The organism is Saccharothrix sp. NRRL B-16314 (genome assembly GCF_000716595.1).
Lineage (GTDB): Bacteria > Actinomycetota > Actinomycetes > Mycobacteriales > Pseudonocardiaceae > Actinosynnema.
Genome location: NZ_JNXC01000034.1, coordinates 1 through 96,741 on the forward strand (window position 1 = coordinate 1; position 96,741 = coordinate 96,741).

87 protein-coding genes, 1 tRNA gene, 1 pseudogene and 1 riboswitch are annotated in these 96,741 nt (G+C 71.6%); of the genes and pseudogenes, 39 read left to right on the forward strand and 50 right to left on the reverse strand.

Annotated elements, in window-relative coordinates; translation table 11 throughout:
- Positions 1-267, forward strand: a pseudogene (locus OQ02_RS32655) (NDP-hexose 4-ketoreductase); the annotation flags it as partial.
- Positions 268-387: 120 nt separating this feature from the next.
- Here OQ02_RS32655 and pcp read toward each other — a convergent pair.
- On the reverse strand, positions 388-1,020 hold the full coding sequence (gene pcp / locus OQ02_RS32660) for a pyroglutamyl-peptidase I (RefSeq protein WP_033442513.1): 633 nt from the start codon (positions 1,018-1,020) through the stop codon (positions 388-390).
- Between the two features lie 18 nt (positions 1,021-1,038).
- Between pcp and OQ02_RS32665 the strand changes: the two genes are divergently transcribed.
- Positions 1,039-2,010, forward strand: coding sequence for an endonuclease/exonuclease/phosphatase family protein (locus OQ02_RS32665; RefSeq protein WP_051773079.1), 972 nt, complete (start codon positions 1,039-1,041; stop codon positions 2,008-2,010).
- On the opposite strand, the gene OQ02_RS32670 is transcribed toward OQ02_RS32665, so the two are convergent.
- From OQ02_RS32670 to OQ02_RS32680, 3 genes are read right to left on the reverse strand one after another with little or no spacing between them, the layout of a single operon-like run.
- A complete protein-coding gene (locus OQ02_RS32670; RefSeq protein WP_051773080.1) occupies positions 1,982-2,797 on the reverse strand; it encodes an SIR2 family NAD-dependent protein deacylase in 816 nt (271 codons plus the stop codon). The two genes, OQ02_RS32665 and OQ02_RS32670, sit on opposite strands and share 29 nt — an antisense overlap.
- Entirely contained in the window at positions 2,790-3,101 is a 312-nt protein-coding gene (locus OQ02_RS32675; protein ID WP_033442514.1) for an antibiotic biosynthesis monooxygenase family protein, read from the reverse strand. The genes OQ02_RS32670 and OQ02_RS32675 overlap by 8 nt, the downstream gene beginning before the upstream one ends.
- A 30-nt stretch (positions 3,102-3,131) precedes the next feature.
- Entirely contained in the window at positions 3,132-4,601 is a 1,470-nt protein-coding gene (locus tag OQ02_RS32680; RefSeq protein ID WP_033442515.1) for a M1 family metallopeptidase, read from the reverse strand.
- A 17-nt stretch (positions 4,602-4,618) separates the two neighbouring features.
- Between OQ02_RS32680 and OQ02_RS32685 the strand changes: the two genes are divergently transcribed.
- Positions 4,619-5,365, forward strand: a complete 747-nt coding sequence (locus OQ02_RS32685) for an alpha/beta fold hydrolase (protein WP_033442516.1) — start codon at positions 4,619-4,621, stop codon at positions 5,363-5,365.
- Here OQ02_RS32685 and OQ02_RS32690 read toward each other — a convergent pair.
- The 3 genes from OQ02_RS32690 to OQ02_RS32700 are packed head-to-tail and all read right to left on the reverse strand — an operon-like array spanning position 5,314 to position 7,213.
- Positions 5,314-5,811, reverse strand: coding sequence for a 2'-5' RNA ligase family protein (locus OQ02_RS32690; protein ID WP_033442517.1), 498 nt, complete (start codon positions 5,809-5,811; stop codon positions 5,314-5,316). The two genes, OQ02_RS32685 and OQ02_RS32690, sit on opposite strands and share 52 nt — an antisense overlap.
- 1 nt (position 5,812) lies before the next feature.
- Positions 5,813-6,688, reverse strand: coding sequence for an A/G-specific adenine glycosylase (locus OQ02_RS32695; protein ID WP_033442518.1), 876 nt, complete (start codon positions 6,686-6,688; stop codon positions 5,813-5,815).
- A 33-nt stretch (positions 6,689-6,721) separates the two neighbouring features.
- Positions 6,722-7,213 (reverse strand): beta-class carbonic anhydrase, encoded by a 492-nt coding sequence (locus tag OQ02_RS32700; protein ID WP_033442519.1) that lies wholly within the window; start codon positions 7,211-7,213, stop codon positions 6,722-6,724.
- 138 nt (positions 7,214-7,351) lie between these two features.
- Between OQ02_RS32700 and OQ02_RS32705 the strand changes: the two genes are divergently transcribed.
- The 3 genes from OQ02_RS32705 (at position 7,352) to OQ02_RS32710 (ending at position 9,028) form a co-directional block, all read left to right on the forward strand.
- On the forward strand, positions 7,352-8,011 hold the full coding sequence (locus tag OQ02_RS32705; protein WP_033442520.1) for a hypothetical protein: 660 nt from the start codon (positions 7,352-7,354) through the stop codon (positions 8,009-8,011).
- 128 nt (positions 8,012-8,139) lie between these two features.
- Entirely contained in the window at positions 8,140-8,277 is a 138-nt protein-coding gene (locus OQ02_RS44340) for a hypothetical protein (RefSeq protein WP_156077463.1), read from the forward strand.
- 52 nt (positions 8,278-8,329) lie between these two features.
- The gene (locus OQ02_RS32710; protein WP_081916114.1) at positions 8,330-9,028 is read left to right on the forward strand and encodes an esterase/lipase family protein; all 699 of its coding nucleotides are present in this window, start codon (positions 8,330-8,332) and stop codon (positions 9,026-9,028) included.
- 171 nt (positions 9,029-9,199) lie between these two features.
- Here the strand turns inward: OQ02_RS32710 and OQ02_RS32715 are convergent, their stop codons facing one another.
- Positions 9,200-10,303 carry a LacI family DNA-binding transcriptional regulator gene (locus tag OQ02_RS32715; protein ID WP_081916104.1) on the reverse strand — a complete coding sequence of 368 codons (1,104 nt, stop codon included), beginning with the start codon at positions 10,301-10,303 and terminating at the stop codon, positions 9,200-9,202.
- A gap of 107 nt (positions 10,304-10,410) precedes the next feature.
- Positions 10,411-11,460: a LacI family DNA-binding transcriptional regulator gene (locus OQ02_RS32720; protein ID WP_033442522.1), complete on the reverse strand. Its 1,050-nt coding sequence runs from the start codon at positions 11,458-11,460 to the stop codon at positions 10,411-10,413.
- 249 nt (positions 11,461-11,709) lie between these two features.
- Here OQ02_RS32720 and OQ02_RS32725 point away from each other — a divergent pair, with 249 nt between their 5' ends.
- From OQ02_RS32725 to OQ02_RS32735, 3 genes are all read left to right on the forward strand, one after another.
- The gene (locus tag OQ02_RS32725) at positions 11,710-12,966 is read left to right on the forward strand and encodes an extracellular solute-binding protein (protein WP_033442523.1); all 1,257 of its coding nucleotides are present in this window, start codon (positions 11,710-11,712) and stop codon (positions 12,964-12,966) included.
- A gap of 64 nt (positions 12,967-13,030) precedes the next feature.
- The gene (locus OQ02_RS32730) at positions 13,031-13,951 is read left to right on the forward strand and encodes a carbohydrate ABC transporter permease (protein WP_033442524.1); all 921 of its coding nucleotides are present in this window, start codon (positions 13,031-13,033) and stop codon (positions 13,949-13,951) included.
- Positions 13,951-14,859: a sugar ABC transporter permease gene (locus OQ02_RS32735; RefSeq protein WP_033442525.1), complete on the forward strand. Its 909-nt coding sequence runs from the start codon at positions 13,951-13,953 to the stop codon at positions 14,857-14,859. Before OQ02_RS32730 ends, OQ02_RS32735 begins: the two co-directional genes overlap by 1 nt.
- Positions 14,860-14,898: 39 nt before the next feature.
- Here the strand turns inward: OQ02_RS32735 and OQ02_RS32740 are convergent, their stop codons facing one another.
- Positions 14,899-15,258: a type II toxin-antitoxin system VapC family toxin gene (locus tag OQ02_RS32740; protein WP_033442526.1), complete on the reverse strand. Its 360-nt coding sequence runs from the start codon at positions 15,256-15,258 to the stop codon at positions 14,899-14,901.
- Positions 15,251-15,523, reverse strand: coding sequence for a hypothetical protein (locus OQ02_RS32745; protein ID WP_033442527.1), 273 nt, complete (start codon positions 15,521-15,523; stop codon positions 15,251-15,253). Before OQ02_RS32745 ends, OQ02_RS32740 begins: the two co-directional genes overlap by 8 nt.
- Before the next feature lie 216 nt (positions 15,524-15,739).
- Here OQ02_RS32745 and OQ02_RS32750 point away from each other — a divergent pair, with 216 nt between their 5' ends.
- The 4 genes from OQ02_RS32750 to OQ02_RS32765 all read left to right on the forward strand — a co-directional run bounded on the left by OQ02_RS32750 (position 15,740) and on the right by OQ02_RS32765 (position 19,685).
- A complete protein-coding gene (locus tag OQ02_RS32750; RefSeq protein ID WP_033442528.1) occupies positions 15,740-16,840 on the forward strand; it encodes an ABC transporter ATP-binding protein in 1,101 nt (366 codons plus the stop codon).
- A 186-nt stretch (positions 16,841-17,026) separates the two neighbouring features.
- Positions 17,027-18,022: a metal ABC transporter solute-binding protein, Zn/Mn family gene (locus tag OQ02_RS32755; RefSeq protein ID WP_033442529.1), complete on the forward strand. Its 996-nt coding sequence runs from the start codon at positions 17,027-17,029 to the stop codon at positions 18,020-18,022.
- A complete protein-coding gene (locus tag OQ02_RS32760) occupies positions 18,019-18,855 on the forward strand; it encodes a metal ABC transporter ATP-binding protein (RefSeq protein ID WP_033442530.1) in 837 nt (278 codons plus the stop codon). Before OQ02_RS32755 ends, OQ02_RS32760 begins: the two co-directional genes overlap by 4 nt.
- Entirely contained in the window at positions 18,855-19,685 is an 831-nt protein-coding gene (locus tag OQ02_RS32765; protein ID WP_033442531.1) for a metal ABC transporter permease, read from the forward strand. Before OQ02_RS32760 ends, OQ02_RS32765 begins: the two co-directional genes overlap by 1 nt.
- Before the next feature lie 178 nt (positions 19,686-19,863).
- Here the strand turns inward: OQ02_RS32765 and OQ02_RS32770 are convergent, their stop codons facing one another.
- The 9 genes from OQ02_RS32770 to OQ02_RS32810 form a co-directional block, all read right to left on the reverse strand.
- A complete protein-coding gene (locus tag OQ02_RS32770; RefSeq protein WP_231500325.1) occupies positions 19,864-21,306 on the reverse strand; it encodes a GGDEF domain-containing protein in 1,443 nt (480 codons plus the stop codon).
- A gap of 256 nt (positions 21,307-21,562) precedes the next feature.
- A complete protein-coding gene (locus OQ02_RS32775; protein WP_033442532.1) occupies positions 21,563-22,786 on the reverse strand; it encodes an MFS transporter in 1,224 nt (407 codons plus the stop codon).
- Positions 22,787-23,147: 361 nt separating this feature from the next.
- Positions 23,148-24,569 carry an MBOAT family O-acyltransferase gene (locus tag OQ02_RS32780; RefSeq protein WP_033442533.1) on the reverse strand — a complete coding sequence of 474 codons (1,422 nt, stop codon included), beginning with the start codon at positions 24,567-24,569 and terminating at the stop codon, positions 23,148-23,150.
- Positions 24,570-24,963: 394 nt separating this feature from the next.
- Positions 24,964-25,932, reverse strand: a complete 969-nt coding sequence (gene rlmB / locus OQ02_RS32785; RefSeq protein WP_033442534.1) for a 23S rRNA (guanosine(2251)-2'-O)-methyltransferase RlmB — start codon at positions 25,930-25,932, stop codon at positions 24,964-24,966.
- 4 nt (positions 25,933-25,936) lie between these two features.
- Positions 25,937-27,328, reverse strand: coding sequence for a cysteine--tRNA ligase (gene cysS, locus OQ02_RS32790; RefSeq protein ID WP_033442535.1), 1,392 nt, complete (start codon positions 27,326-27,328; stop codon positions 25,937-25,939).
- A 45-nt stretch (positions 27,329-27,373) separates the two neighbouring features.
- A complete protein-coding gene (locus tag OQ02_RS32795) occupies positions 27,374-27,985 on the reverse strand; it encodes an HAD family hydrolase (RefSeq protein ID WP_033442586.1) in 612 nt (203 codons plus the stop codon).
- A 95-nt stretch (positions 27,986-28,080) separates the two neighbouring features.
- Positions 28,081-28,554, reverse strand: a complete 474-nt coding sequence (gene ispF, locus OQ02_RS32800) for a 2-C-methyl-D-erythritol 2,4-cyclodiphosphate synthase (protein ID WP_231500326.1) — start codon at positions 28,552-28,554, stop codon at positions 28,081-28,083.
- Positions 28,551-29,261 carry a 2-C-methyl-D-erythritol 4-phosphate cytidylyltransferase gene (gene ispD, locus OQ02_RS32805; RefSeq protein WP_033442536.1) on the reverse strand — a complete coding sequence of 237 codons (711 nt, stop codon included), beginning with the start codon at positions 29,259-29,261 and terminating at the stop codon, positions 28,551-28,553. The genes ispF and ispD overlap by 4 nt, the downstream gene beginning before the upstream one ends.
- A 30-nt stretch (positions 29,262-29,291) precedes the next feature.
- On the reverse strand, positions 29,292-29,780 hold the full coding sequence (locus OQ02_RS32810; RefSeq protein WP_012782996.1) for a CarD family transcriptional regulator: 489 nt from the start codon (positions 29,778-29,780) through the stop codon (positions 29,292-29,294).
- 812 nt (positions 29,781-30,592) lie between these two features.
- Here OQ02_RS32810 and OQ02_RS44345 point away from each other — a divergent pair.
- Together OQ02_RS44345 and radA are read left to right on the forward strand one after the other, a co-directional pair.
- The gene (locus tag OQ02_RS44345) at positions 30,593-31,285 is read left to right on the forward strand and encodes a hypothetical protein (RefSeq protein ID WP_033442537.1); all 693 of its coding nucleotides are present in this window, start codon (positions 30,593-30,595) and stop codon (positions 31,283-31,285) included.
- Positions 31,286-31,375: 90 nt separating this feature from the next.
- A complete protein-coding gene (radA, locus tag OQ02_RS32820; RefSeq protein WP_081916106.1) occupies positions 31,376-32,740 on the forward strand; it encodes a DNA repair protein RadA in 1,365 nt (454 codons plus the stop codon).
- Between the two features lie 94 nt (positions 32,741-32,834).
- Here the strand turns inward: radA and otsB are convergent, their stop codons facing one another.
- The 3 genes from otsB to OQ02_RS32835 form a co-directional block, all read right to left on the reverse strand.
- Entirely contained in the window at positions 32,835-35,390 is a 2,556-nt protein-coding gene (gene otsB / locus OQ02_RS32825; RefSeq protein WP_033442539.1) for a trehalose-phosphatase, read from the reverse strand.
- A 54-nt stretch (positions 35,391-35,444) separates the two neighbouring features.
- Positions 35,445-36,881: an alpha,alpha-trehalose-phosphate synthase (UDP-forming) gene (locus tag OQ02_RS32830; RefSeq protein ID WP_033442540.1), complete on the reverse strand. Its 1,437-nt coding sequence runs from the start codon at positions 36,879-36,881 to the stop codon at positions 35,445-35,447.
- A 155-nt stretch (positions 36,882-37,036) separates the two neighbouring features.
- Positions 37,037-38,374 carry a threonine/serine ThrE exporter family protein gene (locus tag OQ02_RS32835; RefSeq protein WP_051773082.1) on the reverse strand — a complete coding sequence of 446 codons (1,338 nt, stop codon included), beginning with the start codon at positions 38,372-38,374 and terminating at the stop codon, positions 37,037-37,039.
- Between the two features lie 282 nt (positions 38,375-38,656).
- Here OQ02_RS32835 and OQ02_RS32840 point away from each other — a divergent pair.
- A tRNA-Thr gene (locus OQ02_RS32840) sits at positions 38,657-38,729 on the forward strand.
- Between the two features lie 148 nt (positions 38,730-38,877).
- Here the strand turns inward: OQ02_RS32840 and OQ02_RS32845 are convergent.
- A complete protein-coding gene (locus OQ02_RS32845) occupies positions 38,878-40,446 on the reverse strand; it encodes a vWA domain-containing protein (RefSeq protein ID WP_231500327.1) in 1,569 nt (522 codons plus the stop codon).
- 219 nt (positions 40,447-40,665) lie between these two features.
- On the opposite strand from OQ02_RS32845, the gene mgrA reads away from it, so the two are divergent.
- A complete protein-coding gene (gene mgrA, locus OQ02_RS32850; protein WP_033442542.1) occupies positions 40,666-41,694 on the forward strand; it encodes an L-glyceraldehyde 3-phosphate reductase in 1,029 nt (342 codons plus the stop codon).
- Here mgrA and OQ02_RS32855 read toward each other — a convergent pair.
- Together OQ02_RS32855 and OQ02_RS32860 are read right to left on the reverse strand one after the other, a co-directional pair.
- Positions 41,691-43,118, reverse strand: coding sequence for a sensor histidine kinase (locus tag OQ02_RS32855; protein ID WP_033442543.1), 1,428 nt, complete (start codon positions 43,116-43,118; stop codon positions 41,691-41,693). The two genes, mgrA and OQ02_RS32855, sit on opposite strands and share 4 nt — an antisense overlap.
- Positions 43,115-43,813: a response regulator transcription factor gene (locus tag OQ02_RS32860; protein ID WP_033442544.1), complete on the reverse strand. Its 699-nt coding sequence runs from the start codon at positions 43,811-43,813 to the stop codon at positions 43,115-43,117. The genes OQ02_RS32855 and OQ02_RS32860 overlap by 4 nt, the downstream gene beginning before the upstream one ends.
- Before the next feature lie 207 nt (positions 43,814-44,020).
- Here OQ02_RS32860 and OQ02_RS32865 point away from each other — a divergent pair, with 207 nt between their 5' ends.
- From OQ02_RS32865 to OQ02_RS44350, 4 genes are all read left to right on the forward strand, one after another.
- The gene (locus tag OQ02_RS32865; RefSeq protein ID WP_033442545.1) at positions 44,021-44,683 is read left to right on the forward strand and encodes a Crp/Fnr family transcriptional regulator; all 663 of its coding nucleotides are present in this window, start codon (positions 44,021-44,023) and stop codon (positions 44,681-44,683) included.
- A gap of 87 nt (positions 44,684-44,770) precedes the next feature.
- On the forward strand, positions 44,771-45,562 hold the full coding sequence (locus tag OQ02_RS32870) for a hypothetical protein (RefSeq protein ID WP_033442546.1): 792 nt from the start codon (positions 44,771-44,773) through the stop codon (positions 45,560-45,562).
- Positions 45,559-47,415 (forward strand): hypothetical protein, encoded by a 1,857-nt coding sequence (locus OQ02_RS32875; RefSeq protein WP_033442547.1) that lies wholly within the window; start codon positions 45,559-45,561, stop codon positions 47,413-47,415. The genes OQ02_RS32870 and OQ02_RS32875 overlap by 4 nt, the downstream gene beginning before the upstream one ends.
- Entirely contained in the window at positions 47,412-48,782 is a 1,371-nt protein-coding gene (locus OQ02_RS44350) for a hypothetical protein (protein WP_156077464.1), read from the forward strand. The genes OQ02_RS32875 and OQ02_RS44350 overlap by 4 nt, the downstream gene beginning before the upstream one ends.
- Before the next feature lie 996 nt (positions 48,783-49,778).
- On the opposite strand, the gene OQ02_RS32890 is transcribed toward OQ02_RS44350, so the two are convergent.
- Entirely contained in the window at positions 49,779-50,819 is a 1,041-nt protein-coding gene (locus tag OQ02_RS32890) for an ADP-ribosylglycohydrolase family protein (RefSeq protein WP_033442549.1), read from the reverse strand.
- A 175-nt stretch (positions 50,820-50,994) separates the two neighbouring features.
- Between OQ02_RS32890 and OQ02_RS32895 the strand changes: the two genes are divergently transcribed.
- Entirely contained in the window at positions 50,995-53,790 is a 2,796-nt protein-coding gene (locus OQ02_RS32895; RefSeq protein WP_033442550.1) for an AfsR/SARP family transcriptional regulator, read from the forward strand.
- Between the two features lie 524 nt (positions 53,791-54,314).
- On the opposite strand, the gene OQ02_RS32900 is transcribed toward OQ02_RS32895, so the two are convergent.
- The 7 genes from OQ02_RS32900 to OQ02_RS32930 form a co-directional block, all read right to left on the reverse strand.
- Entirely contained in the window at positions 54,315-55,082 is a 768-nt protein-coding gene (locus OQ02_RS32900) for an SGNH/GDSL hydrolase family protein (protein ID WP_033442551.1), read from the reverse strand.
- Between the two features lie 304 nt (positions 55,083-55,386).
- Positions 55,387-56,412 carry an N-acetylglucosamine kinase gene (locus OQ02_RS32905; protein ID WP_156077465.1) on the reverse strand — a complete coding sequence of 342 codons (1,026 nt, stop codon included), beginning with the start codon at positions 56,410-56,412 and terminating at the stop codon, positions 55,387-55,389.
- The gene (locus OQ02_RS32910) at positions 56,409-57,695 is read right to left on the reverse strand and encodes a 6-phospho-beta-glucosidase (protein WP_033442553.1); all 1,287 of its coding nucleotides are present in this window, start codon (positions 57,693-57,695) and stop codon (positions 56,409-56,411) included. The genes OQ02_RS32905 and OQ02_RS32910 overlap by 4 nt, the downstream gene beginning before the upstream one ends.
- Positions 57,692-58,543 carry a carbohydrate ABC transporter permease gene (locus OQ02_RS32915; protein ID WP_033442554.1) on the reverse strand — a complete coding sequence of 284 codons (852 nt, stop codon included), beginning with the start codon at positions 58,541-58,543 and terminating at the stop codon, positions 57,692-57,694. The genes OQ02_RS32910 and OQ02_RS32915 overlap by 4 nt, the downstream gene beginning before the upstream one ends.
- Positions 58,540-59,523, reverse strand: coding sequence for a carbohydrate ABC transporter permease (locus tag OQ02_RS32920; protein ID WP_033442555.1), 984 nt, complete (start codon positions 59,521-59,523; stop codon positions 58,540-58,542). The genes OQ02_RS32915 and OQ02_RS32920 overlap by 4 nt, the downstream gene beginning before the upstream one ends.
- A 2-nt stretch (positions 59,524-59,525) precedes the next feature.
- A complete protein-coding gene (locus OQ02_RS32925; protein ID WP_033442556.1) occupies positions 59,526-60,851 on the reverse strand; it encodes an ABC transporter substrate-binding protein in 1,326 nt (441 codons plus the stop codon).
- Positions 60,852-60,866: 15 nt separating this feature from the next.
- Positions 60,867-62,084, reverse strand: a complete 1,218-nt coding sequence (locus OQ02_RS32930) for an ROK family transcriptional regulator (protein WP_051773084.1) — start codon at positions 62,082-62,084, stop codon at positions 60,867-60,869.
- Between the two features lie 128 nt (positions 62,085-62,212).
- Between OQ02_RS32930 and OQ02_RS32935 the strand changes: the two genes are divergently transcribed.
- Complete coding sequence (locus OQ02_RS32935; RefSeq protein ID WP_033442557.1) at positions 62,213-62,848, forward strand: DUF3159 domain-containing protein; 636 nt, start codon at positions 62,213-62,215, stop codon at positions 62,846-62,848.
- A 203-nt stretch (positions 62,849-63,051) separates the two neighbouring features.
- Here OQ02_RS32935 and OQ02_RS32940 read toward each other — a convergent pair whose 3' ends face one another.
- Together OQ02_RS32940 and OQ02_RS40390 are read right to left on the reverse strand one after the other, a co-directional pair.
- Positions 63,052-63,981, reverse strand: a complete 930-nt coding sequence (locus OQ02_RS32940) for an N-acetylglucosamine kinase (protein ID WP_033442558.1) — start codon at positions 63,979-63,981, stop codon at positions 63,052-63,054.
- Between the two features lie 131 nt (positions 63,982-64,112).
- The gene (locus tag OQ02_RS40390) at positions 64,113-67,007 is read right to left on the reverse strand and encodes a S8 family serine peptidase (RefSeq protein WP_051773085.1); all 2,895 of its coding nucleotides are present in this window, start codon (positions 67,005-67,007) and stop codon (positions 64,113-64,115) included.
- A gap of 3 nt (positions 67,008-67,010) precedes the next feature.
- Between OQ02_RS40390 and OQ02_RS46245 the strand changes: the two genes are divergently transcribed.
- The 5 genes from OQ02_RS46245 to OQ02_RS32965 all read left to right on the forward strand — a co-directional run bounded on the left by OQ02_RS46245 (position 67,011) and on the right by OQ02_RS32965 (position 71,794).
- Entirely contained in the window at positions 67,011-67,721 is a 711-nt protein-coding gene (locus tag OQ02_RS46245; RefSeq protein WP_051773086.1) for a hypothetical protein, read from the forward strand.
- 187 nt (positions 67,722-67,908) lie between these two features.
- A complete protein-coding gene (locus tag OQ02_RS32950; RefSeq protein ID WP_033442559.1) occupies positions 67,909-68,763 on the forward strand; it encodes a fumarylacetoacetate hydrolase family protein in 855 nt (284 codons plus the stop codon).
- Positions 68,763-70,103 carry an enolase C-terminal domain-like protein gene (locus OQ02_RS32955; protein ID WP_231500328.1) on the forward strand — a complete coding sequence of 447 codons (1,341 nt, stop codon included), beginning with the start codon at positions 68,763-68,765 and terminating at the stop codon, positions 70,101-70,103. Before OQ02_RS32950 ends, OQ02_RS32955 begins: the two co-directional genes overlap by 1 nt.
- Complete coding sequence (locus tag OQ02_RS32960) at positions 70,100-70,855, forward strand: SDR family NAD(P)-dependent oxidoreductase (RefSeq protein ID WP_033442561.1); 756 nt, start codon at positions 70,100-70,102, stop codon at positions 70,853-70,855. Before OQ02_RS32955 ends, OQ02_RS32960 begins: the two co-directional genes overlap by 4 nt.
- 12 nt (positions 70,856-70,867) lie before the next feature.
- On the forward strand, positions 70,868-71,794 hold the full coding sequence (locus OQ02_RS32965) for an aldo/keto reductase (protein ID WP_033442562.1): 927 nt from the start codon (positions 70,868-70,870) through the stop codon (positions 71,792-71,794).
- Positions 71,795-71,865: 71 nt separating this feature from the next.
- On the opposite strand, the gene OQ02_RS32970 is transcribed toward OQ02_RS32965, so the two are convergent.
- A complete protein-coding gene (locus OQ02_RS32970) occupies positions 71,866-72,540 on the reverse strand; it encodes a FadR/GntR family transcriptional regulator (protein WP_033442563.1) in 675 nt (224 codons plus the stop codon).
- A gap of 192 nt (positions 72,541-72,732) precedes the next feature.
- On the opposite strand from OQ02_RS32970, the gene nagA reads away from it, so the two are divergent.
- The gene (gene nagA, locus OQ02_RS32975) at positions 72,733-73,974 is read left to right on the forward strand and encodes an N-acetylglucosamine-6-phosphate deacetylase (protein WP_081916111.1); all 1,242 of its coding nucleotides are present in this window, start codon (positions 72,733-72,735) and stop codon (positions 73,972-73,974) included.
- Between the two features lie 149 nt (positions 73,975-74,123).
- On the opposite strand, the gene OQ02_RS32980 is transcribed toward nagA, so the two are convergent.
- From OQ02_RS32980 to OQ02_RS33000, 5 genes are read right to left on the reverse strand one after another with little or no spacing between them, the layout of a single operon-like run.
- Positions 74,124-75,167 carry an SIS domain-containing protein gene (locus tag OQ02_RS32980; RefSeq protein ID WP_033442564.1) on the reverse strand — a complete coding sequence of 348 codons (1,044 nt, stop codon included), beginning with the start codon at positions 75,165-75,167 and terminating at the stop codon, positions 74,124-74,126.
- Between the two features lie 13 nt (positions 75,168-75,180).
- Positions 75,181-76,596 carry a glycoside hydrolase family 3 protein gene (locus tag OQ02_RS32985; protein WP_033442565.1) on the reverse strand — a complete coding sequence of 472 codons (1,416 nt, stop codon included), beginning with the start codon at positions 76,594-76,596 and terminating at the stop codon, positions 75,181-75,183.
- Positions 76,597-76,602: 6 nt separating this feature from the next.
- The gene (locus tag OQ02_RS32990; RefSeq protein WP_051773087.1) at positions 76,603-77,424 is read right to left on the reverse strand and encodes a carbohydrate ABC transporter permease; all 822 of its coding nucleotides are present in this window, start codon (positions 77,422-77,424) and stop codon (positions 76,603-76,605) included.
- Positions 77,421-78,407, reverse strand: a complete 987-nt coding sequence (locus OQ02_RS32995) for a carbohydrate ABC transporter permease (protein ID WP_033442566.1) — start codon at positions 78,405-78,407, stop codon at positions 77,421-77,423. Before OQ02_RS32995 ends, OQ02_RS32990 begins: the two co-directional genes overlap by 4 nt.
- 7 nt (positions 78,408-78,414) lie before the next feature.
- Positions 78,415-79,698: a sugar ABC transporter substrate-binding protein gene (locus OQ02_RS33000; protein ID WP_033442567.1), complete on the reverse strand. Its 1,284-nt coding sequence runs from the start codon at positions 79,696-79,698 to the stop codon at positions 78,415-78,417.
- 238 nt (positions 79,699-79,936) lie between these two features.
- Between OQ02_RS33000 and OQ02_RS33005 the strand changes: the two genes are divergently transcribed.
- Positions 79,937-80,695 (forward strand): GntR family transcriptional regulator, encoded by a 759-nt coding sequence (locus OQ02_RS33005; RefSeq protein WP_033442568.1) that lies wholly within the window; start codon positions 79,937-79,939, stop codon positions 80,693-80,695.
- Between the two features lie 183 nt (positions 80,696-80,878).
- A complete protein-coding gene (locus tag OQ02_RS33010) occupies positions 80,879-82,330 on the forward strand; it encodes an MFS transporter (protein ID WP_033442569.1) in 1,452 nt (483 codons plus the stop codon).
- Positions 82,331-82,374: 44 nt separating this feature from the next.
- On the opposite strand, the gene OQ02_RS33015 is transcribed toward OQ02_RS33010, so the two are convergent.
- Complete coding sequence (locus OQ02_RS33015; RefSeq protein WP_081916112.1) at positions 82,375-83,334, reverse strand: threonine ammonia-lyase; 960 nt, start codon at positions 83,332-83,334, stop codon at positions 82,375-82,377.
- A gap of 519 nt (positions 83,335-83,853) precedes the next feature.
- On the opposite strand from OQ02_RS33015, the gene OQ02_RS33020 reads away from it, so the two are divergent.
- Positions 83,854-85,023, forward strand: a complete 1,170-nt coding sequence (locus tag OQ02_RS33020) for a S1 family peptidase (RefSeq protein WP_033442570.1) — start codon at positions 83,854-83,856, stop codon at positions 85,021-85,023.
- Between the two features lie 132 nt (positions 85,024-85,155).
- Here OQ02_RS33020 and OQ02_RS33025 read toward each other — a convergent pair whose 3' ends face one another.
- Both OQ02_RS33025 and thiE read right to left on the reverse strand, forming a co-directional pair.
- The gene (locus OQ02_RS33025) at positions 85,156-85,911 is read right to left on the reverse strand and encodes a dioxygenase family protein (RefSeq protein WP_033442571.1); all 756 of its coding nucleotides are present in this window, start codon (positions 85,909-85,911) and stop codon (positions 85,156-85,158) included.
- Positions 85,912-85,925: 14 nt separating this feature from the next.
- Positions 85,926-86,585 (reverse strand): thiamine phosphate synthase, encoded by a 660-nt coding sequence (gene thiE / locus OQ02_RS33030; RefSeq protein WP_033442593.1) that lies wholly within the window; start codon positions 86,583-86,585, stop codon positions 85,926-85,928.
- A gap of 44 nt (positions 86,586-86,629) precedes the next feature.
- Positions 86,630-86,740, forward strand: a riboswitch (TPP riboswitch).
- Here thiE and thiO point away from each other — a divergent pair.
- The 4 genes from thiO (at position 86,726) to OQ02_RS33050 (ending at position 89,181) form a co-directional block, all read left to right on the forward strand.
- Entirely contained in the window at positions 86,726-87,733 is a 1,008-nt protein-coding gene (gene thiO / locus OQ02_RS33035; protein WP_269321655.1) for a glycine oxidase ThiO, read from the forward strand. (Overlaps the previous riboswitch by 15 nt.)
- On the forward strand, positions 87,730-87,930 hold the full coding sequence (thiS, locus tag OQ02_RS33040) for a sulfur carrier protein ThiS (protein WP_033442573.1): 201 nt from the start codon (positions 87,730-87,732) through the stop codon (positions 87,928-87,930). Before thiO ends, thiS begins: the two co-directional genes overlap by 4 nt.
- A 1-nt stretch (position 87,931) precedes the next feature.
- On the forward strand, positions 87,932-88,687 hold the full coding sequence (locus tag OQ02_RS33045; RefSeq protein WP_033442574.1) for a thiazole synthase: 756 nt from the start codon (positions 87,932-87,934) through the stop codon (positions 88,685-88,687).
- Between the two features lie 62 nt (positions 88,688-88,749).
- The gene (locus OQ02_RS33050) at positions 88,750-89,181 is read left to right on the forward strand and encodes a MarR family winged helix-turn-helix transcriptional regulator (protein WP_033442575.1); all 432 of its coding nucleotides are present in this window, start codon (positions 88,750-88,752) and stop codon (positions 89,179-89,181) included.
- Here OQ02_RS33050 and OQ02_RS41555 read toward each other — a convergent pair.
- The 3 genes from OQ02_RS41555 to thiC are packed head-to-tail and all read right to left on the reverse strand — an operon-like array spanning position 89,135 to position 92,236.
- The gene (locus OQ02_RS41555; RefSeq protein ID WP_081916113.1) at positions 89,135-89,722 is read right to left on the reverse strand and encodes a VanZ family protein; all 588 of its coding nucleotides are present in this window, start codon (positions 89,720-89,722) and stop codon (positions 89,135-89,137) included. The genes OQ02_RS33050 and OQ02_RS41555 overlap by 47 nt on opposite strands.
- 35 nt (positions 89,723-89,757) lie before the next feature.
- Entirely contained in the window at positions 89,758-90,573 is an 816-nt protein-coding gene (gene thiD / locus OQ02_RS33060) for a bifunctional hydroxymethylpyrimidine kinase/phosphomethylpyrimidine kinase (RefSeq protein WP_033442576.1), read from the reverse strand.
- Positions 90,574-90,586: 13 nt separating this feature from the next.
- Positions 90,587-92,236 carry a phosphomethylpyrimidine synthase ThiC gene (gene thiC, locus OQ02_RS33065; RefSeq protein ID WP_033442577.1) on the reverse strand — a complete coding sequence of 550 codons (1,650 nt, stop codon included), beginning with the start codon at positions 92,234-92,236 and terminating at the stop codon, positions 90,587-90,589.
- A 217-nt stretch (positions 92,237-92,453) separates the two neighbouring features.
- Between thiC and OQ02_RS33070 the strand changes: the two genes are divergently transcribed.
- The gene (locus OQ02_RS33070) at positions 92,454-93,188 is read left to right on the forward strand and encodes a hypothetical protein (protein WP_197043606.1); all 735 of its coding nucleotides are present in this window, start codon (positions 92,454-92,456) and stop codon (positions 93,186-93,188) included.
- 33 nt (positions 93,189-93,221) lie between these two features.
- On the opposite strand, the gene OQ02_RS33075 is transcribed toward OQ02_RS33070, so the two are convergent.
- A complete protein-coding gene (locus OQ02_RS33075; RefSeq protein WP_033442578.1) occupies positions 93,222-93,806 on the reverse strand; it encodes a peptide deformylase in 585 nt (194 codons plus the stop codon).
- A gap of 111 nt (positions 93,807-93,917) precedes the next feature.
- Between OQ02_RS33075 and OQ02_RS33080 the strand changes: the two genes are divergently transcribed.
- Positions 93,918-94,214, forward strand: coding sequence for a DUF3263 domain-containing protein (locus tag OQ02_RS33080; RefSeq protein ID WP_033442579.1), 297 nt, complete (start codon positions 93,918-93,920; stop codon positions 94,212-94,214).
- Complete coding sequence (locus tag OQ02_RS33085; protein ID WP_033442580.1) at positions 94,211-94,873, forward strand: LytR C-terminal domain-containing protein; 663 nt, start codon at positions 94,211-94,213, stop codon at positions 94,871-94,873. Before OQ02_RS33080 ends, OQ02_RS33085 begins: the two co-directional genes overlap by 4 nt.
- Positions 94,874-94,973: 100 nt before the next feature.
- Here the strand turns inward: OQ02_RS33085 and OQ02_RS33090 are convergent.
- The coding region (locus OQ02_RS33090; protein WP_442973709.1) for an AAA family ATPase at positions 94,974-96,741 on the reverse strand (1,768 nt) is incomplete at its 5' end.

Sequence of the window (96,741 nt, forward strand, 5' to 3'; positions counted from 1 at the left end):
GTGCTGGGTGCCCGGCCGCTGCGTCGCACGATCCAGCGCGAGATCGAGGACCAGCTGTCGGAGAAGATCCTGTTCGGCGAGATCACCGCCGGCCAGATCATCATCACCGACGTCGAGGGCTGGGACGGCGAGTCCGAGGCCGACGACAAGGCGCACTTCGTGTTCCGCGGTGAGCCGAAGCCGATGCGCGTTCCGGACGCCCCGCCGGTCGACCTCGCGTCGTCCGGTGGCGACTCCGGCGGTGAGTCGGACGTCGACGCCGGCTGACGCCGGACGTCACGGTGTGTCGAAGCGCCCCCCGGGAAAATCCCGGGGGGCGCTTCGCGTCGTGGGAAGGCTGTCGGCGCAGGCTGTCGGCGCAGGCTGTCAGCACAGCCTGCCTGGCCGTCAGTGCAGGGTGCCGGCGGTGGCGCGCAGGTCCGCGGACGTGCTCAGCGACGTCCGGATGATCAGGTCCAGCGCCCTGGCCGTGGTGGCGACGGGCAGGCTCGGGAGGTCGCGGCCCTCGGCCTGCGCCGGCGAGAGCGGCACGTGCACGAACCCCGCGCGCAGCCCGGGGTGTTCGGTGGCGACCAGGTGCATCAGGCCGTAGAAGACGTGGTTGCAGACGAACGTGCCCGCCGTGTGCGACACCGACGCCGGGATGTCCTCGGCCTGGACCGCCGCCACGCACGCCTTCACCGGGAGCCCGGTGAAGTAGGCCGCCGGTCCGCCCGGCACCACCGGTTCGTCGATGGGCTGCGCGCCCGCGTTGTCCGGGATGCGCGCGTCGTCCAGGTTCACCGCGACGCGTTCCGGCGTGACACCGGCCCGCCCACCCGCCTGCCCCGTGCTCACCACGAGGTCGTAGTGGCGGGCGGCGAGCGCGTCGCGCAGCACGGTGATCGAATCGCCGAACGCGCAGGGCAGGCGCAGCGTCGTCAACCGGTAGCCGGTCGGCTCCACCGCCACGGCCGCGTCCCACGAGGAATTGGTGTCCTCGCCGTCGAACGGGTCGAAGCCCGTCAGCAAAACGTCCACTCAGGCAGACTAGATGTCGTGGTCGACATCGAGGAACGCCGGACCAGGCGTGGGGGGACGACGTTCCTGCTGGTCGTGGCCGCCATCGCGTTCGTTCTCGCCGCGCTCACCCGGCTGCTCGGGATCGACGGCACCCGGTACATGCTCGCCACGACCGCTCTCACGCCCTATTTCACGGCCGCAGGTGTGGTGTTGGGCGCGTTCGCGCTGCTTTTAAGACGGTGGGCGGTCGGCACGGTCACGTTGCTGATCGCGGTGGTGCTGGTGGCGGCGGTCGCGCCGAGGGCGTTCCCGGACTCGCGGCCGGTCGGCGTCGGCCAGGAGGTCACGGTGATGGCGGCGAACCTGCTGGTCGGCCGGGCTGAGGCCGAGGCCGTGGTGGCGGCGGTCAGGGAGCACGACGTGGACGTGCTTGCCCTTCAGGAGCTGACGCCGGCCATGGTGCTCGACTTCGAGCGGGCCGGCCTCGCCCGGGTGCTCCCGTACCGGCACTTCCTGGACGAGCCGGGCGGCCTCGGTTCGGGCATCGCGTCCCGCTACCCGCTGTCACCCCGCACGCTCACGCCGCCCAGCACGTTGCGCCAGGCCGGTGCGCTGGTCGACCTGCCCGGCCAGGACTTCGAGGTCCTGTCCGTGCACCCGCTGCCGCCGGTGGTCGACGCCGGGCCGGAGAACTGGCAGCGCGACATGGCGGGCCTGCCCGAACGGGAGTTCTCCGGGCCGGTGCGGGTGCTGGCGGGCGACTTCAACGCCACCCTGGACCACGCAGCCCTGCGCCGGCTGCTGAACAGCGGTTACGTGGACGCCGCCGACGAGGTCGGCGCGGGCCTGACCCCGACGTGGCCGTCCGGCGCGCTGTGGCCGCCGCCGGTGGCGATCGACCACGTGCTGGTGGACGGCCGGTGCCCGGTGGACGCGTTCGCCGTGGTGGACATCCCCGGCTCGGACCACCGGGCCGTCGTCACCCGATTCGTCGTGCCAGCTCCGTGATCGCTTCCAGCGCGCCCATCGGCAGCGACACCCCGCGCCCGTGCCTGACCTCCGGCTCACGCGGGTTGATCCTGATCAGCGCACCCGAGGCGGCGCTCGCCAGCTCGGCCTGACGGCGCACGGTCGGCACCGCGAGCCCCGCACCGACCTCGATCACGGCGAGCTCGCGATGCGCGCGCCGCCACTCGACCAGCGCGTCCAACGCCTTCTGCGACGGACCGCCGATCCACGACCAGTCGCCGAACATGAGGATGTTCGGCCGCGCCAGGCCACCGCAGTTGCGGCACGTCGGCAGCGGTCCGGTCGCCCGCATGGACTCCGGGTCGACGTCCACCACCACGTCGTCGGCCGGCCACACGTCGTCCGTGCACGGTTCCACGCACTGGAGGTGGTGGATCGAGCCGTGCACCTCGGCCACGTCGGTGAACCCGGCCCGCTGGAACTGGCCGTCCACGTTCGACGTGAACACCCGCGCGCCCCACTCCCGGAGCACGCGGAACCCGTCGTGCGGCACGGTGCGCCGGTACAGGTCGAGCCGGTGCCCGTAGAAGCCCCACGCGAGCGTCGGGTCGTCCGCGAAGTGCACCGGGTCGGCCAACTCCTCGAACCGCAGCCCCAGTCGGACGTACGCCGGGTACGCCTGCCAGAAGCCGGTCGCGCCGCGGAAGTCGGGCAGGCCGGAGTCGACGCCCACCCCGGCGCCCGCGCACACCAGCAGCGCGCCGGCGCCCTTGATCAGCTCCGCCGCGCGGTCGAGCGCCTCGGTCGCCGTCGGCGGCTCAGTCACCCTTGGGCACGGAGCTGAGCACGACCTCGAACTCCAGCAGGTCCGAACCGGTGCCCACCGGCTTGGCCCGCTCGCCCGAGTGCGCGTCCTTGGCCCGGCCGCCCATCCAGTTCTGGAAGGCCTCCTCGGTCTCCCACTGAGTCACCACGAAGTACCGGTCGTCGCCCTTGACCGGCCGCAGGAGCTGGAAGCCGAGGAAACCGGGTTCGGAGTCGACCGCGCCGAGCCGCGCGGCGAACCGCTTCTCCAACTCGGGGCCGGAGCCGTCGGGCACGTGGATCGCATTGATCTTCACAACCGCCATGACCACGACGTTACCGCAGCACGCCCGCGTTCAACGGCGCAGCGAACCGGGGTACAGGTGTTCGTCGTCCGGGATGTCGTCACCGCGGAACCACGCGTCGAAGAACGCGTCCAGGTCCTGCCCCGACGCCCGTTCCACGTGCGCCTCGAACTCCGGCCACGACGCGTTGCCGCCCCGGTTCGCGGTCGTCCACTCCTTGACCGCCCGGTCGAACACGTCGTCGCCGATCCGGTGGCGCAACGCGTGCAGCGCGAGCTGGCCCTTGTCGTAGACGCCCTTGAACTCGTTGCCGCGGCCCATGTCGTAGAGCTTGCGGCCCCAGAACGAGTCGCGCGCCCTCTCGACCTGGGCGCGGTACCGGTCGTCGAGGTCGACGCCTTCCTTCGCCTCGTCCCACAGCCACTGGGCGTAGCTGGCGAAGCACTCGTTCAGGCAGATGTCGGCCCAGTTCTCCAGCGACACCGAGTCGCCGAACCACTGGTGCGCGTTCTCGTGCACCACGGTGTCCAGGTCGGCCCACCCGGCGTAGATGGGCCGGGTCTGGGTCTCCAGCGAGAACCCGATGTCGTCGGCCAGGAAGATCCCGCCCGCCGACTCGAACGGGTAAGGCCCGAACTTCTCGGCCAGGAACGCGAGCACCTCGGGCAGCCGTTCCTGGTGCCGGCGGCCGTCCTGCGCGCCCGGCGCGTAGGCGTCCACCACGGGCGTGCCGTCGGGCAGGGTCGACCGCTCGACCGTCCACTTGTCGATCGCGATCGTGGTCAGGTAGGTGGCCATCGGCTGCTCCGCGACCCAGCGGAACGACGTCCAGCCGTCCTCGGTGGTCGAGCCGTCCTCGACGCCGTTGGAGATCACCGACCAGCCCTCCGGCACGCGCGCGGTCAGCGTGAACGACGCCTTGTCGCGCGGGGTGTCGTTGGCCGGGAACCAGGTGGTCGCCGAGTGCGGCTCACCGGCCGCGAACGCGCCGCCGCTCGAGGAGACCTGCCACCCGCTGCGGCCGAGCGCCCGGTCCTGGAACACGGTCGGCTCGCCGCCGTACCGGACGGTCGTGGTGAACTGCTCGCCGGTGACCAGGGGCGATGCGGGCGTGATGACCAGCTCGTGGTCGCCCTCCTGGCGGTGCTCCGCCTGCTGCCCGCGCACGTCGACGCCCTCCACCACGAGCGTGTACAGGTCGAGGTTGAACCGGGTCAGGTCGGCGGTCGCCGTCGCGGTGATCTTCGCGACGCCGTCAAGCTGCCTGGTCGCCGGGTCGTAGGTGACCGACACGTCGTAGCCGCTGACGTCGTAGCCGGTGTTGCCGTCCTGCGGGTAGTACGCGTCGCCCGCGCCGTCGCCGCCCACGGCGTCCACCACCGGTGGGGTCGTGGACGCGTCGGGCGTGGACCGCGTCGCGTTCGGCTCCTCGCCCGGCAGCTGGGCCACCACGATCCCGGCCGCCACCAGCACCAAGATGAGGACGAGCAGGTACGGGCGCGCCTTGGGGCTGATGGCCATGCCGACATGATGCACGCATGAGCGTCACTGAGTTCGGGGGATCAGGGCAGGGCATCCTGCTGCTCCACGGCCTGATGAGCCGGGCCAGCACGTGGTGGTCGGTGGCCCAGTGGCTCAAGCCGTACGGCCGGGTGGTGGCGCCCGACGCGCGCGGGCACGGCCGCAACCCGGTGCGCGGGCCGTTCCGGACCGAGGACTTCGTCGCCGACGCGGCGGCCGTGATCGAGCGGCACGACCTGGCGCCCGCCGTGGTGATCGGGCACTCGATGGGCGGGCTGCACGCGTGGGCGCTCGCCGCGACCCGGCCGGACCTGGTGCGCGCCGTCGTGGTCGAGGACGTGGTGCCGGACAACCGCGGCGGCGCGGTCGACGACTGGAAGTGGTACTTCGACGCGTGGCCGGTGCCGTTCCAGTCCCTCGCGCACGTCCGGTCGGTCGTGGACGTGCCGCGGGTGGAGGAGATGTTCGAGGAGCGGGAGGACGGCTGGCACCTGATCGCGCACCTGCCCGACCTGTACGAGATCGCGTCCGAGTGGGGCGAGCGGGCCTACTGGGACCACGTGGACGCGGTCCGGTGCCCGATGCTGGTGGTCGAGGCCGGGAAGGGCGGGATGCGGGCCGGCCAGATGGCCGAGGTCGCGCGGCGCACCGGTGCGTCCTACCTGCTGGTGCCGGAGTCCGGGCACGTCGTGCACGACGAGGCGCCGGACGTCTACCGGGGTGCGGTGGAGGCGTTCCTGAGCGGGTCGATCCCGCCGGTCTGAGTGTCGACGATCGCCATCTCGCGGGCCTTCGCGCGGACCGGGGTGATCGGGTGCAGCTCCGCGAAAGCCGCCTTCACGTCGGTGTCCTCGCCGTCGAGGAGCGTGCAGTGCGGCACCCAGTTGCCCGGCAGGTGCCGGCTGTCGGGGTGCTTCACCCGGCCCGCGAGGATGTCGTGCACGGCCGAGTGCACGGCCAGCAGCTCGCTGTCCACGACCGCGCCGAGCTGGAGCGCGGTCCCGGTGGCGCTGAGCGTGTGCAGCCAGACGTCGGGCAGCCACAGCCGGGACAGGTCCTCGCGCAGCTCGGCCCGGACCTTGGGCCCGATCGTGCCCGCCGCCGCGTACGTCAGGTGCGGCGGCAGCTCGGACTTCGCGCCGATCCGCCGCCGCAGGGTGCGCACGGCGTTGTCCGCCTCGGCGTCGAAGAACACCACGAGCGCGTGCACGTCAGTGCTCGCCGGGCAGCGCGAACAGGCCTTCGCGGGTCTGCTCGACCAGGCCGTCGGTGAGCAGCGAGTGCAGGCACCGGTCCCGCTGGCCCGCGTCCGACCAGACGACGTCCAGCCGGGCCTTCGCCACCGGTTCGGCGGTGCCGCGCAGCACGTCCAGGAGCAGGCCGCGCACCTGCCGGTCGGTGCCCGCGAACTTCTGCACGGCCTTCGCCGGGCCGTCGTACGCGGGACGGCCGTTGAGCTGCCACGAGCACGCCTCGAACACCGGGCAGTCGGCGCACTTCGGCGCGCGGGCCGTGCAGACGAGCGCGCCCAGCTCCATCAGCGCGGCGGAGTAGACGGCGGCTCGTCGGTCGTCCTCGGGCAGGAGGGCTTCGACGTCCTTCATGTCCTTGGTGGTGGACGGTGGGCCGGCGTCACCCGCGCCGTGCACGGCCCGTGCCACGACGCGCCGGACGTTCGTGTCGACCACGGGGCACTTCTGCCCGTACGCGAACGCCGCGACCGCCCGTGCCGTGTAGGCGCCGATGCCGGGCAGGGCCAGCAACGTGTCCACGTCGCGGGGGACGACGTCCCCGTGCTCCTTGGCGATGGCCTGGGCGGCGGCGTGCAGGCGCAGCGCGCGGCGCGGGTAGCCGAGCTTGCCCCAGGCGCGGACGACATCGCCCTGGCTCGCCTTCGCCATCGCGGACGGGGTGGGCCACCGGGCCAGCCACTCGTGCCAGATCGGCTCGACGCGGGCGACCGGCGTCTGCTGCAGCATGATCTCGCTGACCAGCACGCCCCAGGCCGTGCACTCCGGCCGTCGCCAGGGCAGGTCGCGGGCGGTGTCGGCGAACCAGTCGAGGAGGAGCTCGGCATCCAGGCTCATAGCGCCGCACAGTCTTCCACGACGGGTCGTGCGTCAGACGACCTCGGTCAGCTCACCCGTGTGCACGTCGTAGACGAAACCGCGCACGTTGTCCCGGTGCGGCACGAAGGGGCTGTGGCGCACCCGGTTCACCGAGCCGCGGACGCTGTCCTTGACCTCGCGGAACGCCTCGACCGACCAGGTCGGGCGCATGCCGGAGTCCTGCTCCAGCTCGTCCTTGAAGTCGTCTTCGGTGACCAGTTCGAGGCCGCAGTTCGTGTGGTGCACGAGCAGCACCTCGCGGGTGCCGAGCTTGCGCTGGCTGAGCGCCAGGGACCGGATCATGTCGTCGGTGACGACGCCGCCCGCGTTCCGGAGCACGTGCGCCTCACCCTGCTTGAGCCCGAAGATCTCGAACACCCGGATGCGGGAGTCCATGCAGGTCAGGATGGCGACCTGCATCGAGGGGCGGGGTGAGGAACGGTCACCGGGGACGATGTTGCCCAGTTCGGCGTTGCGGCGGAGCAGTTCGTCGATCGCGGTCATCGCGCACCTCCTGTGTTCCCCAGGATTGGAACCCGTGTCCCGTATGGCGGGCAAGAGATCCGGGTGAGGATCACGTTCACCGCATCGGGGGACCGATGCCTCCCCGACGATCCCGGGTGGTCCGGCTACCTTCGGCGTGTGATCGAGCGCACAGGCCCGAAGTCGCCGTCGGTGTACTGGCGGCGCCGTGCCCTGGCCGTGGGCGGTTCGGTGATCGCGCTGGTCCTGGTGGTCTGGCTAATGGGCGCCCTGATCGGCCCGGACGACCCGACCCCGATCGCACCCCGGGGCGCGACCTCCTCCAGCCCGCCCCCGCCGCGCGAGACGCCGGTGAAGTCGTCGTCCAGCTCCCCTTCGCCCCCACCACCCGCCGCCGCGCCTGCTCCGACGCTGCCACCCGGCCCGCCGCCGCCGTGCGAGGACGCGCAGGTGGCCGTGGTGGCGGAGGTCGAGAAGCCCGCGTACGCGGTGGGGGAGCAGGTGGGCATGAAGATCGTCGTGTCGAACGCCGGGCCGTTGCCGTGCACGAAGGAGATCGGCCGGCACGTGCGCGAACTGGTCGTGACCACGGCGGACGGCGTGACGAGGCTGTGGTCCAGCAACGACTGCTTCGCCACGGCCGGCTCGGAAGTCCGCGTGATGCGCCCCGGCGAGCTGTTCACCTACGGCCTGCGCTGGGTGGGCAGCACCTCGGAACCGGGCTGCCGCAAGCACACCCGACTGGGCCCCGGCGACTACCTGCTCACGGCCCGCGTAGCCGGCAAACCAAGCCCCCCGGTCGTCTTCCGACTCACCTGAGCCGGGTGTCCCGACGCGGCAGGCGGTTGTCGACACCTGCGTCGACGACGCTTCCGCGCGCGGCCTGAACCTCCACGGGCACTGAACCTCCACGGCACAGCCCTGCCAGGGGTGGACCGTGGTGCGTTGTGAGTCGCCGTGGCTGGTGCCCGGGTCGTCCGGTGTTCGCGGGCGTGCACAGCGTCGACACGGCTCAGGACGGCGACCGCGGTGACGGCGCCATCGACGGTGTGTTCCACATCACCCATCCGGAGATCGGGATGTGACCTATCTTACTCTCTAGTTACCTGCCGGTAACATCGTTGAACAGGAGCGATGATGACCGTCCCCCCTGAACGCGCCCGCACCCCCCGCGCCCGGCTGACTGCCCTCGCCACGAGCGTCCTCGTCGCAGTCGTCACCGTCCTCGTCGGCTCCGCTGCCCCCGCCCGGGCCGCCTCGCACAATCCGGTGATCTTCGTCCACGGTTTCAAGGGCGAGATCAAGACCGACTGGAGCGTCCTGACGGAGGAATTCCGCAAGGTGGGCGTCACGTCGCTGTGGGAGTTCACCTACTACTCGCCCCAGTCGAACAGGACCACCGCGCAGGAACTCGCGACCGCCATCGACTCGGTGCGAGCCAGGACCGGCGCGGCGCAGGTCGACATCGTCACCCACTCCATGGGTGGGCTCAACAGCCGCTGGTACCTCAAGTTCCTCGGAGGGGCCGCCAAGGTCGACGCCTGGGTCTCGCTCGGCGGTCCGAACCACGGCACCGGCTGGGCGTACGCCTGCTGGTACCAGGCTTGTCACGACATGCGGCCCGGCTCCGACTTCCTCACCACGCTGAACGCCGGGGACGAGACGCCGGGCTCCGTCCGGTACGGCACCTGGTGGTCGCCCTGCGACGGGATCATCAACCCCGACGGCAGCGTGATTTTGAGCGGCGCGACCAACACCCGCACCGGTTGCATCGGGCACAACAGCATCCCCACCAACGGCGCCGTCGCGAGCCAGGTGGTCGCCTTCGCCACGTGAGGTCGCGCCCGTGTTCTCGTCAGTCGGCCCCCGGAGGCGTCGAGTGACAGGAGCCGGTCGGTCGCGGGACGGCTGACCGGATCGGGCCTTTGAGCGACCCGGCGGGGACCCCCTGGAGTGGGGATCCCCGCCGGTTGTCCGAGAATCGTGCCGGTCAGGCCGGCGGGTGCGTCACGGGCCGAACCAGCGCTCCTCCGCGGTGCCCCGTGGTGAGGCGGCGGTGGAGCCGAGGACCAGTTCGGTGGACAGGGTCACGGCTCTGGGACGGGTGCGCTCGGCCGAGTCGAGCAGCAGCTTGCCCGCCGCGCGCCCCTTTTCCATCACCGGCTGCCGCACCGTCGTCAGGCCGGCCTGCTCCGCTTCACGGATGCCGTCGAACCCGGTGACGGTGATGTCCGCGGGCACTCGCATGCCACGCCGCCGCACTTCGCCCAAAGCGCCGAGAGCCAGTATGTCCGACGTGCAGATCAGCGCCGTGATCTGCGGGTCGCGCTCCAGCACCTGCGCCGCCGCCGCCGCGCCGGACGCGATGGTGTGGTCGAACCGCTCCGCCACCGGCACCGTCGCCCAGTCCACGCCGACCGACGCGAACGCCTGCGCCAGACCGGCCAGCCGGGCCCGCTGCACGTGGAAGTGCGCGGCCTGCTGCCGCTCCGGCGTCACGAAGTCGTCGTTCCGGTCCCGCGCCAGCCGCATGCACACCACGCCGACCCGCCGGTGCCCCAGCGAGATCAGGTGCTGCGCCAGCGCGTGCATGGCCGCCTGGTCGTCGATGCCGACGCGGTCGACGTTGCCGAGGTCGGGCTGGTCGCACAGCACGGTCGGCACCGGCCGCTCCAGCACGGCCGCCAGGTGCGGGTCGTCGTCGGGCACCGAATACACCACGAACCCGTCCACCCCCGCCCGGTGCACGGCCGCCACGTCCTCGCGCTCGGGGTTCGCCGGCACGAGCAGCAGCCCGGTCCCGGCGTCCTCGCACGCGAGCGCCAACCCCTCCAGGAACCCGATCGCCGCCGGGTCGCGGAACGCGTAGGACAGGTTCTCGGTGAGCAGCAGGCCCACCGCACCGGCCTTCCGGGTCCGCAGGGAACGGGCCACCGGGTCGGGCCCCGGGTACCCGAGTCGTCTTGCTGTCTCCAACACCCGGCGTCGCAGCTCTGGCGAGAGCTGGTCGGGACGGTTGTACGCGTTGGACACCGTTGTCCGGGAAACACCCAGCTCCGCCGCCAGTGAGGCGAGCGTCGCGGGGCGTCGCACATGCATCGACCGCGCCATGAAGTGACCGTAACGGTTCAGAACCACTTACAGAAGTGGGGGTGACGGGCGTCCCTCGAATTCACCATCAGCCCAGCTAGGGTGCCATTACCTCACGGTACAGTGGTCTAAACCAATGAGGGTGTCGCGGAAGACTCGCGCACCACCAGCCGCGGTCGGAAAACACGCGTGTAATTACCCGCCGGACGCCGGCGCCGATCCGGGTCGAGCCGGTGCACCAACTCGTCCACGGCCGCCGCCGCCATTTCCTCGATCGGCTGCGCCAGCGTGGTCAGCGAAGGCGAGCAGTACGACGCCAACGGGATGTCGTCGAACCCCACCACGGACAGGTCGCCGGGCACGGACAGCCCGCGCCGGTGCGCCTCCCGCAGCACGCCGATCGCCATGTGGTCGGACGAGCAGATCACCGCCGTCGGCCGCACGGTGTCCAACAACGTCGACACCGCCTCCGCGCCGCCCTCCGGCCCGAACGGGCCGTGCGCCACGTAGTCGGACGACGCCGGCAGCCCGTCCTCCTCCAACGCCGCCGCCCACCCGGCCCGCTTGAGCCGCGACGGCAACGCCCGGCCCGGCCCCGACACGAACCCGATCCGCCGGTGCCCCAGCTCCACCAGGTGCCTGGTCGCCGCGTACCCCGCGTGCTGCTCGTCCACGGTCACGTCCGGCACGTCCAGCGACGGCGTCGCCCCGTTGACGAACACCATGTGCACACCGTCCGCCAGCAGCTTCGCGTAGTACGACGGCCGCGGCGCCTGGCCGAGCGGCACCTCGACGTTCGTGATCTCCGGTGACACGAACACCATGCCCTCGACGCCCCGCGCGAGGAGCATCCGCACGTACTCCTCCTCGCCCATCGCCCCCGCGCCCGTGGCCCGCGTGTTGCACAGCAGCGACGAGTACCCCAGCCGGGCGGCGCGCACCTCCAGCGCCTCGGCGAACGCCGGGAACACCGGGTTGGACAGTTCCGGCACGAGCAGCCCGATCACGCCGGTCCGCTGGAGCGCGCCGAGCCCCCGCGGCGTGTAAGGCATTTCCGCAAGCACCGCGAGCACCCGCTGGCGCGTCTCGTCGTTGACGCCGGCCCGGCGGTTGAGCACTCGGCTGACCGTGGAGATGCTCACCCCGGCTGCCCTGGCGATCTCGGACAGACCGGACACCGTGCCTCCTCGCGTGTACGTCGGCGTACCGATCATCGGACCCCGGGTGACGTGCAGCCTGCCGCCAGCGGCAAATTTTTGCAACGCCTGCCTGCGTTTCCGTGGGGAGGCCGGGGCCGTTACGGCTTGGTTACGTGCGAACCCTTGACCCGGCCCTGGTCGGCGGGATGAAATCCGCGTCAACAATTTCGCAAGTTCTTGCAAGAGCCTTCATCACGGTGAGGGCCCGCAGGAGGGACGACAGCAACGATGCGACGTACCACCCTCGTGACCGCAGTGGCGGCAGCCGGCGCCCTCGTCCTCACCGCGTGCGGTGGTGGCGACGGCGGATCGGCGTCCGGCGACTCCGGCGAGATCACCTTCTGGGACACCAGCGGCCCGAACGAGAGCCCGGTGTTCACCAAGATCGCGCAGGACTGCGCGACCAAGGGCGGCTACAAGGTCAAGACCGAGACGGTCGCCTTCGACCAGGCCCTGAACAACTACCGCACCGCGGCGCAGGGCGGTCAGGGGCCGGACGTGTTCCGCGCCGAGGTCGCCTGGGTGCCCCAGCTGGCCAAGCTCGGCTACGTGGTCGACCTGACCGGCACGGAGCTGGCCACCGACACGGCCGACTTCCTGGAGACGCCGCTCGGCTCGACCAAGTTCGACGGCAAGTCCTACGGCGTCCCCCAGGTCACCGACTCGCTGGCGCTGTTCTACAACAAGAAGCTGCTGGCCGACGCCGGCGTCACGCCGCCGAAGACGTGGGAAGAGCTGAAGACCGCCGCGGCCAAGCTCGGCGGCGAGAAGGCGATCTTCATCAACAACGACGCGTACTACGCGCTGCCGTTCATCTACGGCGGTGGCGGCGACCTGGTCGACGCGGACGCGAAGAAGATCGTGGTCAACTCGGCGGAGAACGTGAAGGCGCTGGAGACCGCCAAGGGCCTGCTGGACGCCAAGGCCGCGTCCACCGCGCTCGACCCGGCGAACTCCTACAACAACATGCAGGCCGCGTTCACCTCCGGCGAGGTCGCCATGGTGATCAACGGCCCGTGGTCGGTGGCCGACTACCTCAAGGGCACCGCGTTCACCGACGCCGCCAACCTCGGCATCGCCCCCGTCCCCGGTGACACCGCGGGCAAGGGCTCCGCGCCCGTCGGCGGCCACGACTACGTGATCCGGCAGGGCACCAAGGCCAAGGACTCGTCGATCAAGTTCATCGCCTGCATGAGCAGCGTCGAGTCGCAGGTCCAGGTCGCCAAGGAGCTGGGCCTGCTGCCCACCCGCAAGTCCGCCTACGAGAACGCGGACGTGAAGGCCAACGCGGTCGTGTCGGCGTTCGAGCCGGTCGTCACCGCCGCCCACCCCCGCGCGTGGATCCCCGAGGGCGGGCAGCTGTTCGACCCGCTGAAGATCGCCTACGCGGACGTGCTGGCGGGCAAGAAGGACGCCAAGACGGCGCTGGACGAGGTCGCCAAGGCCTACAAGGACACCGTCGTCCCCGAGTACACGGTCGGCTGACCGACCCTCGCGGCGCCCGGCTCGCACTGAGCCGGGCGCCGCGGGCCAGCGAAGGGAGACTTCGGTGCGCAGGTTCCTGGACCGGCACTGGTACGCGTACGCGATGGTGCTGCCGGTCGTGGTGGTCATCGCGGTGCTGGTGCTGTTCCCGCTCGCCCAGGGCGTGTTCTTCACCTTCACCGACATCAACGAAGGCAACATCGCCAACCCGATCCTCGACCGGCCGGCGTCCTACGTCTCCGTTGGCCTCGACAACTACTTGAACATCCTGTCCGGCGACGCGAGCTACGGCGCGTTCTGGTCGACGCTCGTGCGCACGCTGATCTGGACGTTCGGCTGCGTGTTCTTCCACTACACGATCGGCCTCGGCCTGGCCCTGCTGCTCAACCGCGAGGTGCGCGGCCGGGCGGTCTACCGGGTGCTGCTGGTCCTGCCGTGGGCGGTGCCCGCGTTCATCAGCGCGTTCGCGTGGAAGTACATGTTCAACGCGCAGTACGGGATCATCAACCAGTTCCTGCGCTTCCTCGGGCTGGACGACCCGCCGGTGTGGCTGGGCCAGTCCGACTGGGCGCTGGTCGCGGTGATCATCGTGAACGTGTGGCTGGGCGTGCCGTTCATGATGGTGGCGCTGCTGGGCGGGCTCCAGTCGATCCCCGGCGACCTCTACGAGGCGGCCGAGGTGGACGGCGCGACGCCGTGGCAGCGGTTCCGGAACGTGACGCTGCCCGGGTTGAGGTCGGTGTCCAGCACGGTGGTGCTGCTCGGCATCATCTGGACGTTCAACATGTTCGCGATCATCTACCTGATCACCGGGCCGAACCCGAACACCCGGATCCTGGTGACGTACGCGTTCGAGCGGTTCTTCTCCGGGGCGTCCCGGGACTTCGCGGTGGCGTCGACCTACGGCGTGCTGATCCTGTCCGTGCTGCTCGTGTTCGCGGGCGTGTACCGGCGCGCGCTGCGCAAGCAAGGCGAGGTGTGGTGATGACGGTCGAAGCGGCTTCGGTGAAGGTCGTCCGGCCCGGGGTGGTCGCGCGGCGCCCCGACCGGAAGCGTTCGGAACGGTCCCGACTGGCGAGCGTCGGCCTGCACGGGGCGCTCGTCGTGGCGTCGCTGGTCGCGGTGTTCCCGGTGTTCTGGGTGCTCGTGACGTCGTTCAAGCCGGACGCGAAGGCCGTGGAGACCACGCCGAAGCTGGTGAACGACTCCAGCCTGGACAACTACGCGCGGATCCTCGCCGGCGAGAAGGGCGACTTCCTGGCGTGGTTCGGCAACTCGGTGCTGATCGCGTTGATGACGACGGTGCTGGCGGTGTTCCTGTCGGCGACGACGGGGTACGCGGCGTCGCGGTTCCGGTTCCCGGGCAAGCGGTCGCTGATGCTGTCGTTCCTGGTCGTGCAGATGTTCCCGTTCGCGGTGCTGATCGTGCCGCTGTACAACATCCTGCTGCTGCTGGGGCTGCAAGGCACGTCGATGGGCCTGGTGCTGGTCTACTGCACGACCGCCGTGCCGTTCTGCACGTACATGCTGAAGGGTTACTTCGACACGATCCCGAACGACATCGACGAGGCCGGGCGGGTCGACGGCTTGTCGCCGTTCGGCGTGTTCTGGCGGCTCGTGCTGCCCCTGGCCCGGCCGGGCCTCGCCGTGACCGCGTTCTACGCGTTCCTCACGGCGTGGGGCGAGGTGGCGTTCGCGTCGGCGTTCCTGTCGGCGGCGGACGAGTCGAAGACGCTGGCGGTCGGCCTGCAGGTGTTCGTGCAGCAGAACCGGACCGAGTGGGGTCACCTGGCGGCGGCGTCGATCCTGGTCGCGATCCCGGCGATCATCGTGTTCTACCTGGTGCAGCGGTTCCTGGTGACGGGCCTGTCGTCCGGTGCCGTGAAGGGCTGAGCGGTTCGGAGGCCTCCGCCCGGCGCGGGGGCCTCCGCCTCAGACTTCGATGACCTCGACCAGCGACTCCAAGCCCACGAAGTCCTTGGCGTTGCGGGTGTAGAGCGGCAGGTCGTGGCACGAGGCGGTGGCCGCGACCATCAGCCCGACCATGCTGCCGTACCGCGCGGCCACGCGTCGGTCGAAGGGCAGCGGTTCGAAGTCCACGATCGCGACACCCAGCCGCTTGGTGCGCACATCGCGGGTTGTCGCGTCCTTCGCCGGCGTAATTCCCTTGTACAACTCCGCCATGGTGACGGCCGTCAGCTCGGAGACCTCCGGCAGGAGCCACGGGTCCAGCAGGTCGAGGTCGATGTACGTGGAAGTGTCCAGGACGCCGAAGGTGTGGCGATCAGCCACGGCTGCGCTCCCACGGGTCGTCATCGATGCGATCGATCCCGAAGAACTCGTCCGCTTCCGCGCGCATCTGCGCGTAGTCGACCCTCGGCAAGGGCTTGAGCCGCTCGATGACCTCCTCCGTGTTCAGGCGCTGCCTGTGCATCGGTGGGCGCAGTTCGGCGACCTCGGCGCCGTCGCGCACGACGTGGTACGCCTCGCCGGCTTCGACGGCTTCGATGACTTCTGTGGGGTTCTTGGCGAACTCCCACTGACTGATGACCTTCACGCCGGCAACGCTAGCGACCGCGTGCGGCACGCGTCCAGGAGTGATACCGCTGGTCAAACGCCTGCCAGGGGAGACCCGGTCGGGTGACGGACGCCCCCTGCGGGGCGGTCCCGGGCCTCGGCTGAACCGATCCGGAATTAGACCAATCCACCGGTTCCCGTAAGCGCTTGCAATCCCTAACGTTGCCGCAAAGCTTGGTAGTGAAAGGTGCGTGGCATGGCAGAGGTCGCTTACCTCAAGGCTTCGCGGATCTTCTCCGGCAACCCGCCGGTCCGCGCGGTCGACGAGTTGTCGTTGGACGTCACCGACGGCGAGTTCCTGGTTCTGGTCGGTCCGTCCGGCTCCGGCAAGTCGACCGCGCTGCGCATGCTCGCGGGCCTGGAGGACGTGGACGAGGGCGCCATCCACATCGGTGGCAAGGACGTCACCAACGTCCCGCCCAAGGGCCGTGACATCGCGATGGTGTTCCAGTCCTACGCGCTGTACCCGCACATGACGGTCGCGGAGAACATGGGCTTCGCGCTCAAGCTGCGCGGCGTCAGCAAGGTCGAGATCAAGGAGAAGGTCGCCGAGGCGGCCAAGATGCTCGACCTGACCAAGTACCTGGACCGCAAGCCGAAGGCGCTGTCCGGCGGTCAGCGCCAGCGCGTCGCGATGGGCCGCGCGATCGTCCGCGAGCCCTCCGTGTTCCTCATGGACGAGCCGCTGTCCAACCTGGACGCGAAGCTCCGCGTGGAGACCCGCGCGAACATCGCGGCCCTGCAGGCCCGGCTCGGCACCACCACGATCTACGTCACGCACGACCAGGTCGAGGCCATGACCATGGGCCACCGGGTCGCCGTGCTCAAGGACGGCCTGCTCCAGCAGTGCGACACCCCGCGCGCGCTGTACGACAAGCCGGCCAACGCGTTCGTCGCCGGGTTCATGGGCTCGCCCGCGATGAACCTGAAGACCGTGCCGCTGACCTCCGAGGGTGCGAAGCTCGACGGCATCGTGGTGCCGCTGGAGCGCCGCATGATGGACAAGGCCGCCGGTGAGGGCCTGTCCGAGGTCACGTTCGGCATCCGCCCCGAGTCGCTGGCGCTGGTCGGCTCCTCGGAGCAGGGCATGGACATGACCGTCGAGCTGGTCGAGGAGCTGGGCGCGGACGCGCTCATGCACGGCTCGGTCCGCATCGGCAACGTGCCCGAGCGGTTCGTGGTCCGCGTGGACGGCCGCACGCCGCCCACCCTGGGCCAGACCGTCAAGGTCGCCGTCCGCGACGCCGGCGAGGTCCACCTGTTCCACCCGGAGTCGGGCCACCGGCTGACGGACTGACGTCCGAGACGCACACCACAGGGGCCACCTCCGTCCAGGCGTGGGGTGGCCCCTGTGGCGTGTCCGCGGCCCGCCCTGTGGTGTGCGGAACACCCGGTCGGTGGACATAGCGGTGGCGGAGCGTTCTAAACTGAACTCGACAACGGTTTCCATTGCCTATCTGTCCGCCTGTCGAGGAGTGCTCTGATGACTGTCCGCAACGCGTTGCTCGGCGCGGTGGCCGCCGCGACCGCCGTCGCCCTGACCGCCTGCGGCGTCCAGGACACCCCCGCCCAGGACAACGGCAAGATCAAGGTCGTCGCCTCCACCAACGTGTGGGGCAGCGTGGTCAAGGCCGTCGGCGGTGACGACGTCGAGGTCAGCGCGATCATCGACGACCCGTCCGGCGACCCGCACTCCTACGAGAGCAAGCCCGCCGACCTGGCCGCCGTGCGCGACGCCCGGCTCGTCATCTTCAACGGCGGCGGCTACGACGACTTCTTCGCCAAGCTCCTCGGCCCCGACACGGAGTCCGCCAAGAAGATCGAGGCGTTCCCGCTGTCCGGTAAGGCCGACGGGCACGACGAGCCCGAGCCCGAGACCTCGGCCGGGCCCGAGACGTCCGCCGAGCCCGGGACCGGCGAGGAAGGCCACGAAGAGGGCCACGAGGAAGGCCACGACCACGCCGTCAACGAGCACGTCTGGTACGACTTCGCGACCGTCCGCCTGGTCGCCGACCAGGCCGCCGCCGACCTCGGCGCGATCGACCCGGCCAAGAAGGCCGTGTTCGAGGCCAACGCCAAGGACTTCACCACGAAGCTGACCGAGCTGGAGCAGCGCGTCGAGGGCAAGGGCGCGGGCAAGAAGGTCATCGCGACCGAGGCCGTCGCCCACTACCTGCTCGACACCGCGGGCGTCGAGGACGTCACGCCCGAGTCGTTCAGCGAGGCCGTGGAGAACGAAGCGGACATCCCCGCCGCCGCCCTCGCCGACGTGACCCGGCTGATCGAGCAGAAGCAGGTCGTCGCGCTGGTCAACAACGCCCAGACCGAGAACGCCGCCACCCGTCAGGTCGTCGACAAGGCCAAGGGCGCGGGCGTGCCGGTCACCGAGGTGACCGAGACGCTGCCCGAGGGCGCCACGGGTTACCTTGACTGGATGACGAAGCAGGTCGACTCGCTGGTGGGGGCGCTCGGCGCATGAGAGTTCCGGGCACGACAGCTCAGGTGACGGACCGGTCGACGCGCGCCGCGATCGCCTTGCGCGGCGCGCGCCTGTCCTACGGCGACCGGGTGCTGTGGGACGGGCTGGACCTGGACGTCGCCCCGGGCGAGTTCGTGGCCGTCCTCGGACCGAACGGCTCGGGCAAGACCAGCCTCATGCGGGTGCTGCTCGGCCTCCAGCCGCTGTCCGCCGGCACCGTGGACGTCGCGGGCGGCAACCGGCGCATCGGCTACATCCCGCAGCAGCGGGCGATCGACGTCAGCCTCACCCTGCGCGGCCGTGACCTCGTCGGCTTCGGCCTGGACGGGCACCGCTGGGGCCTCGGCTGGCGCAACCGGCGGGAACGCCGGGACAGGGTGGACGCGGCGCTGGAGTCCGTCGGCGCGACGAAGTACGCCGACGAGCCGATCGGCCTGCTCTCCGGCGGCGAGCAGCAGCGGCTGCGGGTGGCGCAGGCCCTGGTCGGCGACCCCGAGGTGCTGCTCTGCGACGAGCCGCTGCTCTCGCTCGACCTCGCCAACCAGCGCGTGGTCAGCGACCTGATCGACGCCCGTCGCCGCACCGCCGGCACGGCCGTCCTGTTCGTCACGCACGAGATCAACCCGATCCTGCCGCTGGTCGACCGGGTGCTGTACCTGGTCGAGGGCCGGTTCCGGATCGGCACGCCCGCCGAGGTGATGACCTCGCGGACGCTGACCGAGCTCTACCGCACGAACGTCGAGGTGGTCCGGGTGCGCGACCAGATCCACGTGGTCGGCGCGCAGCACGTGTGCGAGGACGAGCCGCACCACATCACGAACGAGGCCGTCTGATGGAGCACTTCCTGGACCTGGACATCACCCTGGACGTGCTGAGCTACGTCCAGCCGATGCTCGTCGCGGGCGCCGTGCTCGGGCTGCTCGGCGGTCTGCTCGGCCCGCTCATCGTCACCCGCAAGATGGCGTTCGCCGTGCACGGCACGAGCGAGCTGGCGTTCACCGGCGCCGCGGCGGCCCTGCTGGTCGGCGTCGGCGTCGGGTACGGCGCGCTGGCCGGTTCGGTCATCGCCGCGCTGCTGCTGGGGCTGCTGAGCACCCGCAACTCGGACCGCGACTCGGTGATCGGCGCGATCCTGGCGTTCGGCCTCGGCCTCGGCGTGCTGTTCCTGGCCCTGTACGAGGGGCGCGCGGTGAACAAGTTCGGCCTGCTGGTGGGGCAGGTGGTGAGCGTCGGGTCGGCGGACCTGTGGCTGCTGGTCGGCTCGTCGGTGGCCGTGCTGGTGGTGCTGGCGTTCATCTACCGGCCGCTGCACTTCGCCAGCGTGGACGCGGCCGTGGCCGTGGCGCGCGGTGTGCCGGTGCGCACGCTGTCGGTCGTGTTCGCGGTGCTGGTGGGCGTGGCTGTGGCGTTGAGCGTGCAGCTCGTCGGAGCCCTGCTCGTGCTGTCGCTGATGATCACGCCCGCCGCCGCGGCGACCCGCGTCACCGCGAGCCCGCTGCGCGCCACCCTCCTGGCCGTCGTGTTCGCGGAGGTGTCCGTGCTCGGCGGGATGGTGCTGTCCCTCGCGCCGGGCCTGCCGGTGAGCGCGTTCGTCACCGCGGTGTCGTTCCTGATCTACCTGGTCTGCCGGCTGACGAGCGGCAAGCGGGAAAGAGTGCAATAACACGTTTGGCGTGGACCGGGAGCGGGTAAGCGGCCCTTAGGGGGCACCTGGCCCGCTGCCGAATGCGGGCTGTGCGGAGACTGGTGCCATGCGACGCACGATCACGCCCGTGGACCACCGCCGTCGCGGTGGCGGTCCCGGCCGCGCTCGCGGCCGTCGGGCGACCGGAGCGGGGCACTTAGGCCGAGCGGCCCGCCCCGGCTTCCTGCCCCACGGATTCGTCGACCGGCTCGTCCACCCGCGGCGCGGGCAGCAGCCTGATCTCGCCGGCGGCGACCCGCACCTGGTTCCGGCCGTTCTCCTTGGCCGCGTACAGGGCGGCGTCCGCGCAGTGCTGCGCGTCCAGCAGGCAGTCGCCGTTGTCCGGCAGCACGGCCACGCCGATGGACGCCGAGATGGCGCGCACCTCCGGCCCCTCCGGCGTCAGCGGCAGGTTCCGGCCGCGCAGGGTTACCGTGTTGCGGTGCTTGTCGGTGGTCATCACGGACATCTCGCCGATCGCCTCGCGGACCCGTTCCGCGATGGCCGTGCCCTGTGCCAGGCCCGTGTCGGCGAGCACCACGACGAACTCCTCGCCGCCGTCCCGCCCGGCCACGTCGCCCGGCCGCAGCTTCTCCCGCAGTATCCGGCCCACCTCGGCCAGCACCGCGTTGCCCGCCGGGTGGCCCCAGGTGTCGTTGATCCGCTTGAAGTGGTCGAGGTCGATGGCCAGCACGGTCACCGGCTGCCCGTCGTGCCGGCAGCGGTCGGTGAGCCTGTTCGCGTACTCGGCCAGGCCGTTCGTGTTGAGCAGCCCGGTCCGGTAGTCGGTGTGCGCGTCCTCGGCCAGCCGCGCCTGCGCCTGCTCCTGCTCGCACAGCAGCCGCTCGAGGTGCGCCCGGCGCTCCGCGGCGTGGTACAGCAGCGAGTTGACCAGGATCACCGGGAACACCAGCAGCAGCGGACCCACCCAGTGCGTGGTCATCAGCATGCCGAGCATGGCGCCCGCGCCGAGCGTGCTCAGCTCCAGCATGTTGTCCGCGCGGGAACCGAGGAACTCCTGGATGCGGGTGTGCGGGGTGACGATCTTCAACGCGATGGCGATGTTCATGCCCTGCGCGCCCCAGTTGACCACCGCGGCCACGATGAGGACCAGCACCAGGCCGAGGTCGTCCGGGATGCGACCGCTGGCCAGCAGCGACAGGCCGGACAGGTGCACCACCGCCCACGCCAGCATGGTGCCGCCGAGGATGCTCGCGGAGCTGAACACGAACCGGTACGGCTGACGCCGTGCGATCGGCTGGATCAGGATCCGCATCCAGATCGTGGCGAGCACGGCCAGCGCGCCGGGCAGTGCGATGGCGGCGGCGAACGTCCACACGGACGTGAGGTCGATGTGCGGCCCGGCCGACTCGTTGCGCCGCGACTCCTCGGCCCGACGCACGATCATCAGGTGGATCGTGATGGCGAACATGACCGCGCCGAACCTCAGCCAGTCCGCGTTGGACACCGTGCCGAGGGTGGTCAGCAGCCAAATGGCCGCAGCCGCTACCGCCGATTCGATCAGGAAGAAGTAGCCGAGGGCGGCCGGTCGCAACGTCCACAGATCCCAGTTGCGAATCGAGGGCCGGCCGACTGCCACAGGAGCCTCCTGGTCAGTCAAACTGTTCTTCACCACGACCCCCTACCCTCTGCACGGCGTCGCGTGGCGTACGCCGTTCGCAGCGGCACGTCCGTGCCCGAGAAGTGCGAGGAGGTGTTCGCCATGCGCAACCGCGACATGTGACACCACTCCCTCCATCCCCGGACCGAATGTTCACCGTACGTGCCCGCGGGCTAGCGGGCCGCAGCCGAGGGGGCCTTCATGTTTGACAATCGCGATATGTGATGACTCCGTTTCAGATCACCACCGCCTCCGAGTCGTTTCGGGAGCGGGCCCGTCGCCAGGCTACGGCCGCCTGGGTGGCGAGCAGCAGCCCGATACCGCCCGCACCCGCGATCGTCGCGGTCACCGAACCGATCGAATGCGCCACGACACCGGCCACCGCCATACCGCCGCCCTGCGACGAGCGCAGAGCGGCACGGCCGATGCCGTACGCCCGACCTCGGTAGGCGTCGGGCAGGATGCGCATCCACGCCGAGCGTGCGGGCGTGTGGTACGCACCGGCCATACCGGCGATGACCAGCAGGACGATGGTCCAGGTCAGGTTCGGGTGCAAGGCGAACATGACCAGAGGGGCCAAGGACAGTATGGCGAGCGGACCGATCAGCCGCTCGCGTTTGGCGGGATCACGCACCAGCCGGAAGAGCACGGCCACGCCGAGGACGTTGGCGGCGGGCTCGATGGCCAGGATCAGGCCGACGGCCCAGATCGCGTCCAGACTCGCCGCCAGGGGCACGGCGAGTCCCTCGGGGACCATGGCGAGGCCGGCCAGCAGGCGCATGCCCATCAGGCTGCGCAGCCGCGGCTCGGTGACCAGGAGCGTGAACGCGCCCTTGGGGCCTTCGGGGTCCCGATGCGCGCCGAGCGGGTCGGCCGCGGGCCGGTGTCGGACCGAGACCTGCACCAGGATCGCCACCCACACGAACGAAGCCGCGTCGATCGCGAGCGCCAGGTTGGGGCCGGCGTTGATGACGAGGAACCCGGCGGCGGCGAGGCCGACCATCTGGGCGACGTCCACGGACGTGCCGAACAGCGCCACGCCGTCGTCGTAGCCCTTCTCGGGCAGCACGTGCGGGAGGCTCGCCTCCTGGGCGGCCAGGAACGGCGACGAGATCATCAGGACCACGACCAGCAGCACGATCATGATCCACAACGGCGTGCCGGGCACGGCCATGAGCGCGACCAGTGCGGCCTGCAGCCACGCGCAGACGACCATCACCGTGCGACGCGGGAACCGGTCCGCGAGCCAGCCGAGGAGCGGGCCGGAGATCAACGGCGGAAACAGCGTCAGCGACCACGTGAGAGCCGTCCACGCCGGTGATTGAGTGCGTTCGAACACCAGGAGTGACAGCGCCACGGCGGCGAGCTGGTCGCCGAACGTGGACACGGTCGAGCCGATCCACATGCCGCGGAACTCGCGGTTGCCCACGAGCGCGCGGATGGTCCCCCCGGAAGTCACAACTCCCCCAGGTTGCTCGGCCCCGATGAGTGAGTCACGTTACCCCCACCCGAAGTAACAATTCCCTCGGTTAGCACGGTAGAAGCTGCCGGATGTGCAATCTCTGTCCTACCACACTGTGTACCCGAACGGAGCAGGTCGGTTACATAAAGTAGTTGCAACAGCGAAAAATCGCCCACTTATTCTTGACAGTTGACGGTACGTGACACGGCGTGAGCAATCCTCGCCTACCCTACGTCGAACGGGTCACCATTGAGGTTCGGGCCGGCTGGGCCGACCGGGCGAGCGCGTTACCTCGGGTCACCGGACGGCAGACGTCCGCTGGTGCGTCAATTGTGGAACAACGCCGGCTTGTCGATCTTCAGAACTGGTAGTAGAGGAACGGGCTGAACGTGCCGCTCGCGACGAGCACAGCCGCGTAACCCACACCCGCCGTCATCAGCGAGACCCTGGCCGCGGTGGCGACCCGGTCGCGGGAAGACTCCAGGTAGGGCCCGGTCACCGGGTGATGGGGCAATACCACGATCGCCAGCGCGAGCAGCAGCAGGACAATGCGCTGATTGGTCGCGGCGGCGGCGACGGCGTCGGTCAAGCCGGTGAAATCCGGCAACAGCATGTGGCCGAGGATTGTGAACGCCGTACCGAGATCCGCGGACCGGAAGAACACCCAGCCGATTACCACCAGCAACATGGTCGAGATCCGCCGGGCAATTCGGGCACGCGTAGTGATCGGCGTGGAATCCCAGCCGAATCGGCGCTCCAGCACGAGCAGCCCGCCGTGGAACAAACCCCACACCAGGAACGTCCAGTTCGCGCCGTGCCAGAAACCGGTGAGCACGAAAACGATCGTGAGGTTCCGGTACGTCTGGCGCACGCCGCCGCGGTTCCCGCCGAGCGGGATGTACACGTAGTCACGGAACCAGCGGGACAGCGACATGTGCCAGCGGCGCCAGAACTCCGTCACGGTGACCGACGAGTACGGGCGGGCGAAGTTCTCAGGCAGTCGGAAGCCGAGCATCCGGCCCAGTCCGATCGCCATGTCGGAGTAGCCGGAGAAGTCGAAGTAGAGCTGGAGCGTGTAGCCGATCGCGCCGAGCCAGGCGATGGCCGTGGTCATCTCGTCGGCGGGCGTGGCGAAGCAGGCGTCGACCATCGGCGCGATCGAGTCGGCGATGATCACCTTCTTGCACAGGCCGAGGGCGAACCGGGGGAAACCGGCGGCGACGTCGTCCCAGCGGTGCGCGCGCGGCTGCGGCAGCTGGTCGGCGATCTCCCGGAAGCGCACGATCGGGCCCGCGACGAGCTGCGGGAACATCGCGATGTAGGTGACGAACGCGACCGGGTCGCGCAGGGCCGGCCGCTCGCCCCGGTACACGTCGACCACGTACGAGATGTGGTGGAACGTGTAGAAGGAGATGCCGATGGGCAGGGCGAGTTCGAGCACCGGCAGGTCCGCGCCGACGACGGACGCGATGTCGTGCAGCTGAGAGGTGGCGAACCCGGCGTACTTCCAGACCAGCAGGACGCCCAGGTTGACCGCGATCGAACCGACCAGGACCAGCCGGCGGTCGCCCGGCGCGCCCGGTTCCAGCCGCCGCCCGGCCAGGTAGTTGACCACCATGCAGGCGAGCAGCAGCACCGTCGTCCCGCCCGCGCCGGACACGTAGAACAGCAGGCTCGCCACCGCGACCACGCCGTTGCGCCAGGTCCTGGGCAGGACGAGGACGGCCGCGAGCACGGCCGGCAGGAAGAACCACAGGAACAACGGGCTGGCGAAGGACATCGCCGCAGACCTTATCCGCCGCCGATGCGCCCCGGACCCGACTTCACCACAAACCGCCCCACCTCACACCCCAGCACAAACCACGCTCCCACCCCACAACCCCACCCCGTGAGTCCTACGTTCAGAACCCGTGAGTTGAACGCTCAGGCACCGCGAGTCCCACGCCCGCGCGGTGAGTTCTACGCTCGCGCGGCGTGAGTCCTACGTTCGCGTGCGGTGAGTCCTACGTTCGGGACACCTGAGTTCAACGCTCAGGTGCGGCGCTCCGGAGTTGTCCACAGGCCCGCTCCCGGGCACCCGGGATTGTCGGTCCCTCTGGCATGATCAAAGCAGGGGTCCCCTTGGCGGGGACCCCTGCGGAGCGAGCAGGCGCTCGGGTGTTCCAGGGTTCGGGTCAGGGGCGGATCTCGAGGCGGCGGCGGCGGGCGACCTCGGCCAGCACGACGCCGGCGGCGACGGAGGCGTTCAACGACTCCACGCCGGCGGACATCGGGATGGACACCGTCTGGTCGCACGTCTCCTTCACCAGGCGCGAGAGGCCACGGCCCTCGGAGCCGACGACGACCACCAGCGGACCGGTCGCCAGGTCGAGCCCATCCACGTCCACGTCGCCGTCCGCGTCCAGGCCGATGATCATCAACCCGGCGTCGGCCCACTCCTTGAGCTGACGGGTCAGGTTCGTCGCCACCGCGATCGGCATCCGCGCCGCCGTGCCGGCACTCGTCCGCCACGCCACCGCCGTGATGCCCGCCGACCGGCGCTGCGGCAGCACGACCCCGTGCGCCCCGAACGCCGCCGCCGACCGCACGACCGCACCCAGGTTCCGCGGGTCCGTCACACCGTCCAACGCCACCAGCAACGGCGGCATGCCGGACTCGTTCGCGATCTTCAGCAGTTCGCGCGGCTCGGCGTACTCGTACGGCGGCACCTGGAGCCCGAGCCCCTGGTGCATCGCGCCGCCGGTGATCCGGTCCAGCTCACCGCGCTGCACCTCCAGCACGGAGATGCCACGCGTGGCGGCCAGCTGCACCGCCTCGGCGACCCGGTCGTCCGCGTCGATGCCCAGCGCCACGTACAGCGCCGTCGCCGGGATGCCGGCACGCAGGCACTCGACCACCGGGTTGCGCCCGGCCACCGTCTCCGGCCCGTTCTCCGCGGCCTTGCGCCGCTGCGTCCGGGCCTGGTCGGCCTTGGCCGCCGCGGTGGCCCGCTTGTACGCGGGGTGGTTGGGTCGTTCGACCGCCTTGGGCGTCGGGCCCTTGCCGTGCAGGCCCTTCGGCTTCTGCCCGCCGGACCCGACGACCGCGCCCTTCTTGGAGCCGGGGTTGCGCATGGCGCCCCGGCGCTTGGAGTTACCAGCCACGAGCTCAGTCGTCCTTCAAAGTCCACAACGGACCGTCGGGGGTGTCCTCGACGGCGATACCGGCCAGGAGCAGGTGATCGCGCAGCACGTCCGCGCGCGCGAAGTCCCTGTCCTTTCGGGCCTGCGACCGCTCTTCCAGCAGCCGCTCCACCAGCACGCCCAACGCGCGTCTGCCCGCGCCACCCGCCTCGGCGTCGTGCCACTGCGGCGACAACGGGTCCAGCCCGAGCACCGCGGTCATCGCCCGCACCGACTCGGCCGCGGCACGCGCGTCCACGTCGTCACCGGACTCCAGCGCGGTGTTGCCCTCGCGCAGCCGCTTGTGGATGGCGGCCAACGCGCCCGGCGTGCTGATGTCGTCGTCCATCGCCGCCACGAACGCGGGCGACATCTCGCCCTCCGCCCCGACGGCCCCGGTGCGCTCGACCACGCGCCGCAGGAACGACTCGATCCGCCGGTACGCGGACACCGACTCGTCCAACGCCTCGGGGGAGTACTCGATGTTCGACCGGTAGTGCGGCCCCACCAGGTAGTACCGGAGTTCGGGCGCGCGCACCCGTTCCAGCATCGTCGGGATCGCCACCGTGTTGCCCAGTGACTTCGACATCTTCTCGCCGCTGAGCGTGACCCACGCGTTGTGCATCCAGTACCGGGCGAACCCGTCGCCGGCGGCCCGCGACTGCGCCTGCTCGTTCTCGTGGTGCGGGAAGATCAGGTCGATGCCGCCGCCGTGGATGTCGAACGTGCCACCGAGGTAGGCGGTCGCCATCGCCGAGCACTCCAGGTGCCAGCCCGGCCGACCGGGACCCCACGGCGTCGGCCACGACGGCTCGCCCGGCTTCGCCGCCTTCCACAGCGTGAAGTCGCGCGGGTCGCGCTTGCCGGTCGCGGCGGACTCGCCCTGGTGCACCTCGTCCGGCTTCTGCCCGGACAGCGCGCCGTACTCGGGGAACGACTTGACCGAGAAGTACACGTCACCGTCGGACGCGTACGCGTGGCCCTTCCCGATCAGCCGGTCCATCAGCTCGACCATCTGCGTGACGTGCCCGGTCGCGCGCGGCGAGTAGGACGCGGGCAGGCAGCCCAGCACCTCGTAGGCGTGGTCGAACGCCCGCTCGTGCTGGTACGCCCACTCCCACCACTCGACGTCGTTCGCGGCGGCCTTGGTGACGATCTTGTCGTCGACGTCCGTGACGTTGCGCACCAGGTGCACGGTCGAGCCGTCCCGCGCCAACCAGCGGCGCAGGACGTCGAAGTTGAGGCCGCTGCGCACGTGCCCGATGTGCGGAACGCCCTGCACCGTGGCCCCACAGACGTAGATCGACGCCGTTCCGCTGACCTGCGGGACGAACTCCCGCATGGACCGGGTCGCGGTGTCGAAGAGGTGGAGGCTCACGTGAAGATGGTACGGGCGGTGACCAGCCGGGGTTGAGTCGCCCGGTCAGATGTGCTTGCGGAGCACCTGCAGCAGAGCCTCGGGCCGGCTGCCCGTCGGGTGCGGCTCGACGATCTCCACCGCGCACCCGATCGCCGCCGCGCCGCCGTCGGCCTCGACGCTGTCGCCGATCATCAGCGCCTCGGTCGGGTGCACGCCCAGCCGGTCGCACGCGATGCGGAACAGCTTCGGGTCCGGCTTGATGAAGCCCTCCTGGTAGGAGAGCACGTACTCGTCCACCCGGTTCTCGACGCCGTGACGTGCGAAGACGGCGCGGATGTCCCAGGCGATGTTGCTGACGACCGCGGTGGGCAGCTCGGTGCCGAGGGCCTGCGCGGTGTCCGGGTACGGCTGCCAGAACGGCGGGCTGCACAGGTCGGCGTAGAACCGCGCCGGGTCCTTCGCGCCCGCCTTCGCGAGGACCGCGAGGTGCATCTCACGGTGCGCGTCGGGGTCGAGGTCGCGGCGTTCCCACTGCTCCGGGTCGATCTCCAGCTCCGGGTCGAGGCCCACGGGCGCGGTGAGCGCCCGCATCAGCCCGGCGTGGGCGGCCAGCGTGTCGTGCTCCAAGCGGAACAGGGTGCCGGAGAAGTCGAAGAGGACGGCGCGGATCGTCACCGAACGCACGCTACGGGGTCGGCGGAGCGGAAATCCCGTGATGCCGGTGAACCGAGACCAGGCTCACCGGGATGGCCGAACCACCGCGACGTAGATCAGGACCGCGGCACGAGGAGCGCGGTCGCGACGGCGGCGATGCCCTCACCGCGACCGGTCAGACCGAGCCCGTCGGACGTCGTGCCGCTGATCGACACCGGACCGCCGACCGCCTCGGACAGCACCTTCTGCGCCTCGTCGCGGCGCGTGCCGATCTTGGGGGAGTTGCCGATGACCTGGACGGCGGCGTTGCCGACCCGGTAGCCGGCCTCCTCGACCAGTCGACGTGCCTCGGCCAGGAATTCGACGCCGTGCCGCCCGGACCACCGCGGGTCGCTCGTGCCGAACACGGCGCCCAGGTCGCCCAGGCCGGCGGCGGACAGCAGCGCGTCGCACAGGGCGTGCGCGGCCACGTCGCCGTCCGAGTGCCCGGCGCACCCGTCCACGTCGTCCCAGCGGAGGCCGGCCAGCCAGCACTCGCGGCCCTGTTCCACTTGGTGCACGTCGGTGCCGATGCCCACCCTGGGGATCACGGTGCTCCTCCGGTCTTGGCCAGGACCGCCTCGGCGACCGCCAGGTCGAACTTCGTGGTGATCTTCATGGCGTCCTGGTGGCCGGCGACCGTGACGACCGGCACGCCGAGCCGTTCCACCAGGCCCGCGTCGTCCGTCGCGTGCAGACCCGACCGGTGCGCGCGCAGCAGGACGGCCGCGTCGAAGCCCTGGGGTGTCTGGACGATCCGCAGCGAAGCCCGGTCGGGTGTGGCGACCACCACGCCGTCGTCGTCGACCTGCTTCACCGTGTCCGCCAGCGGCAGGACCGGGATGACCGCCGGGTTGCCCGCGGCGACGGCGTCCACGACGGCCTTGACCACGGAGGGCGGGGTGAACGCGCGGGCCGCGTCGTGCACCAGGACGATCGTCGTGTCGGGCATCTCACTCAGCGCGTGGGCCAACGCCAGGCGCACCGAATCGGACCGCTCGGCACCACCGGCCACGACGTGCACCGCCCCGCCGGCTGGGGCCGACGGGGCGGTGACTGTGTTCACAATGTCTCGCACGACGTCCACGTCGGACGGGGGCGCGGCGATCACCACGTGCTGAACGCAGCCCGAGTCCAACAGGCCGCGCACCGCACGCACGAGCAGCGGAACGCCGTCGACCGGCACGAGCGCCTTGGGCATGCCATAGCCCAACCGCTCACCCCGGCCCGCCGCGGGCACGAGCGCGACCACACTCATGTTCGCGGATTCCGTGTGTCGGGTGGACGATCAGGACGCGGTAGCCAGGACCTCGTCGAGGAGGACCTCAGCCTTGTCCTCGTCGGTGCCCTCGGCCAGCGCCAGTTCGCTAACCAGTATCTGTCGAGCCTTCGCCAGCATCCGCTTCTCACCAGCGGACAGTCCGCGATCCTTCTCGCGCCGCCAGAGGTCGCGCACCACTTCGGCCACCTTGTTCACGTCACCGGACGCGAGCTTCTCGAGGTTGGCCTTGTACCGCCGGGACCAGTTGGTCGGCTCCTCCGTGTGGGGAGCACGCAAGACCTCGAAGACCTTGTCAAGACCCTCCTGGCCGACGACGTCACGAACGCCCACGATCTCGGCGTTGTCGGCGGGGACGCGAACCGTGAGGTCGCCCTGGGCAACCTTGAGAACGAGGTACTTCTTCTCCTCGCCCTTGATCACACGGGTCTCGATTGCTTCGATGAGAGCGGCACCGTGGTGCGGGTAGACGACGGTCTCTCCGACCTTGAAAACCATGTGTCCTCTGCCCCTTTCGCTAACCCCATCCTAACACGCCGAGCAATCCCCTCTCCGGCCTGTTGAGATCAGTTCGCCCTGGTCAGCGCCACGTGGGGGGTTGACAAATCACCCGGTCGCATGCAACAGCGGTGGTCGATCTTGCTCCACTGTGGACGCGCGTGGGACCTTCGCGTGACGCGCGCGCGACGGCGTCGGGGCGGTGCGGGTGCGGCGGGGGCGGTGCGGGGGACCGGATCGGGGGTCGGGCGCGGCTCGGGTCAGGCTCGGGTCCGAGGGTCGGGCGCGGCTCGGGTCAGGGTCGGGTCCGAGGGTCGGCACGGGTTGGGTTCGGGGTCGGACCCGGGGATCGCGCGGGTCGGGTTCGGCGCGGGATCGGAGTGGACGCGGGGCGGGTCCGGGGTTGACGCGGGTCGGGTTCGGCGCGGGTCCGTGGGGCGGGCGCGGGTCGCGTTCGGGGTTGGCGCGGAGGTTGGCGCGGAGGCTGGCGCGGGTCGGGTTCGGCGCGGTGTGGAGTGGGCGCGGGTCGGGTCCGGGGTGGGCGCGGGGGTTGGTGTGGAGCGGGTGTGGGGCACCGCATGCCGCAGGTCCGACGGCACCCCGTTAGGCTCCACCACTGGTGGTCGTACCCGCTACTACCGGGTACGACCCGCCTCGTCAGCACACCGGGAAGGATCCGAACAGCCGTGGGTCGCGCACTCCAGAAGTCCCCAGCGTCGCGCCGCCTGGCGGTCGTGGCCGCTCTGGCAACGGGCCTCGGCTTGGCCGCAGCGGGTTGCAGCGCAGGTCAGGTCACCCAGACGGACACCCAGGTGGCCGTTGTCAACGGGGCACAGGGCCAGGCGGGCGACATCACCGTCCGCGACGCGCAGCTGCTGTTCCCGGCGGCGCACGGCTACTACGAAGAGGGCGACGACGCCCCGGTCATGGTCGTGATCGCCAACAACGGCACCAGCCCGGACAAGCTGATGGCCGTGTCCAGCGACGCGGCGTCACAGGGTGAGATCACCGGTGACGCGGTGCTGGAGAGCTCGTCGGCGATCCTCGGCGAGGCGGACGAGCACGACGCGGGCAGCCACGCGACCACGACGACGGCCAAGCCGTCGGCGTCCGGTTCGGTGACCGCGACCACCACGCCGTCCGTGTCCGGTTCCGCCTCGGTCTCCGGCTCGGCGACCGCGTCCGCATCCGACTCCGGCTCCGCCTCGGCGACCGCGACGACCACGGGCTCGGCGGCGTCCGGCACCAGCTCGGCCGCGCCGTCCTCGGACGACCACGGCACGTCGATCTCGCAGCCGCCGACGTCGTCGACCAAGCTGCCGTCGTCGGCGGACCCGTCCGAGCCGGGCGTGGTGAAGATCGTGCTGAAGGGCCTGAAGAAGAAGCTCCGGCCGGGCGAGACGATCCGGGTCACGTTCCTCTTCCAGAACGCGGGCGAGGTCACGCTGGACCTGCCGATCGGCGCCACCTCGGAACCGCGCCAGGACGCGCCCGCCGAGCACTGAGGCGCGCGGCCCCGGTGAGACCCGGGGCCGGCGGCGTGCCGGCCTGATCTTCCCGCCGGGTTGTCGGTGGCGGCGGATAGCCTGCGCGGCGTGGCGAAGACAGCACGGGTGGCCAGGCCGACGTACCGGTGTGCCGAGTGCGGGCACGAGGTCGGGAAGTGGGTCGGGCGGTGCCCGGAGTGCCAGGCCTGGGGCACGGTGGAGGAGCGCGGCGTCTCGGCCGCGCCTCGGTTCCTGGCGGGCACGCCGAGCAGTGAGGCCCGGCCGATCGCCCAGGTCGACGTGGAAACCGCGCGGGCCGTGTCCACCGGCGTCGGCGAGTTGGACCGGGTGCTCGGCGGCGGGCTCGTGCCGGGCGCCGTCGTCCTGCTGGCGGGTGAGCCCGGCGTGGGCAAGTCGACCTTGCTGCTGGAGGTCGCGCACCAGTGGGCGTCGTCCGTCGGCCGCTGCCTCTACGTCACCGGTGAGGAGTCGGCGGGCCAGGTCCGGCTGCGCGCCGACCGGACCGGCAACCTGCACGACGAGATCTTCCTGGCCGCCGAGAGCGACATCTCCGCCGTCCTCGGCCAGGTCGACGCGGTCAAGCCGAGCATGCTGATCGTGGACTCCGTCCAGACCATGTCCTCACCCGTCGTCGACGGCGTGCCGGGTGGCGTCAGCCAGGTCCGCGCCGTCACGTCCGGCCTGATCGCGGTCGCCAAGGAACGCGGGTTGCCGGTCGTCCTGGTCGGCCACGTGACCAAGGACGGCTCGGTCGCCGGCCCACGCGTGCTGGAGCACCTGGTGGACGTCGTCCTCCAGTTCGAGGGCGACCGGCACTCCAGCCTCCGCCTGCTGCGCGGCGTGAAGAACCGGTTCGGGCCGGCCGACGAGGTCGGCTGCTTCGAGCTGCGCGACGACGGCATCGCGGGCGTCGCCGACCCGTCCGGGCTGTTCCTGCACCGCCGCGACCAGGCGGTGTCCGGCACGGCCGTCACCGTCGTCGTGGAGGGCAAGCGGCCGATGCTGGGCGAGGTGCAGGCGCTGGTCGCGCCCACGGCCCTGCCCGCACCGCGGCGCGCGGTGAGCGGGCTCGACTCGGCCCGGCTGGCGATGGTGCTCGCGGTGCTGGAGAAGCGCGGCAAGGTCCCGTTGGGCAACAAGGACATCTTCACCGCCACCGTCGGCGGGATGCGGCTCACCGAACCCGCCGTCGACCTGGCGGTGGCGTTGGCGGTCGCCTCGGCCGCCACGGACCTGCCGCTGCCGCACGACCTCGTCGTCGTCGGCGAAGTCGGGCTGTCCGGTGAGCTGCGCCGCGTCAGCGGCGTCGGCCGCCGCCTCAGCGAGGCCGCCCGGCTCGGCTACACCAAGGCCCTGGTCCCGCCCGACGCCGGGCCGCTGCCCCCGGAGACGCGGGCGCTCGTCGCGCAGGACCTGCTGGAGGCGCTGCAGCTGCTCAAGCTCATCAAGTGAGCGCCAACGAGTAAGCGCCAACGAGTAAGCACCGCGCCCGGTCCCCCAAAGCCGGGGAACCGGGCGCGGCAGCACAAGCGGCACGACAAGAGCACTACACGGTGGCCACCGCCGCGACCGAAGTCGACGCCAGCAGCTGGGCGCAGCGGATCAGGCCCAGGTGGCTGTACGCCTGCGGGTGGTTGCCCAGGGAGCGCTCCGCGATCGGGTCGTACTCCTCGGGCAGCAGACCGGTGGGCCCGGCCGCGTCCACCATCTGCGCGAACAGCTCCTCGGCCTCGGTGCGCCGCCCGGTGAGCAGGTAGGACTCGATCATCCACGCCGCGCACAGGTGGAAGCCGCCCTCGTCGCCCGGCAGGCCGTCGTCACGCCGGTACCGGTACACCGTCGACCCCGACCGCAGTTCCGCCTCGATCGCGGTCACCGTGGCCTGGAAGCGGTCGTCCGTCGGGTCGATCAGACCCGACAGCCCGACGTGCAGCGACGCCGCGTCCAGGTCGTCACCGTCGTACGCCGTGGTGAAGGACTGCGCTTCGTCGCTCCACCCGTGCTTGAGCACGTCGGTGGAGATCGTGTCGCGCAGCACCGGCCACGACGGGTCGACGTCCCGGCCGTACGTCTCGGCCAGCCGCACCGCCCGGTCGAGGGTCACCCAGCACATCACCTTCGAGTACACGTGGTGACGGGGAGCGTGGCGCTCCTCCCAGATGCCGTGGTCGGGCTCGTGCCACCGGCGGGCGACCGCCTCGGCCATCGCCTGCACCATCCGCCAGTCCTGGTCGGTCAGCGAACCGCGCGCGTCGGCCAGCAGCACGACCAGGTCCACCACGGGGCCGAACACGTCCAGCTGCACCTGCTGGTTCGCCAGGTTGCCGACGCGCACCGGCCGCGACCCGGCGTACCCGGGCAGCGTGTCGATGACGGCCTCGGCGCCCAGCATGGTGCCCTGCAACGTGTACAGCGGGTGCAGCCGCTCCGGGCCGGGCAGGGTCGCCAGGACCCCGTGCACCCACCCCAGGAACGCCTCCGCCTCGCCGAGCGACCCGACCGACACCAGGGCCTGTGCGGTCAGCGCCGCGTCGCGCAGCCAGCAGTACCGGTAGTCCCAGTTCCGGATGCCGCCCAGCTCCTCGGGCAGCGAGGTGGTGGCGGCGGCCATGATCGCGCCGGTGTCGTGGTGCACCAGGCCCTTCAACGTCAACGCCGACCGCAGCACCAGGTCCGACTCGACCCGGGGCAGCTTCAGCGTCGCCGCCCAGTCCGACCAGAACGCGCCGGCCCGCGCGCGCCGCTCGGGCTCGCCCAGGGTGGCCTCGGACAGGTCGTCCGTGCCGCAGCGCAGCTCCAGCAGGATCGGCGCGCCCTCGCGGGGGCACACCACGGCGGTCGCCGTCTCCTGGATGCCGTCGGACGTGATCTGCCAGTCGACGCCCGGCGAGCGCAGCACCATCGGGTCCGACGTGCCGACGACCCGCAGGCCGTCGCGCTCGCGCAGCAGCCGCACCGGCACCTGGCCGAACTCCGGCCGCGGCGCGAACGTGATCACCGCGTTGGTGGAGCCGGAGATGCGCCGCACCAGGTCGGTGCGGTGCGAGGCCAGCTCGTGGTCCAGGTAGTCCGTGACCAGCAGCCGCGACCAGCGGGTCTCCACGACCATCGTGCCCGGCACGTACCGCTGGCCCAGGGGCAGCGAGCCGTGCTCCGGCTTGATCGAGAAGTGGCCCGCGGCCGGTCCGCCGAGCAGGTCGGCGAACACCGCCGCCGAGTCCGGCTCCGGGTGGCACAGCCAGTTCAGCCGGGCGTCGGGGGTGAGCAGCGCCACCGAGCGCTCGTTGGCGAGCATGGTGAGCCGCTCGATCGGCACGGCCTGGTCGCCGTGCAGCCACGCCCGCCGTTCCTCCAGCAGGAACGCCAGCACGGTGGCAACGTCGACGCTCTCGTCGACGTGGTACTCGGCCAGGGTCTCGCCGTCGCCGACCTTGATGCCGACGTCCGGCCCGCTGAGTCGGGCAAACGCTTTCTCGTCGGTCACGTCGTCACCGACGAAGACCGCCGCGGTCGCCGCCGCGCGGTGCCGCAGGACGTCCAGGGCGTGGCCCTTGTCCGTCTGCACCACGGCCAGCTCGATCACGGCCTTGCCCTCGGTGACCTGCACGCCGTCCCAGGTCGACGGACCGTTGCGCACGGCCGCCAGGACTTGCTCGCCCACGGCCTGGTCCGCGCGTCGCACGTGCACCGCGATGCTCGCGGGTTTGACCTCCAGTCCGACGCCTTCGCGGCCGTCGACGATCTCTTCAAGCTCGGTTTCCAGGCGGCGGTGCAGTGATCTCGCGTCCGCGTCCAGCGCGTGCACGAAACCGACGTCGAACTCGGATCCGTGCGAACCCACCAGGTGCACCTCGGACGGCAGCCGCGACAGCGTCGCCAGGTCGCGCAGCGCGCGCCCGGAGATCACGGCGGTCGTCGTCTCGTGCAGACCGGCCAGCGAGCGCAGCGCGCCCACCGACTCGGGCAGCGGACGGGCGTCCTCTGGGTTGGCCACGATCGGAGCCAATGTCCCGTCGTAGTCGCAGGCGACCAGCAGGCGCGGTGTGCGTGCCAGCTGCACGATCGCACGGCGAAGTTCGGCGGGGAGGGCCTCGGCGGTCAACGCCCCTCCTCAATGCTCGGTGGGACAGGTCGGGAATAACTTCTCTGAACTGATTCAGATCGTGGACTGCGTGCCCAAGGCATCAAGAAACGATCGAGCCCAGCGGTCGACGTCGTGCGTGAGGACTTGGCGGCGCAGCGCGCGCATCCTACGGCGGCCTTCGGCGGGATCCAGCGTGAGGGCGGCATCAAGCGCGTTCTTGACTCCGTCGAGATCGTGCGGATTGACCAGGAACGCACTCGTGAGTTCGGCCGCGGCACCGGCGAACTCGGAGAGCACCAGCGCGCCGCCGAGGTCGTAGCGCGTGGCGACGTACTCCTTGCAGACGAGGTTCATCCCGTCACGCACCGGAGTGACCACCATCACGTCGGCGGCGCTCATGAACGCCGTCAGCTCGCGCCGGTTCACCGATTGGTGCAGGTAGTGGACCACGGGGTGGCCGACGGTGGAGAACTCGCCGTTGATCCGGCCGACCGCCTGCTCGATCTCGCCCCGCATCTTCTTGTAGTGCTCGACGCGCTCGCGGCTGGGCGTCGCGAGTTGGACCATGGTGACCTCGCCGGGGTCGATGCGACCGTCGGCGAGGAGTTCGTGGAGCGCACGGAGGCGCACGTCGATGCCTTTGGTGTAGTCGAGCCGATCAACCCCCAGCAAAATCTTCTTCGGGTTCCCGAGGTCTTCGCGAATTTGCCTCGCGTGCTTTTGCACTTCTTTGTCCCGGGCCAGCGCGTCGAGTCCGGCCGAGTCGATGGAGATCGGAAATGCCCCGACCCGGACGGTGCGGTCGCCGACCTGGACCACGCCGGGACGGGTGCGCACGCCGACCGCGCCGCGGCTCGGTTCCAGGCCGACCAGGCGGCGGGCCAGCCAGAGGAAGTTCTGCGCGCCGCCGGGCCGGTGGAAGCCGACCAGGTCCGCGCCCAGCAGCCCGCGGATGATCTCCGTGCGCCACGGCAGCTGCATGAACAGCTCCACCGGCGGGAACGGGATGTGCAGGAAGAAGCCGATCCGCAGGTCGGGCCGCAGCTCGCGGAGCATGGCCGGCACGAGTTGCAGCTGGTAGTCCTGCACCCACACGGTGGCGCCCTGCGCGGCGACCTTCGCGGTGACGTCGGCGAACCGCTGGTTCACCCGCACGTAGGCGTTCCACCAGGTCCGGTGGAAGGCCGGCGGGGCGACCACGTCGTGGTAGAGCGGCCACAGCGTGCCGTTGGAGAAGCCCTCGTAGTAGTCGGCGACCTCGGTGGCGCTCAACGCCACCGGGTGCAGCTGGAGGCCGTCCTCCTCGAACGCGTCCACGTCGGCGTCCGCGATGCCGGGCCAGCCCACCCACGCGCCCTTGTGCGTGCGCAGGAACGGTTCGAGGGCGGTCACCAGGCCACCGGGGCTGTGCTTCCAGCGCTGCGTCCCGTCCGGCAGGCGCTCCAGGTCAACCGGTAGGCGGTTGGCCACGACCAGGAACTCCGCGCCGTTCTCGCCAATGCTGCTCACCGGGTAGCGCCTCCTAAGGGATTCGTCTCGCCCACCGTCGAGGTTAGTGGGAACGCGCAGGCTGGATGCCCTGTCGTCAGACCCGTCACACAGTGTTGACTTGACGAAAGTGCGTCAGGTGGGCCATCTCACGTGGAAAGCACGTGATCAGGTGTTCATCGTCGGGAACGGGCCGCCAGGCGACCCAGGCCGGTGCGGACCGGACGCCCCAGATGTTCACCCAGTACGACGCCGGCCGCCAGCGCGAGCGCCGTGGCGGCGGCCAGCACGAGCGTGGACAGGCCGGCCGCGTCACCGTCGGCGGTCAGCTGGTAGAGGCCCCGGTAGATCGTCCAGCCGGGCAGCAGCGGCACCATGCCGGCCACGGCGAGCAGCAGCGGCGGCGTCCTCAGCCGGCGGCCGACGATCGTGCTGCCGAACCCCACGACGGTGGCCGCGGCGGCGGCGCACGTGACCGTGTTGATGCCCGTGAGCGCGAGGAGCCCGTAAGTGGTGGTGCCGACCGCGCCCGCGGCGGCGGCAGTGGGGAGCGCGCGCAGCGGGGCGTAGCCGGCGAGGGCGAAGAAGGCGGACGTCGCCGCGCCCGCGGCGAACTGCATCGGGACCTCGGAGATCAGCGGGGGCAGCGGGTCGGCCATGGTGGTCGCCACGCCGAACTGGACACCCGCCCGGAGGGTGAGCGTGATGCCCGCGATCAGGCCCGCGGTGAGCAGCGCGACTTCCATCGTCCGGCCGGCGGCGGTGACGTTGTAGCCGGTGATGGCGTCCTGCACGGTGCCGACCAGCGACAGGCCGGACAGCAGCACCACGATGCCGGTGGCGATGAGCAGGGACGGCCGCACGCTCGGCAGCAGGTCCGTCGAGTACATCGCCAACGCGACCGAGGTGGCCAGCGCGCCGCCGACGGCCTGCTGGAAGAAGAACGGCAGCGCGCGCCGGTTGAGCAGCCGCCCGACCCGGTCGATCAGCGCCGTGACGACGGCCGCCGTCACGGCGAGCACCGCGCTGCCGCCGACCAGGAACGCCACCGCGGCGGCCATGCCCGCCCACGCCAGCGTCGCCACCCAGCGCGGGTACGGGTGGTCGGCGAGGCTGATGCGGTCGATCTCGGCGTACGCGTCGAGGGCGGAGATGCCGGCTGCGGTGATCCGCCGGACCAGCCGCTCCACGGCGGCGAGGCGGGTGTAGTCGACGCTGCGGCTGCGGACGACGCGCATGGACGTGACGGGTGCGGCGTCCGTGCCGCGGTGGCAGGCGACCGTGATCGACGTGTAGATCACGTCGACCTCGGTGTGCGGCAGCCCGTACGCGTTCGTCACCGCCAGGATGGTGGTGGTCACGTCGTCCGCGCCCGCCCCGCCGGCCATCTGCGCCTCGCCCACCCGCAGCGCGAGGTCGAGTACGAGGTGGACGGTCGAGTCGTCCGGAAGGGACGGTCCTTCGACGGGTCGTGCCTGGACGGTGTCCTCGTGCCGCTTGCGCCACAGCCGCACCCGGCGCCACCTCCCTCTGCTCGCGCGGACGCCACGCCGACCGTGTCACATTCGGGGCTGTGTCATGCGCCACCCCCGGAAGGGGTGCCCGGGAAGGGTGATCGATCACTGTGCGTTCGGCTCTGTTGATATCGCTGGCCAGCGGCTTTAATGGTTCCCGGGACCACCCGGACGGTACCCGCGACCTCCGGACGGCCCAATGGGAGCCCACCACGAGCAGGCCGTTCGCCGCAGGTGGCACCCCCTGCGGGCGCTTACGATGTTCCAGGTCTTCGGGCCGATGCCGGTGTAGCTCAATTGGCAGAGCACTCGCCTTGTAAGCGAAAGGTTAGGGGTTCAAGTCCCCTCACCGGCTCAGAAGAACCCCTGACCAGCCGCTACGGCCGGTCAGGGGAGTGAAGTTGATCAAGACGTATCCTTGCACAGCGCTCCGCGCCACGTGATCGCGGCCCACGTCGGCCGTGGGCCGCGATCACCGTGGAGGACTTGCCGGTGGCGCGGGACTACTCGCGGTCGATCTGGACCTCGTAGGCGACGCCCCCTTGGTCCTCGCCCTCGAACGACTGCACGACGTGCGTCAGGAACTCGCCCGCCGCTCCGGACGTGAAGGTGAGCTCCGTCTGGAAGCGCTCACCCGGGTTGATCAGCAGACCCCGGAGCGCCGCGCGTTGCGTGTCGACCTGGACCTGCGTCTCGCCGACCTGCTTCACGCCCTCGCCTTGGCCGCCACCGGCGCGCCAGCGCTCGAACAGGCGCGGGCCGAGGTCGATCACCACGGTGCCCGGCAACGGCTTCACGCCGGTGATCAGCAGGTCGGACTTGACCTGCCTGCCGGTCGCGTTGCCCAGCGTGAACCAGGACTTCACCGGCTCCAGCACCTTGCCGCGCACGGTCTGGACGTTGCGCCACGCGATGTTGTTGTTGTTCTTCGCGTTGAGCGCCGTGTTCGGGCCCTCGGCGAACGTCATCGGGTCGGTCGCCGACACCCAGCGCGCCAGCAGGCAGAAGTGGCCGGGCCCGGGGATGTTGCTCCACGGGATCTTGACCACGGTCACGCCCGCGGGCACCGACACCGACTGCTGGCCGATGTAGACCCAGTCGCCGTTGGTGGCGTTGTCCCACGTCGTCGAGCCGCCCGCGGGGGTGCGGTAGAGCTTGAGCGTGCCCAGGCCCGTGCCGCTGCCGTACGGGCCGGGGTTGTGCAGCCGCACGTGGACGTAGTTCGTCGCGCCCACGACCGGCTGGATGCCGGCGCAGTCGGCCAGGGTCGGGCACACCTTGATGTCGGGGCTCTGCCACACCGAGCCGTTCGGGTTCGGCTCGACGCCCGTGTCCGTCGGCTGGTCGTGCATGAACACGTCGGTCTGCCGGCAGTCCGCGAGGAACTGCTGGATCGCCGTCGCCGTGCCCGCGCCGTTGGCCGACGCCTGCACGAACGCCCCACCGGTCGTGGTCGCGTAGTTCTGCATGATCGGGACGATCACGGAGCTGTTGGCGGACGACGTCGGCACGTACACCGACGAGATCTTGATCCCGGCCGCCAGCGCCTGGTTCGCCCTGGTCGCCGCGTTCGACACGTCCACCGGGGCGTGGACGTCGTCGAAGCCGCCGGGCCGCGCGTCGGTGACCAGCACGACGAACTTCGTCGCGTTGGACCGCCACACCCCGTTGAAGGCGATGTTCTGCGGCCGTCCGACGGCCGACAGGTTGTTCACCACCGTGTTCAACGCCTCGTCGGAGGCTTCCGGCTCCATGCCGCCGCCACCGGCGGCGAGCGTGTTGGTGATGTAGTTGGTCACCGGCGCCGCGTTGCCGACGGCGAGGTTGGTGTGGACGGTGATGTTGTCCTTGAACGTCACCAGGCCGAGCTGGTAGTCGCCGCCCGACGCGGCGACCACGTCGCTGACGATCGAGTTGATGCCGGCCTTCAAGTTGGTGATCGCGCCGCCCATGCTGCCGGTGTCGTCGAGGACGAACGCGACGTCGAGCGGACCGCAGCGGGTGGCCGCCGCGGGTGCGGGAGCGGGCGCCGCGATCGAGGCGGGGGTGAGTTGGACGGTGGAGAGAGCCATCACGGCGACGGCTAACAGCGCGCCGCGTCTGTGCGAAATTCGCATTCCGTTGATCTCTTCTCGCTCGTGCTGCCGGGCATCGGGGCCCGGATGCCCGAACAGCGTCGTTCGCGCATGTCAGACGGATGGCGCAACCACGTCCCGAGTACGGTCCGATAAGAGCAACTTGTCGGGAGTCCTTGTCCGGCAATCGGCAGTAGCGCGTGCGACGCTGGGGATGTGGCCTACCAACCGGACGCATCGCGCTACGACCGGATGACCTACCGCCGTTGCGGGCGCAGCGGGCTCCGGCTACCCGCCGTGTCGCTCGGCCTGTGGCACAACTTCGGCGACGACCGGCCGTACGCGTCGGGGCGGGCGATCGTGCGCCGGGCGTTCGACCTCGGCATCACCCACTTCGACCTGGCGAACAACTACGGCCCGCCCTACGGCTCGGCGGAGGTCAACTTCGGCCGGATGGTCGCCGACGACCTGCGCCCGCACCGGGACGAGCTGGTGATCTCCACGAAGGCGGGCTACGACATGTGGCCCGGCCCGTACGGCGAGTGGGGCTCCCGCAAGTACCTGCTGTCGTCGCTGGACCAGTCGCTGACCCGGCTCGGGCTGGACTACGTCGACATCTTCTACTCGCACCGCTACGACCCGGACACGCCGCTGGAGGAGACGGTCGGCGCCCTCGTCAGCGCGGTCCGGCAGGGCAAGGCGCTGTACGTCGGCATCTCGTCCTACTCGGCCGGCAAGACCCGTGAGGCGGCCGAGCTGCTGCGCGCGGCGGGCGTGCCGCTGCTGATCCACCAGCCGTCCTACTCGATGCTCAACCGGTGGATCGAGAACGACCTGCTGGACGCGCTCGGCGGGCTGGGCGTCGGCTGCATCGCGTTCTCGCCGCTCGCGCAGGGCATGTTGACCGACAAGTACCTGCACGGCGTGCCGGAGGGCTCCCGCGCCACGCAGGGCAAGTCGCTGTCGGAAGACTTGCTGAGCGAGGCCAACCTGGCGCACGTGCGCGCGTTGGACCGGATCGCGTCGTCACGCGGGCAGTCGTTGGCGCAGCTCGCGTTGACGTGGGCGCTGCGGGACGAGCGCGTCACGTCGGTGCTCATCGGCGCGAGCAGCGTCGAGCAGCTGAACGCCAACGTGGCCGCCCTGAACAGCCCACCACTCACGGACGACGAGCTGGCGCGGATCGACGAGCACGCGGTCGAGTCGGGCATCGACCTGTGGGCCCAGTCCTCGAACGCCGGCTAGCGGGGGTGGGGGCACGGCCCGTCGCTCGTCGGCCGGCGCGGCAGGGTCACCGTCACCGCGGTCGAGCCGGGGCGGCTGGTGAGGTCCACCGCGCCGCCGTGCGCGACGACCAGCGAGTGCGCCACCGCCAGCCCCAGCCCGCTCCCGCCCCGGTCACGCGTGCGCGAGTCGTCCACCCGGTAGAACCGGTCGAAGACGCGGGCCTGGTCGGCCGCCGGGATGCCGGGACCGGTGTCGCCGACCCGCAGCACCGCCGACCGGGGCTCCACCGACACCGACAGGGACACCGACGTGCCCGCCGGCGTGTGCACGGCGGCGTTCGTGAGCAGGTTGTCCACCACCTGGCGCAGCCGCAGCGGGTCGAACCCCAGCCGCACCGGCCGGTCCGGCACGGTCAGCGTCAACGGGCGCGACGGGTGGGCCGCGCGGAACGCGTCCGCGGCCTCCAGCGCCAGCGCCGCGAGGTCGCCGTCGACCACCCGCAGCGGCGTCTCCGCCTCCGCCGAGTCCAGCCGGGCGAGCAGCAGCAGGTCGTCCAGCAGCACGCTCATCCGCGCCGCCTCCGACCGCAGCCGCTCCAGGTGCGCCTCGCGTTCCTCCGGCGCGTTCGCCGCCGCGTACCGGAACAGGTCCGCGTAGCCCCGGATCGACGTCAACGGCGTGCGCAGCTCGTGCGACGCGTCCGCGATGAACCGCCGCAACCGCTGCTCGGCGGCGGTGCGCGCGGCCAGCGACGTGTCGATGTGGTCCAGCATCGTGTTGAACGCGCTGCGCAGCTCCTCCACCTCGACGCCGCCGCTGCCGCCCTCCGCGCGCACCGGCAGCCGGGCCGAGTCGGTCAGGTCGTGCGACGTGATGTCGTGCGCCGTGCGCGCCATGTCGCTCAACGGCTGCAACCCGCGCCGCAGCACCGCCCGTCCGATCACCACGAACGCGGTCAGCGCCAGCAGGAACGCGATCACCTCCACGAGCACCAGCTGCCGCACGGTGGTGGTGATGTCGTTCATCGGCGCCGCGGTGACCAGCACGACGCCGTCCGACACCGGTGACCCGCGCAGCCGGTACGTGCCGTCGCCCTTCAGGTGGTCCGTCCAGTACACCGGCTCCGGCCCGTCGACCTTCAACGCCACGTCGGTCATGTCGTCGCGGTCGGCGGGCTGGTCGTCGGGGTTCCTGGGCACCGCCCGGCCGTCACGCACGTCGTAGACGACCGAGTACCAGCCGTAGGCGGCGCCCTTGATGGTGCCGGTGGCGGCGAGGTTCTTCTTCACCGAGACCTGGGTGGTCTCCATCTGCGCGTCGAGCCGGCGTTCCAGGAACTCCTGCATCCGCTCCGCCATCACCGTGCCGACGACCGCGAACACCGCCAACGCGAGCGCGCCCAGCCCCAGCGCCAGGCGCGTGCCCAGGCGCAACCGCCTCACGCAGCCACTCGCCGCAGCACGTACCCCACGCCGCGGACGGTGTGGATCAGCGGTTCGCCGCCGTCGTCCAGCTTGCGCCGCAGGTGCGACACGACCAGCTCCACCACGTTGGACCGGCCGCCGAAGTCGTACTCCCACACGTGGTCGAGGATCTGGGCCTTCGTCAGCACGGCGGGGGACCGGCGCATCAGGTAGCGCAGCAGTTCGTACTCGGTGGGGGTGAGGGTGACGAGCCGGTGGCCGCGGCGCACCTCGCGGGTGTCCTCGTCCAGCACCAGGTCGGACACCTTGAGCACCGATCGCTTCCACACCGGCCCGGTCGACCGCCGCAGCACGGCTCGCAGCCGGGCCATCAGCTCCTCCACCGAGAACGGCTTGACCAGGTAGTCGTCGCCACCGCGGGTGAGGCCCGCGACCCGGTCCGCGGTGCCGTCACGGGCGGTCAGGAACACCACCGGCACCATCGCGCCGGCGGACCGCAGCCGGTCCAGCACGGTGAAGCCGTCCACGTCCGGGAGCATCAGGTCGAGCACCACGATGTCCGGGCGGAAGTCGGCCGCGGCCCGCAGCGCCGCCTCACCGCTGCCCGCCGTCACCGCCTGCCAGCCCTCGTACCGCGCGACCGTCGCGACGAGGTCCGCGATGTGCGGCTCGTCGTCCACCACGAGCAGTCGAACGGGGGCACCCTTGTCCACCCGCCCATGGTGCGGCACCGCCACCCGCCGAGCGAGGCCATCCGCGCCCGACGGCCGGATCAACAGCCAGTCGACAGGTCCGCGACAGGCGGAGCCCCACCCGCTGCCCCACCGCACAGCCGCACCGCACGGCCCGACCGCACAGCCCGACCGCACAGCCCGACCGCACAGCCCCACTGGTCCTCCCGGTCCGGTAGACACTGCCGGGTGACCGGCGCGAATTCCCGACCACCACGCGGATTCCGCGCGTTGTTGGGTGAGGCGAAGTGGCAGGCGTTGCTGGCCCGCGGTGCGGAACGGGTGCACCCGCCGGGCTCGTGGTTGCTGCGGCAGGGCGATCCCGGGACGTTCGTGTTCGCGCTGGTGTCCGGCCGGGTGAAGGTGCTCGGCGCGGAACCGGGCGGCGGGCAGTTGCTGATCACCCTGCGCGGCCCGGGTGACCTGCTCGGCGAGATCGCGGCCCGGTCGGCCGGGCCGCGCACCGCGACCGTGCGGGCGATCGACCGCTGCACCACGAAGGTCCTGTCGGCGGCGGCGTTCGAGGCGTTCCTGGACGAGCACCGCGCGCAGGGCCGGCTGGCCGACTACGTCGTGTCGAAGCTGTCGCAGGCGGTGCCGTACCAGGTGCAGTTGGTGCACTTCGCGCCCGAACGCCGGATCGCGCGGCTGCTGCTGGAGATCGTGGCGCTGGCCGACGACGGCAGCCCGCACGTGCCGTTCTCCCAGCGCGAGGTGGCCGACGCACTCGGGTTGGCGCGCAGCACGGTGGCGTTGCACCTCCAGCGGCTGAAGGAGGTCGGCGCGCTGCACCCCGGCCCGCGGCTCCTCGTCGCCGACCTGGAAGTGCTGAAGCAGCACGCCGGCATGTGACGCGCATCACCCTCGAGCTGTCCGGCGGCGGACAACCCCGTCGCGGCGGGCCCGGAAACCTCCTGAGCGGGCGACGAGGAGGGTTTCGTGGAGAACGACTGGGCCGAGCTGCCGCCGTACCGGGCGCTGCTCGTGGTGGACGTCAAGGACTTCAGCGGCCTGCCGGGGAGGCACCACGCGGAGCTGACCGACGCCATCCCGGGCATCCTGCGCGGCGCGTTCGAGCGGTGCGGCGCGGTGGAGGTGTGGCGGGAGAAGCGGTTCGCGGAGTCCACGGGCGACGGCCACAGCGCGGGTTTCCCGTCGGCCGTGCTGCCGCTGCTGGTGGGACCGTTCCTGCGGTCGTTGCAGGACGAGCTGGACTACCGGGCCAGGGTCGACGCCGGTCCGGCCGGCCTGCGGATGCGGGCCAGCGTGACGGTCGGGCCGGTCACCGACCCCAACCGCGACGGCGTGAGCACCGGCAGCGGCGAGGCGCGGGTCGAGAACCACCGGCTGCTCGACTCCGCGCCGGTGCGGGACCTGCTCACGCGGTCCGGGCCGACCACCAGGGTGGCCGCGATCGTGTCGGCGCGGGCGTTCGAGGACGCCGTGCTCTCCGGGTACGCGACCGACCCGCCGGAGCTGTACGTGCCGGTGCCCGTGCGGGTGAAGAAGTTCGCGGGTGACGCCTACCTGCGGGTGCCGTCGCCCACGGGGGACTTGCTGCGCAACGGTTTCCTGCCCCAACCGGCGCCGTCCGACCAGACAGCGTCCGTCGAAGAGCCTCAGGCTCCGCCGGCGCAGTGGAACAGCGTCGGCACGGTCCAGGGCGACGTGCACCAGAGCCGCGACCACATCCACCACGGCGGCACCTTCCACCTGCGCGGTGGCCGGTGACCGGCTGGAACACCGTCGGGGACGTCGAAGGCGACGTCCACCAGAGCCGCGACCACATCACCTTGGGCGACACCACGAACTACGACATCCGCGCCGACAACGTCGTCAACCACTTCCACGAGGTGCGCCGCAGGCGACGGGAGGCGCGGCTCGTCGCCGACGACCACGTCCGCTGGCTGGCCGAGCGGTTCGTGCCGCCCGGCCGGTTCCCGTGGCACGCCCTGGCGGCACCCGGCACCGTCGTCCTGACCGGCCCGGACGGCGCCGGCCTGCGCACCGCCGCGTTCATGCTGCTCACCGGCAACGGCGAGACCGGCCTCACCGAACTGCGCGAACTGGCCGACCGGACCGAGGACGACGAGCCCGCCCTCGACCCGGCCGAGATCGCCGAGGACGAACGGCTGCTGCTCGACCTGACCGCCACCGAGCCGGACCGGGTCGACCGGATGCGGCCCGAACTGGAGGCGTACCGCGCGGAGGTGGCGACCCGGCGGGCGCGGCTCGTCGTGGTCGTGCGGGAGGACCAGCGGCACCTGCTGGCCGACTCGCTCGCCGACCTGGTCAAGCCGGTGGACCCGCCGCCGGGCGACCTCGTGCTCAAGGCGCACCTGCGGCTCGGCGAGTTCGAGGTGCCCGCCGACGTCCGGGACCACCTGGCCGCCGCGTCACCGCGCGAGGTGGCCGCGCTCGCCCGCTTGGCGTTGGAGGCGCGGACCGCCGACCCCGACGGCACGGTGGCCGAGTGGCTGCGCGCGGCGACGTCGGCCCAGGTCCGCCGGGACGCCGAGGCGGCGGAGCTGTTCCAGAAGCACCAGGAAGGCTCGGCCAGGGCGTTGGCCGTGGTCGCCGCGTTCCTGTCCGGCGCGCCGCTGGAGGCGCTGGTCCAGGGTGAGGCCGCGTTCCGCCGGCTGGTGGAGCTGCCCGGCGACGACACCCACGCGCTCGACGGCGACTACCTCGCCGAGCGGATGACGCGGGTCGGCCTGCGCACCGGCGGCACGCGTTCGGTCGCGTTCACCTCGCTCGGGCTGGACAGCGCCGTCCGCACCCACTTCTGGACGTACTTCCCCGACCTGCGGCAGCGGATGCCCGACTGGGTGCGGGCCGCCGTGGCGCTGCGCGACGTGGACGACCGGACGGCCGCGGACCTCGTGGCGCGGTTCGCCGAACAGGCCCTCGCCACCGGGCGGGTGGACCTCCTGACCGGGTTGGCCCAGCGGTGGGGTTCGGGCGCGCGGCCGGACCTGGCGCTGCGGGTGCTGACCACCGGGCTGGAGCACCCGCGGTGGTCGTGGGCGTTCCGCAAGCACGTCTACCACCGGTCGCGTGCCGTCGACCTGTCGCCCGGGTACGCCCAGGTGCTGATCACCGCGTGCGCGGTGGGGATCGCGCCGAGCTGGCCCACGCAGGCCCTCGTGCGGCTGCACAACCTGACTCGCCACCACGACGACGAGGTGCGCGTCGAGGCGCGTCAGGCGTTGCTGGACCTGGTGCACCGGCGGAAGTTCCAGCGCCGCCTGCTGCACCGGCTGACCGAACGCGGCCTGCGCCCGGAGGACCACGCCATCCTGTACGACCTGGACGTGCCGCCGTACCTGGCGCAAGGCCACCTCACCCGCCGGACCCTGATCACCGCCTGGGAGCAGGTGCTGGCCGCCGGCGCGGACGTCCCGCCGCACGCCTTGCACCGCTGGCTCGTCCAGGACCCCGGACTGCTGGTGGCGGCGTGCGCCGGCCGTCCACGCCTGCTCGACCACCTCTACCTGGCCGCACGTGCGTCGGGGGACGCCGCCCGGCTCCGGCCGCTGATCGACTCGGCGCTGGGCCTGATCCACCTGGAGGACCACCGATGACTGATGACATGACCGAAACCGTCGTGGCGGGCACGGCGTCGCTGGTGCTGCCGATCGCGATCGGCGCCGCGTCCGGCTGGCCGCCGTGGGTGATCGTGATCGTCGCCGCAGGGCTGCTCGCCATCACGGCGGTGGCCGTCCAGCAGCGCCGGCAGCGCCGCAAGCAGTGGGAGCTGAGGGCCGAGCAGTTGCGCTACGAGTCGCGGCACGCCGTGCAGCAGCCGCCGCCGGTGCCCGTGATCCCGCCGGGGCACCAGCTGACCCCGGTGAGCCTGCCGAGCGCGATGGAGGACTACCGGTTCACGTTCGCGTGCACCGTGCACTGGCAGCCCGGTTCAGGCGCCGCCGAGCACGCGGTGCCGGCAGCCGTTGCCGCGGACGCCGTGGTGCGGCGGGCGTCGCGGATCACCGCCGGCCGTCACCCCGAGGACGACGGAACGGTGCACGCACTGGCCGCCGCGTTGGGGCAGCGGGAGACCGACCCGGGGCAGCGCTTGGCTGCGTGGGCGACCGACGTGCGGCTGGAGCTGAACCCGGAGGACCGCGACCGCCTGCGGCGGGTGGCCGACATGCGCAAGCAGCAGCACGTGTGGGAGCAGGAGGTCGCCGCGGAACGCGCCGTCCGGACGTACCTGCGGCAGGACGTGCTGACCAGCACCGGCAGCACGGTGGTGTGGTGGCTGGCGCGCAACACCGGTCAGGTCCGCGAGGCGGTCGATTTGGTCGGCACCCTGTCCAAGCTCTCCGCCGCCGCTTGCGACCGGGAGGTGGACGACGTGTTCCGCCACCTCGCCAACGGCGCCCCCGCGCCGTTCACGGTCAACGGCCACAGCACCAGCCACAGCACCAGCCACAGCACCAGCCACAGCACCAGCCACAGCACCAGCCACACCGCTGACACCGGGCAACCGGACGACGTGCTCCTGGACCCGGAAGGCCACCCGGTGTTCGGCCACCAACTGGCGAACCTCCTGGACCTCCACGAACACCCGGACCGCGCGCAACGCGCCCGTGAGCGCTACGGCGTAGCCGACTGGGACACCACCGACCGGGACCCCGACAACCGGGACCCCGACAACCGGGACCCCGACAACCGGGACCCCGACAACTGGGACGCCGACAACTGGGACGCCGCCGACCACACCACCCCAACCGACCCCGACCCGCTCGACTCCGACCCACCGGCCTCCTGGCCACCCGACCCCGGCCCACTCGCCTCCGGCCCGGCCGCCTCAGGCCCGGCCGATCTCTGGCCGCCCAACCTCAGCCCGCCCAACCCCAGCCCGCCCAACTCAGTCCCGCCCAACTCAGTCCCGCCCAACTCAGGCCCGCCGGACCCCAACAACCCACCCCACGACGCCGGCTGAGCGGTCCGCTGAGCTCGTGGGCTGGTGAACACAGGCGGCGGCCCGGTCCACTCGCTGAGCGCCACCAAGGTCCTGAAACGCATGGCACGCACCACTTCCCGGAACCTCGGACCCGGCACGTCGGGGAGGAGCGGGACGGCTTCAGGGAGCCGACCCAGGTTGGCCAGGACCGCGCCGCGGTGGGCGAGGAGTTCGGCCTCGTCGATCCACCAAGCCCACGAAGGAGCAGAGGGGTCTTCTTCGAGGGCGGCGCGGGACTGGTCCAACGCGCGCAGCGCGGGCGTCGCCAAGCGCATCCGCGAGTGGGCACGGGCCTGGCGGAGCGCGAACAAGGCCCGAACCCGAGGCGAGGTCGTAGTGGCCGCACCGACGTCGGCCAGGTCGAGAGCTTCGGCGAACCGCCCGACGTGGGCGCGCTGCATCGACATGGTCGACAGGGTCAGCGTCTCGAGCTCCCGGTTGCCCGCCGCCCGCGCCAGCCCCAGCGCCGCGACGTTGTGCCGGTGGGCCTCGACCTGGCGTTCCTCCTCGAACAGGATCCAGCCCGTCACCCCCACGAGTTCGGCCAGCGCGTCGACCGCGTCCCTACCCGCTGGCGCCCGACGAACAGCCAGCACGGCCAGATCGCCGACATCACGCGCGCCGGGCTCGCCGTCGAGGGCGATCAACAGCCGCGTCACCGCCCGGATGCCCGCCGGCACCGGCCCCACCTCCCCGAAACGGAACGATCCCCGCACCTCACTGCGCCGAACAGGTGGGTCACCTGTGACCACTCACACGCGCTCTGCTACGGTTCCGCCCACGGGTTTCCCGCTCCACGGCAGGTCAGCCTGGTTCCGCGCTCGGGGCGTGTCCCATCGCAGACCACGTGGAGAGCCGGCCTCGGTCGCACGCATTCGGGAACGTGCGTGCCGAGGCCGGCTTCCCCCGTTCTCAAGCCCCTCAAGCCCGTCACGAGCGCCGAGCCCACGAGCATCGGGTCCACGAGCGCCGGGCTCACGCGTACCGGGCGAAGTCGAACTCCTGCCCCGTCACCGAACGCCCCAAATCCGCGCCCAGCTGGGTGAGCAGGTCCACCAGCTCCAGCCCGGCCAGCCAGTCCCGGGGCAACGCCGCGGTGCCGTGCAGGGCGCCCAGCACGTTCCCGGTCAACGCCGCCGTCGCGTCACTGCCGCCCGAGTGGTTCGCCGCCGCCCGCAGCGCGTCCACGAACTGCGCCCGCTTCGGGTACACCAGCACCGTGTGCACGGCGATCGCCAGCGCCTCCGGCCCGGTCCACCCGCTGCCCAGCCGGTCCACCCGCACCGAGTCGAACCCCAGCGCCTTGTGCTCGTCGGCGAACACCACGGCCCGGTTCAGCGTGTTCGCCGTGTACGGGTCGTCCCGCAGGACCCGCCCGATGACCTGGTCGACGGCCTCGCGCATCGGCCGCCCGCGCACCGCCAGCAGGTGGATGAGCAGCGCGAACGCCCCACCGGACACCCAGCCGCCCGTGCCGCCGTGGGTGAGCGCCGCGAACCGGCAGCCCAGGTCGTAAGCGATCTCGGCGCTCGGCGCGAACCCGGCCGGCGCGGTCCGCGTCACGCCGTTGCAGCCGGACGACTCGTTGTGCGGCTCCTCCGGCGTGGGCGGCGTTTCCGCGGCCAACGCCCGCAGGCAGGTCAACCCGGGGGACCGGCTCGAATACAGCCGCTCGTCACCCACCAGGCCCACCGCGCCGGGCTCGGGCGCGGCCACCTGCTGGGTGACCAGCCACCGCCGGTAGCTCTGCCAGACGACGTCGACCGGGTCCCACTGGCCGGTGGTCTGACCGCGCACCCACGCCCGCAGGTAGCCGTCCGCCGTGAACAGCGTGAGCTGCGTGTCGTCGGTGACCAGGGCGGGGCGCGGCGGCTCCAGGACGCCTTCCGGCCCGTGGTCGCGCTGGATGTCGGCCCACCCCAGGTACTGGATGGGCGCGCCGAGGGCGTCACCGAGGGCGCCGCCCAACAGGCAGGCCGCGCCACGGTCGACCACGTTCATCGGCTCGCGCGGCACTGGTCCTCCTGCACTCGCCCAGGGACTGTCCCGGGGCCAAAACCCTAGCCGTCCCCGGCCCGTCCGGTCCGGGAGGCACGACTAGTTGACCAAGCAATATCTACTGACAGGTATCCAACGGGGTTCCCGGCGCACCTGATCCAGTGACCGAGCCGCGCACGAGCTGGGGAGGGGCATGGCTGACCGGAGCAGGAGCGGGCTGGAGTTCGGCGTGCTCGGACCGTTGCAGGTGCTCGCCGACGGGCGGCAGCTCGTCATCGGCCGCAAGGGGATGCGCGGACTGCTCGCGATGCTGGTGCTGGACGCCAACCGGGTGGTCCCGATCGACGAGATCGTGGACAGCCTGTGGGCCGACGAGCCGCCGGCCACGGCCAGGACGATCGTGCACGGCTACGTGTCCCGCCTGCGCCGGATGCTGGACGAGGCCGACCCGGCGGCTTCGGCGCGAATCCTCACCACGCCGCCCGGCTACCAGCTGTCGGTCGACCCGTGGCGGCTCGACTTCCACCGGGCCCGTCAGCTCGTGTCGAGCGCGAGGGGCAAGCCGGCGCCGATCCGGGCGCAGCTGCTGCGCGAATCGCTCGGCCTGTGGCGGGGCCAGGTGCTGGTGGACGTGCCCGGCGACCCCGTCACCACCGACCTGGAGGAACTGCGACTCGCGGCGGTCGAGGAGCGCATCGAGGCCGAGCTGGAACTGGGCCGGCACCTGGAGCTGGTCGGCGAGCTGCGCCAGCTGGTGACCGAGTACCCGTTCCGCGAACGCCTCGTCGGCCACATGATGCGCGCCCTCTACCGGTCCGGTCAGCGCGCCGACGCCCTGGAGGCCTACCAGCGCTTCCACCGCCGCGTCGTGGACGAGCTGGGCATCGACCCCGGCCCCGGCCTGCGCGTGCTGCACGAGCAGGTGCTGCGCGACGACCCGGCGCTCAGCTCACCCGGCCTGGCCGAGGCGGCCCCGGTGCCGCCGCGCCCCGGCGTCGTCGTGCCCGCCCAGCTGCCCGCCGCCGCCAGCGGCTTCATCGGCCGTGACGAGGAACTGGCCTGGCTGGACCGGCTGTGCGACGTGCGCGACCTGACCGCCACCACGATCGCGGTGGTCAACGGGGCGCCGGGGATCGGCAAGAGCGAGCTGGCCGTCACGTGGGGGCACCGGCGGGCCGAGCAGTTCCCGGACGGCCTGCTGTTCGCCTCCCTGAACGGCTTCGCGCCCGACCGCGAACCGCTGGAACCCGCCGAGGTGCTGGCCCGGTTCCTGCTGGCGCTGGGCGTGCCCGCGGACGGCCTGCCCCACGGCCTGGACGACCGCGTCGGCCTGTACCGGTCGGTCCTGGCCAAGCGCAGGGTGCTGGTGGTGCTCGACGACGCCTGGGACCCCGAGCACATCCGGCTGCTGCTGCCTCCCGGCGCGGGTTCGGTGGTCCTGGTGACCAGCCGCCGCCGCCTGGAGTCGCTGGTGGTCAGCAACAGCGCCCGGATGCTGACCCTGGACACCCTCTCCGAGGAGGAGTCCGTCCGCCTGGTGGACGAGGTCGTCGGCAAGCCGCTGTCCGAGCAGGAGCCCGTGGCGGTCCGGATGCTGGTGGAACTCTGCGGCAACCTGCCCCTGGCGCTGCGCATCGCCGCCGCCAAGCTCGTCTTCAGTCCGGAGTGGACGGTGGAGGACCTGGTCGCGCAGCTGTCCGACGACGACGCCCGACTCCGCACCCTTGACCTGGCGGACAGCGGCGTCGGGGTGGGCCGTGCGCTGGCCGTGTCCTACCGCAACCTCCCGCCGGAGCTGGCGGAGACGTTTCGCGCCGCCGGTCTGGTCCCCGGCCGGTGGGTGAGCCCGCACGCGATAGCCGCGGTGTGCGACATCGACCTCGGGACCGCGGTGGCCCGGCTGGCCGACCTGGCGGACGCCCACCTCGTGGTCGAGCAGTGGCGCGGCGGCTTCGTCCTGCACGACCTCGTGCGCCTGTACGCGAGGGAAGTGGTCGAAGACCGCGAGCACGGTGCCCTGCGTCGCCTGATCGCCCACTACCTGGCCGCCTGCGACCACGCCAGACGCCTCATCCGGCCGGTCTCCGACGGACTGGACTTCACCGACTCCACCACCGCGCCCAGACCCGCCACGTCGGCGCAGGCGTTGTCCTGGTTCGACAAGGAGTGGCCGAACCTCATCGCCCTGGTGCACGCCGGCGCGGAAGCCGGTCTGCACGACCAGGTGTGGCAGCTGGTGCGGCTGGTGCACACGTACTGCGTGGCCAGGCTCGTCTGCCGGGAGTGGCGCGGCATAGCCGAGTTCGGCCTGGCGTCCGCCCGGATCACCGGAAACCGCCTCGGCGAGCTGCTGGTGCTGCACGCGATGCACGACATCAACAATCGCGCGGGCGCCCTGCACGGCACCCTCGACCACGCGGAAGCGGCGCACCGGATAGCCGTGGAACTGGGCGACCCGCGCTACCTCGTCATGACGCTGGACCAGCTGGCCATCGCCCTGCTGGCCGACGGGCGTGCCGAGGAAGCACTGGTGCACCACAGGGAAGCCGTCGAACTGGCCCGACGGGACGGTGACGCCCTCCACGAGGCCACGGTGCTCAACAACCTGGCCCAGGTGGAGCAACGGCTCGGGCTGCGCGAAGCGGCGGCCCGCCACCAGTTCCTCGCGGTGGAGATCTACCACCGCAACGGTGACGAGCGCGCGTACGTGGTGGCGGTGAACAACCTGGCGGAGCTGTACGCCGAGCTGGGGCTGTTACCCGAGGCGGAAGAACACGCGCGGCAAGGGGTGGAGCTGGCGCGTGGCGGGTCCATGCAGTTCGAGGAGGCGTTCGGGCGGGAGGTGCTCGGCACCGTGCTGGCCAAACGCGGCGAACGCGTTGCGGCGCAAGCGGAGCTGGCGGAATCGCTTCGGCTGTTCGAACGCCTCGGCTCCACCAGGTCGATGTTCGTCCGAACGGCGCTTGAAGCCTTGACCTCCGAGGTTTAGCCGCTGTTTAGCACCGCGGCGCGAAGTCATGGGATTTTGGACTTGCGCTGATCGGCAGCATCGGTCAGCGCTGGGTGGCACTTGGCAGGGGGAGCCAGGGGGGAAAGCCACCCGAACCGCTGGGCCGGCGTTCGGGGGAGAGCGCCGGCCCAGTGCGTGAATCGGCGGGACAGCGAGCCGTCACATCCACCCGCCCCACGCCCAGCCCTCGCTCACGACCCGCCCGGCTTACGGCCACCCGCCTCACACCCAGCCCTCGCTCACGGCCGTCTCCGCTCACGCGCCCGCCCAGCTCACGACCCGCCAGCACACGACTCGCCAGCACACGACTCGCCCGGCTCACGGCCGCCCAGCTCACGGCTTGCCCAGCTCACGGCCCGCCCAAGCTCACGGCTTGCCCAGCTCACGACCCGCCAGCACACGGCTCGCCAAGCTCACGACCCCCAAGCACACGGCTCGCCCAGCTCACGGCCGGCCGGTTCACGCCCCGCCCAACTCACAGCCCAGCTCGCCCGGCTTGCGGGTCACTCGGCGCACACCGGCAGCAGCTCGGGCCGCTTGGGCACCACCCCGTCACCCATGGACTCGCCGCGCAACTGCCGGGCGACCCACGGCATCACGTGCTCCCGCGCCCACTTCAGGTCGTGCCGCCGCTGCGTCATCCAGTCCTCGTCCACCAGCGGTGGCCAGGGCGCGCTCCACTCCTCGTCCGACTGGAACCCCAACACCTCCGCCGCCCGCAACGCCACCCGCCGATGTCCCTCGGGCGACAGGTGCAGCCGGTCCGCGCTCCACGCGCGCCGGTCGTGCAGCACGGTCATCGACCACAGGTCGACCACCTTGCAGTGGTAGCGCTCGGCCACCGACCACAGGTGGCTGTTGTAGATCGCGATCTTCCCGCGCAGCGACCGCAGGAACGGCGTGTGCTTCGGGTCGAACCCGGTGAAGATCAGCACCTCCGCGCCCGCCGCCCGCAGGTCGGCCACCGCGATCTCGTACACCTCGGCCAACGCGTCCGCGTCGCTGCCCGGCACCAGGATGTCGTTGCCGCCGCCACACAGCGTGACCAGCCGTGGCTTCAGCGACACCGCCAGCGGGATCTGCTCGTCCACGATCTCCTGGAGCATCTTGCCCCGGATCGCCAGGTTCGCGTAGCGGAAACCCTGCCGTCGGGTCGAGATCATCGCGGCCAGCCGGTCGGCCCACCCCAGGTAGGTGCCGTTCGGCGCCGGGTCGTCCATGCCCTCGGTGAAGCTGTCCCCCAACGCCACGAAGCTGTCCAGACCGTTCACAGACCCTCCCCTCCGCGCGCGGCACCCCCATGACCGCGCACGACAGCATGCAACGCGATGCCGGCCCTGCGCCACCGGCGGTTGGCAAGGCTGTTACCAAGGTGTCACTCCAAGGCCTGGACACGCATCGGATTAACGCGCTGCGCGGAATCCGGTGCGGCAGGGATCACGTCGCGCACAGGTGGTTGCGGCACCGCGGAGCACCGGAAAAGGGCCGGTGCGCGGGAGGGGCCGCCGCCATGGTTCACCTCCCGCGCACCGGTGTCTCAGGACAGCCGCCCGACCACCGGACGGCCGACCGCGCTCAGCCGGCCGCAGCCGTCACCGGCATCCCGTAAGCCGCCCGCAGGCGGGCCTCCGCCCCCGCCGAAGCCCCCACCGCGTCCAGGCCCGCCAACGCCGCGCCCACCACCGGCGGCACGTCCACCACCCGCACCCGGAGCCGGGGCGCGAACTCCCGCAACGCCGAGGCCACCGCGTCCGAGACGACCCCGCCGGTCCCGGTGACCACCCCGCCGCCGAGCACCACGTCCACCGCCTCCCCGAGCAGCCCCAAGCGCGACAACGACACCCGCGCGAGCAGCACGACCTCCTCCACGAGCCGGTCCACCACCGCCCGCGCCACCGCGTCACCCGCCGAGGCCACCTCGAACAGCACGCGGCACAGCGCATGCGGGTCGAAGGCGACCTCCCCGAAGTGCAGCCGCTCCACCACGTCCGCCAACGTCCCCACCCGGTGCGCCCCCGACGTCCCCGTCAACGCCGCGTAGTGCGCGACCACCGCGTCCGACAGGGCCGTCGGCTCACCCCGCCCGTCCGCGGCCCGCACCGCCAGCCACAACGCCTCCGACCCGAGGTGCTCGCCCCCGCCCCAGTCACCCGACACCCGCCCCACCGCCGGGAACCGGTGCGTCCGCCCGTCCGGCGCCACCCCCACGCAGTTGATGCCCGCACCGCACACCACCGCCACGCCGACACCGTCGGCCGTCCCCGCGCGCAGCAGGGCGAACGTGTCGTTCCCGACGACGGTCGTCCCCGACCACCCGCGCGCCGAGATGGCGTCCCGCAGCGCCTCTTCCTCCCGGGGGAAGTCGGCTCCCGCCAGGTAAGCGGCCGTGTGCACGGCGATCTGCTCGTCGGCGGGGAGCCCCGCCTGGCGCGCGGCCTCCCGCGCCATCCCCTCGAACACCTCGACGCTGCGCCGCAGCCCCACACCCTGGGGAGACGCCCCCGGGCCGAGCACCCGGGCGAGCACCCGCCCCTCCACGTCGACCAGGGCCATGGCCGTCTTGCTGTTCCCGCCGTCGATGGCGAGCACCCGGTTCGTCACGCCCGTCCCCTCGCCCACGGCAGGAAGTCCGCGTTGCGCGACACGAGCTCGTCGGCCAGCCGCTCGGCCGTCGCGAACTGCCCGATCAGCGGGTGCGCGAGCAGCGCGTCCGCCACCCGGTCACGCCCGCCGAGCACCGCCGCGTCCAACGCCAGGTGCTCGTAGCCCGTCACGTGCGAGATCAACCCGGAGATCGACGGCGGCACCGGGGCCACCGCGACCGGCGACGCGCCCCGGTCGGTCACCACGGCGGGCACCTCGACCACCGCGTCGTCGGGCAGGAACGGCAGCGTGCCGTCGTTCCGGACGTTCACCACGTGCTGCTCAAGACCCCCGCCCCCGCCCCCGTCCCCGCCCCCGGTCAACGAGTGCACCAGCTGCACCGCCGCCTCGGAGTAGTAGGCCCCGCCCCGCTGGTTCAACTGCGCCGGCTTCGTCACCACGGACTCGTCGCCGTAGACATCGAGCAGTTCCTTCTCCACCCCCGCCACCACCTCGGCGCGCGGCGGCTCGGTCCGCTGCTTCCGCACCACCTCGTCGTGGTCGTAGAAGTACTTCAGGTAGTACGAGGGCACCATGCCGAGCCGCCGCATCAACGACGTGGGCAGCCCGATGTGCTTGCCCAGCGCGTCACCGTGCGGTCCCAGCAGCTCGGGCAGCCGGTCGACGCCGTCCACGAGCACCTCGGTCTCCCAGGTCAGGTGGTTCAGCCCCACGTGCCCGAGCCGAACGTCCTGCGGCGACACCCCCAGCACCTCGGCCGTCCAGCGCCGGAACCCGATCGCCACGTTGCACAGCCCCACCGCCCGGTGCCCGGCCTGCGACAACGCCCGCGTGACGATCCCGACCGGGTTGGTGAAGTTCACGATCCACGCGTCACCGGCCACCGCGCGCACCCGTTCGGCGATGTCCAGCACCACCGGCACGGTGCGCAGCGCCTTGGCCAGCCCTCCCGCCCCGGTCGTCTCCTGCCCGACGCAGTCGCACACCAGCGGAAACGTCTCGTCCGACGCCCGAGCGGCCTGCCCGCCTACCCTGAGCTGCAACAACACCGCCGACGCCCCGTCGGCTCCCCGTTCCAGGTCCGACGTGGTGGTGACCCGCGCCGGGTGCCCGGCGTGCGCCAGCAGCCGCCGCGAGAACGCGCCCACCACCTCCAGCCGGGACGCGTCCGGGTCGACCAGCACGATCTCGTCCACCGCGAGGGTCGTCCGCCGCCAGGCGATCCCGTCGATCAACTCCGGCGTGTAGGTCGACCCGCCGCCGACAACGGTCAGCTTCACCCTTTGACCCCCGTGAACGTGATGCCCCGGACGAACGAGCGCTGCGCGAACGCGAACAGCACCACCGCCGGGAGCATGATCAGCAACGTGACCGCCATGGCCAGGTTCCACTGCACGTGGTGCATGCCCTTGAACGACGCCAGCGCCAGCGACAACGTCCACTGGTCCGGCTTCTCGCTCGTGTACAGCAGCGGGCCGAAGTAGTCGTTCCACGTGTAGAGGAAGCAGAACAACGCGGTCGCCGCGATGCCCGGCCGCGCCATCGGCACCACGATCCGCGCCAGCGCCTGGAACTCCGTGCACCCGTCCACCCGTGCCGCGTCCACGTAGGACTGCGGGATCGTCAGGATGAACTGGCGCAGCAGGAAGATGCTGAACGCGTCGAACAGGAAGTACGGCACGATCAACGGCCACAGCGTCCCGGTGAGCCCCAGGCCGGACCACGTGTCGTACAGCGGCACGGCGACCACCTGCGGCGGCAGCATCATCGCGCCCACCACCAGCATGAACACCGCGTTCCGCCCGCGCCACCGCAACTTGGCCAACGCGTACGCCGCCGGGATCGACGACACCAGCATCCCCGCCGTGGCGAGCCCCGAGTACAGCAGGCTGTTGCCCAGGTACGTCAGCAGCGGGGCCTGCTCGAACACCTCCAGGAAGTTGCCCCAGTGCCACTCGCGGGGCCACAAATCCTCGGTGAACGCCTGGCTGTCCGACATCACCGCCGTCAGGAAGACGAACACGATCGGCAACGCGAACATCAGCCCCAGCGCCAGCCCGAGGCTGTGCACCGCGACCCAGTCGAGCACCCGCCGCCGGTCCCGCGGACGACGTGCCACGGTGGTCATCCGCCCTCCTCCTGGTGCGACGCCCGACGCATCCGCCACACCAACAACGCCGTCGCCGCGAACGAGATGACGAACAGGACGGTCGCCATCGCCGCCGCGTAGCCCATGTCGAAGTAGCGGAACCCCTGCGTGTAGAGCCACACCGGGAACGTCAACGTCGAGTTCTCCGGGAACCCGAGGACCTTCGTCGACCCGGTCACGTCGGCCGACCCGCTGGCCGCCGACCCCGCCACCACGGCCTGCGTGAACAGCTGCAACGCCAGGATGATCGAGTTCACCACCCCGAACGCCAGCACCGGCGAGATGGTCGGCAGCGTGACGTGCCACCACCGCCGGACCGGCCCCGCGCCGTCCAACGACGCCGCCTCGTACTGCTCCTGCGGCACGTCCAGGACCGCCGCCAGGATGATGATCATCAAGTCGCCGGACACCCACAGCATCACCGCCGCGATCCCCGGCTTCGCCCACACCGGATCGGCGAACCACAGCGGCCCCTCGATCCCGAACCACCCGAGGAGCGAATCCAACGGCCCCTCGTTCGGCCGCATCACCAGGAAGAACACCAACGTCGCCGCCACGGGCGGGGCCAACGACGGCAGGTAGCAGAGGGTCCGGACCAGGCCGACGCCCGACTTCAACCGGGCGATCACCGACGCCACGCCCAACGCGAACACCACGCGTGCGACGGTCAGCACCACCACGAACCACAGCGTGTTGTAGACGGCGACGCGGAACAGCTTGTCGGAGAACATGTAGGCGTAGTTCTCCCAGCCGACCCACTCCGGCGGGTTGATCAGGTCGTACTTCGTGAACGAGAACCAGACCGTCGCCACCAGCGGGTACCCGAAGAACAGCGCGAACCCGAGGATCGCCGGCGCCAGGAACGCCAACACGGTCAGGCGGTGACGGGCGCGCGAGCGGGACCGCCCCCCGGCGGGGGCGGACCGCACCGCGTCCACGCGCTCCAGCGTGGCCACCACCGCTACTTGCCGCTCTTCGCGACCTGGTCGTCGATCTGCCGGTCGACTTCCGCCAGCCCCGCCATCAGGTCGGGCACCTTGCCCGCCTGCCACGACGTGGCGAAGTCCCCGATGGCCTTGATGTGCGCGTCGCCGATCGGCGTCACCGGGTTGCCCTGGAGCTTCCCGGACACCGCCAGGTCGATGAACGTCCTGAAGTTCTCGTCCACCTCGAGCCGCGGGTCGGCCAGCGCGGCCTTCGTGCTGGGGATGTTCTTGATCCCGTTGGCCAGGTCCACGATCGTCCCGGTGTCGAACGACAGGTGCTTGATCAGCTCCCACGCCGCGCCGGGGTTCTTCGCGCCCTTCGGGATGCCCATGATCGTGCCGGTGGTGAAGCCGATGCCGTACAGGTCCGGCCTGATCGTCGGGAACGGCGCGGTGCCGAACCGGACGTCCGGCGCCTGGTCCCGCAGGAACGCCGTCCGGTACTCGCCGTCGATCATCATGGCGATCTTCTTCTGGTGGAACGCGTGGTCGGTCGAGTACTCCTGGCCGAGCCCGGCGCGGAACCGCTCCAGGTTCTCGTGGCCGTAGAAGTCCACGAGTTCCTTCTGGAACTCCAGCATCGCCGCCCACTCCGGTGACGCGAGCCCCGACCTGCCGTCCGGCGTCTCCCACTTCGCGCCGAAGTTCGGCGCCCAGATCGGCGGCCGGTTCGCGTAGAACAGCATGGTCGGCAGGAAACCCGCGACCTCGATCGTCCCGTCCGCCGCCTTCTTCGTGGTGCGCTTGGCGAAGTCGAGCAGTTCGGCCGTCGTCCTCGGCGGCGCGGTGAGGCCCGCCTCGGCGAGCATGTCCTTGTTGTAGTACAGCCCGTACACGTCGCTGAGCAGCGGCATCGCGCACCGGTTGCCCTTGTACTCGGTGTAGGAGCGCACCGCGTCCGGGATCTGGCCGAGGTCGACGCCGTCCCGGTCGACGTAGGGCTTGAGCTGCTGGAACGAGCCGCTGGAGCAGAACTGGCCGATGTTGTCGGTGGTGAACGACATGGCCACGTCCGGCGGGTTGCCGCCGCGGATGCCCGCGGTGATCTTGTCGTCGTCCTGGCTGCCCTCGTGCCGGATGTCCGCGTTGGGGAACTTCTCCTTGAAGCTCTCCAACGCCTTGGTCACCTCGTCCTGCTCGCGGCCCGAGTAGTTGCTCCAGACGGTCAGGGTGAACGCGTCGCCCTGACCGGGAGCCGCGGCCGGCCCGGCCTGCCCGGTGCCGCCCGAGCCCGCCGCGCAGGCGGTGAGGGGCATCGCCGCGGCCACGAACAGCAACGCCGCGCGGTGGAGCCTGCGCATGTGCCCTCCTTCATCTCAACGTGCGGACGGAGACGTCGGCCCCTGGTGGGGGCCGCGGAAGGGTTCGGTCGTGGCGGCGGGCAGGCCGAACACCTGTTCCCTGACGACGGACAGCGCGGAGTGCAGCGCGCCGGAGCGCACCGGGTTCCCGGTCACCAGGGCAAGTCGGACGGGGGTGCGCGGCACCACCAGGTGGCGCAGCTCGGCGGCGACGAGGTCGGCGAGCGTCGTGCCGCCCGCCTGCGCGATGTCACCGGACAGCAGCACCAACCCGGGGTCGAGCACGCTGATCACGTTCGCGGCGCACGTGGCGATGCGGCGGGCGAGGTCCACCAGGAACTCGCGGCCCGCCGGTCCTTCGCTCAACGCCTTCTCCACCGCGGCCTGGCCGGTGCGCGCGGACACGCCGTGCATGCGGGCCAGGCGGGCGATGCCGGGGCTGTCCATCAGGTCGCCGTAACGGCTGCCCGTGCGTTGGACGCCCGTGTCGGCGTGCGCGTGGTCGGGGACCTGCATGGCGTCGATCTCGCCCGCGCCGCCCGTGGCGCCCCTGATGAGGACGCCGTTGACGACGACGGCCGCACCGACCGCGTCGGCGGGCCACAGCAGGACGAAGTCCTTCACCCCCTGCGCCCGGCCGGTGATCATCTCTTCGAGGGCGACGAGGTTGACGTCGTTCTCGACCGTGACGGAGGTGGAGAGGAGCGCTTCCAGCTCCTCGGGGATGTTCTTGTTCTCCCAGCCCGGCATGTGCGGGGCGTAGTTCAGCAGCCCGGTCGCCGGGTCCACCGCGCCCGGACTGCCCACCACCACGTGGCTGAGGGCGTCGGTGGTGAGGCCGACCTGGGCGGCGGCCTTCGTGACCGCGTTGTGGAACGCTTCCAGCACACCGGTCTTCGGCATGGGGGCGCGGTGCTCGGTGAGCATCGCGCCGGAGATGTCCGCGATCGCGATGTCGATCGAGTCCGGGGCGAGGTCGACCGCGGCGACGTGGGCCAACGCCCCGTTGACGGTCCACAGCTGCGCCCTCGGGCCCCGGCCACCGCCGCGCAGACCTGTGCGCAGGACCGTGCCCTCTTCTTCCAGGCGGGTGAGGAGCTGGGCGGTCGCCGGCTTCGAGAGGCCGATGATCCCCTCCAGTTCCGCCCTGGTCAGCGGGCCGTTGCGGAGCAGCGCCTCGATGGCGGCGCGGTCGTTGATCTCGCGCAGCAGCCTCGGGCTCCCGGCTCGCATGGGCACTCCTGTCTGTTAACTTTCCAGACTATTTCCCTCGGGGACGTTAGTGACGGGGCTCACCGGGCGTCAATGGCCCGAGACGGGTCCGTTATCTGGGTTAGGCAGGCCTAAGGCACCCTTGGGGTATGACCGACACGCGTCAGGAGTCGCTGGCCGCACTGCTGGGCGGGCGGGGCGGTGCGTTGGACGCTTCACTCCCGCCGTTGGCCTTCGTGCTGGGGTGGCTGCTCGGCGGACGTTCGGTCGAGGTCGGTGCCCTTGCGGCCGTCGCGTGCGGTGTAGTGGTCGGCGCCGTCCGCGTCGCGCGAGGCGGCCGTCCCCGCGCGCTGCTCCTGTCGGTCGCGCTGGTGGTCGTGGCCGCGTACGTGGCGCTCCGGACGGGCCGCGCCGAGGACTTCTTCCTCGTCCAGATCTTCCTCAACGCCGCGTCGGCCCTGGTCTGGGCAGCGTCCATCGTCGTCCGCTGGCCGCTGCTCGGCGTCGTGGTCGGCCTCGTCACCGGCCAGCGCTTCCGCTGGCGCCGTGACCCCGACCTTCTCCGCGCGTACCGGTTCGCGTCGTGGCCGTGGGTGGCCCAGTACGTCCTGCGCGTCCTCGTCTTCGGCGCCCTCTGGCTGGCCGGCGAGGTCGTCCTGCTGGGCATCATGCGCGCCGCCCTGACGTGGCCGCTCCAGGTCGCGTGCATCGCCGTCAGCTGGTGGGTCCTCCGCCGAACCCTCCCCACCGACCACCCCGGCCTCCGCCACCCCCAACCCCAGTGAGTCCTACGTTCCCGACGCGTGAGTCCTACGTTCGGAACCCGTGAGTCCTACGTTCGGAACCCCCGAATTCAACGCTCAGAACGCCCGCGCGTCCCGGCCCGTGTTCTGAGCGTTGAACTCGGGGGTCCTGAACGTAGGACTCACGCGTTCTGAAGGTACGACTCACGCGACGTGAACGTAGGACTCACGCGCGCGGGGGTGGGTCAGGCGGGGCGGGGGGCGGTTTCGCCCAGGACCTTGACGGCGGCGAGCCAGGCGGCGCCGGCGGCGCCTTCGGTGGCCACGTGCACCGGTGCCGTGGTGCGGGTCGCCAGTTCACGCTTGAGGCGCGCGCCCAGCGGTTGCGCGTGGATCAGGCTGCCGACCAGGACGATCGGGGTCCGGTCGTGCCCGGGTCGGGCGGCCTCGGCCAGGTCGGCGAGAGCGGTCACGGCGTCGCCGATGATCCGGTCCGCGGACGGCGCGGTGGAGTGCGCCGTGACGAGGGGCGCGTACGTCGCCAGGTGGATGGGCGGGGTGGCGTTCACCGCGGTGATCAGTCGACGCCACTGCTCCCGGCGCGGCAGGGCGGGAACGGCCGCGTGGTCGAGCACGGCGGTGTGCAGCGCGTCCACAGCGTCCTGCTCCAGAGCGACGAGAGTCGCCCGGACGGCCTCACGCCCCAGCCAGAACGCCGACCCCTCGTCACCGAGCAGCCAGCCGTGACCCCCGACGGTGGACACCAGTTCGTGGCGCTCGATCCGGGCCGCGATCGATCCCGTCCCGGCGATCAGCACCGTGCCGTCCGGTGACGCCGTGCCGGTCGCGAACGCCGCCTCGCAGTCCGTGATCACCCGCATCGGGCACCGCAGCCCGGCACCGGCCCACGCCGCCTCGAACAGCGCCGCCACCGCGGGGTCGGTCAGCTTGCTCGAACCGGCCATGCCGAGCACGCCCGCCTCGACCTTCGCCGGGTTCAACCCGTCCAACGCGGCCGTCAACGCCTGACGGATGTGCGCGGCGGCCCGCTCCGGCGGGTGGGAGTTCGGGTTCGCGCCACCCGCGACCCCGGCGCCCAAGCGGGTGCCGTCGAGGTCGAGCACCAACGTCCGGGTGCTCGTGCCGCCCGCGTCCAGACCGACCACCAAGCCCATTCGCCAGAGTATGCCCAGCACCGGGCAGGTCCGGCACACCCAACCGGGTAGTGCCGGACCTGGCTCTCCGTGATCAACGGCCACCGACGGCCACCGACGATCGGGGACGGTCGCGGTCGGCGATCCGATGGTCAGCGCGGCGCGAGGACCTGCGCGCGGTCGCCGGACGCGTTGTGGTGGTGCAGCAGGAGCAGGCTGTCGGCCTTGTCGGCGGCCAACGACTCCGCGTTGCGCAGCACCTCCAACGCGGCCTCCGACTGCACCACGAACGTCACCCCACCGGCCAGCCCGAGACCGGGCCGCAGCGGGTCGAACGACATCGGCGTCACGATCCGGTCCACCAACCCGTCCGGGTTCCCCGGCGCCGGGTACTGCCCCGTCATCCCCACCGTGTAGGTGAAGCGTGCGCTCGCAGCCGCCGGATCGATGCCCAACGCCGTCAACGTCACCGGCAGCACCACCACGTCGCTGTCCATCACGTTCGTGTCCACGTCGCCGTACTGCCCGTTCAGCGGCTGCTCGTCCACCACCACGTCGTCCGCCACCCGCACGGTCCGCGCCAGCCACACGTCCGCCGTCACCTTGCCGTTCGCATCGGTCGGCTTCACCGCGCGCACGACGTAGTCGCGCACCCCGTCCCCGTTGGTGTCGATGCTGATCTCGGGACTGTTGACCTCGCCGAGCGTCACCCAGTCGTGCCAGGTCGTGATGCCGAACGAGACCATCCCACCGGACGCCGCCGCACCCACGTACCGCAGGTCGCCGCCCCTCGCCGAGCGGTTCATCGCGCAATCGACCTGCACGCCCTCCGCGCAGAGCGGCAACTCCGGGCTGGTGCCCTGCAACTCGAACGCGCTCAACAACGACCGGTACGCCTGGTCGCCCTCGCCCTGCGCCAGCACCCGACCGCGCACCACCACAGCGCCGTCACCCCGGTCGACCGCCTCGACGTCCCCGACCGGCTTGGGCGCCGCGTACACCGGCACCCGCAGCGTGACGTCGCCCGACTGCACGAGCAGCCGCCCGGACGCCTCCGCCAGGAACTGCCTGGCCACGTCAGCCTGCTGCTTCACCACGGTCGGGTCGGCCACCTTGCGCAGCTCGTCCGGCGTGATCGAGAGCGTCACCCGCACCGTCTTCGACCCGCCCGCCGGCACCACGACCTGCGGCGGCCACACCTCGAACCGCGCGCCGGGCACGGTCGTCGCGTCCTGGTGCGTCAGCGACGCCGTGCGCACCCGGGACGACTTGTTCACGATCTTCACCGTCTTCGCCACGGACATCGGCTTGGCGGCCTCGACCGGCCCGAAGCTCACGCCCACCGTCCCCGGATCGTCCTGCACCATGGCCAGCAGGTCGGTGCCCACGGCGTCGAGCGCGTCCACCCGGCCCGCACCGACCCGCATCGGGGCCTCGGGCTTGCCGGTGGTGTGGTCGTCGCCGTCGGTCACCGCGCCGCCCGCGGTGTTCATGATCGCCGCCTTGACCTCCTCCACCGTCCACTCCGGACGCACCTGGCGGACCAGCGCGGCGATGCCCGCCACGTGCGGGGCGGCCATCGACGTGCCACCCATGGTGACCGCCTCGGCACCCCCGCCTGCCTCCGCGGACAGGATCGTGTCACCGGGCGCGGCGACGTCCGGCTTGCCCGCCGACGCACCACGCGAGCCGCGGGAAGACGACGGCGTCAACGTGTCCGCGAGGGTCGGCGTGGTCGTCGGCACGGCGTTGCGCAACGAGCCGAACATCCTCAGCTGGAACGTGCCGCCGGCCAACGCGGGCCGCAGGGCCGCGGTCGCGGCGGCGGTGAACTGGAACGCCGGGATGTTCTTGTTGCCCGCGATGGCCGCCTTGAACGTGTTGCTCGTGGCGGTCAGCAGCACGCCTTCCGCGCCCGCCGCCTCGGCGTTGTCGGTCCGCGCGCCCGAGCCGCACTCGCGGGTCGCGTCGTCCTCGTCCCACTCCAGCCAGACGAACTTGCCGTTCAGGTCCTCGGTGATGGGCGCGCAGCCGTCGGCGTTCGCCGGTTCGGACACCGGGACCACGGGCAGCGTCAGGTCGAGGGACGCGTAGCCGGTGTAGTACTTGCTGTACTGCCCGGAGTGCTGCACGCCGGCCACTTCGACGCCGTCCAGCAGCGAGAACGCGTCGCGCGTGTTCGCCACCGCCAGCGCCTCGGGCGTGTTCGCCGGGGAGCCGCCGACGTCGTAGAGGTCGCCGCCGTTGCCCGCCGCCGCGACGACCAGCACGCCGTGCTCGACGACCTTGCGCACGAACAGGCTGTCGGGGTCGTCCTGACCGCCGAAGTCGCTGCCCAGGGACATGTTCACCACGTCGAGCCGGTCGGTGAAGTCCCCGTCGCCGTTCGGGTCGAGGGACCAGTCGAGGGCGGGGCCGACGAGGTCGGTCGACCCCGTGCAGCCGAACACCTTCAACGCGTACAGCGACGCCTTCGGCGCCGTGCCGGGGCCGATCCTCATGCCCGCGACCGCTTCGGGCGTCAACGACTTGTGGTCACCGGTGAACGTGGTGCCGTCCGCGTTCTCGCCGAACCCGGCGGCCGAGCCGGCGACGTGGGTGCCGTGGCCGTGGCAGTCGAGGGGGTTCGTGTCAGGCGCGGGGACGGCTCGTTCGGGCACGTCGCCGTCGTAGGTGTCGCCCGCGAAGTCGTGTCCTCCGACGACTTTCGCCGTCGGGGTCCACGGCGCGGTGCGGTCGACGGCGTCGTAGGCGGCGGTGGTGCCGGGACCGCCGAAGTCGGCGTGCGTGTAGTCGACGCCGGTGTCGATGATGCCGATGCGCACGCCGTCGCCGTACCGGCCGGTGTTCCGCCACACTTGGGCCGCCCTGGTCAGCTCCACCGAACCCGCGTTCCGCACGCGTTTCGGCACGGTCCGCCGCAGCGCCTTGACCTCGGGCATCGCGGCCAGCTCGCGCAGCTTCGCGGCGTCCGCGGTGACGACCACGCCGGGCACCGCGTTGCGGGTCACGGCGATCTCGCGAGCCCCGGAGTCCTTGTCCCGCAACGCTTGCAGGAACCGATCGGCCCGTTCTTCGGCCCGCTGCCGGGCGGCTCGGGCGGCAGCCGCCGGATCTGCGGCACCACGTGCCTTCTCGTCGCCGTACGCCTTGGCGGCCGGGGTGCCGGTCAACTCGACGAACACGGTGACCGGCCCGTCGACCCCGGCGAGCGCACCGGCCCGACCGGGCTGACCTGCCCGACCTGCCTGGCCGGGCTGACCGGCCCGACCTGGCTCACCGGCTCGACCGGCCTGACCAGGCTGACCTGCCTGACCGGGCTGACCGGCCTCACCGGGCTGACCGGCCTGATCAGGCTGACCTGCCTGACCGGGCTCACCGACCTGACCGGGCTGACCGGGCTGACCTGGCACGCCGGACACGCTCTGCAGGGGTCCCCGCCGGGGGGTCCCCTGTTCTTGATCCTGCCGGCCCGCACCGACGTTTTCGTGCCCTTCGCCCAGCCCTGTGGACAACTCCGGGTCTGTGGACAACTCCAGACCTGCGGGCGGCTCCAGACCGGCGGCCGGCTCGAGATCTGCGCCCGGTTCCAGGTTCGCGGGTGGTTCCAGATCGGCGGGTGGCTCGGGCTCCGCGGGCGATTTCCGGCCGTCGGTCTGCTCGCCCCGCCCGAAGCCCGCGTGCTCCGCCCGGTCCGGTGGCAGGGGTTCGGCGACGGGGCGGGTGGTGTCGGTGGCTGTCGGGACAACGGTGGGCGGTGACCCGATGGCTAGCGTGACGAGCAGCGCGGCGATCGCTGCGGCGGACGTCCACGCCGCACGGTGGAGTTTCATCGCGACCTTTCGTGACCGGGATTCATCGGACCAATAAACGGACTACCTCTAGACGGAGCGGGCCAACGACCGCTATACATCCGATCTGTCGACCGGTTGTGGAGGAGGATCTGCCGTGCAGTTGATGCGCCTGGGACCGTCGGGAGCCGAGCGCCCCGCCGTCCGTGCCGACGACGGCCTCACGTACGACCTGACGCCGCTGACCGACGACGTGACCGGCGCGTTCCTCGCCGCCGACGGCATCGCCCGCACCCGGGCCGCGCTCGCCGCGGGAGAACTCCACCCGATCGTGGTCGACGGAAGTCGCATCGGACCGCCGGTGGCGGGCGTCGGCAAGATCGTCTGCATCGGTCTCAACTACCGCGACCACGCCGAGGAGACCGGCGCGCCGGCCCCGTCCGAGCCGGTGGTGTTCCTCAAGACCCCGGACACGATCGTCGGTCCGGACGACGAGGTGCTGGTGCCGCGCCGCTCGGTGAAGACCGACTGGGAGGTCGAGCTCGCCGTCGTGATCGGCCGCACCGCCCGGTACCTCGAGTCCGCCGACGACGCTCTGACCTGCGTCGCCGGGTACGCGCTGTCCCACGACGTCAGCGAGCGCGAGTTCCAGCTCGAGCGCGGCGGGCAGTGGGACAAGGGCAAGAACTGCGAGACGTTCAACCCGCTCGGCCCCTTCCTCCTGCCCGCGGACGAGGTGGCCGACCCGCAGGCGCTCGGCATGCGGCTGTGGGTCAACGGCGTGCCGCGGCAGGACTCGTCCACCAAGAACATGATCTTTCCGGTGGCTGAGCTGGTCCGCTACCTGAGCTGGTTCCTCGTCCTCCGACCGGGCGACATCATCAACACCGGCACCCCCGCCGGCGTCGCCCTCGGCCAACCCGAGCCGAAGCCGTACCTGCGCGCGGGTGACGTGGTGGAGCTGGAGATCGACGGGCTGGGCCGGCAGCGGCAGACGTTCGGGCAGGCGTGATGCCCCCAGCCCAAATGACCCCACCCCCGACGGCGGGCGCCCGGATCGTCGCGCTGGACGTGCTGGACATCCGGTTCCCGACGTCGCGCGAGCTGGACGGCTCGGACGCGATGAACCCCGACCCCGACTACTCCGCCGCCTACGTCGTCCTGCGCACGTCCGATGGCCCGGACGGCCACGGCTTGGCGTTCACCATCGGCCGCGGCAACGACGTGCAGGCCGCCGCCATCCGGTCGCTGGCACACCACGTCGTCGACCGACCCGTCCCGGACACCGCCGCCGACCTCGCCGCGCTCTACTTCGACCTGGTCGGCGACTCGCAGCTGCGCTGGCTCGGCCCGGAGAAGGGCGTCGCCCACATGGCGCTCGGCGCGGTCGTCAACGCCGCCTGGGACCTGGCGTCACGGCGCGCCGGCCTGCCGCTGTGGCGGTTCCTCGCCGCGATGACCCCGGAGGAGATCGTCGGCCTGGTCGACTTCCGGTACCTGTCCGACGCCCTCACCCCCGACGAGGCGCTCGACCTCCTGCGCCGCGCCGAACCGGGGCGGGCGGAACGCGCGGCGGCGCTGGTCAGCGACGGCTACCCGGCCTACACGACGTCACCGGGCTGGCTCGGGTACAGCGACGACAAGCTGGCGGGCCTGGCGCGGCAGGCGCTGGCCGACGGCTTCGACATGATCAAGCTGAAGGTCGGCGGCAGCCTGGACGACGACGTGCGCCGGTTGAAGCTGGCCCGTGAGGTCGTCGGCCCCGACGTGCGCATCGCCGTGGACGCCAACCAGCGGTGGGACGTCGGCACGGCCGTCGCGTGGATGCGCGAACTGGCACCGTTCGACCCGTACTGGATCGAGGAGCCCACGTCGCCGGACGACGTGCTGGCTCACGGCGCGATCGCCCGCGCCCTGCGGCCGATCAAGGTCGCCACCGGCGAGCACGTGCAGAACCGGGTGGTGTTCAAGCAGCTGCTCCAGGCGCAGGCGGTCGACGTCGTGCAGCTCGACGCGTGCCGGGTCGGCGGCGTCAACGAGAACGTGGCGATCCTGCTGCTGGCGGCCAAGTTCGGCGTGCCGGTGTGCCCGCACGCGGGCGGCGTCGGCCTGTGCGAGCTGGTGCGGCACCTGGCGATGGTCGACTTCGTCGCCGTGTCCGGCTCGCTCGACGGACGCGTCGTCGAGTGGGTCGACCACCTGCACGAGCACTTCACCGACCCGGCCGTCGTGCGCGACGGCCGTTACGCGGCGCCCTCCGAGCCCGGTTTCTCGGCCCGGCTGCGCGACGAGACCCTGACCGACTACCGGTACCCGGACGGTCCGGTGTGGACTGGAGTGGAGGAGCGGTGAGCGAGTTCGCAGGACTGGTCGCGGTGGTCACCGGAGGCGCGTCGGGCATCGGCCTGGCCACCGCCCGGCTGTTGGCCGCGCGGGGCGCGACGGCGGTCGCACTGGACCTCGACCCCCGGGTCGACCCCCCGGTGCACGGCATCAAGGCGGACGTCACGGACGACGCGTCGGTGCGCGCCGCCATCGCCGAGGTGGTCGAGCGGTTCGGCCGGCTCGACGTGGTGGTGAACAACGCGGGTGTCGGCGCGCAGGGCGACGTGACCGCCAACCCGGACGACGAGTGGCACCGGGTGCTGGACGTGAACGTGGTCGGCATGGCGCGCGTCGCCCGTGCCGCCCTGCCGCACCTGCGGAAGTCCCCGTCGGCGGCGATCGTGAACACCGGGTCCATCGCCGCCTGGGCCGGCCTGCCGCAGCGCGCGTTGTACTCGGCGAGCAAGGGCGCGGTGCACGCGTTGACGCTCGCGATGGCCGCCGACTACGTGCGCGAGGGCATCCGCGTGAACGCCGTGGCGCCCGGCACCGCCGACACCCCCTGGGTGGGCCGCCTGCTCGACTCCGCACCCGACCCGGCCGCCGAACGGGCCGCGTTGGAGGCCAGGCAGCCGCACGGACGACTGGTGTCGGCGGACGAGGTCGCGGGCGCCATCGCCTACCTGGCCGGTCCGCTGTCCGGTTCCACCGCCGGCACCGTCCTCGCGGTGGACGGCGGCATGCACGGGCTGCGGCTGCGCGCCCCCGGCAACCGGTAGGACGTGACGGGCATGATTCCCCTGCCACGACTGGGGTTCGGCGGCGGACCGATCGGCAACCTGTTCACCGAGGTGTCCGACGCGGAGGCGTTCGGCGCGCTGGAAGCCGCGTGGGACGCCGGGGTCCGGTACTTCGACACCGCGCCGCACTACGGGCTCGGCCTGTCCGAACGGCGGATCGGCGAGTTCCTGGCCGGCAAGCCGCGTTCCTCGTTCGTGGTGTCCACAAAGGTCGGCAGGGTGCTGGAGCCGTGCACCGGCGGCGGCGACGACACGGCGAACGGGTTCGCCGTGCCCGCCACCCACCGGCGGCGGTGGGACTTCAGCGCCGACGGCGTGCGGCGGTCCCTGGAGTCCTCTTTGGACCGGCTGGGGCTGGACCGGGTCGACGTGGTGCACGTGCACGACCCGGACGAGCACGGCGACCAGGCCATCGCGGAGGCGGTGCCCGCGTTGGCCGCGCTGCGGTCCGAGGGCGTCGTCCGGGCGGTCGGCGTCGGCATGAACCAGTGGGAGCTGCCCGCGCGGTTCGTCCGCGAGACCGACGTGGACGTGGTGCTGCTCGCCGGCCGGTACACCGTGCTTGACCAGACGGGGGCCGGGCTGCTGGAGCTGTGCGCGTCACGCGGGGTGTCCGTGGTGGCGGCGGGGGTGTTCAACTCGGGGCTGTCGGCGCGACCGGAGGTGGGGGACACCTATGACTACCGGGCCGCACCGGTGGCGCTGGTCGAGAAGGCGCGGCGGATCGCGGAGGTGTGCTCGGGGCACGGCGTGACGCTGCCGCAGGCGGCCATCGCGTTCCCGTTCCGGCACCCCGCGGTGACGTCCGTGCTGCTGGGCGTGCGGACGGCGGACGAGATGCGGGCCAACGCCTCGGCCGCGTCCGAGCCCGTGCCGGACGCGCTGTGGGACGACCTGGCCGCGGCGGGACTGCTGTGATCAGCTGATGCGCGTGACCTGGTCCGGCCGCCTGCTCGCGGACCCGGCGCGCGTCTGCGAAGCGTCGTAGCTCAGGTCAGGTCGGACAGCCACTGCTCCACGCCGGCCACGTGCACCGTGGACCAGGAGCGGGCCAGCTCGGGTTGGCGGGCGGCCAGCGCGTCGACGATGGCCCGGTGCTCGGAGACGGTCCGGTCCACCGCGCCGCCCTGCGTGATGCCCCGCCAGATGCGGGCCCGGACGGTCGGACCGGCGAGCGTGTCCAGCAGCTGAGCCAGGTAGGCGTTGCCCGAGCCGCGCGCGACGGCGCGGTGGAACTCCAGGTCGTGCTCGACCAGCTCCTCCACCGACTCGGCGGACTCGGCGGCGTCGCACAGGGCGCGCAACGCGGCGATGTCGTCGGGCCCGACGCGCTGCGCCGCCATCGCCGCGGCGGCCGGTTCGAGGACGCGGCGCACCTGCAGGACCTCCAGCACGGAGTCCTCACCGCGGTGCAGGTCCAGCACGAACGACAACGCGCCGAGCAGCTCGTCGGCCCGCAGGCTGGACACGTACGTGCCGTCACCCTGCCGCACGTCCAGCACCCTGACCAGCGACAACGCCTTGACCGCCTCGCGCAGGGAGTTCCGCGACAGGCCGAGCCGCTCCGCGAGGTCCGCCTCGCGCGGCAGCCGGTCGCCCGGCTTCAGCTCACCCGAGACGATCATCTCCTTGACGCGCAGGATGGCGTCGTCGGTAACGGCCACGGCGGTCCTCGACTCGTCAGCTAGACCTCGGATGTCTGGCGCCCAGTATGGGGCAAGCCAAAACGCCACGCGGCCGAACCACCGCGCGGCGAGAAGTTCACCACGCCTTACTCTATTCGGTTATCTTATAACCACACGTGACGGCTTCCGCCACTTCCGGTCATAATGGTCTGGACCATTTGAGGAGGGACCTTGGACACGGTTGTCGCAGCTCCGCGAGCACTGCTCGGTCGGACCATCACCGGTCCCGTCAGCCTGAGGTTCAGGGCAGGCCGGATCGTGGACGTCGTCGCGGGCTCACCGCCCGACGGCGCCGAGGTGCTGACCGGCGGCCTGCTCACCCCGGGCCTGGTGGACGTGCAGGTGAACGGGGCGGTCGGGGTCGACTTCGCCGAGGTGGACCCCGAGGGCATGGCGGCGGTGGCGCGAGCCCTCCCGCGGACGGGGGTGACCCGTTTCCTGCCGACCCTGATCACCGCGCCGGTACCGGTCGCGGTCCGCCAGGCGCACGCCGTGCTGGCCGCGTCGGCGACCCTGCCCCGCCACGCCGGCGCCAAACCGCTCGGTGTGCACCTGGAAGGGCCGTTCCTGTCGCCGAAGCGGGCGGGAGTGCACGACCCGGCGCTGATGGTGGCGCCCGGACCGGCCGAGATAGACCTGCTCCTCGACGACGAGGTGCTGCGCCGCGCGTTGCGCATGGTGACGTTGGCGCCCGAGCAGCCGGGCGGCTTGGACGCCGTGCGCAGGCTGGCGGCGGCGGGCGTGCTGGTGGCCGTCGGTCACAGCGACGCGACGGGCGAGCAGACCCGTGCCGCCGCCGAGGCGGGCGCCCGCATGGTGACGCACCTGTTCAACGCCCAACGCCCGCTCGGCCACCGCGAACCGGGCGTGCCCGGCGTCGCGCTGGTGGACGACCGGTTCACGCTGGGCCTGATCGCCGACATGGCGCACGTCGGCCCGGACGTCTGCCGGCTCGTGTTCAACGCCGCCGGTCACCGGGTCGCGCTGGTCACGGACGCGGTCGCCGCCGCGGGCATGCCGCCCGGCCGCTACCAGCTCGGCGGCGCGGACGTGCTGCTGGCCGAGGACGGCGTGCCGCGTTCGCCGGAGGGCACGATCGCCGGCAGCGCGCTCACTCTGGACCGGGCCGTGCGCAACATCGTGTCGGTGGGCGTGGACCTGGCGGACGCGCTGGCGTCGGCGACGATCGTGCCGGCCGACGCGATCGGCGAGCCGACGTTGGGGCGCCTGGAGCCCGGTGCCGTGGCGGACCTGGTGTGGTGGGACGACGACCTCCGGCCGCGCAAGGTGTGGGTCGACGGCGAGGTCGTGTTCGACAGCACGGCGCTCGACGGCCGGCCGGGCAGCGCCGCGCTCGACGACACGGCGCTGTACGGCGACCCGTCCGTCCGCATGGCCGCCGCCGGTCAGTAACCGGACGAGCGAGAGGCCCGAGGCTGATCAGCCTCGGGCCTCTCGCATCCGCTCGACCGCTCCCGAACGTTGAACTCAAGGGTTCCGAACGTAGGACTCACGCGTTCTGAACGTAGGACTCACGGGTTCTGAACGTAGGACTCACGGGGTCAGCGGGTGCGGGTGATCTTGTTCAGGCCGCGCGGGTTGTCGGGGTCGCCGCCGCGGGCCAGGGCCAGGCCGTGCGCCAGGCGCTGGATCGGCAGGATCTCCAGGATCGGCGCCACTTCCTCGGCGGTTTCGGCGACCGGGATGCGCAGCGCCGCCGACACCTTGTCCGACGCCGAACCCACCGCCAGCACGTCCGCCCCACGACCGTGGACGGCGTCCAGCACGTCGTGCAGCGCGTCTCCGCCCTTGCCCGAGCTGGTCACGGCCAGCACCGCCGTCTCCGCGTCCACCGCCGCCACCGGCCCGTGCAGCAGGTCCGCCCCGCTGTACGCCCGCGCCGCCAGGTACGACGTCTCCGCCAGCTTCAACGCCGCCTCCAACGCCGTCGGCAGCGAGTACCCGCGCCCCGTCGTCAGCACCCGGTCCACGAACCGGTACCGCTGCACCGCCTCCGCCACCGCGTCCGCCGACGAGTCCAGCGTCGACCGCGCCAGATCACCGAGGGACGCCGCCGCCGAGCCGTTCCCGCCCCGGATCGCGTCCACCAGCAAATACAGCGCCAGCAACGTCGCCGAGTACGTCTTGGTCGCCGCCACCGCCTGCTCCACGCCCGCGCCGACGTCCACCGACAGCTCCGCCGCCGCGTTCAACGGCGACGAAGCCGTGTTCGTCACCGCCACCGTCAACGCGCCGCGCGCCCGCGCCGACTCCGTCACCTCCAGCAGGTCCGGTGACCCGCCCGACTGCGACACCGACACCACGAGCACGTCGCGCAGGTCCGGCTTCGACCCGTACAGCGTGGTCGTGGACGGCGACACCAGCCCGGCCGGCAGTTCCAGCAACACCTCGGTCAGGTACTTCGCGTACAGCGCCGCGTGGTCGCTGGACCCGCGCGCCGCCAGCAGCACGAACCGCGGCTTGCGCGCCGCGATCGCCGCCGCGACCGACGCGATCCCGTCCCGCCGCGCGAGCAGGCCGTCGAAGATCCCGGGCTGCTGGTCGATCTCGGCCGCCATGTGCCGGCCGGGCTGGTGGTCGGTCATCGGAATCTCCTGATCAGGTGCTGGCGGCGATGCGCTCGGCCGCGGCGCGCAGGCTCACCCGCGAACCGCCGTGGGTGTCGACGCGGGCGGCGGCGCCCAGGTCCGGTCCCGGCACGCCCGTCTCGACGTGCACTAGGTCTAGACCAATAGTAACCAGCGAGGTCACCAACGAGGTAGCCCAAGGATGGCGGTGTGCCTCACGCGTCACCACCACGACGGGCCTGCCGGCGGCCGTCGCGGCGATCTCCGAAGCCGACCTCGACGACACCACCGACGTGCCCGGCAGCAGCTCCACCAGGTACGGCCCGAGCCCCCACGGCACGTCGCCGACCGCGATGGACGGCTCCACCGCCAGGTCAACCACCACCGGCGGCCCGGACAGCCGCAACGACCCCCGCACCTCCAGCGCCCGACGCGCCGCCAGCAGCCCCAACGCGGGATCGTGCCCGTCCACCGACGCGGGAGGCGTGCCCAGGGCCGCAGTCCGCCGCGCCGCCTCCTCCAGTCGCGCCCGCGGCAGCGCGCCGGACTCCACCGCCGCCACGATGCTGTCCACCAGCCACCGCAGCCCGTCGTCGTCCAACGGCTCGCCACCCAGGCACAACGCGTCCACACCGGCCGCCAGAGCCCGCACGGACCCCTCCGCCAGGTCACCGCCGACGGCCTTCATGTCCAGCCCGTCGGTGATCACCGCCCCGGTGAACCCCAACTCCTCGCGCAGCACGCGGACAGCCGCCGGGTTCAACGTCGCGGGCTCGGCACCCCACTCCGGCACCACCAGGTGCCCGGTCATGATCGACCGCACCCCCGCCCGCACCGCCTCCCGGAACGGCACGAACTCCACCGCCGTCAACTCCGCGACCGACCGCGGCAGCACCGGCAACGCCGCATGGGAGTCCACAGTGGACGCACCGTGCCCCGGGAAGTGCTTGGCGCACGCGGCAACCCCGACGGCCTGCATGCCCTCCACGAACGCCGCCACGTGCGCGCCCGCCGCCACCGGGTCCGACCCGAAGGACCGCACCCCGATCACCGGGTCGTCCAGCGTCAGCACCAGGTCCGCCGACGGCGCCAGGTTCAGGCTCACCCCGCACGCCGCCAGCCGCGACCCGATCGACGCCGCCACCGACCGGGTCAGCCCCAGGTCGCCCGCCGCGCCGAGCGCGTGGTTGCCCGGCACCTCCGACCCGTGCCCGGCGTCGAGCCGGGTGACGTCGCCACCCTCCTCGTCGATCCCGATCACGACGTCCGCCCGCGCACCGCGCAACTGCGCGTTCAACGCCGTGACCTGGACGTCGTCGACGACGTTGCGCCCGAACAGCACCACGCCGGCGAGCCCGTCCGCCACCCGCTTCAACAGCCAGTCCGGCGCCGTGGTCCCGTGGAACCCGGGCAGCAGGACACCCGACGCGAGCCGGTGCAACGACATGCGGTTCTACCCCTTCACCGCACCGGCGGTGACACCGGTGACCATCTTGCGCTGCACGATCAGGAAGAACACCAGCACCGGCAGGGTGAACAGCGCCGACGCGGCCATCGCGCCACCCCAGTCCGTGCCGAAGTTGGTCTGGAACCCCGACAGCCACACCGGCAGGGTCTCCTTCGTCTGGTCGTTGACCAGCGACAACGCGAACAGGAACTCGTTCCACGCGGTCACGAACGCGAACACCGACGTGGCCACCAGACCGGGCCCGAGCAGCGGCAGCGTCACCCGCCGGAACGCACCCCACCGGCCGCAGCCGTCCACCATCGCCGCCTCTTCCAACTCCAGCGGGATGCCGTTGACGAACCCGCGCAGCGTCCACGCGCAGAACGGCAGCGTCACCGCGAAGTAGATCAGCGCCAACGACGGCAGCCGGTCCAGCAGGTCCAGGTCGCGCATCATCAGGAACATCGGGATCAGCAGCGCCTCGAACGGCGCCATCTGCGCGATCAGCATCAGCATCACGAAGCCCTTGCGACCCCGGAACCGCATCCGGGACATCGCCAACGCCGCCAGCAGACCCACCACGATCGCCGCCAGCACCGCGCCGAGCGACACCATCAGGCTGTTGCCCAGCGAGTTCAGGAACCCCGGCTTGGACCACGCGGTGGCGAAGTTCGAGCCCGTCACCGAGAACGGCACCAGGTCGTAGTCGCTGGACAGCAGGTCCTTGCGCGGCTTCAACGCGGTCGCGACCATCCAGTAGGTCGGGAACGCGAAGAACAGCGCCACGACCAGCGCGGCCACGTTCGTGGCGATCTTCCTCGCGGTCACAGCGCACCCTCCTGCGATCGGACCAGCCTGCGCAGGTACTGGAACGTGAGCAGCGCCAACAGCGCCACCATCACCACGGACACCGCGGCGGCCACCCCGAAGTGGCTCTTCGAGATGCCCTCCAGGTACTGGTAGACGGCCAGCGTGGTGCTGCCGCCGTCCGGGCCGCCCTTCTTCATCGCCCAGATCTGGGCGAACACCTTGAAGTCCCACAGCATCGACAGGAACGTCACCATCAGCAGCAGCGGCTTCAGCTCCGGCCACGTCACCGCGCGGAACGTCTGCCACGCCGACGCGCCGTCGATCCCCGCCGCCTCGTACTGGTCCTTCGGGATGCCCACCGCGCCCGCGTACAGCGAGAACGCGAGGAACGGGATTGCCTGCCACACGATCAGCAGCCCGATCACGGCCAGCGTTGACGTGCCGGTGGAGAACCACGAGAACCCGGCGAACGAGTCGAACCCGAGCTTCACCAACGTCTTGTTCAGGATCCCGTACTGCTGGTCGAAGATCCACTGGTAGACCGTGGTGGCCGCGAGCAGCGGCATCGCCCACGCCAGCAGCATCGCCACTTGCAGCACGATCCGGACGAACGGGCTGATCTGCCGCATCAGCAGCGCGATCAGCAGACCCGCGAGCACCGAAGCGGCCACCACGAGCGCGGTGAACACCACCGTCCGCACCGCGATCGTCCAGAACTCCGGGTCGCCCAGGATCTTCGTGTAGTTGTCGACACCCGTCCACACGACCTCGCCGCGGGTCAGCTCACGCAGGTTCAGCTTGCGGAAGCTGGTGATCACGACGGACAGGACGGGCCAACCGATGAGCCAGAGGATGGCCACCACGGCGGGGGCCAGCAGCAGGTAGGGCAGCGCCCGGTCGAAGGCGCCGCCCCGACGACGCGGCGCGCCGTCCGGTGCGGCACGCCGCGGTGCCGACGGGTTCGTCGGCACCGCGGCGTCGGTCGTGTGCACGGCCGTCATCCGGTCGTCATCCGCCCAGGGTCTTCGACAGGGCGGCGTTGGCGTCCGCGGTGGCCGCGTCCAGCGTCTTCGCGCCGGTCAGGTACGCGGTCAGCATGTCCTTCAGCGGGTTCTGGCCCGCCTCGACCGCGGCCCACGCCGGCGTGGTCGGGGTGACCTTGCCGTTCGGGGCGGACTCGGCCAGGGCCTTGCCCAGCGCGTTGGTCGACAGCTTCGACGTGTCCTGGGAAGTGCCCGGCACCGAACCGCCCTCGGCCAGCATGTCCTGGTACTTCTTGGAGCTGAGCAGCTTCAGGTACTCCTTGGCCAGGTCGGCGTTCTTGCTGCCGGCCGGGACGGCCAGGTTCGAGCCGCCGAGGAACACCGGTGCGGTCTTGCCCGCGGTCTTCGACGGGATCGGGAACGCCGCCGTCTTCGCCTTCAGGTCCGGGTTGGCCTTGATCGCGCCGCCCAGCTCCCACGGCAGACCGATCATCATGCCGACCTTGCCGGTGCCGAACACCTCCATCTGCTGCGGGGTGGCCTCGTCGGCGTCCTTCGGGGCCTTCGTGCCGGAGGCGTCGACCAGCTTCTTGTAGAACTCGAGGCCGGCCTTGGCCTGCGGGGTGTCGAGCGCGCCCGCCCAGGCCGAGCCCTGCGGCTTGGCCACGTCGCCGCCCTCGTCCCAGATGAACGACAGCAGCACGTACCAGGACTGGCCGGGCAGGTACAGGGGCTGGAACTCGGGGTCGGCCGCGTTGGCCGCCTTCAGCTTCTCGATCGCGGCGATCCACTCGTCGCGCGAGGTGGGCGGGGCGGTGATGCCGGCGGCCTCGAACAGGTCGGTCCGGTAGATGACCGTGCGGTTGGCCGCGTAGAACGGCAGGCCGTACTGCTTGCCGTCCCAGGTCAGCGAGTCCTTCAGACCGCTCAGCCACTGGTCGCCGTTGAGGTCGGAGACGTCCGCGCTCAGGTCGAGCAGGGTCTCCTCGGCGGCGAACTTGGCCGTCTGGGTGTTGCCCAGCTCAATGACGTCCGGCGGGTTGTTGCTGGTCAGAGCGGTGGTCAGCTTCTCCTGGATGCCGTTCCACTTCTGGACCTCGTACTTGACGGTGACGCCGGCGTGCGAGTCCTGGAACTCCTTGTTCAGCGCGTCGGTCAGGGTGGCCGGTGCGGAGCCGTCCATCAACCACACCGTCAGCGTCTTCGGTTCACCGGAGTTGCTGCTGCCGCCGTCGGTGCTCGTGCCACATCCGGCCACGGCCACCGCGAGTGCGGCGGCACTTACGGCCAGTCCTCTCCAGCCCTTCACGTGTGCGCCCTTTCCCCATGCCCCGATCCCACGACCGGAACGCCTAAGTGGTGTAGACCAATGCGGCCTAGAGTGTGCCTCGCCACAAGGCATGTCAAGGCTGTTGCTGGACCGTTGCAAAGTCATCGGATCAATTTCCCGGGCCTTGTCGGGGGTTCGGGAGCGCGATCCGACGTGGACAAGGCATCCTGTGTCCGGGAGCGGTGGCAGGTTGGCGGCAAGGGGCGAGGAGGAAGGCATGCTCGAAACGAGCCCTGCGACTGGCGTGGACGCCAGGGCTCGCGCGCAGCGCGAGCCGAAGTACTGGGGACTCAAGCGGCATCTGCTCGACCTCCTGCGCGCGTTGCCGCCAGGATCGCCGATCCCGACGGAGCGCTCGCTGGCGGCGGAGTTCGACGTCTCGCGGACCACGGTGCGGCAAGCGCTTGCCGAGCTGACCGTCGAAGGCCGGCTGCTGCGGGTACAGGGGAAGGGCACGTTCGCCGCGGAACCGAAGGTGGCGCAACGGCTTCAGCTGTCCTCGTACACAGAGGACATGAAGGCGCAGGGACGGCAGCCGTCGTCGCGGTTGATCGAGGCTTCGGAGATGGCGGCGGAAGCCGAGCTGGCCAGGCTCCTCGGCGTGCGTGCGGGTGCCAAGGTGCTCCGACTGCACCGGCTGCGGCTGGCCGACGGCGAGCCGATGGCGATCGAGACCACCCACCTGGCCCTGGGCAGGTTCCGCGGGCTGCGCCGGTACCTCGCGCCGGGGGCGTCGCTGTACCAGGTGCTGCGGGAGCGGTTCGGGGTCGAGATGGGGCACGCCGAGGAGACTATTGAGACGGCGCTCGCGTCGCCCGAGGAAGCCGAGCTGCTCGGCGCCGACATCGGCCTGCCGATGCTGCTGCTGTCGCGTCACTCGTTCGACACGGAGGGCAACCCGGTCGAGTGGGTGCGCTCGGTGTACCGGGGCGACCGCTACAAGTTCGTGGCCACCCTGAACCGCCCCACCGACTGACCACACCGCCGACCCGACCACACCGCCGACTGGCCGCACCGCCGACTGGCCGCACCACCTGCCGACGCGGGCCGGCCCACCAGATCCGGCGGCGCACCCCGGACCGGCACCCGACAACCGGGGGCGCCGCGCCCCGTGGGCAACCGAACGGCCTGTGGACAGCTCCCGGAGCAGAATGGGCCGGTGGCGGAAACTGTGGTGTGGGGGACGGGGCGCGCGAAAGCCGTCCTGGCCACGACGATCCTCGGCTCCGGCATGGCGATGCTCGACAGCACGATCGTCAACGTCGCCCTGCCCCGCATCGGCGCCGAGCTCCAAGCGTCCGTCGCGGGCCTCCAGTGGATCCTCGACGGCTACCTCCTGGCCCTCGCCTCCCTGATCCTCATCGCCGGCTCGCTCGGCGACCGCTACGGCCGCCGCCGCGTCTTCGTCTTCGGCGTCGTCTGGTTCGGCGCCGCCTCGCTGCTCTGCGGCCTGGCCCCGACCACCGAACTCCTGGTCGCCGCCCGCGTCCTGCAAGGCATCGGCGGCGCGCTGCTCACCCCCGGCTCGCTCGCCATCCTCCAATCCGTCTTCGCCAAAGCCGACCGCGGCCGGGCCATCGGGGCCTGGTCGGGGCTCGCCGGCGTCGCCACCGCGATCGGCCCCCTGCTCGGCGGCGTCCTCGTCGAGGCCTGGTCGTGGCGGCTCGCGTTCCTGGTCAACCTGCCGTTCGCGGTGGTCTGCGTGTGGCTGGCCCGCCGCCACGTGCCCGAGTCCCGCGACGAGACGCTCACCGGCCACCCCGACGTCCTCGGCTCCGTCGTCGGCGCACTCGGCCTCGCCGGCGTCACCGGCGCACTGGTCGAGGCACCGGTCCGCGGCGCCGACCCGCTGGTCGTCACGGCGGCCGTCGTCGGGGTGGCGGGACTGGCCGCGTTCGTCCTGCTCCAACTCCGCGGCCGGGAACCGCTGGTGCCGCCGAGCCTGTTCGCCGACCGGACGTTCGTCCTGTCCAACGCCCTGACGTTCCTCGTCTACGCGGCGCTCGGCGGCGTCATGGTCCTCATGGTGCTGCAGCTCCAGGTGTCGCTGCACTACCCGCCGACCGTCGCCGGTCTGGCCAGCGTCCCCATCACGCTGCTCCTGCTGGCCCTGTCCGCGAAGTCCGGCAGCCTGGCCCAGAAGTTCGGCCCCCGCGCGCAACTCGTCGCGGGCCCGATCCTCATCGGCGTCGGCATGCTGATGCTGCGGTGGGTCGAGCCGGGCGCCGGCTACTGGACCGGCGTCCTGCCCGGCCTGCTGGTGTTCGGCCTCGGCCTCGCCGCGGTGGTCGCGCCGGTGACGGCGACCGTGCTGGCCGCCGCACCGGACCGGCACGCGGGCATCGCCTCCGGCGTCAACAACGCGGTCGCCCGCACCGGCAGCCTGGTCGCCGTGGCGGTGCTCCCCGCGGTGGCGGGGCTGACCGGCGCCCAGTACGCCGACCCGACGGCGATGACGCGGGGCTGGCAGACGGCGCTGCTGGTGTGCGCGGTGGCGTCGATCGCCGGCGGGCTGATGGCCCTCGGCGTCGACAACCGGGTCCTCGAAACGGCCACGGAGCACCACGACCCGCACAGCTGCCCGGTCGACGGACCACCCGCACGCACCTGACCTGGTACGCACCCAGCCGGGCACCCACCTGACAGGGCAAGCACCTAACCGCCGCGTACGCATCTGACCGGGCAAGCACCTGACCGGGCAAGCACCTGACCGGGCAAGCACCTGACCGGGCATGCACCTGACCGGGCATGCACCTGACCGGGCATGCACCTGACCGGGCATGCACCTGACCGGGCATGCACCTGACCGGGCATCAGCCGCGCCTGCCGCGCCAACCGGCCGACCGCCGCCCCGATCTCCTCCTCCGACACGGTCACGATGTCGTCCACGTACGCCCGCATGTGCGCGAACGTCAGCTCGGACGGCTCGGCCCGCAGCCCGTCCGCCACGGTCCGGGCCCGGTCGTCGGCGGGCCACCGGACGAGCGTCCCGGCCCGCAGCGACTCGGCCGCGTCGCCCGCCCACTCCGGCTCCACCCCGACCACCCGCGTGTTCGGGCTCAGCGCCTTCACCGCCGTCGCCACCCCCGAGATCAGCCCACCGCCGCTCACCGGCACCAGCACCGCGTCCACGTCCGGCAGGTCGGCCACCACCTCCAACCCCACGGTGCCCTGACCGGCGATGACGTCGGGGTGGTCGAACGGCGGGATCAGCGTCGCGCCCCGCTCCACCACCAGCTCCGCCGCCCGCGACTCGCGCTGCGCCATCGGCACCTCGACCACCTCCGCGCCGTGCGACCGGGTCGCGTCGACCTTGACCCGCGGCGTCGTGTCGGGCACGACGATCACGGCGGGCACGCCGAACAGCTTCGCCGCGTACGCGACGGCCTGCGCGTGGTTGCCGCTGGAGTAGGCGACGACGCCGCGCGCCCGCACGTCCTCGGGCAGCCGCGCCACCGCGTGGTACGCGCCCCGGATCTTGAACGCGCCGACGGGTTGCAGGCTCTCCGGCTTGAGCCACAGCCCGTCGGCGAACCGCAGCAGCGGTGTGCGGACCGCGGCGTCCTTGACGATGTCGGCGGCGGCCCGGATGTCGGCGATCGTGACGAGTCCCATGTCGTTGATCCTCACCCCGGCGGCGGCGGGAGTCCTACACGGGCGGCGACCGGAACTCCTCCGGCGTCACCCGCACGGGGCAAGAACATTCACACGTACGGGGCGTTGCAAGCCCCAATCCCTTACTTCTGGCAAAACCGCCCGAATCGGTGATCGACTCACTACCTTGAGTGAGAGTTAATTGTCAAACGCTACACAGCGCAGTCAATCCGGCGTGGGCTGTGACACACTTCGCCCTCAGATGGCCTGAGCCGTAATAGGTAACAGGATCATAACGTCGCTCGAACGGGCGAGTACTGGTCGGTAGAAGACCGGGGAGGAGGGGCCGTGCGGAAGTCGAGAGCCCTGTCCTCGCCGTGCGTGACCACGCCACCGGAGCCCCGAGCGACCCGGGTGAGAAGTAATGGGGTGGGGCGACCCCTGCCGCCGCCCCACCACCCGTCCCCCTAGAGCCCCCGAGAGCGGTCCCTGCAACCAGGCTCTCGGGTTCCCTGCACCCGAAGATGAGGGAGACGCCTAATGAACCGCACGAGTGCGGCCCGCCTTGCCACGGCCGTCCTGCTGGCCGCCGGCACGGCTACAGCTCTCAGCGTACCGGCCCTCGCGGCACCCGCCGCGCCCAATGCGGGAAGCGCGGCCGACACGGAGAGCTACCCGGCCGAGTTGCTCCAGGCGGTGCAACGCGATCTGGGCCTGAACGCCGATCAGGCCCGCGTCCGTCTGGCGAACGACGCCAGGTCGGGTGACGTCGAGAACCAGGCCCGCGGCGTCCTCGGCGACGCGTTCGCCGGCGCGTGGATCGACTCGGCGACCGGGAGGATGACCGTCGGTGTCACCGACGCGGCGAAGGCGGACGCGGCGCGCGCCGCCGGCGCCGACGTCAAGGTCGTCCCCTACTCGCACCGCAAGCTCAGCGACACCAAGGCCACGCTGGACACCCTGTCCGCGCCGGCGTCCATCACCGGCTGGCGGGTCGACGACACGTCCAACACGGTGGTCGTCGAGGTCAACCGCACCACCCGTGACGCGGCGGCCGACAGCTTCCTGGCCACCGCCACGTCGTTGAGCCCGGCGGTCCGCGTGGTGGAGGTCGCGGAGTCCCCGACGACCCTCTACGACACCCGTGGCGGTGACGCGTTCTACATGGGCGGCGGACGCTGCTCGGTCGGCTTCTCCGTCACCGCGGGTGGTTACGTGACGGCGGGCCACTGCGGTCGCGCCGGCACCACCACCCAGGGCTACAACCGGGTCACCTCGGGCTCGTTCGCGGGCTCGTCGTTCCCCGGCAACGACTACGCGTGGGTGCGCACGAACTCCAGCTGGACCTCGCGCCCGTGGGTCAACCGCTACAACGGCACCAACGTCGTGGTGAAGGGCTCCTCGGAGGCCGCCATCGGCGCGACGATCTGCCGCTCCGGCTCCACCACGGGCTGGCGCTGCGGCACGGTGCAGGCCAAGAACCAGACGGTCAACTACGGCTCGTCCGGCATCGTGTACGGCCTGACGCGGACCTCCGCGTGCGCCGAGCCCGGTGACTCGGGTGGCTCGTGGGTGGCGGGCACCGGCTTCGGCCAGGCCCAGGGCGTGACCTCCGGCGGCTCGGGCAACTGCTCCTCCGGCGGCACGACCTACTACCAGCCGGTCAACGAGATCCTGGGCGCCTACGGCCTGCGCCTCGCGATCGGCTGACCAGCGCAGTGAGACGCGCGGCCGTCCCTGCGGGCCGCGCACCGCATCGGAACACCCCCTGGGCCACCGCCCGGGGGGTGTTCCCTTTGTCATGGCGCAGCAGATCAGGCGCAGCAGATCGGGCGCGGGGGATCAGGCGAACTGCACGGAACGCTTGGACAGCCCGTACCAGAAGCCGTCGACGGTGGTCGTGGCCTCCTGCGCGGCGCTCGCGCCCAGCGACACGAACAGCGGCGCGAAGTGCTCGGTGCGCGGGTGCGCGATCCCGGCGGCCGGCGCCTTGTGCTGGAAGTCGAGCAGCGCGTCAACGTCGCCGTCGACCAGCGCCCGGCCCGCCCAGTCGTCGAACTCGGCCGACCACGACGGCGGCTGGTAGTCCGGCCCGACGGACATGTCCACGCAGCTCAGGTTGTGCGTCATGAACCCGCTGCCGACGATCAGCACGCCCTGGTCGCGCAGCGGGGCCAGCTTGCGGCCGACGTCGAACAGGTCGCGCGGGTCGAGGCTGGGCATGGACATCTGGAGCACCGGGACGTCCGCCTCGGGGAACATCTCCTTCAGCGGCACGTAGGCGCCGTGGTCCAGGCCGCGCGCCTCGTCGTGCGCCACCGGCCGGTCGAGCAGCCCGGTGACGTCCGCCGCGAGTTCCGGCGCGCCCGGCGCCTCGTACGCGACCTCGTAGTACCGCTGGGGGAAGCCCCAGAAGTCGTAGGTCAGCGGCACGGTGGTGGTCGCGCCGAGCGTGAGCGGGTCGTTCTCCCAGTGCGCGGAGACGATGAGGATCGACTCCGGGCGCGGCAGCGTCGCGGACCACGACTTCAGCTCGGTGGTCCACCGTTCGTCGTCGGCCAGCGGGGGCGCCCCGTGGCCCAGGTACAGCACAGGCATCCGATGGGCAGGTGTCACACGGACGACTGTACGCCTTTTAGTTGAAGTTTCAACCAGGCTGCGGCTTCGCGGGGGTCCGCCGCCTCCGTGACGGCGCGCACCACGACCACCCGGTCCGCGCCCGCCGCCACCACCTCCGACAGCCGCTCCCGGTCGATGCCGCCGATCGCGAACCACGGCCGGTCCGTCGTGCCGGCGGTCGCCCGCACCAGGTCGAGACCGGGCGCCGGACGCCCCGGCTTGGTCGGCGTCGGCCAGCACGGACCGGTGCAGAAGTAGTCCACCCCCGGCTCGACGGCCGCCGCCCGCGCCTGCTCCACGTCGTGCGTCGACCGGCCGATCACCACGCCGTCACCGACGACCCGGCGGGCGACCGACACCGGCAGGTCGTCCTGCCCGAGGTGCAGCACGTCCGCGTCCACGGCGAGCGCCACGTCCGCCCGGTCGTTCACCGCCAGCAGCGCACCGTGCCGCGCGCACGCCTCCGCGAGCACTTCCAGCGCGGCGATCTCCTGCTTCGCTTCGAGGCCCTTGTCGCGCAGCTGCACGACGTCCACACCGCCCGCGAGCGCCGCGTCCGCGAACTCCGCGAGGTCCGGGCGCGTGGGCGTGCAGAGGTAGAGCCGCGCGTCGGCGAGCCGCCGCCTGATCTGCGTTCCGTCGAGTCCTGGCACGGGCCGCACGGTAACCGCCCGGCCGATTCGTGCGCTACGGTGGAGCCGGTCCGCACGGGAGCCTGGAAAGACCGGGCTGAGAGGGAGCGTGGTTCGCTCCGACCGTCGAACCTGATCCGGGTCATGCCGGCGCAGGGAGCGTGAGTGCCTTGGCAATGCGAGTGACCGTCCTCGGCGGTGGTGTCATCGGCCTGTCCGCGGCCTGGTACGCGGCACGCGCCGGCTACGCCGTCGAGGTCGTCGACCGCGGTTCACCGCACGGCGGCTCGTGGGTCGCGGGCGGGATGCTCGCCCCCGTCACCGAGGCCTGGCCCGGTGACGAGGACGTCCTGGCGCTGGGCGTCGAGTCCCTGGAGCTGTGGCCAGGGTTCGCGCGTGAACTGGGGGTGCCGCTGAGTCCGGTGGGGACGCTGGCCGTGGCCGTCGACCGGGCCGACGTCGAGGTGCTGGACCAGCTGCGCGCCTACCTGACCGGGATGGGGCAGTCCGCGACCCGGCTCACCGGACGCGAGCTGCGCACCCTGGAACCCGGCCTCGGCAACGTCCGAAGTGGACTGTCCGTGCCGGGGGACGTGGCCGTGGACAACAGGGTCCTGCTGCGCGCGTTGCGCGAAGCGTGCACCGCCAACGGCGTGGTCTTCGCCCCCGAGCCCGCCGCCGACCCCGATGTGACGATCATCGCGGCCGGCGCGTGGAGCCGCGACCTGCACCCCGCCCTGCGCGACGTGATCAGACCGGTGAAAGGCGAGATCCTGCGCCTCGCCGCACGGCCGGGAGCGCTTCCGCCGCCCCGCCACACCATCCGCGCCCACGTGTCCGGACGACCCGTCTACCTGGTGCCGCGCGAAGGCGGGTTCGTGCTCGGCGCCACCCAGTACGAAGCCGGGTTCGACGACCACGTCACCGTCGGCGGCGTGCGGGACCTGCTCCACGACGCCGAGGTCGTGTGGCCGGGGATCGCCGAGTACGCGCTCGTCGAGACCGCCGCCGGGTTCCGCGCCGGCAGCCCCGACAACGCCCCCGTGATCGCCTGGCTCGAACCGGGCGTGCTCGCCGCCACCGGCCACCACCGCAACGGCCTGCTGCTCGCACCCGTCACCGCCCGACGGGTGCTCACCCTGCTCCGCGAAGGAGGAAACCGCCGGTGAAGGCGAAGGTCAACGGTCTCGAACGGGAACTGGCCGACGGGTCGACCGTCGCCGCCGTCCTCGCGCTGCTCGACGCGCCACCCACCGGGGTCGCCGTCGCCGTCGACGGCGAAGTCGTGCCCCGCACGGCGTGGAAGACGACCGTGGTGCCCGACGGCGCCGCGGTCGAGGTGCTGACCGCCGTGCAGGGAGGCTGACGTGGACGACCCCTTGGTGATCGCCGGACGCGAGTTCGGCTCACGCCTGGTGATGGGCACCGGCGGCGCCGCCAACCTCTCCGTGCTGGAACGCGCCCTCATCGCGTCCGGCACCGAGCTGACCACCGTCGCGATGCGCAGGCTCGACGCGTCCGGCGGCGGCGTGCTCGACCTCCTGGCACGGCTCGGCATCGCCGCCCTGCCCAACACCGCAGGCTGCCGCACCGCCGCCGAAGCCGTGCTCACCGCCCGGCTCGCGCGCGAAGCCCTCGACACGAACTGGGTGAAGCTGGAGGTGATCGCCGACGACCGGACGCTCCTGCCCGACCCGGTGGAGCTGCTGGACGCGGCGGAGCAGCTCGTCGACGACGGGTTCGTGGTGCTGCCCTACACGTCCGACGACCCGGTGCTCGCGCTGCGCCTGGAACAACTCGGCTGCGCCGCCGTGATGCCCCTCGGCTCGCCCATCGGCACCGGCCTCGGCATCCGCAACCCCCACAACATCGAACTCATCGTGTCCCGCGCGTCCGTGCCGGTGATCCTCGACGCGGGCGTCGGCACGGCGTCGGACGCGGCGCTGGCGATGGAACTGGGCTGTTCGGCCGTGCTGCTGGCCACCGCGGTGACGAGGGCGCAGGACCCGGAGCGGATGGCGGCGGCCATGCGCGCCGGCGTCGAAGCAGGCCGGCTGGCGCGACTTGCCGGACGAATCCCCAAGCGGTTCTGGGCGCACGCTTCGAGTCCGGCAGTGGAGTGATTGCCGGGCACGGCATGATGGACGCTTCGTCAGCTGTGTCCGTCTGCCCGAGGAGGAGTGCCGTGACGGCCGACCAGGTCGAGGACGCCACCGCCCGGCTGTACCTCGCGATCGGCAGGCTATCCCGGTTGCTGCGGCGCACCGGGTCACCCGGCCTCGGCCCGGGAGCGGTGTCCGCGCTGGCCACGCTGGCGAGGTGCGGGCCGATGCGGCTGGGCGACCTCGCCGCGAAGGAAGGCGTCGCGCCACCGACCCTGTCCCGGATCGTGGCGGCCCTGGTCGAGTCCGGTTACGTCCGCCGCGAACCCGACCCGCAGGACGGGCGGGCCTGGCTGGCGACGCCGACGCCGGAGGGCGTGACGATGGTGTCCGGTGTCCGGTCGGCGCGGGTGCGCGAGTTGCAGCGGCGGATCGAGCAGATGACACCGGAACACCGGGAGGCACTGGTCAACGCGCTGCCGGCGTTGGAGGAACTGGTCGGCGAGGCCGGCTGACCCGCCCGCCGCCAGGCCTGCCCCCTCCCCGCCGACCTGGCGCGATCAGGCCCACGAACAGCCACGCCACCACCGCCGCGACCAGCGCGCCGATCGTGTTGTTGCAGAAGTCCTGCGCCTCGCACACCCCGATCGCGGTCGCGGCCTGCACCAGTTCCACCCCGCCGCTGACCAGCGCCGACACCGCGAACACCGGCAACGGCCGCCGGCAGGCCACCGTGGCGAAGAACGCGAACGGCACGAGCACCAGCAGGTTCAGCCGTTCCCACGACCCGGCGAGCGAGAACCCGTTCCCGACGCACCGCCCCACCGGGTCGACCGTGACCAGCGTGAACGTCCCGCCCGTCCGGGCGAGCGTGACCGCCAGCGCCAACGCCAGCCCACACCCCGCCAGCACGGCCGGGATCGCGGGCCACCGGCGCCACCGCGCGACCGCGAACCCGACCGCACCCAGCACCAGCGAACCCGCGACCAGCGTCGCAACCGCCTCAGGTTGACCCAACACCAGCTCGGCGACGTGCACGTCCTGTCGTGCGCTCATGCCCCACAAGACGCGCCGGTCACCCCACCGTGGCCCTAAGGCCGGTGATCCCCCTCCAACCTCCACAAAGGCGACACAGGACCCACACCAGCGCCCAACGGGTACGCGGCGGCCACCGAGCGGACGACGAAGTCCTTGCCGAACCGCACCGCCGCCGGCACGTCCGCACCCCGCGCCAGCTGCGACGCGATCGCCGAAGCCAACGTGTCACCGCTGCCGTGGGTGTGCTTCACGTCGTACCGCGGCCCCAGCAGCTCGATGAACTCCGACCCGTCGTACAGCACGTCCAGGCACTCCGGGTCGTCCCACAGGTGCCCGCCCTTCACCAGCACCCATTGCGGCCCCATCGCGTGCAACGCGACCGCAGCCTTCCGCTGGTCGGCCCGGCTCCGCACGTCCAGACCGGTGAGCAGCCGCACCTCGTCCAGGTTCGGCGTCACCAACGTCGCCCGCGGGAACAGCAGCGTCCGCAACGCGTCCAGTGCGTCATCCGCCAACAACTGGTTCCCGTGCATCGACGCCGCCACCGGATCCACCACGAACGGTCCGATGTGGACCCGGTCCAGCACGCCCGCGACCGCCTCGATGATCGCCGCCGACGCCAGCATCCCCGTCTTCGCCGCGTCCACCCCGATGTCCGTGGCCACCGCCTCGACCTGCGCCGCCACCACCTCCGGCGGGATCTCGGTGTACCCGGTGACACCCAACGAGTTCTGCACGGTCACCGCCGTGACCGCCGTCATCCCGTGCACACCGCACGCGAACAACGTCCGCAGATCGGCCTGCAGGCCCGCACCACCGCCGGAATCCGACCCGGCGATGGTGAGGACCTTCGGTGGAGCAACCGCCATCAGCCGACCCCGATCAATCCACTACCGGCAGGTAGACCTTGTTGCCGTGGTCACCGAACTCGTGCGACTTCTCCGCCATGCCCGCCTCGATCGCCTCCACAGTGGACAGACCGTGCTCCTCCGCGTACCGCCGCACGTCCTGGGTGATCTTCATCGAGCAGAACTTCGGCCCGCACATCGAGCAGAAGTGCGCCGTCTTCGCCGGCGACGCGGGCAACGTCTCGTCGTGGAACGACCGCGCCGTGTCCGGGTCCAGCGACAGGTTGAACTGGTCCTCCCACCGGAACTCGAACCGCGCCTTCGACAGCGCGTCGTCCCAGTCCTGCACCCCCGGATGACCCTTGGCCAGGTCAGCGCTGTGCGCCGCGATCTTGTACGTGATCACACCGGTCTTCACGTCATCCCGGTTCGGCAGCCCCAAGTGCTCCTTCGGCGTCACGTAGCACAGCATCGCCGTGCCCAACCAGCCGATCTGCGCCGCACCGATCGCCGACGTGATGTGGTCGTACCCCGGCGCGACGTCCGTCGCCAACGGCCCGAGGGTGTAGAACGGCGCCTCACCGCACCACTCCTCCTCCAACCGCACGTTCTCCGCGATCTTGTGCATCGGCACGTGACCCGGACCCTCGATCATCACCTGCACGTCGTGCGCCCGCGCGACGTGCGTCAACTCGCCCAACGTCCGCAACTCGGCGAACTGCGCCTCGTCGTTCGCGTCCGCGATCGAACCCGGCCGCAACCCGTCACCCAGCGAGAACGTCACGTCGTACTTCCGCAGGATCTCGCAGAGCTCCTCGAAGTGCGTGTACAGGAAGCTCTCCTTGTGGTGCGCCAAGCACCACGCCGCCATGATCGACCCGCCGCGCGACACGATGCCCGTCACCCGGCGCGCCGTCATCGGCACGTACCGCAGCAACACGCCCGCGTGCACCGTCATGTAGTCGACGCCCTGCTCGGCCTGCTCGATTACCGTGTCGCGGTACACCTCCCACGACAGCTTCGCCGGATCGCCGTCCACCTTCTCCAACGCCTGGTAGATCGGCACCGTCCCGATCGGCACCGGCGAATTCCGCATGATCCACTCACGGGTCTCGTGGATCCGCTTCCCCGTGGACAAGTCCATGATCGTGTCGGCGCCCCAGCGCGACGCCCACACCATCTTCTCCACCTCCTCCTCGATCGAGGAGGTCACGGCCGAGTTGCCGATGTTCGCGTTGATCTTCACCAGGAACTTCTTGCCGATGATCATGGGCTCGGCCTCGGGGTGGTTCCGGTTGAGCGGGATGACCGCCCGCCCGATCGCCACCTCCTCCCGCACGACCTCGGGGCTCATGCCCTCCCTGGCCGCGATGAACCGCATCTCCGGCGTGATGACCCCGGCCCTCGCGTACGCCAACTGGGTCACCGCCCCGTTGACCGGCTCACGCCCCGCGATCCACCCCGCGCGCAACGCGGGCAGTCCACTGTGGACGTCGATGGTGACGTCGTCGTCGGTATACGGACCGGAAGTGTCGTACAGATCGACGTGATCGCCATTGGTCAACTCGACCCTCCGGAAAGGCACCCGCACGTCCTCGTCCACCACGCGGTGGACCTTGTGCGAGCCGGAGATCGGCCCGGTGGTGACACTGGGCTTGACCGAACGGTCGTCAAGTGCCGTCACGACATTCCTCCCTACGCCGGCATTACCCGGTCAGGTTCAGGCGGTCGGCGGCACCGGAGCCCCTGGCTCCAGCCGCCCTCTCAGCCCGCTGTGGCGCGAGCTCCCGCGTGTGTTGAGTTGTCAGTGTGTGGAGCTGTCGGCCCGACGATGCCACGGCTCGGTCCCGAAGCCAAGCCGCGGATGCCAACCCCGCCCGATTACGCGTACCTTTCACCGCGTGGCTGATCACCAGCCGTTCCCGCCCGGCGCCCGGCGCGTGGCCCGCCCCGCCGCCGTCTCGCCATGCCCGTCGTGCGGCGACCTCGCCGGACGCGGCTACCCCGGCTGCCGGTTCTGCGTCGAACTGGTCGACCAGTACTGGCTGCTCGACTGGCAGGAGCTGCTGGCCGCCGAACAGCTCGCCGAAGGCGGCTCGGGCGAGCGCGAACTGGCCGAACTCGTGCTGGCCGACGAGGTCGGACACCACCCGTGGACGTGCACCGACTGGGCCATGACCCTCGTCACGTGCTCCCAGTGCGGCGACGAACTCGGCACCGGACCCGTCGACTGCGTCCGGTGCGCCATGGCCGACGGCCTGCGCTGGTCCTGGGACCACGCCGGGTACCCCACGTCGATCACAGCCGGCGAACACGCGCTGCGCGTCGCCCGAGCCGCCCTGCGCGCACCACACCGGTGCCGCGCCGCGACCATCGGCGCGTGGCGGCTGCTCCTGCCGTTCCTGCTGGTGGGGGAGCTGCCGACGATCGGACAGGTCCAGCGCATCAGGGCCGCCGTCCTCGCCGGCGGCTACGCCGACCTGGCCGGCTGCGCCACGCACGTCGAACTGGCGTCGTTCCCCGAACTGCCCTGGCGCCGCCCCGAACGCCCACCGCGCGCCGACCACCAGCCGAAGCCACACCCGGACGCGTTCCGGCACACCGCCCACGACGAGACGGCCGCCGACCCGGTCTAGCGGGCGCCACCGGCCCTGGTGCCGGTCCTGGTCCTAGTCCTCGTCGTCGTCCGCGAACGGGTCGGGAGACGTGGCCGGATCCCACGACAGACCGGGCACGCCCCAGCCGTTCGCCTTGATCATCTTCCGCGCCGCCCGCTTGTGCCGCCCCACCAGCCGGTCCAGGTAGATGAACCCGTCCAGGTGATCCGTCTCGTGCTGGAGGCACCGCGCCAGGAACCCCGTGCCCTCGACCTCGACGGGCTTCCCGTCACCGTCGAACCCGGTCACCTTCGCCCACTGCGCCCGACCCGTCGGGTACGTCTCACCCGGCGCCGACAGGCAACCCTCGAAATCGTCGTCCGGATCAGGCATGCCCAACGGCACGTCCGACGTCTCCAGCACCGGGTTCACCACCACACCCCGGTGCCGCACACCCTCGTCGTCCGGGCAGTCGTACACGAACAGCCGCAGGTCGAGCCCGATCTGGTTGGCCGCCAGGCCCACACCGTGCGCCGCCGCCATCGTCTCGAACATGTCGTCGATCAAGACGCGCAGCGCCTCGTCGAAAGCCTCGACCGGACGGGTCGGGTGGTGGAGCACGGGATCTCCGGCGATCCGGATCGGGTGAACTGCCATGACGCCAAGCCTATCCGCGCGTCCCATCGGACGCGCCGACCGATGAGCCGACCCTCACGAAGATCACGTGATGTAATGGCACCCACGCACGGGACACGGCTGAGGAGCCAGATGGACGCCGCAGAGGCACTGGCGCCGGCGGAAGGGCCGGACGACGGTTTGAACGACCGGGAGCGCGAGATCCTGGCCTTCGAACGCCAGTGGTGGAAGTACGCGGGTGCGAAGGAACAAGCCGTCAAAGAGCTGTTCGACATGTCCCCCACGCGGTACTACCAGCTGCTCAACGCGTTGATCGAGAAGGAAGAGGCGTTGGCCGCCGATCCGATGTTGATCAAGAGACTGCGCAGGTCCCGGTCCGGCAGGCAACGCGCCCGCGCGGCCAAGCGGCTGGGCGTCGAGCTCCGATGACCAATCCGGAACAGTCGACCGGCCCCGCCCACCCGGCGCGGGCCGCCGGCTACGCGCTGCTCGGCGTGGCCGCCATCGCTCTGGTGATCGGCCTGGTCAGCCTGTTCGTCGGCGGACCGGGAGACGATTCCTCCGCCGCCCAACCCACCCCGCCGTCCGCCGCCTCCGCCGCCTCCGACACCCCCGGCACTTCAGGCACTCCAGGCTCATCGGACACCCCCGGCACCCCCGGCACCTCCGGCACCGCTTCCGGCGAACCGACGTCCCCCTCACCTTCGGAGACGTCCCCGCCCGCCACCACCGCCGCCCCCACCACCGGGGCGACGGACACCCCGCCGCCGCCCGTCGCCACGACACCCAAGCCCCCGGTGCGCGTCTACAACAACAGCACCACCCAGGGCCTGGCCGCACGCGCGTCCGACGACGTGGCACGAGCCGGCTGGCAGGTCGCCGAAAAGGGCAACTACTCGTCCGGGAACATCCCCACCACCACGGTCTACTACCGCCCCGGCACCGACGAGGAAGCCTCGGCCCGCGAACTGGCCGCACTCCTCAAGGCCAGGGTGGAAGCCCGCTTCGACGGCATCCAAGCCGCCCACCCCGGCATCATCGTGATCGTGACCAACGACTACAAGGGCCCAGGCGCCAAGGTCTCCTGACCCCACCCGAGCCGAACGCCCGAGAACCGGCCCCTTGTCGTCCGCCGTCCGCCCGTCCGCAGTTCGCGCGGCCAGGCGTCACCGCTCACGCGGCCAGGCCTCACCGCTCACGTGACTTGGCGTAAGCAGCCAGGGTGGCGAGCTGCGCCGGGTCCAACGAAGGCCGAACCGCCACGCGCGCCGCCGCGAGGTGAGCACCCGTCACCTCCGCCGCCGCCAACGACTCCCGCATCGCGGTCAACGCGGCCTCCCGGATCAACGCGGCGCAGTCCGCCGCCGAATACCCGTCCAACTCCTCAGCCACCGCGCCGAGGTCCACGTCCGACGCCAACGGCGTGTTCCGGGCGGAAGCCCGCAGGATCTCGGCCCGCGCCTCGGCGTCCGGCGGCGGCACGTACACCAGCCGCTCCAACCGACCGGGCCGCAACAGCGCCGGGTCCACCAGCTCAGGCCGGTTCGTCGCACCCAGCACGATGACGTCCCGCAGCGGCTCCACCCCGTCCAGTTCCGTCAGCAGCGCCGCCACGACCCGGTCCGACACGCCGGAGTCCGACGACTGCCCGCGCCGGGGCGCCAACGCGTCGACCTCGTCCAGGAACACCAACGCCGGCGCCGCCTCCGCGGCCCGCCGGAACAGCTCCCGAACCGCCCGCTCCGACTCGCCGACGAACTTGTCCATCAGCTCGGCGCCCTTCACCGACAGCACGTTCAGGCGTCCGGTGCCGGCCAGCGCCCGCACCAGGAACGTCTTCCCGCACCCAGGCGGCCCGTACAGCAGCAACCCGCGCGGCGGCGCGACACCGAGGCGGGCGAACGAATCCGGGTACTGCAACGGCCACAGCGCGGCCTCCGTCAACGCCTGCTTGACCTCGGCCATGTCGCCGACGTCGTCCAACGTCAGGCCACCGGTCCGCAACGTGTCCGAAGTCGACATGGAGATAGGTCGGACAGTCTCCAAGGCCTCGAGCAGGTCGGTCTGCGCGACCCGGGGCTCGTCCACGTCGCGTTGCCGCATGGCCGCCCGAACCGCGGCTTCCCGCCGCAGCGCCACCAGGTCCGCCGCGACGAACCCGGGCGTCCGATCCGCCACCGCGCCCAGGTCCACATCGGACTCGACGGGCACGTCGCGCAACAGCACCCGCAGCAACTCCGTCCGACCGGAGCCGTCCGGCAACGGCAGGACCAGCTCGCGGTCGACCAGCTCGGGCACCCGCAGGCGGGGGTCGACGGCCTCGGGGTGGGCGCTGGTGACGACCAACGCGACCCCCTCGGGACGCCGCCGCAAGGTCTCCAGCACGACCGTCGCCACCGGCGGCGGCGTGGACGCGGGCAACAAGGCCTCCACGTCGGTCAACAACAACACCGCCGGCGTCGGAGCCGAAGCCAACGCATCCGCCACCCGCTGCGCCGCCGCATTGGCCTCCAGCACCGCGACGCTGGGCGCAGCCACCTCCACGACCGCCGCCCCCGCGCCGTGCGCGACGGCTCGCACGAACGTCGCCTTACCGACCCCCTCGGGGCCACTGACCAACGCCGCCAGGCGCGGCGTCGCGCCGAGCCGGGCCAACAACTCGGGATGGCTGAACGTCAGGTCGAACCACTCGGCAAGCCGCTTGGCCGCCTCTTGCTGGCCGACCAGATCAGCCACCGGCACAGCCGGCGCGACAGCCTCAACCACCGCCGCCCCACCACCCACACCAGCGGCACCCAGGCCGGCCGCCCCCGCTCCAGCCTCTCCCGCTGCTCCCGCTCCCGCCAAACCCGCCGCCGAGCCCACCCCAGTTACCCCAGCCGACCCAGCTGCCGCCGAACCCACGCCCACCGAACCCGCAGCCGACGACCCCCATCCCGCCGACCCAGCCCCCGCC

Excerpts from the sequence above, each read along its gene's own strand:
- OQ02_RS44350 (WP_156077464.1), top strand. The coding sequence starts at position 47,412 with ATGACTGATGACATGACCGAAACCGTCGTGGCGGGCACGGCGTCGCTG.
- OQ02_RS32935 (WP_033442557.1), top strand. The coding sequence starts at position 62,213 with ATGACCGACACGCGTCAGGAGTCGCTGGCCGCACTGCTGGGCGGGCGG.
- OQ02_RS32915 (WP_033442554.1), bottom strand. The coding sequence starts at position 58,543 with ATGACCACCGTGGCACGTCGTCCGCGGGACCGGCGGCGGGTGCTCGAC.
- OQ02_RS33015 (WP_081916112.1), bottom strand. The coding sequence starts at position 83,334 with ATGGGACTCGTCACGATCGCCGACATCCGGGCCGCCGCCGACATCGTC.
- OQ02_RS41555 (WP_081916113.1), bottom strand. The coding sequence starts at position 89,722 with ATGAGCGCACGACAGGACGTGCACGTCGCCGAGCTGGTGTTGGGTCAA.
- OQ02_RS32735 (WP_033442525.1), top strand. The coding sequence starts at position 13,951 with ATGACGGTCGAAGCGGCTTCGGTGAAGGTCGTCCGGCCCGGGGTGGTC.
- OQ02_RS32680 (WP_033442515.1), bottom strand. The coding sequence starts at position 4,601 with ATGGCCATCAGCCCCAAGGCGCGCCCGTACCTGCTCGTCCTCATCTTG.
- OQ02_RS32700 (WP_033442519.1), bottom strand. The coding sequence starts at position 7,213 with ATGACCGCGATCGACGAACTGCTCCGCCGCAACGCCGAACTGGGCAAC.
- OQ02_RS32930 (WP_051773084.1), bottom strand. The coding sequence starts at position 62,084 with ATGCGAGCCGGGAGCCCGAGGCTGCTGCGCGAGATCAACGACCGCGCC.
- OQ02_RS32980 (WP_033442564.1), bottom strand. The coding sequence starts at position 75,167 with ATGACCGACCACCAGCCCGGCCGGCACATGGCGGCCGAGATCGACCAG.
- OQ02_RS32995 (WP_033442566.1), bottom strand. The coding sequence starts at position 78,407 with ATGACGGCCGTGCACACGACCGACGCCGCGGTGCCGACGAACCCGTCG.
- OQ02_RS33020 (WP_033442570.1), top strand. The coding sequence starts at position 83,854 with ATGAACCGCACGAGTGCGGCCCGCCTTGCCACGGCCGTCCTGCTGGCC.
- OQ02_RS32710 (WP_081916114.1), top strand. The coding sequence starts at position 8,330 with ATGACCGTCCCCCCTGAACGCGCCCGCACCCCCCGCGCCCGGCTGACT.
- OQ02_RS32895 (WP_033442550.1), top strand. The coding sequence starts at position 50,995 with ATGGCTGACCGGAGCAGGAGCGGGCTGGAGTTCGGCGTGCTCGGACCG.
- OQ02_RS32685 (WP_033442516.1), top strand. The coding sequence starts at position 4,619 with ATGAGCGTCACTGAGTTCGGGGGATCAGGGCAGGGCATCCTGCTGCTC.
- OQ02_RS33075 (WP_033442578.1), bottom strand. The coding sequence starts at position 93,806 with ATGGCAGTTCACCCGATCCGGATCGCCGGAGATCCCGTGCTCCACCAC.
- OQ02_RS32845 (WP_231500327.1), bottom strand. The coding sequence starts at position 40,446 with ATGGCTCTCTCCACCGTCCAACTCACCCCCGCCTCGATCGCGGCGCCC.
- ispD (WP_033442536.1), bottom strand. The coding sequence starts at position 29,261 with ATGAGTGTGGTCGCGCTCGTGCCCGCGGCGGGCCGGGGTGAGCGGTTG.
- OQ02_RS32940 (WP_033442558.1), bottom strand. The coding sequence starts at position 63,981 with ATGGGCTTGGTGGTCGGTCTGGACGCGGGCGGCACGAGCACCCGGACG.
- OQ02_RS33005 (WP_033442568.1), top strand. The coding sequence starts at position 79,937 with ATGCTCGAAACGAGCCCTGCGACTGGCGTGGACGCCAGGGCTCGCGCG.
- OQ02_RS33025 (WP_033442571.1), bottom strand. The coding sequence starts at position 85,911 with ATGCCTGTGCTGTACCTGGGCCACGGGGCGCCCCCGCTGGCCGACGAC.
- OQ02_RS33080 (WP_033442579.1), top strand. The coding sequence starts at position 93,918 with ATGGACGCCGCAGAGGCACTGGCGCCGGCGGAAGGGCCGGACGACGGT.
- OQ02_RS33085 (WP_033442580.1), top strand. The coding sequence starts at position 94,211 with ATGACCAATCCGGAACAGTCGACCGGCCCCGCCCACCCGGCGCGGGCC.
- OQ02_RS32755 (WP_033442529.1), top strand. The coding sequence starts at position 17,027 with ATGACTGTCCGCAACGCGTTGCTCGGCGCGGTGGCCGCCGCGACCGCC.
- OQ02_RS32715 (WP_081916104.1), bottom strand. The coding sequence starts at position 10,303 with ATGGCGCGGTCGATGCATGTGCGACGCCCCGCGACGCTCGCCTCACTG.
- OQ02_RS32760 (WP_033442530.1), top strand. The coding sequence starts at position 18,019 with ATGAGAGTTCCGGGCACGACAGCTCAGGTGACGGACCGGTCGACGCGC.
- OQ02_RS32725 (WP_033442523.1), top strand. The coding sequence starts at position 11,710 with ATGCGACGTACCACCCTCGTGACCGCAGTGGCGGCAGCCGGCGCCCTC.
- OQ02_RS32780 (WP_033442533.1), bottom strand. The coding sequence starts at position 24,569 with ATGTCCTTCGCCAGCCCGTTGTTCCTGTGGTTCTTCCTGCCGGCCGTG.
- OQ02_RS32925 (WP_033442556.1), bottom strand. The coding sequence starts at position 60,851 with ATGCGCAGGCTCCACCGCGCGGCGTTGCTGTTCGTGGCCGCGGCGATG.
- OQ02_RS32750 (WP_033442528.1), top strand. The coding sequence starts at position 15,740 with ATGGCAGAGGTCGCTTACCTCAAGGCTTCGCGGATCTTCTCCGGCAAC.
- thiD (WP_033442576.1), bottom strand. The coding sequence starts at position 90,573 with ATGGCGGTTGCTCCACCGAAGGTCCTCACCATCGCCGGGTCGGATTCC.
- OQ02_RS32955 (WP_231500328.1), top strand. The coding sequence starts at position 68,763 with ATGCCCCCAGCCCAAATGACCCCACCCCCGACGGCGGGCGCCCGGATC.
- OQ02_RS32675 (WP_033442514.1), bottom strand. The coding sequence starts at position 3,101 with ATGGCGGTTGTGAAGATCAATGCGATCCACGTGCCCGACGGCTCCGGC.
- OQ02_RS32985 (WP_033442565.1), bottom strand. The coding sequence starts at position 76,596 with ATGTCGTTGCACCGGCTCGCGTCGGGTGTCCTGCTGCCCGGGTTCCAC.
- OQ02_RS32965 (WP_033442562.1), top strand. The coding sequence starts at position 70,868 with ATGATTCCCCTGCCACGACTGGGGTTCGGCGGCGGACCGATCGGCAAC.
- OQ02_RS32810 (WP_012782996.1), bottom strand. The coding sequence starts at position 29,780 with ATGGTTTTCAAGGTCGGAGAGACCGTCGTCTACCCGCACCACGGTGCC.
- OQ02_RS32765 (WP_033442531.1), top strand. The coding sequence starts at position 18,855 with ATGGAGCACTTCCTGGACCTGGACATCACCCTGGACGTGCTGAGCTAC.
- OQ02_RS32695 (WP_033442518.1), bottom strand. The coding sequence starts at position 6,688 with ATGAGCCTGGATGCCGAGCTCCTCCTCGACTGGTTCGCCGACACCGCC.